Here is a 115,343-nt window from a genome sequence, read left to right as displayed (position 1 = left end):
AACGTCAGGGCGTGCTGGCAAAAGCTGATGCCCAGCGCTTGAAAATCGAACGGGTTAACTACTTTCACCCGCTTTTGGTTGACGCTGTCAAACGATTCCAGGGTAGGCATGGCCTGAAACAAGATGGCGTGATTGGTAAGTCAACACGCCGCTGGCTCAACAAGTCTGCTAACACCCGCATTCAGATTCTGGCGCTGAACATGGAGCGCTTGCGCCTATGGCCCACTGAGCGTGAAAGTATCATTCTGGTCAATATCCCCAACTATGAAATGCAGCTTTGGATAGACAGCGAGTTGATTCTGGACAGCAAAGTGGTGGTTGGGCGTCCAAGCCGCCGCACGCCACTGTTTGATTCGCGGCTGGATTCGGTGGTGTTTAATCCTGCCTGGAATGTGCCCGTGAAAATCATGCGAAAGGATATTCTGCCGAAATTACGCAATGACAGTGAGTATCTGGAAAAAAACAGCTATACGGTGTTGAGTGACTGGACTGACGCTCAGGAAATCCCTTCTGAGCAGATAGACTGGCAGAACATCAACCCAAATGACTTCCCTTACCGGTTGCAGCAGTCTCCCGGCGATATGAATGCCTTGGGTCGTTTCAAGTTCAACACACCAAATGGCAATGCTATTTATTTGCATGACACACCGGCGAAAAGTCTGTTTGCCAAAGAGCGCAGGGCGTTCAGCTCCGGATGTATCCGGGTTCAGAAAGCCGAAACCTTGGCGGAGATTTTGATCAGTCGCTCTGGATTCAATTATGGCGACTACGATTACTACCGCAGAATACCGGAAACCAAATGGGTATCCCTGCGCAAGCGTTACGCGGTTTACACCATCTACCAAACGGCTTGGGTTAACGAAAGTGGTGAAGTGGAATACCGTGACGATGTTTACCATTACGACGCCAGACCGAAACGCAATACTGCCGTTTCGCTGACCGCCAGCAACAACCAGTCTTAATTTTTCGGCGGGTTGGCGCGTCCCGGAAAGCGCCTTCTTGCCGACCTCCTTTGAGATCTTCAGCACACTTACAGATTTTTACATTCCCCTGACAAGGTCAAAAAACAGCCATAAATCATCAATAAACGGTGATTATTACAACGAATGGTTCGTAATTGAGACAGTTGTGGATTTGATTATCTGATCCTATCCCGTTAGATTCCCATCTGTTTTTCGGCGCGGTCTCAGCATTTCTGCTGACTTCAGGACATTGGCTGCGCCGTTTGGGTTTTTTACTTTGTTATGGGAATTAGTTGGTTGTTTATGGACGGTTTGGATACCCAGCGTCGACGCTTTTTATTAGGCGGTGCGGCGTGTCTTGTGGCGGCGGCCTTACCCGGAAAGGCAATCGCGTTACCTTTGGCAGCGGGAAAACCGCGAAATTTGAGCATGTTTAGCCTGAATACGGGAGAACAGGCCGATGTTTGCTATTTTGATGGCAAAACATACATCAAAAATGAACTGGTTGAGTTGAACCATTTGTGCCGGGATTTTCGTCGTGATGAAGCGACGGATATGGATCCGAAACTGTACGATCAGCTTGCTGCAATCTGTAAGCTGGTTGGGGCAAAGCATCCTATTACGATGGTTTCCGGCTATCGCTCTCCCGCAACCAATGAGATGTTGCGTAAAAACGGTGGTGGGCAAGCCAAGAAGAGTTATCACATGACCGGGCAGGCGATCGACTTCTTTATCGAACGTGTGCCATTGGCTGATATCCGCAAAGCGGCACTGTCGCTAAAAGCAGGCGGTGTGGGTTACTACCCTAACAGTGGGTTTGTCCATATCGATACTGGGCCGGTGCGAAGCTGGTAATTAAAAAGGCGCCCGTCAGGAGCGCCTTTTGCTTATACCCAAACGACCTGAATCCTGCATCTTCAGGTTGCTTAGGTAGACTGCGTTAACCGATGAGCCTCGATATAGCGTTCGCGCTTTTTGGTTTTCAGTTTGGTCAGGTCAACCATCACCAACCCATCAATACAATCGGCGAAGTCCGGATCGACGCTGAAATCCAAAAATTGCACTCCGCCGGGTTCACACAACTCACTGTACTGTTTGTAGAGGGTTGGGATACCGGTCCCCAGATTGTCCAGCAGCATCTTGAGCGTTTTCAAATCTTTTTGATAATTGTCCCTGCAAAAGTGCCCCAACAATTCGTGTTCTTTTTGTCTGTCGATACTGTAGGGGCGTTTTGAACGGGCGATATCCGTATCAGCACCGAAGTAGGTGCGATAGAAGAAGATCAGCAGTTCTTTTGCGGCGGAAGGCAGGGCATTGCTGATGGTTAGAGGGCCAAACAGATAGCGGTAATGCGGATGTTTGGCCAGAAACGCGCCAATGCCGAGCCAAAGGTAATCCAGACTCCGCTTACCCCAATATTTGGGCTGCACAAAACTCCGGCCAAGCTCTAGCCCGCTGTCGAGGATGTTCGCCATTCCATCGCCGTAATCAAACAGGGAATGGGAATAAACGGACTCAATCCCCTGTTGGGCAATGACAGCCTGTGTATCGCAAAAACGGTAGGCACCTACGATCTCCAAAGCAACCGGATCCCAAAGCACAAGGTGGAAGTAATGCTGATCGAATTTATCAATGTCCCGCTTTTGCCCTGTGCCTTCGCCAACAGCGCGGAAAGCGACTTCCCGCAAACGGCCTATCTCTCGCATCACGTGCGATTCATCCCGATAGCGATAAAGGTAAATCGCTTTACCATCCGGCGTGTTTCCGAGCAGTTCGCTGCATTCCAGTTCTTTGGTCAGTTTCAGCCTTGGCTCCGGAGCTGCGATGGCAGATTCCGTAGGAAACAGTCCGTTTTTACCTTTTCCGATGTTATAGAGGTGTTTGCGGAACAGCTTTACACGGGTTTTTGGAGGTAGATTGGCACTGCTTTGGTAGCTGGAAAACGGAATGGCTTCACCAATGGTCAGGTTGATATTGCGTTTATCCTGCCCAAACATTTCGTTGACCAGCAGCAAGGTAGAAAGCGGCTTATAAACCAAGGAAGCACCATAAAATACCGCTGAATTCCTGCCATCAACATGAATAGGCAGGATGGGGGCTTTTGCCTTGCTTGCCATGCGCAAGAATCCCTGATGCCAATCCTTGTCTTTAACGCCCGTCGGGCTCAGACGCGAAACCTCCCCTGCCGGGAAGATGATCAATGCCCCTTCATTCGCCAGCCATTCGTCAATGGCGATCAGGTTTTCTTTTGGGGTTCTGCCGGACATGTTATTCACCGGTAACAGACAGGCATGCATGGGCTCGATTTGCATCAACAGATTGTTCGCAACGGCTTTTACGTCTGGCCGGATTTCGCGTACCAGTTTGAGCAGCGCCAAACCATCCAGAGAACCGATAGGGTGGTTGGCAATGATAACGACCCGTCCTGATGTTGGGATCCGTTCACGCTCTCTGTCGCTGGTGGTATAGCTGAAGCGGAAATAGTCCAGAACCTGTTCGACAAACTCGAACCCTTTCAGATACGGATATTTGTGCGCAAATTCCTGGAAAGCTTGTTGGTGCAGGAGGCGTTGAAGGGTAGAGCTGACGGGTTTCGCTATCCAGGGTCTACCTGCAATCGTGGGGTAGCGGTTGGCGATGACTTCATCAATATTGAACATGATCCTTCCTTTCTTATGCCGGTTGTCAGGCGGCTTCAGTTCCCGATTTCCCGCGTTTGCCAAGCACTTCATTCGGCACAGCAAACGCATCGGTTTCCATCAATAAATGTGTCTTTTCTGTCCAGCGGAGAAGTTGCAGCGTCCCTTCATGCTGTTCCACCAAAGCGGTGCAGTTTTCAATCCAGTCACCATCGTTGAGATACAAGGTACCACCCAGTGATTTCATATCCGGGTGGTGGATGTGACCACACACGATGGCATCAGCGCCGCGACGGCGGGCAAATTGCACAGCTGCTTTTTCAAACCTTTCTATAGCAACGTTTGCCGATTGGACACGTAGCTTGATGTAAGAAGCCAGCGACCAATAGGAAAAGCCACATTTCCGGCGTAGTACTGACCACCAGCGGTTCAGAAACAGCAGGAAGTCGTAACCCACATAACCGGCGATTTCGGTCATCCGACTGTGACAGACTGCGTTGTCAAACTCATCGCCATGGACAGCGATGATGCGTTTGCCACTGGTTGTGATGCGTTCAAAACGGGATCGGACTTCGATTTTGCCAAAGTCGAAATTGAAGAAGTCGCGCACGGCTGCGTCATGGTTGCCGGGGATGTAAACCAGACGGCAACCTTCATGGGCACGTTTGAGAAGCAGGGCGAGGACTTGGCTGTGGCTTTCCGGCCAGTGACGGCTGGATTTCATCGCGTGAAAATCGACGATATCACCAACCAGCACAATGGTCTCGGCAGTGTGGCGGTTGAGAAAATCCAACAGGTAGTGGGCTTTACAATCTTTATTGCCGAGGTGGAGGTCAGAGATCCACAGTGTTCGCAATGAAACCGGCGTCATAGGCATCCATGTAGTTGACGATACAAATTAGCTTATGGATAACGCTAAGGCGCTTTGGTGAAACTCTGTTGTCATTTGAGTGACGAGTCGGTGTCATGCCGATTGCAATGTGATGACATGCATTTACGAGCCAGACTTTACATCCGTCCGCGCAAAGGCAGGAAAAATGGGCTTCTCATTAAAATAGACTGAACAGCATGATATGCTTGAGCCGTTTCTCGCATATATACGGATTTACATATGGCTCTGAAGTACGAAATCGTCCCAGTAACGGGTTTCCAGCAAAATTGCTCCATTATCTGGTGTGATAAAACCAATGAAGCGGCATTGGTCGATCCGGGTGGTGACGTCTCCAAGCTGGTGGCAAAGGTTAATGAACTGGGTGTGAATGTCACCAAGGTTTTGTTAACTCACGGACACCTTGACCATGTTGGTGGCACTGAAGAAGTGGCTGCTGCATACAACGTGCCGGTGATTGGGCCTGAAAAACAGGATGCGTTTTGGCTGCAGGCGTTACCGGGTCAAAGTGACATGTTCGGTTTCCCGCGTACAGAAGCGTTCGATCCGACTGAATGGCTGGAAGAAGGCGATGAAGTCAAACTGGGTGACAGCGTGTTGAAGGTTATCCATACACCAGGTCATACGCCGGGTCACGTCGTGTTTTTCAGTGAAGAAGATCGCGTGGCGTGGGTGGGTGATGTGCTTTTCAATGGCAGCATTGGCCGTACCGACTTCCCGAAAGGCGATCATAAAACTCTGATCAGCTCAATCCGTGACAAGCTGTTCCCGCTGGGTGATGACATTACTTTCATTCCGGGTCATGGCCCGACTTCCACCTTCGGTATTGAACGTCAGCAAAACCCATACGTCGCTGATGCCATGCCACTGTGGTAAGCGATTAATTTCCGGCACTGGCATCTGTTACCTCACTGGGTGCAGATGCTAGATAGCGACGCGACAAGCCCACAAAATCCTCCAGCGGCCTGTCTAGCAAATCCTCATTAACGAAAACATCGTAGCCCAATAATTCCCTGCTGTAGCGCATCCGATTCGCCAACATGGCGATCAACCCTTTATACACTTTTCCGCTGGCACTGGTGTATGGCGTGTCATCAAACAGCATGTCCTCAAAGCTTTCTTTTGATGGCGATTCCGCACGGCGGTAAGCGGTTAAGAGGAGGGCGCGTTGTTCCATTACTATATGGCCAGCAAGTCGGTAGCTAATGCCTTCAAGGAATGGCTCATAGTCTTTCAAGCGAAGCGCAAACCAAGGTAGGGGTTGGTGCCACCCTTCAGTCGACACAGAGGGAATGCCAATCTGGGAGATATTGCGCCATTTCACGCTCCATCCACCTTTTGGGGTGTGATGTTGAAGGTGCATGTCGGTCAGGGAGAAGGTGATTGTTTGCTGGTCGATAACATGTCCAATGTACAGGCCAAGCCCACCGAGAAGCACTAAGCCAAGCAGCGCAGGTATGGTTTTTACCTCAGGATTAAGCAGGATCATTGCGACCACAATCATCGCTAGGATCAGTACTGCAATCCGGAAATACTTCCCAATGTGTTGATGTGGTGGGTGAATCAGCAATCCGTCTCTCTCTCGCCAAATGATTCAGTCTGTCAGGTATACCTGATACTGATTTGAGAATATACCCAAACACTTTGAAGATGCAGGATTCAGCGAGCATCTTTCAGGTCGCTAGAGTATATACCCGGCAGAGGTGAAATTTGATCACTGGCAGGTTGCTTACAATGCGCACAAAATCGCACCAAGATTCAGACGTTTGGCTCAAGTTTCCGTTTGAAGCTTCGTTAAAGCTACAAATGAGGGGGGATTTTTGGTATAAAACGCGCTTTGTTTTTCACCCTGCCTCTTGAAATTGTTTCGGTAAGTCAGGGGATGCTTAACGCAGTGAATCGAAGTAGGACGATTTAATGAAAATCTCTCACAAACGCAAAGTTCAACTTAAGCTTCAAAAACACATTAAAGTTGCAAAAGCAGCAGTGAAAAAAGAAGTACAGTTGAAAGCGCCTAAAGCAGTTAAACCAGCTGTAGAAACCAAGATTAAAGCAGCGCCAAAAGCGGAAGCAGCGCCAAAAGTTGTTGCTGAAGTAGCACTGACACCTAAACAGCAACAAGTGCTGGATATCGTGCGTCAGAATGCTGAGGGTATCAACCCTAAAGGTATCGGTTTGGCAGCAGGCCAGGAAGAGTCAAAAGCCGCATCTTGGGCAACTGCAGCGCTTAAGAAGCTGGCAGAGGAAGGCGTGGTAGAGCGCATCCAGCAGGGCAGCAAAGTGCTTTACAAAGCACTGTAAGAGTCTCTTTGACTTAACATGGTCAAGCCAGCCTCCGGGCTGGTTTTTTTGTAGCTGGAATTGGTGTGAATTTAAACGCCTGTTAAATGGCTGTAGCGTCGAATGATGCCTTTTCTGGGCATGAAACCTATTTCACCGATCAACCCCAAACTTCTCAAAGTTTTGGGAGATTCTTCGCGAAAACCACATATATTGAGTGATAAGTTGAGCTCAACCGAACGTGCTTTTTCGCTCTTTTGCGACGCTTTGACGAAGGCCGTTTGGAATATCTCCAGATGAAACTAAGCAACAGGATTTGCTATGACGGGATATTTAGACAATTCGAAGAGTCAGAATCATCATATAGTCAGTTTTGACTATACCCACTTTCTGTGTGAGGCAAGTCACCAACATTTGAGCTTCTTCGAGGCAATGTTGGCGCCGTTTATACGCCTTAAACGCCCAAGCGATGTGGAACGCCAAGGACGTTTTCCCAGTGAAATCTTCACTTCGCTCGTGTCCCAGTCCCTCTCTTCCCTGAACAGTGATGTGTCGAATTTAGTGACACTGATCAACGAGGCGAAAAAGCAGGAGATCCAAACCCTAACCGTATTTCTTCCCTATGCCTTGGACGAAGCCGAACTTGCGTTGATCAGGCAAAAAACGGCAGCGACCATTGAACAGCATTCGATAGACAGGGAATACCTGCAGGTCACACTATAACGCCACCGTAAAGGTGGCGTCGATTTAACATTTTTTGGTGGGAACGGCTTAAAGTGTTGTCCCTTCTGCGAGCAGATATACCCCATATATCGCAGCCAGAATAACCCCAACCAGGAGAAATTTGTTTGGCCCATGGAAGCCGGGCTTTCCTGCTTCCCGCTTGGTATGCATGTAAAAAGCGATACCAGGCAGATAGAGCAGTGCTGCCAAAAGCAGGTGATGCAGACCTGATGCATAAAGCAGCCAGATCCCGTAAATGGTCGCCAGTGAGGCAATAAAACGCACACGGGCAGATACCAGCTCAGTCCGGGATAGCTTGAGCAGGTAGGCGGCAACCAACAGGTAAGGTACCAAAATCATCTCGGATGCGATGGTAAGCAGGTCGTCATAACCACCACCAATCAAAAACATCATGATCAGGCAAAGCTGGATGGCACAGCTGGTCAGCCACAGGGAAAATACGGGCGTACCGTTTTTATTTGTTTCGCTGAAACACTTGGGAAACAAACCGAGGCGCGCTGCCGTAAACGGGGTTTCTGTCGCCAGCAATGTCCAACTCAAATAAGCGCCGCTGACCGAAATAATCAGGCCTGCACCAATGATAAACGCCCCGGCTTTACCGAAGAGGGTCTCAAGGATCTTCGCCGCTGATGGGTTAGGCAGTTTTGCCAATTCAGGGGTTGAAATGACACCCATTGAGAGCAATGTCACCGCCACATAAAGGAACAGACAGACCAGCAGACCAAGGATGGTTGCACGTCCAACATCTCGCTTACTCTTGGCGCGGCCGGAGCAGACCACGGCACCTTCAACCCCAATAAATACCCAGACAGTGATCAACATTGTCTGTCTTACCTGTTCAAACAGGCTTGGGGCCCCCTCAATTTTCAGGCCGGTGAAATCGAAAGTGAAAGTGTGCCACTTAAACGCAAACAAGGTGGCGATGATAAAGATGATGATCGGGATCAGCTTGGCAATCGTCGTGACATAGTTAACGAAGGTCGCGGTCTGCACGCCGCGAAGCACAAGGGTATGTACCAACCAAATCAAGATCGAAGAGAGCACTACCGACAGCAGGGTGTTTCCATCGCCAAACAGGGTGAGTGAAGGGGTGTCGAAAAACAATCCCAAAGTACTGAATACGATCACGAGGTAAGAGACGTTCGCCACTGACGAACTTAACCAATATCCCCAGGAAGAGAAGAATCCGCACAGGTCGCCAAAGCCTGCTTTTGCGTAACCAAAAACGCCACCGTCCACTTCAGGCTTGCTCAGCATAAGCTCCTGGAAAGTGAGTGCCAGACAAATCATACCGAATCCGGTAATGATCCAACCCAAGGTAACAGCCGCCGGGCTCGCGACTGCGGCCATATTTTGCGGAAGACTAAACACACCCGCCCCAATCATGGAACCGATAACTAACGCCGTAAGGGCTTTTAGGTCGAGTTTATTGCTCAAAGTAGAGTTATCCATCGAAAAACTGCATGAGTTGCAGAGTATAGATAAAAACAGGGGTGGAGCTTTGTTCAGAAATGGGAATATTGTTTACCTGATCCCGTTGAATCTCGGGGGGTAAATAGGGTGCGGCATCGGTTGACACCGCAGGGATAGCTTGCTTGGGATGGTGGGTTTATTAGTGCAATTGTTCAGGTACACCGGAAATGACAAAACCAGCGGTTGTCGTTGTGGAACCTAAAGGCATCTCGATGTCTGCAAACTGGTTCATTGAACCGAAAGCGATAACAGCCGCTGATGTATCAGACGCCATGGCTTTTTGCATCAAAGCTTTTGAATCGTGTTTTGCCGTTGGGCGGGCAATACGAATTTGGGAAACCTGAATACCTGCCTGCACAAACAGAGAAAGAGAAAAGTTGGATGGCGGTGCAATCAGGGTGATCCATTTATTGGTTTCTGTCAGGGACTTCAACAGGCGTAGCAAGTAAGCCAACTCGCTCTGGTTGTTTTGATAGATATTCACAGGAATAAGGTTCGCGCTGCTTTGGGTATGCGGGCGTTGGTAGCTGTATTGGTGGAAGCTGCGCGCTCCCGCTGCAATACGCGCATAACACTCGCGAAGCGCCGTAACGCTTGTTTGTGATCCTGTGTTGAATGGGTTGCTCGCAAACGACTGTTTCATATCTATGCCCTGTACGAATATCCAATACTGTATGCGTATACAGTAGTTGTAATTTTTAGTTCTGACAATAGAAAAGTGAAAAACAACGAGAATCAGATCACGAAAATTTGGCGTTTGGTGCCCAAAACCCGCTCTTGCCATGGAAAACGGTCTTGCTAATATGTCGCTCAATGTGGAATGTGAATAAGCCCATTGCATTAAGAAAGCACTGAGGCACTAATAAGAGATAAAAGATGGAACATGAATTTTGGCATAGTCGCTGGGCTGAGAACCGCATCGGGTTTCACCTTGGCGATGTGAACCCTGCATTGGTTAAGTACTGGGATAAACTGTCGCCAAAGCGCGAGGAAACCGTGTTTGTGCCAATGTGTGGGAAGTCCTTGGATCTCAATTGGTTGGCAGCGAAGCACGACAGTGTTGTCGGGGTAGAGCTAAGTGAAATTGCCGTCCGCGCATTCTTTGCCGAGAACCTCTATACACCTACGGTATCGACCATGAGTTCAGCGATGAAGCTGTATCAGTTCGATGAGGTGTCGATATACAGTGGCGATTATTTTACAGCGCCACTTGAGGCGTATCCGCTGGTGTATGATCGCGCTGCGCTCATTGCAATGCCAGAGTCCATGAGAACCCGCTATGTCGATAGGTTGCGAAGCTTGCTGGCACCCGGTGGCCGTATCCTTCTTATCACATTGGATTACCCGCAAGAGCAACTGGATGGTCCACCATTTTCAGTTCATGAATCGGAAGTCCGTGCTTTGTTTGATGGGATGAGGGTAACTCACCTGAACAGGAATGAATCCGCAGACCGAACGCCGAAAGCAAGAGATCTGCCTTATTTCGCCGAAGAAGTGTGGCTGATTGAATCCTGATATCTGCATGTAGAGATATATGCAGATAGATATGTATGTAGAGAGAAGAACGCCTCCAATGACGGAGGCGTTTTTGTTTTGGGCAATATTGTTTTAGTTACATGATAACTTTTACTGTGCCTGCAGCCGCCACCGCGTTAGCAACTGCCGTCTCTACATCATCTGCGCGTGAAAGCGCGACACCCAGTCGACGGCGTCCATTGATGTCTGGCTTACCAAACAGACGCAATTGCGAGTCAGGGTTACGCAGCGCATCGGCAATGCCTTGGAAGCTGATGTTTTGGGATACGCCTTCAGCCAATACTACGGCGGATGCCGAAGGGCCATGCTGACGAATGGCGCCGACAGGGAGGCCGAGGAAGGCGCGAACGTGCAGCGCAAATTCAGACAGATCTTGGGAGATCATGGTGACCATACCTGTATCGTGCGGGCGAGGGGAAACCTCACTGAACATCACTTCATCACCTTTAACGAACAACTCCACGCCAAACAAACCGTAGCCGCCCAATGCGTTAACGACCTTGCGGGCAACATCCTGTGCAGCCTGAAGCGCTTTGTCGCTCATTGCCTGTGGTTGCCAGGATTCGCGATAATCGCCGTCTTCCTGACGGTGTCCAATTGGCGCACAAAAATGAATGCCATCGATAGCGCTGATGGTCAGCAACGTTATTTCATAATCAAACTCAACGAAGCCTTCGACGATAACTTTGCCACGTCCCGCACGGCCACCTTCCTGCGCATAGTTCCAAGCCGCGTCAATATCCGCTGCAGTTTTCACTACGCTTTGGCCTTTGCCGGAAGAACTCATCACAGGTTTCACCACGCAAGGCATGCCTACCTTATCAATGGCATCGTGAAACGCTTCAACAGTGTCAGCAAACGCATAAGGAGAAGTCGGTACATTCAAGGTTTCTGCGGCCAGACGACGGATGCCTTCACGGTTCATGGTCAGTTGGGTTGCGCGGGCAGTAGGCACCACATTGAGCCCTTGCTGTTCCAGCTCGACCAGCTTGTCTGTGGCAATGGCTTCAATTTCAGGAACAACGAAATCAGGATTTTCCTCGGCGATGACCGCAGCCAATGCGTCGCCATCAAGCATGTCGATAACATGGCTGCGGTGTGCAACTTGCATTGCTGGCGCGTCGGCGTAACGGTCACAGGCAATCACTTCCAGCCCTAATCGTTGGCATTCAATCGCCACTTCTTTACCTAACTCGCCGGAACCTAACAATAAAACACGGGTAGCAGCGGGGCGGGTAGCAGTTCCAATCATGATTTTCTTCCATTGCATCAGTTGAATTGTGGTGATTTTACCTTAAGCAAACGTTTGCGCAAGCGTTTGCTTTGGTGTTTTTGGTCAGGGGAAAGTGATTCTCCCAGCAGAGAAAATAGACATCGTGGAGTAGGGTGCAGAAATGAAAAAGCCGCCATGGAAGGCGGCTTTGAGAGGTATTACTTGCTTGGCCTGCGCGTTTCCCAATGGGTGATGAAAAACACTGCGGCGACAATGATACTTGCCCCGAGCCACAAACGCCCCGGTGGCACCCAGCCGAAAACCAGAAAACCGAATAGAACGTTCAACGGCAGCTTGGCATGATCGAAAGGTTGAACAAATGACGCATCTGCGACGGCATAGGCTTTGGCAATCGCCCACTGTGCCAGCGCGGTAAGCAGGCCAGCACCGAGCAACATGATCCAAACGGTGGAGCCCGAAGGCATCGACCAGTCTGGAATCGCCAGCAAAATATTGAACGGCGTGATAAGCAGTAGCAGATAAACCACCATGGTGGTTGGCGAATCGTGATGCGAGAGCTTTTTCACCATCAGTGAATAGCTTGCCCAGAACAGTGCTGCGCCCACTGGCAGCATGGTTGCCCAGTTAAAATCATCTGACCAGGGTTCAAGGATGATCATGGCACCGATAAAGCCTGCAATGGTGGCAAACCAGCGCGCAGGGCCAACACGTTCTTTCAGGAAAATGCCTGAGCCGATGGTCGCAAACAGTGGTGACGTCATCAGCAGCGCGATGCCTTGCCAGATAGGTACGGGATAGGCAAGTGCCCAGAGCCAGAGCTGGATACCAATGACGGAGAAGAAGACGCGCAGGCAGTGCATGCCCAGGTGCTCTGTTCTCAACGCCTGTCTGATGCCCATGGTTCTTAGCCAGGGGATCATCGCCAATAAGGCAATGAAATACTGAATAAACGCCACAGTGGTTGAAGGCAATTGCATCTTGAAGCTGACGTATTGCGCCAGGCTGTTCACCATGGCGAAGCATAGCCCGGCTGTCAGCATCCAGCTTGCACCCTGAATGGGGTTGTGTTGTTGGCTCATGAATCAGAAATCGGGAGAAAAAGTGCAAAGATACTAACGTAAAATTCTGTCTTTGAAAGGCAAAAATGAAAAAACGCCGGAGAAAAACCGACGTTTTTACATAATCGCGTAGGGAACGGGGCTTAAAGTGCCAAATACCCCAACGGAATGTCCGGGTTTAGCGCTTCCAGCAACGCTTGGGTGTCCTGCAGGTGGCTGATGGTTGCGTCTGCTTTTTCCACCAAAACCACTTCCTGGATCTCATCCAATGGCACTTCAGCCATATTCATATTTACCAGTGCAACTTGAAGCGGTGGTAGGCTTGGGTTGAATGCCGCGTTTTCTGCGTACATGCCGGCAAATAAACGACCTTTAGTATCGCGGATTGCGACGCCACTGAGGTTACGCGAGTATGGTGCATGGCTGCGGTTAGTCGCCGCAACCGCAGCGTTGAGCAGATCGTTTTCTTCTTCTGCTGTCAGGCCATGGTGAACCGGGCACATCAGTGGCTCGTCGATACCGAGGTCTGACGGGCCAAATGGCTCCGGCAGATAGCTGTGCAGCGACTTGGCATCACGTGATGGCAACTGGATTTCCAGCTTCTCTGCGCCATTCAGTTCATTCATAAACTGTCGGCAGTGGCCACATGGGCTGTAGTTGATGGTGATGTTGGTCAGAGAGGTTTCACCTTTCAGCCATGCGTGGCTGATCGCTGATTGTTCAGCGTGGATTGACTGACTCAGCTGAACACCTTCGAACTCCATGTTGGCGCCGAAATACAGGCGGCCTGATTCGCCGCGGGCGATAGCACCGACATAGAATTTGGAAATTGGGGCAACGGAATAAGCGGCTGCAACAGGCAGCAAGGCGACACGTAGGTCGGCATCGGAAAGTTGGCTGATCTCAAGCAGGTTGGCAAATTGCTCTTTGCTGATAGTCGCATCGAAATCTGGTGATTCACAGATTTCAGTCACCGCCTCTTTCAAGGGCGTGGGTAGGGCAGCAATGGCTTCTTTAACGCTCGCTCGCATGGTCGCTCCGAATGTCTTTGTATGGAGAGACATTTTATCGCTAAGCATTGCCCACTTAATGTGATGATGATCACCTAAAATGTGCAATAAGAAATTCAATTGCACATTTTAAAGTGATGTCACATGTTTTCGATTTCATTTGACGGCGATCAAGCTCAAATGTAATGCGCCAGCAACTCCACGAGTTTGAACACAAATGGTGCCAGAATCGTCGTCATGATCCCGCAAACCACCAGAGCCAGAGAACTCATTGCGCCTTCCTGGTAGTGGGTTTCCGCCGCTTTGGCTGTACCAATGGCATGCGAAACAGCCCCGATAGACAGACCGCGCGCCAACGGTGATTTTACCTTCAGCATGTTCAGAAGGGGATAACCCACTAATCCACCAAAAAGCCCGGCGACCACGACCAATGCCGCAGTGATCGATGGGATCCCGCCAATGTGTTCAGAAGCACTCAAGGCAAAGGGCGTAGAAATCGATTTCGGCAGTACAGACGCCACAATTTTCAGGCTGCCACCGGTTGAAAGCGCAAACAAACCACCAACTAACATCGAAGAAATACTTGCTGTCGCACAGGCAATCAATATCACTTTCCAGTGTTTTTTGATCACGTGCATTTGCTCGTACAGCGGGTATGCCAGTGCAATGACCGCGGGGCCCAACATAAAGTTGATGATTTTGTTTTGGTCAAAGTAGTGTTTGTAAGTGTCACCCGTATATATCACCAGCGGCATAAGCACGATAAGGCTTATCAGCAGCGGGTTGAAAATAGGATGACGAAGTTTAATGGCGATATGACGCGCAATGAAATACACCACAAGGGTAGCAATCAGCCACATGATCTATTCATCTCCCTTAAAACGGTCGAGGATCTTCGACATAACCACAAGCACAACCAGCGAGCTGACGAATGTGGCACCCAGCAAAGGCAGCGAGTCGCTGATAAGCAGATGGAAATGATCCATCAAACCCATGCTGGCGGGGATAAAGAACAATGGCATGACCATGATCAGCAAGGTACAGGCATCTTTTACCCAGCGTCCCGGAACGATACCGGTAGTCAGGCTGACAAATAAGAGCAACATGCTGATGATACTGCTGGGAATGGGAAGCCCCAAAAGCTTGGTGACCGCAGTGCCGACCGCGTAGTACAGCGAGATCAGTGCGAATCCGAGTATATACTTCACGTGAATAGTCCGAGAACCCGAAATATGACTATTCTAGTACGTGATCTAGATCGAAATCTTGTCCAAATCGAGGTGGATCGCACTATTGCGATGCCACCTGAGTTTTTGGGATGGGGTTTTGGCGTGTCTTCGCGTTCGTTGCGCGTTATATAAACATAACGATACTGCTGGCAATCGCGGCGATAACCGTCACCACACCGACAAACAATGGGAGGTGGTGGTTGCTTTCTGTCACCGCAATCTCTTGATCTTCAACGTGTACATCAAGCTCATCAGGAACTGATGGGTTTGGTGCCAGTTCTTCACGGCGTTGGTAGGTTTTTTGTGGCAGTGCAACGCGATAGCCATGATCGCCGACGACATCCAGCGGCAATACTTTTTCGCCCTGCCGGTACGTTTTCGCCAGCAAAGAACAAATACTGTTCTGGTGTTGATTGAACGAGGAGTCAGGCAAAGATGTTGAGGTATACAAAACACGTGCGGACAATACTTCGCCAGCGTGATAGCAAAGCATTTCCAGGAGTCGACATTCTTCGTAAGTCAGGGTGGTGACGCTGCTGTCACTCCAGTACAACGAACGGCTCTCTGGCTCAAAATCTACATTTGAAAAGCGGTAACAACGACTATTTACCTTAGTGACCATCTCATCTTCCACACTACCTATGCCATATAGGAAAGTGTGGACATAAATCACAAAATATCAAATGTAACACGCCTGATTTCTCAGGCGTGTATAGCGCATATCACACGGTAATTTTAGGCGACTTGCCGTCTGGTCTTAGCCGACGAGCGATTCGACGTAGTGGTACACCGATTTCAGGATGGCAAACTTTTTCGTATCGCTTTGATGGGCTTCTGCCAACGACTCAAGATTCGCCATGTAGGCAGGAAGTTCAGCTTCAAAATAATCGCGGCGGTGCATGTGCCACTTCTTTTGCTCGCTTTCTGTCAGTGTCCAGGAGAAATTGCGTGCACGGTAGCGAAACAACAAGGGTTTGATGCGGCTGTCTGATACCTGAATATCCAGTGCTGCGAGATTCTCTGGCTTTGTCTGACGGATGATATCCATGGTTGAACGGTCTGCCGGCGAGAAGAAGCCGTCATACAGCGCCGCATCGACATTGCCCGAACTGTCATAGGCCGGTTTCTCAGCGTAAAGGGCGACCAGTTTCTCCCTGATTTCCGGATGGGATTGCAAGGTTTTAAGGTTCTCCAGGCACTGCTGGCGGTCAATACCCAGTCGCTCGGCATCTTCCGGACGCAAGGTTTTCGCTTCTGCAAGCACTGGGCATTTATTGATGTGGATGAGTTTGATCGGCGCAGGCAGTTCATCCGGTGCCAGATCGGCATGGCGGGTATACAAACGTTCACGCAGCGCGTCAGTGTCCAAATCAAACAGTGGTGCTGGGTCACGCGCTAAATCTATCGCTATGACAGCATTTTTGTTGTCAGGGTGCCAGGCCACCGGAACAATCCAGCTTGTATTCCCACGCTCAGTACCGAACATACCGGAAACATGCACCAGTGGTTTCATCGACACGACATCAATCAAGCCGGTCAGTTTGTTCTTGTTACGATGGGTATAGAGATAGTCGAACAGGCGAGGCTGGGCGGTTTTCAGCTTTTTCGCCATTTCAATCGTGGCGTGCACGTCAGCCATCGCATCGTGGGCATTGCTGTGTTCAATGCCATTTTTAACTGAAAGGTGCTCCAGTTTAAAACTGATATTGCCGTCATCATTTGTCGGCCATTCGATACCTTCTGGGCGCAGTGCATAAGCTGCACGCATGGTATCGAGTAGATCCCAGCGCGAGTTTCCGTTTTGCCAGCTCCACCCGTACGGGTCGAAGAAGTTGCGGTAAAGGGTGTAGCGGGTGACTTCATCATCGAAACGGATGTTGTTGTAACCGACAGCACAGGTGCCCGGCACGGACAACTGCTCGTGAATTTTGGCGATAAACTCGGGTTCTGGCAGGCCGCGGGACATTGCCGTTTGCGGTGTAATTCCCGTGATTAGACAAGCTTCCGGCTGTGGCAGGTAGTCGTTCGGTGGCTGGCAGTAAATGACCAGTGGTTCACCAATGACGTTGAAGTCTTTGTCGGTTCTTACACCGGCAAACTGACAGGGGCGATCCAGTGCTGGGCTGGTACCGAAAGTTTCATAATCAAAAAAGTAAAAGGTCGGTTCGCTGGTGTTTGTCACATTGCTATCCAAGGATCTGAAAGACCTCGGGATGTTACCGCAAAATCGCCGGAAAATCTTGCGGGTTGTGGCTTTGCGACCGCTACAGGCCGGATTAGAGATAGGAAAAAGCCAGCTCCCGAATGGGCGTCTGGCTTAAAGTTAATCGTTAATCTGCATCCAATACCAGGCGGGCATACCAAGTCTTTCTGGATGTCGCTGTAGAACGTATACCTGCAGAGAATGGATGAAGTGGTTGGATGAAATCGCAAAGAAATATGCCAAAACGGCAAACTCAGCATTCTCGAAACTCCGTACCTGCCATAATTTCCGCAAATCCAAGTTCCTTATAGACGGATACCACTTGGAAAAAATCCACCAACAAGGTGTTGGTGCTGCGCCAGCGGCTGGCGACAGAGTGCTGTCACTACCGGAACTCGCCAAAATTTGGATCGCGATAGAAAGAAGCAAAGCTGGAACATCAACAAAGCACCTTCACCTAATGACGATGCTTTGGGGAAACCGACTGTCTGAGCTTCGCTTAGCGCGACGTGAGCACTTTGACCTGGTTAATGATGTTTGGACGGTGCCGCCAGAACTTAGCAAGATGGGGAACACCATTCGCAGGCCAATCCCGAAAGATATCAAGCCAATGCTCGAACGTCTGATTCACATCTATGATGACTACCTTTTTCCAGGTGCCTCACTCAATAAACCCATCACCATTTCAGCTGCGAACCGATACATCCGCCGTTTGCGAGATGCTTTACCGCTTTACCACTGGCGAACGCATGATTTCAGACGCAGCATCTCAACCGTTTGTTCAGAACTTGGCACCATGCCACATGTCACGGAGAAAATGCTGGGGCATGAGCTGGGTGGAATTATGGCTGTATACAACAAACACGACTGGCTGAAAGAGCAGAAGGAAGCGTATGAGCACTATTCTGATGCGTTGTTGGCGCAGGTTAGGAAAGAGTTGAAGCATGACGTTGATAAGGCGAGTTAGCAGTAGATAGTGGCTGCTACTCTCAGCCCATGCTTTTTGAATGGTAAATAGTGTGATGTGTTGGAATATCCCATATTAATATTCACGATTTGGTATGACATTGTGATATTGTTTATAAATCTATTTGATATTATTTTCCTTTCACTGCTTACGGTAAATAATTGAGTCGTATTCTTGTATGCATGTGATTAAAATTTGATCCGACTATATATTTTTTGTGGTAAATATGAGAACCAATATTTTTTCAAACTTTCTATCGACAGATAATGATCTTTGTAAGCCTCTAGTACCTCAAGAGCAACTCGCAAAAATTCTGTATGAGGCTTCGGCGGTTCTTAAGTACGATGTAAAGCCAACATTTTACTTAGATTTAGAGCAACTCATGGTTGTCGATTATTCTGAGTTGCCTCTATTAACTAAAAGTCAAAAGGAGTACATCTTAGAGCAACTGAGAAAGTCTCCGTTAGATCCTGATGACTTGGCTTTTTTTTCTCTTCGGTCATTGTTTGGCACTTGCTGGCAATCACCTCAAAGTAATGATGATATCAATAAGGCTATGGCGTATGAGTTTAGTCTTATTGGTGCAATTTCACGTCACTCAACTGAACTTTCAGGTGAGCTAATTTATCAGGATGCATGTTTGCCATATTGGATTAGAATGAGTTTTTTGCGGATATTATCCAGGATTCCAAAGGAAACCATTGATAAGTATGATTTGGAGAAAGTTGCATGTTTCCCTATTAAAAAAACTTCTTTTAATGCTACTTCAATTATACTGGATGATGGTGCTGTAATAGGTTTTAATTACGCATTGGAGCCTATTTTGAAGCTGGTTAATAGATATTTTTTTCACTACTATAGTACGCAAGAATATGCGGGAGAAAGAAGATTAGAGAGAGCTTGGTCAGAAATTCTTCCAGTTGTATTGCATTTTTCAAAAGGTTTAAAGGCAATTAAATTAACATCGTTCCCATTACTTTTTGACGAAGAGATTGTTAAGGATGTACAGGCTTATACTGCAGAGCAAATTGACTTTATAATGAGTCATGAACTAGGACATATTATTCACAAGCATCAATTGAAATTTAAGGATGTTAAAGGTAAGGAAAATGAGGTTCTTATAAGGCATCTTTATGAGTTTCAGGCTGATATTTTCGCCAGCGAGATATTGCGTTCTCGCATGGTGAATGGATTGAGATATCTTTTGAATCCTAATAGGCTTAAAGAAGATAATGAACCGCAGAAATACTTGAATGAAGCAATAAATGAAATAGTTGGATATTGTAGTCAAGTGGAGTCTACAAGATTGCTTTTTATTTATTTGGACTTTATAGAGCGTGCAAATGACTTATTAAGAGTAAAGCTTTCTGGATTAGTAGATATCCCTAAGACATCTGGAACACATCCTTCTGCTATGGAAAGATATGATAACTTGCTAACCTCCTGTTTAATAGATGTTTCACACGAGTCTGAGAGTGTTATATATGCAAAGTCATTTTTTGAATCTGTATTGGAGTATGCGAATGGATTGACAACGTCAAGACTGGAAGAAATAGTTTCTAACTATCTTAAATAGTCTCTTTTTAGGGGGAATAACGTATATTCAATTTGATTCGTACAGTTTTGAGTTGTTTTATAATCCATTAGTTAGTGCTTCCATGCAAACAGATTGCCTTGTTGAACTTTACCAAACTTAGTTCATGGGTTAAACGGTAGTTTTTGTAGCTCGCATGGTTGTGTCCCAACTTACGCCAGCCTGTGTTATCTGTAATAGGTCAAGGATCAATGCCTCTTACCCACGCTTTACAGTTACCCAATACCGCTTATCTAAACCAACGGAATGGAGAATTGATGATAGGCTATGGAAAGTTGTGATTCTTGCGCCAGGCGATGATGGTCGTTCTCTTCTTTCTAAAAAATCGATACATTATTGCGATCGTAGATTCAGGAAGGTTGCGATCGGTATTCTAGAGCGTTTTCCGTACAGGTTAGAATCAGAAGATTTCAGACTGTTCAAAACTAAGTTAGGGTAGGAAAAAAATAGCTATGCATTCTAACTTTCTCATAGAATTTAATGTATATTACAAACCTGATTATTCTTTTATTGCTCCCTGTGATTTGTTATGAGAAGTTTGCCAAAATTTTTATTCGGTTTGTCGATATGTTTTTCATTCCTACTAATCTTGGTGGCATCCACTGATCCCATTTTAAATTGCCTAAGTGGCACTTTCATCGAGCCATTGCTGGTTAATTCATTGTCAGGTAATAGCATTGTGTTCAATTTGTCAATGGGGATTTTAGTTAGTTGTATTTTCTATATTATAGTTGTCTATCTTCCAGAACGACAGAAGAGAAAAGATCTAGCTCCTGAGTTGGACAGGCATGTTGCATCTGTAATTTATAGAGTTTACGCAATTGTTCGTGATGTTCATTATGAAAGTCAAAAATCATTTGATATTGCAAAATTTAGTGAGGATGAATTCAGAGATGCATGTAAGTCTTTTAATCCAAAACTTATACTGAAATTGTTTCAAGGTAGTGGGATGCAATCTGTGCATAGGGATTTTGGATTCCAGTGTTTTAACAATTGGAGTTTTGCTTTGAAAAGCATTGATGAGGTTATGAGGTACTTACCATATGTTGATACTGGTTTAGTAAAATTGCTTAATGAAGTTAGGAACTGTTCATTTGGCATCACTTCCTCAAGTCTCAATAACTTAGATAAATTAACTAATACAGATATGGAAGCTTGGGCGTCATGCATATATAAAGCATATACAGTGACCTACAAACTTTCAGATTACTATAAAAATAACATTAATAAAAATCATGTGCATCCAGCTGAAAAAAACAATGTTACATAAGCTGCTATTTTGGAAAGCGTTGGTACTGCCCATGCATTTTAACCGCATGGCATTGAGCTACATCATTTCGTAATAGCTGGACTTATACAGATGTTAAGTTTCTCCACCCAGCGCCCAACTATATGATTTGGAATGGGTGGGAGTTCAATTCCCCTTAAACCCACCTTCATGCTGAACCCACTCCATTACTGCTTTCCTTAACCAACGCAAGGGCGACTTGCTGATCGGCTCTGGAAAGTTGCGATTCTTGCGCCAGGCGATGATTGTCGTTCTCTTCTTACTAAAATAATCCAACACCTCTTGATGGCACATGATCGCGTTGGAAGATTCAGGGTACCTCGTCGCGTCGTAAACCTTTTTCTCGTCTTGCTTTGGGGCAAGGAAAGAGGGTGGGGTATAAGAGAACTGGTAGCTGTTATGACGTTTATCGTCGAAGTGAAAGGTCGGTTCGCTGGTGTTCGCCACAGTTACAGACCGGATTGGTCGGGGAGCAAAGCCAGCTCCCGAATGGGCGTCTGGCTTAAAGTTAATCGTTAATCTGCATCCAATACCAGGCGGGCATTTAAGGGTTGGATCGGGCGGTTATTGTCGCCCATCGCTTTGTGCAATACATCGACCTGCGCTTGGGAGAGGTCTTTGTTGTTCTGCAGCACAAACCACCTTACGCCTTCGCTGCAGGGAGGTGTTGTCAACGAGCCACTGAAGCGGTAGTAATCTTCGCCAATTCTCGGCAACCAGGCGCTGACTGGGAATGACTGATCGAAAGTAATCGTGTCACCTTTGGCTGGCAGCGTTGAGATCAGACTGGCAATCTGTGGATTGGCTTCCCCCACATCAAACATCAGAGCGATAACTGCCAGATTGTTCTTGCTGTCAGCGTGAACAAAGTGCGCTTCCAATGGGAATTGTTTTCCATGGATCAGGTTTTCTGAGGGCGTGTGGAAGTGGAACTGTTTCAGCGTAAACGTGTTGCCGTTGATGGTGAAGCTGTTGTCACCCTCTACGTGCGCTTCGAGGGTGTGTCCGTTGTTGGTGAGTGAAACAAGGTTACCCGTGTAATTGACGGTCAGCGGTGAAAGGTCAGCTTCAACACTGCGGGTAATGTCGATAGGGCTTTGGTTTTTCCCCAAACTGCACTCGGGAGCAATATCCCCCCAATGTTCTGGGCCTGATTGCCCTTCATAACCCCATTCAGATGCCTGAACGGATGAAATCAGAAGCATTGCTCCGGCTGCGAGTGCGAATTTTTTTTGCATGTGACCTCCTTTGTATGGTGCAAAGGGGCATGATATGTCTGGCTATTTTTATTTTCTGTATGGGATGCGAGACATTTGGTGTGGCGCGAGAAAGGGATGTCGTTGCTCAGGCGAATTGTGGTGGGGGTGTGAGCGGACATGAATAAGGCGGGTTTTGATACCCGCCTTTTCGTTATTAGAGCGCCGCTGCCGGTTTATGGAAGAAATAGCCCTGAATGTAGTCAATGCCCATGGATTTGAGGTAATCCGCCTCTTCCTGGGTTTCAACGCATTCCGCGACCACTTCCAGTGAGAGCGTATCCGCCACCGATTTCAGGTTTTCAATGATCTTCTGCTTGATCGGATCTTCCGGGCAATGACGTACCAGTGAACCATCAATTTTTACCGAGTCTACTGGCATGGTCAGCAATTGGTTGTAGGTCGCGTGTCCTGCGCCGAAATCATCGAGTGCCAGTTTGAAACCGTGAAGCTTAAGCAGGTTCAGCGCTTCCAACAGGGTTTGTGTGTTTTCAATGTTGCCCGATTCCACGATCTCCAGTGTCAGTTTCTCGGGGGCTAAACCCAGTTCAACCGTTTGTTCAATCAAGGCTTTGACGGCGCGAATGCTGCTTAAAAATTCCGGCGTCAGGTTGATTGAGCCTTTGTCATAGGTCATCGGGTCAAGCGCAGCCATGTACTTCAGCTGCTTTTGCATGACGTGATCTTCAAGGTGCTCAAGGTAACCCAATTTTTGCGCGCACTGAAAAACCAACGCCGTGTTTAAAGGTTTACCTTCTATAGAAAAACGGCTCAACAGTTCAAAGCTCACCTTTTCTGGCGAAGCAATGTTCAGGTAGTTTTGGCGAAGCAGTTCGGTGTTCCCACTGTTCACGTTTTCCAGGAAAGCGATGTAGTCATCCAGTACGTTGTCATCACAGTTCACCGTGACGACATCCGAATGGCGCTCGGCCAACCGGATGTTTGCATACAGGCGGTTAACCGTCTGCTTGATGCGAATACCTTTCTGGCAGCGGCAGTAGTAGATACGGTCAGGCGCGAAGTTGATGTTGCGCTCTTTGAGATAGGCGCCAAGTTTCTCTGGCAAGGTGCCCAGACCGATAATTGCCACTTCCGTGTTTTCAATCAGAACCACCAAGGACGAAATGTCATAAAGCATGTAGCTTTTGTCATGAAGCGCTGTGTGGTGTTTAAAAAACAATGCTATCTGACGCAGGATGCGGTCGCGCTTTTCCAGTGGGTACTTGAAAATCGGGCGCAGGTCGATAGCAGCAACCACAAAGTCCGTCATGTTAAGGGTGGTGGCATCCAGTTTCTGGAACGTACCGAAATCACTCTGGGAGTCGAGATATAAGTTATTAATATTCTTTTGTATTTGCTGCTTAAGTGACCACTTGTAATCCAGCATCATGTAAATGCAGAGTGAGAACATGGCAAACAATGCCATCTTGGTGTTCAGCAACTGTAAATCATGGATATCAGTAGACTCAAACAGCAGGAAATATCCGAGCATCATCAATATTACCTGCGTCAACTCGGAAAAGTTGAAAACAGCTAGCAGCATCAATGGTGCAAGTAACATAAAGGTGTAGTAGTTGTTACCCGGTATAGTTGCATCTGCAAACAGGACCAAAAAAATAGCACTGACTAGCAGGCTTTTCAGGATCCACTGCGCCTTGGTTTGATTTTTAATGCTCTCAAAATAGGCCTTCAGACTCGGTGTGCGGTTCATCATTTTGATGACCATCACAATCAAAGGTGCAGTGATCAAGATGCCAATAGAGTCAGAAAGGTATAGGTTTAGTGCCGCTTCTGTAGGAAAGTAGCTTGGGGTAAACAAAGCCAGAAACAGCGCAGCCAAGCCAGGAACCAAGAAAATGTATACGCAGAATGCCAGCCGTGTCAGCAGCGGGTTCTTTTTTACCTTTTCAAAGACCGAAATCACGATGAAAAGGCTGATCGTGACAGCCAGTGTGTAGAGGTAACCTGCGCCGGTAGGCTCAGAGCGTACAAAGGCGTAGTAGAACATCAGCGCAAAGAAAGTGCCGATCACGCCACTTTTACCGTACAAGTGTGCCACCGCAACCATGGTACCTGCAGTGAGAGACAGGTACTTCAGCGTGGAGACATCTGCTTTCGAGAACCAGGATAATTCAGTACTCAGCAACACGAGCAAAAATGACAGCACAGCGTAAAGTATGTTGTCGTATTTGGAGTGCTGGGGAATGCTTAGGAAATAATTCACGAAATAGTTACCTTATTCCGACCGCGATTTTTCGACTGGTACAGCGCCGTATCTGCAGCTTTGTAAGCAGTCGCAAAATCAGTTTCTTTCAACGAAATACCACCAATTGAAACGGTGACAGGCAAACCCGACACAGGCGCATTAGCAACCGCTGTCCGGATTTGTTCGGCTTTGTCGTATAGCGAATGCTGATACATTCCCTTGAATTGAATGACAAACTCTTCGCCACCCCAACGCACAGCGACATCTTCCTGACGGATTTGTGAACGAATAATACGTGCACACTCTTTCAGCACTTCGTCACCTTTGGTATGGCCATAGGTGTCATTGATCTGTTTGAAATGATCAATATCGATAAGCAGCAGTGAAAATTCCTGCATGCGCTTAAATTTCGGTTCAAAAAAGTCACGACGACCCAGACCCGTCATTTCATCGGTATGAATTGAACGTCCGCGTCTTGATGCCAGATTGAGAATGAACATAGCAATCACGCTTAACAACAATGATGGCAAAAGCGCACTTTTCAGCACATCCATAAAAACGATGCCAATACGGTAGTCTTCATCGTTGGAACAACGCAGCGGCGCGGCTTTTGAAAAGCTGCTGTAACGTTCATTCACTTTCATCACGGTCATGTGAGTCGCGTTAAACCTGGCAACGATATCGCTGAGATGACTTTCTTTTAAGTCGACAATCAGCACCGCATCGAGTTTTTTATCGTTGTGGATTGGGTAGAAGATTGAGCGGATAAGCTCGCCACTCGCATCTTCTACATAGGGTTCGGAAATCCGAAGGTTACACCCGTAGAAAGAGCGATATGTTTCTGCCAAACCTTCTCGGCCGATAATGCGCGTGCTGACACTGTCAATCGAATAGTCTTCGAAAGACTCTTGATATTCTTGGCGCAGAGGGTGGAAGTAGGCGTAGTGGCTTGGGTTTTCCAACACCGCAACTGTCCAGATATTGCCTAAGGCGTACTGATCAAGGTGTTCCGACAGGTTCAGGATGCCTTCTGAAAGCTCTTTCACTTCAACGTTGTTTTGACGCACGAGAACACTGATGCCCTCATGGTCATAAACGCCTTGCTGAAGCGGTTGAGAAGACGAGTTATTGTAAAACGAACCAAACCGGCGAATGGAACCGTAGATTTGGAGATAGTTGTCTTCTATTTCGCTTTCCAGGGCGTCAATCAGCGCCATGTTATAAATTTGGTAGCACGAAGCCACTCCACCGAGGGTGAAGATAAATACTTTTATAAAGGTAAGCGGCTGCACTTTGTTGAGTCTGAGCGTGATTTTGGAGACCAAAGATGTCTGCATTTTTGGGTTTGGCTAACTGTAAGTGTGATCTAAGTTGTATTTTTCGCGCGAGTTTAAGTCTTTCCTTAATTTATGCAACGAGGATTTTTAATCATCATTAGTGAAATTATTTATTCACTGCGGCGGTTTCTTGTGCAATGCGGCTTTGTCCTCTCAGATACAGAGAAAATTATGCGTAACTTTTCTTTTTTAACCGTCATGTGAGGTAAACAGCGCCTTAAAAAATTCATAAGTTGCTGGATTTGTGTTCAGAGAGGAAAAACTTGGTATGAAAATCATCCGTTGCGGAAAATCATTGGGCGCTTTGGTCGAAGGCATCGATTTATCGTGTGTTAGCACCTCCGAGTTTGATGAACTCTACCAGGCATTTTTACAGCACAAAGTCTTGTTTTTCAGGCAGCAGACGCTGACTCCTGAGGCCCAATTGTCCTTGGCTGAACAATTTGGCGAATTGGAGTCCCCGCATCCGTTTTTTCCCCATGTAGATAATTTCCCACAGGTCAGTGTTATTGAAACGACGCCCGGCAATCCACCAGGAAAAAGCTACTGGCACACAGACATGACCTGGCAGGCTGCCCCTCCGAAATGTGCGGTACTGTGCGCACAGCATCTTCCGCGTCAGGGCGGTGATACGATTTGGGTATCGATGGAGGCGGTTTACGCATCATTACCCCGCGCAATGAAAAAGCGACTGCAGGGATTATCAGCAACCCATGCGGTACATGGTTTTGCGGGAAGCCGTTTTGACCATCTGGATGCTGATGGCACAAGTCGTGTAGAAAAAGTTAGCCGAAATATACAGTCTGTAAATCATCCTCTGGTCGCAAAACATCCAGAAACAGGCCAGCCAACTCTCTATATCAACGAACAATTTACGCGGGACATTAATGATAAATCGCTTGAGAGCGAAGTAATCACATTAACGTCGCTCTTTTTAAACAGCCGTAAAGAAGAATTTCAGGTACGTTTTAGCTGGGAGCCGGGCAGCGTGGTGATTTGGGATAACCGCTGCACCCAGCATTTTGCAGTAACAGATTATGGAGACGAAGCGAGGCGACTGCACCGTGTGGTAGTGAAAGGCACGGCGCCCCAAGCCTATGATGATTAGATGATAAATACTGCACTATAGTTATACGAACCGCCTGAAATCCTGCATCTCTAGGTTGTTTGGGTAGTACAACTGGCGTTTGGTTTCTGCCAAACCGCACACGAAAAAAATAATAACAGGAAGTACTTTTCCGCTGATAGGACAAGCGAATGGTTTGGTTAGACAATGCCAGGATTATTGCAATTCTGGCAGTAGTAATGCTGCACGTTGCGGCAGATTTTGTGTTTGATTATCCGGTAGGCGATGTCGCCTGGTGGGTTGGCAATGTTTACGACAGTGCAGTGCGTTGGTGTGTTCCGTTATTTGTCATGATCAGTGGCGCGCTGTTGCTCGATCCCTCCAAAAATGAACCCCTGAAAACCTTCTATTCCAAACGTGTATCCCGTCTTCTGGTCCCGCTTTTGTTCTGGACGCTGGTCTACCTGGCCTGGCGCGTTGCCAAAGGTGTGGTAACCGGTAATCCCGAGAGTGTTTCCAGTCTGCTTGGCTCAGTGCTTGATGGGACGCCGTATTACCACCTCTGGTTTCTTTACATGATTGTCGGCCTCTACCTCTTCACGCCGTTTATGCGAATGGTGGTCGCACAGGCTTCTACTTCTTCCCTTTGGGTGTTGGTAGCGGCGGGAATGGTGATGGCGGCGGTTAACTCGCTTTACAGCAAAATCAGTGGTGTCGGTGATGGTTTGTTTATCAACTGGTTTTTGCTCTACGTGCCTTACTTTTTCCTCGGGTATTTGCTGCGTCACAGCGAAACCTATCCGTCCAGAAAAAGTGTCATTTTCACCCTGCTGACTTCAATTCCCCTGACAGCAGTCGGTTTTTATCTGCTGGCAATCATCGCGGGGAGAAGCGTAGGACTCTACTTTTATGACTACCTCAGCGTGACGGTTATCCCCATGTCCGTCGCCGTATTTTGGTTGTTCAAAGCCTATAAACAGCCCATCGGCAGTATGAGCATGACCAAATCGCTGGCTGCACTGACGCTTGGGGTGTACCTCATCCATCCGATGTTTCTGGAGTTGTTTAACTTCCTCGGGATTGGGGCGACCGCTTTTCCTGCTATTGTGTCAATTCCCGTATTTACCCTTCTTATTTATGTTCTTTCGTTGGCAGCGGCGTGGGTGATGTCTAAGTTACCGTTTATAAAGCGGTGCATATAAAGAATATGTGACGGTGTAACGCCGCAGTTCTGAAGTAGGGGTTGAACCTGTGCTATGAAGCTAACTTTAAACATGTATAATTAATGCATCTTAAGGTGATCGGGTGAGTATCATGATGCTGAATATTGTTGATAAAGCGCGGGAAGAGCGGATTCCCCCTATATTTCGTCTTGGTTTCAGGCCATTTTTCCTGCTGGCTTCAAGCTATGCCGTCTTTGCGGTCAGCATGTGGGTATGGATATTCACGACCGGCGCTTCAACCAGCTTGAGCGTACCTCCGCTGTGGTGGCATGCCCATGAAATGCTGTTCGGTTTTGCTATAGCGGTGGTGGCAGGATTTCTGCTTACGGCGGTGCAGACCTGGACGGGAGTGAAAGGCACGTCAGGGATCCGGTTGGCATTGGTTGCCGCGCTCTGGCTATTGCCGAGAATCCTGTTCTGGACTGACACGCCACTGTCGGTCATTGCTTTGATAGACGGCGCGTTTTTACTGGTGGTGGGCTGGGAAGTCGGTTTTCGTGTGGTCAAAGCCAAACGCTGGCGTAACCTCTTTTTTATTCCCATGTTAGCCGTTGCTTTGATTGCCAATTTCGCAAGTTACGCAACCGTGAAGGGCATGCCGCCATTCAGTGCCAATGCGTTATGGCAGGCGATGTTATGGTGGTTTATGTTGCTCATTTCGGTTATGGGTGGCCGAGTTATCCCGTTTTTCACAGCCAAGCGCTTCCAGCTCGATGTCAAGAAGTCACTGTTGTGGCTCGATATTGCTGCCAACCTGCCATTGGTGCTGTTTGCCGTGCTCAGTTTCTTCCCTCTGTTGGATAAACAGATCTCATTGGTGCTGTTATGGGTAGGCGGGGTTGCCCAATTGATTCGTTTGATTAGGTGGCAAGGTTACAAGTCTGCATCTGAGCCTCTTGTCTGGTCGTTACATCTGTTCTATCTGGCGCTGCCAGTGGGCATGTTCGCCAAAGCCTTGTCCATTGGCAGCGCCTGGACGTCCCACACCCTGATCCATTTGTTTGCGATGGGGGCGTTGGCTGGGGTTATCCTCGCGATGATTTCCCGGGTAACAATGGGACACACTGGCCGTGCGATTTATCAGGGGCCCCGGTTTTGGTATGCCTTTTTGTTGCTGGCAATGGCTACCATAGTGCGTGTTGTCGGTCCTATTTTCTGGCCGCAGCTACTTGGTACCTGGGTTGTCATCGCAGCAGTCGGTTGGGGGATTTCCTTTGGCGCCTTTGTGGTGGTGTTTGGCCCCATGCTTTGCAAAGCAAGGCCGGATGGTCATCCCGGCTAGTCCCAGAAAAACAAGTTTGCATTGTCACAAGGAAAATTCATTGTTCTGCGCCATACTGGAAACATGTTTCTAATGAGGTAGATACAGTGTGTAGGTGGTTAGCATATCAGGGAAGACCTTGCTATTTGGACGAGTTGTTGCACCAGCCGGATCATTCGCTGGTGATGCAAAGTATGGACGCAACCAAGGCAGTGACGGCGGTAAATGCGGATGGATTTGGTGTGGCGTGGTATGGCGAGAAAACAACCCCCGCGCTTTACCGGGAAGTGCTGCCAGCGTGGTCAGATGCGAACTTGAAATCCTTGGCTCAACACACCCAATCCCACCGTTTTATGGCACATGTAAGGGCGTCAACCGGCACCAACACTTCCCGTGAGAATTGTCATCCGTTCAATGTGGAAAACTGGCTGTTTATGCATAACGGCCAGATCCCGGAATTTGAACAGACCCGTTTTGCCCTGGAGAGAATGCTGGATGAGCCCTACTATTTGCGCCGCAGAGGGGGGACGGACAGTGAGCTGATTTTCTTGCTGCTGCTCCAGTGTGGATTGGTGGAGTCACCGGAAAATGCACTGAGGAAGGTCATTTCGCTGGTGGAAGCGGAAATGCGGGTCAAAGAGGTAGAATTGCCGTTTAAGGCATCACTTTGTATCAGCAATGGCAATCAGTTCTGGGGGTTACGCTATGCATCCAGCGGCGTGCCGCCAACCATGTTTTACAAGCATCTTGATGCTGGGGTGGTGCTGGCTTCTGAACCTTACGAAACAGACCGCAGTGAATGGGTGAGTGTACCCGAGCAAAGCTTTGTGGTGCTAAATGGCGATTCGGTAAAGATCACCTCATTCAGCATCCAGTAAAAAGGGCGGGAATCCCGCCCTATCTTTTTATACCACCATACTCAGGGGTTGATATTGCGACCAGGCATCTTGGTATAGCTGGCGTGATTCACGGCGCAACTTCTCGATTTTCGCCAGTTCGATGTCATTCAACGCACGGGCTTCGCTGGCAGCATTGCGTTCTATCTGCTGGATTTGCTCATACATTTGGTGCTCGGGGCCGTTTTTAATATCTGCAATGGCCTTTAGGTGCAGTTGAACCTCAGCGATCAGTTTGCTTTGCGGCAAGGTCACCAACACTTTCAGGTCACGGTAGCCTGAAGGGCGGGGAGCGTGGAACCGGTTGATAACTTCTGACGTCTGGGTGTTTGCTGCCAATGTTTCGTAAGCCTGATTCAATGCATCAATGGAATCTGTTTCTACCGTTACACGCACAATGTCGGTTAACAGTGAAGCATCACCACCCAACTCCTTTTCTACTTTTTCTTCAGCACGCTGCTTTCCTTTAACGCCTGCAGTCAGTACGTTGCCGTTGACTTGTTTGGCAAGTTTACCGGCTAACTGCTCCAGTTCATTTTGCGCCTGGGGAGCGGCTTCGTAGAGTGCATCCAGTTGGTCAAAAGGCTGTTTTACGCTGGATGCGCGGAATGACGGAATGGAGAGAAGATCTGTCAGTGCCCGGTTGGGCTGAGAGTGTTCATAAGCAAAGCTTGATTGTTCTGGAAGTGCTTTAAATTCGGGCTGACTGGCATAGGCCGGAACGCGAATAACCAGGATTGGAACGATTATCAGCGCCTTGAACATTCTTCCCATTTAGTACCTCTTGGTTGTCCTTGTAGGTATTTACAGCCCCAGAATAGCGGCGGCGATTGAATGTTAGCTGAACGAAGTGTGAAGGTTCGGGGTCAACCTCTCAAAGTCATTTTGGGGAACGGACACAGATCAAATTTCGCATTATAAAATTCTGCCCTTTGGTTTCATTGTCGAATATATGTTCATATTTGTGCTTCGTGGTGTATTTATCGGCTGTTAAAGTTTGTCAAACAAGATGCGCTGGCGTTAACTAAATGTGATGACTGTGATCGGTGATTCTTACCCAGAACCCACCGGTTAAGGACCAATGTGGAGGACTTACCATGTACCATCCAGATTACCTTGTGCAGCTAAGTCAAATCAGCGACCAGGCTGTCAAAGAACTCGAACCTATGTTTGACGATCTGCCAACTACCCCTTATGCAGACGGTCAATACCGGTTAAGACGCTATTCCATTGTCCATTGCCATGACGGCGCACTGCGGCAAATGGCGCACCATACCTTCGTTCAATCCGAAGCAATCAACCAGCATCAGGGTGGCGTGATACGCAACTTTGAAGAGCTGTCGCCCTCTGTGCTCCACTCTGAAGGTCTGTTTGAACTTTGCAGACTGTTCAGGGATAACAATGAACTGGACGCGCAACAGGATATTGAAATCCACCAAATGCGGGTGATCACCCTCAATGACATTACGCCGGTTTCCCCGGAAGGCATCCATCAGGATGGTTTCGACCATATTGCCATTGCGGCGATAGACAGGAAAAACGTGCAAGGTGGGGAAATACTGGTTTACCGTGATAAATGCGAGCGGCCATTCTTCTCACTGGCGATGGACAAAGGTGAAGTCGCTTTGTTGGACGACCATGCAGTGTGGCATAACGCCAACCCAATCCGGCCCCTGAACCCGGCTGAGCACGGTCATATGGATCTGTTTGTGTTGACGGCGAAGGTGCATTAAAGCGCAGTTGGGAGGCAAAGGGTGCAGAACACCAAAGAGGCAGGTTGTTGACCTGCCTCTTGTGTTTTATGCGGTGTAGGGGAGATACCCGGTAAACCCGACAATCTTCCAGCCGGATGATGTTTGTTTAAGGTAATAGAGGGTTTGCCATTTCAGGATTTCAGGCTCTTTGCCTACGACTTGAATGGTGCCGTTAAATTGTTTTCTGGCAATCGCTTTGCCATCTTTGATTTCGATTTGTTCTAAGGTCGTCAGCGTATGAATTGCTTCTTCGAGTGGTTCAGCATATTCAGTATCAAGACTGGCCCGCGCCGCTTCCAGCCAAGAATCACGGTAATGTTCGAAACGGGAAAAGGCGAGATTCCAATTGCCCGGGTCAGTGTCAAAACCAGCATTAACTGCGAAAAACTCCTCTTCAAGAAAATCATCCTCAACCATAGACCAGTCAGCCTGGGTGTAGGCGCGGATATCTTTTGCGACCAACATGTCCCAAATCTCTGCGCGATCGGTGTCAGTTTCTGAAAAAGGGTTGTTTTTAATCACATTAGGCTCCGGGTTTTAGAAGAGAAGGGCACATAAAACGTGATTATCCGGTAAATTAAAACGATTGGAGACGTTGGCTGGGAGGCAGGTCTAAATTGCGATGAAAAATGGCTTCCGAAGAAGCCATTTGGACAGATGAGAGAAACGGGTTATACCAGTGCAAGCAATGCTTCTGATGCGTGTTCCATAGAGGCTTTTGCTGGCTCATCACCCATTGCCAGCGCTTCAGCGTAAACAAACTGCACATCAGTGATGCCTACAAAGCCCAAAACAGTTTGCAGGTAACCGGTAATGTGTTCGCTAGGCATGTCTTTGTGCATACCACCGCGGGTTGTCACAACAATGGCTTTTTTGCCAGTCAGAAGACCCTGTGGGCCTTGTTCGGTGTAGGTAAAGGTCACACCGGCGCGGGCGATAAAATCAATCCAGTTTTTCAGCTGGGTTGGAATGTTGAAGTTGTACATTGGCGCTGCAATCACCAAGGTGTCGCTGGCTTTGATTTCTTCAATCAGGCGATCTGACAGTGCCAGGGCCTCTTGCTGGCGCTCGCTCAGGTTGTCACCGCCACGCAGACCCATTGCCAACTCTCCATCCAGTACAGGAACAGGGTAAGCCGCCAGATCACGTTCGATGACAGACATTTCAGAGCCAAATTTCGCGACCATTTGGTCAATCAGTTTGGTTGAAGAAGAGTATTCACCCAGGATGCTTGATTTCAGAACCAGTACATTTGCCATGATTTCATTCCTTTAAAGTTTAAGAACCAAAATTCGTCTTGTTGAAATCAACTATAGGGATAAGACAAAATCTTAAAAAGCGGAAAAATCTGGATTGGATGTTCGAAAAATTCGAATATGAGAGGCGTTTACAAAAAGGCCTCCCGAAGGAAGCCTTTTATTGATGTTAATCAGAGATTAACCGCACTTAGAGTCGCCGCAGTTCAGACAAGTCTGACAGCCATCTTTCACGATCACTGCTTTGTTGTGGCACTTGTAGCAAAGGGTAGCGCTTGGTGGGAAGCCAGTGTTAACCGGTTCTTCTTCCTTCACTTCTTCTTTTACCGCGTTTTCTGCACGCTTTGCTTCAAGGAATGCTTTTTGGTGCTCGTCCATTTCTGGGTTGTTCAGCATGCCGATTTTCATCAGGTGCTGTTCAATCACATTGCCGATTTCAGCAATCAGGGAAGGCACGTATTTGCCTTTATTCCAGTAACCGCCTTTCGGGTCGAACACTGAGCGCAGTTCTTCAACCAGGAAGGTGCAGTCGCCGCCTTTGCGGAATACCGCAGAGATGATGCGGGTCAGCGCCACGATCCACTGGTAGTGTTCCAGGCTTTTGCTGTTGATGAAGATTTCAAAAGGACGACGCACTTCGTGGTCAGTACCTTCGTTCAGTACCACATCATTGATGGTGATAAACAGCGAATGCTCAGAAACGTGTTCTGGGGTTTTCAGCTTGTAGGTCGTACCCAGCAGCATCTCAGGACGCGGCATTTCTTCGTGCATGGTTTCCAGTTGCGGTGCTTCTTCAACCGGTGCAACAGGTGCTTCCTGAACCGCGTCTTTGCTTTTTACTTTGTACGCAACAATTTTGCTTTCAATTTTACGTGTCATACGAATTACTTCTTATAAGCGGGAGGCGTTGAATCGCCTCCCAAATCAAATCCAACGCGGTTAGAACTTACCGTAGTAGCCTTCTTTCAGGGCGTCGTAAAGGTTGGCAGCGGTGTGTTCTTCACCGTCGTACTCAATCTTTTCGTTACCCTTGGCTTCGAAGGTAGTACCGTCTTCCAGCGTAAATACGTACGTGGTGTTTTCAAGGTCTTCTTCTTTAACCAGAACGCCCTGGAACACTTCTGGGTTGAAGCGGAAGGTAGTGCAACCTTTCAGACCCTTGTCGTACGCATCCATGTAGATGTCTTTAAAGTTCTCAAACGGGAAGTCAGTCGGTACGTTGGCCGTCTTCGAGATTGAGGAGTCAATCCAGCGCTGCGCAGCTGCCTGCACTTCTACGTGCTGGCTTGGCGTGATGTCATCTGCAGTAATGAAGTACTCTGGCAGTTGCTCATCTTCTTTCGTGCTGTAAGGCATCGCTTTTTGGTTGATAAGCTCACGATAAGCCAGCAGTTCAAAGCTGAATACATCAACGCTTTCTTTTGATTTCTTACCAGGCTTGATCACGTTACGGGTGTAGTGGTGCGCAAAGCTTGGCTCGATACCGTTACTTGCGTTGTTCGCCAGCGACAGGGAGATAGTACCAGTCGGCGCGATTGAGCTGTGGTGCGTAAAGCGGCCACCGGTTTGAACCAGTTTCTCAATCAGGTCTGGACGCACTTCGCCAATTTGTTGCATGTAGCGGCTGTATTTTGCGTGCAGGACTTTACCTTTCACTTTGTCGCCAACCTTGATGCCGTCTTTCGCCATTTCTGGGCGCAGACGCATCATTTTAGGGGTGACGTCGAATTCTTTGTCCATCACAGGAGCCGCGCCTTTTTCTTCAGCCAGCGCAATCGCCTGTTCCCAACCGGTGATCGCCATTTCCTGAGAAACCTGCTCAGTGAACGCGATAGACGCGGCGCTGCCGTACTTGTGACGCAGCATAGTCAGGGTAGAACCCAGACCCAGGAAGCCCATGCCGTGACGGCGTTTGGTTTGGATCTCTTCGCGTTGCTTTTCAAGCGGCAGTTGGTTGATTTCAACAACGTTGTCCAGCATACGGGTGAAGATAGCCACAACCTTACGGTACATATCCCAGTCGAAGTATGCCTTTTCGGTGAATGGGTCACGTACGAACTTGGTCAGGTTAACTGAACCCAGCAGACACGCGCCGTATGGAGGCAGAGGCTGCTCACCACATGGGTTGGTTGCACGGATATCTTCACAGAACCAGTTGTTGTTCATCTGGTTAACTTTGTCGATCAGGATGAAGCCTGGTTCTGCGTAGTCGTAAGTCGACGACATGATCAGGTTCCACAGGTTACGTGCAGGCATGGTGCGGTAGATTTTGCACGCTACACGGCCTTTGTCATCTTCAACCAGACCTTCTTTGCTTGGCCAGTCAGCCCAAACAATGCTTTCGTCATTGTTCAGATCAGTGCCATCCTGACGCGCTTCTTTTGCAGTAACAGGGAAAATCAGCTGCCATTCGCCGTCATTTTTCACGGCTTCGATGAATTCTTCGGTGATCAGCAGAGACAGGTTGAACTGACGCAGACGACCGTCTTCACGTTTCGCGCGGATAAACTCCATCACGTCTGGGTGGCGGATATCCATGGTGCCCATTTGCGCGCCACGACGACCACCGGCAGAAGACACGGTGAAACACATCTTGTCGTAGATATCCATGAATGACAGAGGGCCCGAGGTGTAGGCACCTGCACCAGACACGAATGCACCGCGTGGACGAAGGGTAGAGAAATCGTAACCGATACCACAGCCAGCTTTCAGGGTCAGACCTGCTTCGTGAACTTTACCCAGGATGTCATCCATTGAATCTTCAATGGTGCCGCTTACGGTACAGTTGATGGTAGAGGTTGCAGGCTTGTGCTCGAAAGCGCCAGCGTTAGACGTAATACGGCCAGCTGGAATAGCACCGTGACGCAGTGCCCACAGGAATTCGTTGTACCATTTTTCACGAACTGATTTTTCTTCGAGATCGGCAAGTGCACGGGCAACACGCTTGAAAGTATCATCCAGTGTCACGTCGATAGCGTCACCGTGTTTGCTTTTCAGGCGGTATTTGCTGTCCCAAATTTCCATAGACGTATCCTGGTAAGGGATTGCAAGAACGCCTGTGGATTCGATATCAGAAGCTGACTTGGTTTTAGCCATTATTATTTGCACCTCGAAAGTAATGCCGTCATGTTGAGCGAAAGCCTATAAACCCAATAAGCCGATGACTGGCGAATAGGGTATATCTAGTGGCTGGGATTGGCAGGGCGCAGATCAAACCACTATATGCTGTGATCTTCAAGTCTTGACAAACACTCTTTTCGGCAGAAATTTCACTTCTCTATACAGGATAGCGTGTTGCGCGTTCGAAGCCTCTTAAACTGAGATTATTGATGCCAGCAAGAGGGGGGTAAAGGCGTCATTTTGTGCAAGTTGAGCAAATCAGAATCAATCAGTGATTTAGGTGAAAAAAATCGTTGCGTTGTCGGTTCTTCTCCCTATAATGCCGACCCGTAGCCAGAGATACTCTCTGAAATCAAGAAGGCGCGTTGGCAGAGTGGCTATGCAGCGGATTGCAAATCCGTGGACCTCGGTTCGACTCCGGGACGCGCCTCCATTTTCCCTCCAAGCTACGTCAAACAACTTCCCAGTATTCCCAACAAGTTTTTCACATAAGCCAAGCCCGACGATTTTTCCTCTCGTTTTTTATCCTACTGATATATCGGTTTATTTATCGTCGCTCACAAACTGTTTGTAACTTAAATTTCTGACAGAAGACAAATTTCTGATACATCACATTTCTCTTTCATCCTGTGCGTCAGTCATGATGTGCGTCTACTATCTCTAAATACCGCTTAAGAGTGTTGCCCAAACGTTGCGTTTGTAAATACAATGTTTGGTTTGCGTGCAAGGGAACCGCCGAGCGCAAATTTCAAATCGGCCTTGAGAGAAAGTAGTGATTCAAAGATTTGAGGACTGGCGCTAATGAACCTGTTTATGTTGGATGTCGATGGAACGCTCATCGACAGTTATGATTTTGACTCCGTTTGTTTCCGGACAGCCGTGGAAGAAGTGGTTGGTGTTGAGCTGACAGATGATTGGGGTGCTTTTACCAATGTGACCGATGTGGGCATTTTGGAAGAGCTGATAGAGCAACAAGGTTTACGTCACGAGAGAATGCGTATTCTGCGAGAAGTCAAAGCGCTGTTTTTGAGTAAATTGCGAGAGTACATCGCTTCAAACAGCAACGATTTGGTGGCAAGCCCCGGTGCCATCGCTTTTGTGAATGACATGAAAGCGCACCCGAACGTGGTGTTGGCCATTGCGACCGGTGGCTGGGAAGAATCTGCAAGAATGAAATTGCGTGCCGCAGGTTTTGATATCAGCGGTGTCAGCTTTGCCTCCTGCTCCGATGCAATGACCCGCAGCGAGATCATGGCGCTGGCTGCTTTCCGTGCCAAACAGGACACAGGCGCCACATTCAGCCGTCGCGTCTATTTTGGCGACGGGGAGTGGGACAAGATGGCGACCAGCACACTTGGGTATGAGTTTGTTGCTGTGGGGAACAAGGTGCAACACCACACCCGTATTCCAAACTTTGCTCACTATGATGCCATCTTCGGCAAACTGGGACTCAGTGATATGCTAAGTGCCAAAACGGCATAACCCAAGCATACAAAGAAAAACAGCGCTCATTGAGCGCTGTTTTCGTCTTCAGGCCTTAACCTGGGTGCTTTCTTCACTTCCGGTCACGCGCTCTTTCAGCGCAGCAAAATAGAGGCGTGTTTCCTCTGCCACAACATGGCGCAGAAGGATAAGACCAATCAGGTTGGGCACAGCCATCAAACCGTTCACGATATCAGCAATCAACCAAATCATATCCAGCTTGATAAAGGCGCCGGACAACACCAACAGCACAAACACCAGCTTGTATACCAGCACAGCACGCTCACCGAACAGGTATACCACACAGCGTTCGCCGTAGTAGTTCCAGCCAAGGATAGTGGTAAAGGCAAAGAACATCAGGCCAATGGCCACAATGATAGGGCCAAAACCTTCATTCAGACCCAGAGAGAACGCCTCTGTGGTCATCTTCGCGCCTTCAATGTCCATTGACCATACGCCGGTCAGTACCAGTGCAAGGCCTGTCATCGAACAGATCACGATGGTATCGAGGAAAGTGCCGACCATAGAGATCAGACCCTGACGCACACAAGAGTTAGTTTGCGCAGAAGCTGCTGCCATTGGTGCACTGCCCAGGCCTGATTCGTTGGAGAATACCCCACGAGCCACACCCGCCTGAATCGCCATCATAATGGTCGCACCGACAAAACCGCCGCTCGCAGCTTGTCCTGTGAACGCTGATTCCACAATCAGACTGATCGCAGAAGGGATCGCGCCGGCGTTGTTGATCAAAATGCCCACACACGCGGTGACGTAAACCACGGTCATGGTCGGGATAACCTTGCTTGCCAGACCCGCAATAGATTTGATACCGCCAATGGTGACGGCCGCCACCAGAATCGTCAGTACAATCGCGGTGATTTCATGCGGAATGTGGAAGGCGATGTAGCTGGCATCCACAATCGCGTTCACTTGCGGGAAGGTACCAATACCAAAGCAGGCTACACCAATGGTGAAAAACGCAAACAGACGGGCCAGCCATTTCTTACCGGCACCTTTTTCCAGGTACAGCATTGGGCCGCCAAGCATGTTGCCTTTGGCATCTTTTTCACGGTATTTCACCGCCAGAAGACATTCCGCGTATTTGGTTGCCATGCCGAACAGGGCTGCCATCCACATCCAGAACAGCGCACCTGGACCACCGAGTTTCAATGCGGTAGCAACACCGACGATATTACCGGTACCAATGGTGGCTGAAAGCGCCGTACAAAGCGCAGCGAAACTGGAAACGTCACCATTGCCTTTCACGCCTTCTTCTTTTTTAAAGACGTACGAAAGCGCCAAAGGTAGCTTGGAAAGTTGGATTGCGCCGAGACGGAAAGTGAAATACACACCTGTGCCAACCAGCAGCAACAGCAGTGGTGGACCCCAGATGAGGTTGTCGATAGTTTGTAGAAAGTTGTATAGCGAGTGGTTCATAAATCCCCCTTTAACGCCAAGCCTTGTAGAAAAGTGCTGAAAGCCTGGACTTAAATTAAAAGGAGGAGAGTAGCCGCAATAAATAGCAGTATATGACGCAATAAATAGCAGTATATAACACAAAGTTATGCGGTTATCTCCTCTGTCCTTTTGCCTGAGAGTTTCACTCGAATCCAACCTTTTCTGGCTGGGCGAGCTTGCTCCTTCGGCGGGTAAGTCTGGCTTACCTCTCTCCAGAGTCCCCTCCAACTACTGTCCATACTCAAACACCAAAACGGTGTTAATGAGTGCCTGAAAGATTTACTTCTTCGGCGGATGGCAATGCCATCTCTCTCCAGCAGCCTTCATCGGGTCTTCAAATTTTCAATGGCATCATAGATCACAAAAACATGAATGCAACGAAAAATGTGATGTTGAGGCATTTTCTAATGCCAAAGCGTTAAAATGTGGCATGTATGTAAATCGAAATGATCTTGAAGTGTTAAATGTTGATGGCATTCATAGCCTGCAAAATCTGGCGGGCAGGGTGGCGTGAATGGACTATCTTATTTTTGAAACAGCGGAAATTTGATGACTCAAACCGCTGTTTACATCTCAAGAAATCTTAACTTCTGCCGATATAGTTGAATCTTAACCATTTTTTAATTCTTGATGACTACGTTTAACGACATCCTTGGCACAACATCCAGCGACTCTGCTGAAGTGACGAAACAGCGCTACAAGCTGCTTTCCTTGCGCGTTCATCCTGACAAAGGCGGTTCCAAGGCGTTGATGCACCTTGTGCGCCATTCTTATGATCATATCTCCAAAGGAAAAGGCGATTTACCCGTCAATTTGCCTTCAGCAGCGGGTGGTAATCCTGAGCTTGAACGCGAGCTGGCTAAGGTAAAAAAAGACAGGGAAGAACTACGTGCGCTTAACTCACTTTTAAAAACGCAACTTGCACAAGCGCAGAAATCATCAGCATCTTCCGGCTCTACGAACAATGCAGATTACGCACGGAAGATCGCCCAACTTGAAGGCGAGTTGGTGTTAGTGAAAGAAGAACGGAACCGCCTTCTTTCACAAAAAGAAGCTGCGGTGGCAGAGCAAAACAAAATGGCTGGTGAGCTTCGGCGGGCTCTGTCAGAAAATGAGGTGCTGGAGACTGAGCTGGCGCAGGAAAGTGGTTTCTCAATGCCTGTGTTGTTCAAGTGGTTCAACCGTTTCTGGCTGCCTGCAATGAGTATGTCAGCGCTGTTCGCTGTTATATTTATGGGTGCAACCATGGTTGACTGGACGTTTGTTTCCGCATGGTTTCAGCCCCCCCCTCCCGAACCAACACCTGCACCGTTAAGGGTTGTGCATGCTGCGCCAGAAAGTAAGACGATGGCATTTAAAGCCCCTCCCAAACCACAGGCTAACCAGCAATCAACCAAAGCGGCTCAGAAGCCGTTTTTACAGCTGACAGATATCTCAGGTGTCTGGTCTTTGGCTTCCTACACTGAAAATGAAAAGCCGTATATTTCTATCCGAAGCACCAACGGTTCGTACGTAGTGAATGACTGTAGCGGCGATTTCACCTTGTATCTGAACGAGCCGTTAAAGCCACTGCGCGTGGCGGCAAATTTGATTTATATGCACCAAAACCAGCATTTCCATGTCTACAAAATCCCTTACGGACAAGGTTCCTCTGCAGAGAGCTGGTTACAGAGCCGCAAGCTGAAAATTAACGATGAATTCTTTACCAGTGAATCGTTCAATGTCAGCCGTGAAGCGCTGTTGCAGCGGTGCCTGAATTTTGCTTCCTGAAAGGAGGCGAAATTCATAATCTGGATATAACCTAATGAATAGATAAGGAAACCGAGGTTATCTATGTCATTACCGGAAACCAATTACCTGTTGCATGCTTTCAAACCAGAGCGCGTTGAGGTTGCTGGTGGCGTGCTGTCTAAGCAGCGCCTTGTCGTCAGTGACTGTATTAACGTGAAAGGGGCGGTAACAGGTATTGGTGTACCGGATTGGTGTGTATCCCATGAGGAAGCGAAAAACGATGCGCTCGTGGTGTCGACGCTTTTGCAATCAGGCTGCCGCCTTGTGGGAAAAGCCCAGGTCGATGATTTTGGTACCAGTATCAGTGGGCAAAACCCGTTTCTCGCCAAATTGACAAATTCCATGTCCCCAGGGACAAGGGTCGGCGGTTCCAGTTCAGGCGCAGCGCTTGCCATCGTTAATAGTAAAGCTAGCATCGCCGTGGGTAATGCCGTTTGTGGGGGCATATTAATTCCGGCAGCTTATTGTGGGTTGTTCGGTTATCGTCCATCTCTGGGAATGGTCGACTTGCGTGGCATGGCGTCACTTTCCCCCTCATTTGACGCAGTGGGCTTTATGGCGCGTAGCTTGCCGACACTACAGCAAATCGCTGAGAAATGTTGGACCAAACCCGCAAGACCGGTGCGTCTGAATGCTGTCAAATATGCCTCTTCGCTGTTTCAGGAGTTGCTGGATAATGATGCTTTGCTTGAATGGGAAACGAAGCTGTCCAGCCTGAATTTCATGCGAAACGATGTGCCCAACCTGAGCAAACTTACCCTTACTCAGGCCCATAATATCCACACCGCTATCCTCGGCCGGGAAATCGACATGCAATATGGACAGTGGCTGGATGCGGTTAACCCTAGATTCTCTGACGAAACGGGGACATTTCTGAAAACGATTCGGGATAAGGGCTTTAAAGAGTTTGTCGAGTCGAAGAAGAAAAGGGAGTTTTTCAGCGACAGCCTGCAAGGGTTTTTCTCCAGTGGAGAGGTGCTGATGCTTCCAACATCACCGGGGCCAGCTCCTTCGTGCGACGATGTCTGCGATGTTTATCTTATTAACCAACGCAAGCTCTACGCCATTGCTGAAGTGGCTGGCTTGGCACAGCTCACCATTCCCGCGATATCGATTCAGGGAGCGCTTATGGGCGTTTCCCTCTTAGCGCATCCTGGTGAGGATCGTCTGCTGTTCGAGGCGGCAGGGCGTTGGTTCGTCTAAGACAAAAATCAGGCTGCCGTTATTCTGGTCGTTTGCCATCCAATTCTCCTTCCATCAGTGAATATTTCCTGCTCGATAAATGTACAAAAGTGCATGTTGTCAACAGGCATTCCCAACTAATTTCAAAATAACGTCATCTCTGTAACACGGTGATGTAGCGGCAGTTTGTTCGTCCTCAAAGCAGTGTTTCGGCACATCATTTGACTAAAAATGCTGACTTCAGAATTCATCTACAGGTCAAGGAAAATTTATTTTTTCTTAAAATTGAACTTAACTAGATGAAAAATATAAATATTGTAGCTAATTGCCTATGGTAAACCTATCAACAGAATCTGTGGATAACTAGGTGAATTAGTTGGGATGTCATGATTTTAAGTCAATGAAATATAAGATTTAAATTTGGTATTTGGTGGGGATTCTATAAATACTAAGGCTTGTGAATGATGTCTGTTAAAAAGGCGTTAAGTTGTGACGTGGATTTTGTTCCGAAATAAACGCTGGGGTTGAATCATTGGTACTGAAATTCTGCGCTGTCAGAAGCGTGAATCCCCAATAAAAATATTGCCTGCTTCTTGGCGAGGCAGGCAATATATGTTCAGTTACTCTGTATCCAGTAAACCGTTAGCGCACTTTCTTACCTTGTACCCATACGCTGTCGATATCGCAGCTTTGTGCCAACGAAACGATCTTCTCCAGAATATCCCGTGGTGTATCCATGTCAGGCCAGACGCGCAGGTTACCCAAGGCGCTCGGTTTAATCACCAACGCATCGAAATGGTAGCCGTTTTCAAACAGGCCGATTTTTTCGTTCAAAACACGACCACCACCGGCGGTTGCCATCCAGAATGCTTCCAAGAAGCTGACCCGGGAGCCCGAAACGCCGCGCGCTCCCGCAGGCAGACGGGTATCTACACCTTCTTCACGTACGCGCGAATGGCTTACCGCGTCAAAAGCCGCTCGGAAAATAGACGGCGATGGCGCACCGGCGATATCGCTGCCCAGACCAATGTTCACGCCGCTGTCTAACAGCTCACGGGTATGCATTGCTGCGTTGGCGAAATACATATTGGAAAGCGGGCAGTGGCCGATACCGGCGTCGAATTCCTTCATCATCGCCACATCACGTTCGGTCAGGAAGATTGAGTGTGCCAATACCGACTTGTTGTTCAGAAGACCGGATTCCGCGTAAGTCTCAATATCAGATTTGCCAAAGTGTTGAATGGCATAGTCACGCGCCCAGTCACTTTCAGAGCAATGGGTTTGCATGTGCACGTCGTAGGCTTGAACCAGTTTGCCCAGTTCACCCAGCAGGGTTTTGGTACAGCTTGGTACGAAGCGTGGCGTGATAACGGGCTTCACCAATCCGTGACAGTTGCCTTTAAGGCCACGCACGTTCTGGATAAACAGCTCGGTATCTGCAATGGCATCTTCAACAGAAGGTTCGCGGTAGTAGTCCGGACACTGCTCCGGGTTATCCATGTTGATCTTGCCGACGAAAGCACGCTGACCCAAAGACAAACTGGTTTTCGCCAGCAGTTCTGACGCTTCACGGTGGATAGAGGCAAAGTAAACTGCGCTGGTGGTACCGTTTGCCAACAGGGTTTGGGCTACATCGCGGTAAACAGGTTCAGCAAAAGCCAGATCCCCGAAACGGTTTTCCAGTGGGAAAGTGTAATTTTGCAGCCAGTCATAAAGCGGCAAGTCCAAACCTTTACCCGCTTGCGGCCATTGCGGTGCATGGCAGTGCAGGTCGACCATGCCAGGCAGCAGGAACTGGCCTTTTTCGACAACGGTCAGGCGCTGGTTTTCACGCAGTGTATTTAGGCTTTCCGCATAGCCGGTATCTTGCGCTGTCAGCTTAGCTGCAATGTCGCCAGATTCATCGATAAGGATCAGGCAATCTGCCAGAAATTCAATCTCGCCCTTTTTCGGTGCGTGGAAAGTGTCGGCCAGAACGCCAAATTTAATAGTGGTGATATCAATCACGCTTCAATCTCCTGGGGTGCTTCTTCAGGAAGGACAAAATTCAGAACAACGGCGGCAAGCGCGCCAATGGCAATGCCAGAGTTTGCCAGATAGCCAACCAGCTCAGGCAATGCATAAATCAATTCACGTGGCATCAATACTGCGCCCAATGCCAGCATGATAGGCAAGCCGACAACCAACATGTTGCGCTCGCTCAGTTGAATGCTTTGGATAACTCGAAAACCGTTCATCGCAATAACGACGCAGATAACAGCGAAAATACCGGCGATAACAGCATGTGGTACGGAGGCAATCAGGCTGGTGAGTTTAGGTACCAAACCCAGCACCAGCAGAATGGCGCCACCGGCAATGATGGCGCGGCGGGAAGCGACACCTGTTACCGCGATAATGCCGGCATTGGTGGAATAACCCGTCACAGGGCTACCACCCAGAAGGGAGCAAATAAAGTGGCCTGCTGCTTCACCTGTTGCGCCGCGGTTCAGGCGGTCATCGCTGAGGTCAGAGCCTGTCACCGCTGTGACGGCACACCAGGTGCCCGTGGTTTCAACCAATACAATCATGGCAACGAACATCATGGTCAGAATAGCAAACGGATCAAACACCAGTTCGCCAAATGGCAGCAGGGTAGGAAGCGAAAGCCAACCTGCGCCTGAAACCGCGGAAAAATCGGCCATACCCATAGATGCTGCGACCGCCGTACCCACCAAAATGGCACCCAGCACGGAAGCCAGACGCAACCAGTGCAGTTTTTTCACGAAACATCCCAGCAGGATAAAGGTGCACAGGGAGAACATACTCGCCATGGCAATCATGATGTTTTCGGCCGGGCGGTCTGCGCTGTAAATGCCGTTGAAAGCAACAGGAAGCAGTGAAATACCGACAACGATAATCACGGTGCCGCCAACAATGGGTGGGACAAAGGTTTTAACCAGACGGCTGAACAGGTTCAGGGGTTTACCCAGCAGCGCAACCATTATCGCAACCGGGATCATCGCGCCGTATACCGCACCCATGCCCAAGGTTTTACCGATAGCAGCGATCGCACCGATAGGGATGTAAGAAGGCCCCTGCATGACAGGCAGTTTTAACAGGAAGCCGGATTGGATAATGGTGCAAAGACCAGCGACGATAAAAGTCATCTGGATAAGCGCTGCGGTATCCGTCACCGACAAGGAAAGCAGACCGGCAAGAATGATAGGAACAATGTAAAGATCCATTGCCAGCACGTGTTGGGCACCGAGAGAAAGCGATTTCGGGATGGAAATCTTTTCATCAATGTTCAGTGGGATGCCATTTTTCATACGAGTTTAACCCAAGTGGAAGTCAGAATTCGGTGAGGCATCCTAGTCAAAGTCGGGGAGACCATATCCATCAGGTTGCCCGTAAATTGGCGCGCATCATACTGGCATTTGCAGTAAACGCAAACGTTTGCTTTGTCGATTCTGCAAATTTCCGTTCGGCGATTTGTGGCGGGGATAACGGGTTTTTTATTGATAGATTTAATGAATGTTTTTGTGGGATTTCGGTGGAGAATTTAACTTAGTTCATCGCTTGAAAAAGAAAGGCTGAAATATGCCTTTTTGCTTCGTTTTGGCCTTAAACCCGGATTTGATATGGGATACAGCTGATGTGTCGGGCATCAAAACTAAGCAGAGGTTTCCCGTTTTATTGACTAAAAAACAGGTCAAATATTTCATAGAAATACATACAAAAAAGAGATGTGAATCGTGGGGGATTGGCGTGGTTCTGCTAATTTGAAAAAAGTTGGCTATCTCCGGTGATCTAAACATGAAACTAAGTAATCTATCAGTAAAGTACAAGCTGCTATCACTGATTGTGCTGGCATTTGTACTTCTAACCGCAACGAGTATCTACAATCTCAATGAACAAAGGCTCGCCTCTCTCAATGAGCGCGAGCAGAAGTTAAGCGCCCAGGTTGAAACCGTGGTTTCACTGGTTCGTTACTACCACAACCAGGTTGATACGCTTGGTGAGGCGGCGGCAAAGCAAGCTGCTATTGGCGCAGTCACCTCGCTGCGCTATGACGACAACAACTACTTTTGGATCCTGAAACCGAATCTTGATGTGGTTCTCCATCCCATGAAGCCGGAATACAAAGGCAATAACTCCCGCAGTTTCCAGGATGGCAATGGCAAGTACCACTGGCGTGAAATGGGAGCGATTGCCTCATCGTCGGGGAGTGGTTTTCTTGATTACGTCTACAAAACCCCGGGCGGTAAACTTCAAGAGAAAATTTCATATGTCTCGCTGGCTGTTGATGACTGGCAGTGGGTTGTTGGTTCGGGTCTGTTAGTGGCAGATATCCATGCCGCGTTCTACGGTCAGGCAATAAAAGTGGGGATCACCGCGTTTATAATGTCGGTCATCTTGGCTGTGTTTGGCTTTTTGATTTCTCGTGACATCGTCAATCCACTGCAACACCTGATGGATAAGCTTAAACTCATTGCTGATGGTGACCTGCGTGTGCGGCTTCATGCCAAACGCAAAGACGAGCTGGGCCAAATGAGTAGCGAGATGGACAGGGTGTTGGAAAAGCTGCAATCAACCCTGAATGCTGCCCATGAGTCGGCAGAACGCTCATCAGCCATGGCAGAAAACATCGCCCAAGCCAGTGAAGAGGCAGCCACCAACGTCAATAATCAATACTCCCAGCTTGAACAGCTTTCGACGGCAATGACCGAAATGTCGACCACGATTACCGATGTGGCGGGTAACGCCGAAAATACCTCCCACAGTACGTCTTTGGTTACCGAACATTCTGAAAGCAGTGCTGAATCTATGGATGCGACCGCTGATCAGATTTCTGCGGTTTCGCAAGATATCGCAGAAGCCTCACAACTGGTTACTGCCCTTGAGCAAGGGGTTAACGAAATCAGTAAAGTGGTGAATGTGATCCGTGATGTGTCTGAACAGACCAACCTTCTGGCGTTGAACGCTGCCATTGAAGCGGCGCGGGCTGGGGAGCAGGGGCGCGGTTTTGCAGTTGTTGCCGATGAAGTTCGCAACCTAGCCAGCCGTACCCAGCAATCCACCGATGAAGTACAAAGCACCATTGATAACCTTATCCGCCAGACAACACAGACCGTTCAGGCGATGCAACGCAGTAATGAGCGGGTTGAAAAAGGCGTGGAAATTGCGATGTCTACCAAAGAGAAACTCCTTGCGATGGTGGAAGAACTGCTCAAAGCCAATGACATGGTGGCTCAGATCGCTGCTGCTTCAGAGGAGCAGGGCATTGTTGCCAATGAAATGAATGAAAATGTCACCACCATTCATCTTGCGGCCAATGAAGTGAACGAATCGTCACAGTTACTGGCACGGGAAAGCCAGTCCCTGGCAACAACGTCGCAGGAGCTGTATGAACGGTTGAGGTATTTTAAGGTGTAATGACATTTTTATGTTCTGTTGCCCAATCCCTTACACGCCGCGTTTTCAGCGGCGTTTTTCATATTGAGTGCCTGAAAAAATGCACAGCAAATTGCGGTGTCTGAGTCAGAAAATTGATACAGCCTCCGGTGCATATGCTTTCTATTTTTATAGACAGGCATTCCTTAAAACGGGGGAGCGGGGATGAGTGAACAAGATACGCAAGGTGCTGTTGTCGACATGCACAACCATGGAATGAACAAGCTAGAAATTGCTTCCGAACTTGCTCAGCAGGGTTGGGTGTTTTATGACGCGCTGGAGTTTACGGCTAGCGTGTACGAGAGTGAATCGCTGCGCGATCCCATTCGTATGGGTAGTTCGCTGGAAGAGATGCGCAAAAAGCCGCCGATTGATCTTGATGTGTAATGTGTTCAGGTCGTCACACAAATGAGGAAACGAAAAGCTGTGATACTAAAACACCCGCCGTGGCGGGTGTTTTGCGTTTAGATGCGAGGATCACTCTTCGTCTTTGGTTGGCGGATAAGGCAGTTTGATGTGCCCCCAACGGATCACAATGACGGTACCGGCGAGCAGGATAGACGCGACTGAAATCGCCACAATCCGCCAGTCATCCATGCTTTTCATGTCGAGAATCAGGTAACGCGCAAGTGCAACAATGGCGATGTAAATAGGCATGCGCACTGGCAATTTACCGGATTCAACAAAGTTTGAAACCATGGCCAGAACTTCAAGGTAGATGAACAGCAGCAGCAGGTCTGCCAGTTCAACACGGCCAACTTTGATGATGTGGAATATTTCCTGACCGATAGCAATAACAGAAGCCATGGCAATAAGTGCCAGTACAATATTTTCAACGGTCTTGATGGCTTTCAATCCCACTTTTCTACGAGTACCCATGAAATTCCTTCACTAATTGGGACAAAACAAAATCTAAAAAGCGCTACCTACTCAGGCTAGCAAAATAGGTAGTGAAAAAGTGTTGCAACTTTATCCACCTCCATCAAAAAGAACACGGCGTCAATAAACTCGCCCGAAGGGAGGTCATCAATGCGAGCATGTTCAGGTCGTTTGGGTATAACCCGACGAAAAAACGCCGGGTCAATGACCCGGCGTTCTGATTAGAGTGAACGTCGCTATTATAGGTTACAGCGTCACACTTTTCACCATGCCTGCTTCCGCATGACCTGGGATATTGCACGCGAACTCCACATTTTTGTCGCCGTGGAAGTGCCAAATCAGTTGTTTTGCTTTGCCCGGTTTTACTGTGACAGTGCTGCCTGAGTCGTGTTCGTGGTGGCCTGTCATGGTACGCATCATTTCACGGTGCTTGAGTTGCTCCTCCATAGAGCCGATAGAAAACTCGTGGTCAATTTTACCCACGTTCATGACCACGAACTGCACCACATCGTTCGGCTCGATAGTGACTTCTTTTTTGAAGTTAATGCGCATGTCGTCGGTCAGAATAACGTGAACCACTTTGTCTGGCTTCGCGCCGTTAGCAGGCATACCGACTGCAGACATGCCTTCCATGTTCATCATGTTTGAGTGGTCCATCTTTGAATGATCCATTTGGGAATGGTCCATTTCACCGTGGTTCATTTCCATGGCTTTCATGTCGCCATGTCCCATCGCACTGTGATCCATTTTGCTGTGGTCCATGCCTGCAGCAAATGTGGTTGAAGTGACCAGAGCCAGAGAAAGTGCAATCAGTGATTTTTTCATTGTGTTTTCCTTATTGAAGATTGAGAGGCTGAGTCGAAGCCCAGCCATTTTGTTCATGGTTATTGTTTGATTTCTTTGTGTTTCCAAAGTTTGAAGATGGCTGGCAGTACCAACAGGGTCAGTAGGAGCGCTGACGCCATACCGCCAATCATTGGCGCTGCGATACGCTGCATGACTTCTGAGCCAGTGCCTTCGCCATACATAATTGGGATCAGGCCGATGATCACCGTCAGTACCGTCATCATCACCGGACGCACACGTAAGCCCGCACCTTCGCGAATGGCATCGGTGAGATCTGTTGCGGTGAGTGGCTGGTTTTCTTCCTGTGCGTGCAGTTTGCGGTAGTGCCATGCCTGGTTGAGGTAAACCAACATGATGACACCAATCTCCACCGCCACGCCGGCCAACGCAATAAAGCCCACGCCGACGGCAACGGAGAAGTTGTAACCGAGGTAATGCATCAGCCACAGGCCACCGACCAGCGCCAACGGCAGGGTAGCCATGATGATCATCACTTCACCGACACGGCGGAAGCTCAGGTATAGCAGCAGCATGATGATGGCGATGGTAATAGGTACCACCACACTCAGGCGCTCTTTGGCGCGTTCCATATACTCGTATTGACCAGACCATGCCAGCGAATAGCCCGCCGGGAGTTCCAGCTGTTCTGCCACTGTGCTCTGCGCATCCACCACGTAAGATCCAAGGTCACGACCATCAATGTCTACGAATACCCAGCCATTCGGACGGGCGTTCTCGGTTTTGATCATCGGCGGGCCATCTTCGTAACGGATATCCGCAACATCAGCCAATGCGATACGGGCGCCGTTTGGCGTTACCAGCGGCAACTCCTGCAGTTTCACCACAGAATCGCGGTAGTCCTGCGGGTAGCGTACGTTGATAGGGTAGCGTTCCAGCCCTTCGATGGTTTCGCCCACATTCATCCCACCCACAGCGGTAGAAATAACCTGCTGTACATCTTTGATGCTCAGGCCATAACGGGCAGCGGCTCGGCGTCGGATGTCGATAGTGACATAGCGGCCACCGGCCACACGTTCTGCATATACAGAAGCCGTGCCTTCAACACCGTTGAGAATAGGCTCAAGCTGCGAACCGATAGTTTCGATCACTGCCAGATCCGGCCCTGCGATCTTGATACCAATCGGGGTTTTAATACCGGTAGCGAGCATGTCGATACGGGTTTTGATAGGCATTACCCAGGCATTTGTCAGACCAGGGAACTGAACCAGATCGTCGAACTCTTTACGCAGCGATTCAGTGGTGACACCTTCGCGCCACTCTTCACGCGGTTTCAGCTGGATCACGGTTTCAATCATGGTCAGCGGTGCCGGGTCAGTCGCAGTTTCCGCACGGCCGATTTTGCCCCAGACCGATTCCACTTCAGGCACGGTTTTGATCAGCTTGTTGGTTTGCTGCAGCAACTCACGGGCTTTACCGATGGAAATGCCGGGGTAGGTCGTTGGCATGTACATCAGATCGCCTTCATCCAACGGCGGGATGAATTCACTGCCCAGTTTGCTGGTGGGGTAGTAAGCCGATGCCATCAAAGCAATCGCCAGCACAATCATGGTTTTCGGGAAACGCAGGCTGAGGTTGAGCAGCGGGCGGTACATGGCAATCAGCGTTCTGTTCACCGGGTTTTTATGCTCTGGCAGCACCTTACCACGGATGAAATAGCCCATCAGAACAGGGACCAAGGTGATCGCCAAACCCGCCGCTGCCGCCATCGCATAGGTTTTGGTGAAGGCCAGCGGCGAGAACATCTTGCCTTCCTGTCCTTCCAGCGCGAACACAGGCACAAAACTCAGGGTGATGATCAGCAGCGAGAAGAACAGCGGTGCACCCACTTCTTCTGCCGCTTTGCTGATCACTTGCCAGCGGTTTTTGTCCGTCAGTGGCGTGCGTTCAATGTGCTTATGGACGTTTTCAATCATCACGATAGCACCGTCCACCATGGCGCCGATGGCAATGGCGATACCGCCTAACGACATGATGTTGGCATTGATGCCTTGCCAGTGCATGACGATAAACGCAGACAAGATACCGATGGGCAAGCTGATCGCGATCACCAGCGATGAGCGGATGTGGAACAGGAACAGCGCACAGACCACAGCTACGACGATGAACTCTTCAGCCAGTTTCTTCCAAAGGTTCTCAACCGCGGCGTCAATCAGGGTTGAACGGTCGTAGGTCGGTACAATTTCCACGCCTTCCGGCAGGCTTCGCTTCAGCTCTTCCAGTTTGGTTTTCACATTGGCGATCACCTCGCTGGCGTTTTCGCCAAAGCGCATCACGATCACGCCGCCAACCGCTTCACCTTCACCGTTAAACTCGGAAATACCACGGCGCATTTGGGGGCCGATATTGATGTCTGCAATGTCGCCGAGCAGCAATGGCGTACCTTTGTCCGTCACCTTGATGGGCAGGGACTCGATATCTTCCACGCTGGTCAGATAGCCTGTTGTCCGCACCATGTGCTCGGCTTCGGCGACTTCAATAACGGATGCTCCGGCCTCCTGGTTACCATTTTGGATAGCCATGTTGACCTGCTGCAGTGTCAGGTCGTAGGCACGCAGTTTGGCTGGGTCGATTTGTACCTGATACTGCTTCACCATGCCGCCGACGGTTGCCACCTCTGACACGCCCGCCACCGTTTGCAGCTCATACTTCAAGAACCAGTCCTGCAGGCTGCGAAGCTCTGCCAGGTCATGGTTGCCGGACTTGTCCTGCAATACATAGCTGTACACCCAGCCCACGCCGGTTGCATCGGGCCCAAGGGTAGGTTTGGCATTCGGTGGCAGTTTGGGTGCTACCTGGCTTAGGTATTCCAATACGCGTGAACGTGCCCAGTACATGTCGGTATCATCGTTGAAAATGATATAAACGTACGAGTCGCCAAAGAACGAATAACCACGAACGGTTTCTGCGCCCGGCACCGCCAACATCGCCGTGGTGAGCGGGTAGGTGACCTGATCTTCTACTACCTGTGGCGCTTGACCCGGATAGCTGGTTTTTATGATCACCTGAACATCGGAGAGATCTGGAATGGCATCAACAGGCGTGTTTTTAACGCTGTAAAGACCACCCAATGTCAGGAACAAGGTCGCTACCAGAACCAGAAAACGGTTGGCAATCGACCAGCGAATAATGGCGCCAATCATTTATTGCCTCCTTTCTGTTCAAGGGCTTTCAGTACATAGTCGCTGCCATTTTTGGCAACAAGAAAACGCACAGACTGGCCTTCAGCAAAGCTGCCAAGTTCAACGCCGCCGTCTACGGAAAAGTTCATTTCACCTTCCGGCCAGTTCCATTCAGATACCGGCTGGTGGGAAAGGGTGATCATGCCAAAATCCGCCATCAGCATGGAGATGTCACCGTCGATCCAGACTTCCGCCGGAGTGCTGGCTTCGCTCAGCTTGTAATCGACGATTTCATACTGACCGGAAGCGCCTTTTTGCATTTCAAACTCAATGGCTTGCCCAACGCTTGGCTCGCCCATGTCAACGCCTTCCGCAAAGGTGAAATTCATTACCATACCCGGCCAGTTCCACGCCGGAACCGGTTCGTGGTTGATGGTGAGCATACGGTGACCCATCATCACGTCGGTGATTTCACCTTTCGCCCATTGGGTTTCAGCTGCAGGCTCAACGCCGTTAATTCTTGCCAAGTCGGCGGACTGGCTGGATTCAGAGTCGAGCAGGAAGTGGGCAGACGTGACAATGCGGTCTGAGTTGTTCAGGCCTTGCAATACTTCAATGCGATCACCAGCTTCACGTCCTACCTCGATGCGGGCAGAGCGGTATTTGCCTTCGCCTTCCGCCAGCACAACACGGGTCATGCCGCCGGAGCGGATCACTGATGATTTAGGGATGGTCAGCACGGCTTCGTCAGTGACCGGCTGAAGCGCAATATTGGCGAACATATTGGGTTTCAGTTCACCTTCCGGGTTGGCGAATTTCAGGCGTACACGCAGGGTACGGGTTTTCGGGTCAAGGATCGGGTAGACGTAATCGACGGTGCCTTGCCATGTTTCCCCTGGCAGCGAGTCCAGCGTCATAGTGGCGTTGCTGCCAGCGGTCACCCAGTGGCCCTGACGTTCGAACACTTCGGCATCTACCCAAACGTTATCAAGCGGGCCAGCACTTATCACCGCCTGAGCAGGGGACAAATAGCCGCCTTCACGGATGTTGAGGCTGGCAATGACACCATCAGCAGGGGCTTTGATCTCAATGGTTTGTGACGCCTTGCCGCGTTTGATGATTTGTTGGATTTGGTCACGGTCGACACCGAGCGAAACCAGACGCTCTGTCGCGCCTTTCATCAGACCATTGCGTCCAGTGCGGTATGCGTTGAGCAACTCTTCCTGCGCTTTCACCAGCTCAGGGGAGTAGAGGGTAAAGAGCACGTCATTTTTTGAGACTTTTTCACCAACGGCGTTGATGTAGAGCTTTTCAACCCAGCCCGCGACACGCACGTTAGTCTGCCACAAATGGCTTTCATCGAAGGCAATGTAGCCAACGGTTTCAATGCGTGGTGAAAGCTTTGCAGTTTCAACGGCTGCGGTTTTTACTCCAAGGTTGTTTTCTACTGATGGGTCGATTTTGACCGTGCCCGGCTTGTCGTTTGCACCGTTTAGGTCTTCGGCGTAGACCGGGATCAAATCCATGCCCATCGGCGATTTGCCCGGCTTGTCGCGTTTGTAATTCGGGTCCATTGGCGCTACCCAGTACAGGGGCTCGCCTGAGCCTTTCTCTTCCGTGGTTTCTGCCATTGCTGACATATCATGGCCTTGGCTCGCGATATATTGGTTCGCGCTGTATCCCAAAACACCACCGATCAGTAACGCCAGTGTGGCAATTTGCATTGTTTTCATTGTTCTTTTCCTCGTTAACTGATCACTGGTTCATTGTCTGGATGACAGGTGTGCTGGTTTGGTAGTCAAAGCCACCCAACAAAGCGGCGAGGTTGCTGCTGACCAGATTCAGATCGGTGATAAGGCGTTGTTTTTCCAGCGCGAGCGCCAGTTCGTCACTGGTTGCTGCTATCACATCACTGAATTGCGCCGTGTTGTTCTGGTATCCGCGCTCAACCGCCTGCGTGCGGGCTTTGGCCTGCGAAATCAGGGTGTTGTTGTAGCGGGAGAGGCGCTGTTCCAGGTTCTCGCGGTCAACCAGCAAGGCATTGACCTTGGCGTTCATCTGGGCGAGGAGAAGATCTTTCTGGGACTGGCTTGCACCGACTTGATACTGGGCGGCAGCAAGGGTTTTGTCCTGACGGTTTTCGGTGAACAGAGGAATGTCGAGCGTCACATAAGCGCTGACCAAATCCGGTGCTGGCTGACCATTCATGCCATTTGCCTGGCGGTAGGCATACATCACTTCCACCCCGAACTGAGGGGCGTAGGCTTGTTCGGCCAAATCGACCTGGGTTTTGCTCACGGCGATGGCGGTATCTGCCATTTTTACCATGGGATGATCAGCCAGCAGGGTGAAGTGTTTGGTCTGGTTTGTATTGCCAAGACGCTCAGCCAGAGTTGTCCATGGCAGCTGGTTTGAGGTTTGCAGTTTTCCGGCATGTTGCAGCCACTCCGCACCCAACCATTCAGAAAGCTGGGAGGTAATGCGACGCTGCATTTGGGCATTGGCCTGGAGTTTTTCATCCAGCTTGCTGACCTGAAGCTGGGCGTTCAGCAGATCCTGCGCTTCATTCTTTCCAATCGAATAATTCGTTTGAATGAAGTTTGCCAGTTCACGCATCAGGCGCTGGTTTTCTTTCAGAATTGATTCCGCCTGTTGCTGATAACCGAGTTCCAGCCAAAGTTGCGTAATGGCATTGGCAACTTCACGTTCACGGGCAGCAATTTGCAGCGACATTCCATCAGCCTGCTGGTTGGCTTTTTTCTCCTGCAGCGAAAGGGTATCGCCGCGTTCGAATTGCTGCATCAGGCCAACGGAAATGTTAGTCATTGGGTCTTGATCGAAGCGGAAGCTGTCAGTTGGCAGACCTCCTACGCCGAATTTGAGCTTAGGGTCCATCAGGGTTGCGCTGGCAATGCCAGATTCGCGCATGGCCTCGGATTGGGCATAAAACTGCTTGCGGCTGGCGTCATAAGCCAACGCTTTCTCAATCAGTTGTGTCAGTGAAGTCTGGCTGGCAACCGGGCTCATTTGCACTGAAGCGTTATGGGCTTGTGCGGGGGATGCCGCCAAGACCATTGTGCTGACAGAAAGCGCCAGCAAACAAGGTTTGAATGTCATAGCTAAATCCATTTTCTACGCGCCGAAAGATGACGCGAAAACACACTCCACGCCGTGTAGTGGCGCAGAACAGCAGGTGATCCAATCGATTTGAAATTCAGGTAGCGTCAGGAAAGCGCGGATATAGCGATGCTATAACTCACCATCAGCGCTACGTGCGTTGATTTCAAACGAATCTGGATGTGTTGGATTTAGGCTATCGGTGGTCGGTAGAGAGATTGGGGGCGTTCGATTATAGCGATGCGCTGATCAGAGTTGATCAGTGCCAGCTTGGTTTTATGCTGTGGGGATTGGGATTCTGTGGTCAGAAACGCGAATGCGCTGAAACAGGTGGCTGGGCAGCAGTCGTGGCTCATGCCGGATTCTGAACCGCACTCAGGTGCGGATTGGGCAACCTTCGCCATGTGCTTGGCGTGCGGGTTATCAGCCATTGTTTCCATACTGCAGCCGCTCATCGATTGATGTTGCTGGGGCTGCATATCCATCATGGTCATGGTTGCGCCAGACGCAATACCGGACATCAGCATGGCTATCACGCTGAAGATTGAAATCCAGTATGTTCTGATTTTGGATATACGCATCTGACTACAATGGTTAAACAAACTGAGTGAGAGTGTAAACCTTACCCCTAAGGTAAGGTCAATATTTTCAATTCAAATTATTCATTTGCGGCTAAACATTCGTCACGCGTGCCGCAAATTTGAACAAAGTGATGCGTATTTATCTTAGTGCATTTGGGGTCATACCGTATTTAGCGTTTCCCACAGACCTTCGTTGTCCCGGGAACGGACGGCGGCATAAACGAAGGCCATGCCATTTGCACCATCCTCTACAGTCGGGTTCCACAAAGTGAGCGGATCGGGCCGTGTGCCTGTCATGTCATCGATGATGTTAGATGCAAAATCCAGATACAGATTGGCAAACGCTTCGCGGTAACCTTCAGGGTGTCCGATAGCAACATGACCACCGTGACGGCCTGCGGCGGATAAACCGTTGCCGCCCTTTGTCAGGATATAGGCAGGTTTGTCGATTGGCCTGACGATTAGCTCGTTTGGCTGTTCCTGATGCCACTCAAGCCCGCCTTTGGTGCCGTAAACCGTAAAGCTGAGTCCATGCACACCCCCTGCAGCGGCTTGCGTCACCCAGAAAACACCACGTGCTTTGTTGGGATAACGAAGCAAAATGCCGCAGTAATCGTCGGCCGCACGGCCTTCAACAACGGAGGTCACATCCGCAGCCAATTCGCTCGCTTCCATGCCGACAACATAGGATGTCAGGTGATAACTATGGGTGGCGATATCGCCGAGGATCAGCGATGGCCCTGCAATGGAAGGATCCATGTGCCAGTTGTTGCCATTGCGTTCAGCTTCTGTAAGTTCGGCAAGGTGCCCCTGAACATAATTGCTTTGCACCATAGTGATGTCGCCAATATCACCAGACGCGACCATATCCCGCGCTTGTCTAACCATGGCATAGCCGCTGTAACCGTAGGCGACGCAAAAGCGTTTCCCGGTGCGTTTGACCAGTGCAACTAGTTCGACGGCTTCCTGCTCTGACATCGTCAGGGGCTTTTCGCAGAAAACGTGGAGCCCGGCTTCAAGCGCCTGGCATGCCAATGCATAGTGACTATTGTTGGGCGTCATGATAGCAAGGGCGTCGATAGGCTCAGCTTGAGCGGCTTCCCCTTCGAACAGTGCATACGGGTCGGCATAAGGGCGAGCAATGCCCATGGCCTTTCCTGCTTCAACAGAGCGCTCAGGGTTAGAGGAGAACACACCGGCAACGACTTCAAACTCCTCGTGCATGGTGGCGGCCGAGCGGTGAATTGCGCCGATAAAGGAATCTGGCCCTCCGCCAATCACGCCCAGTCTCAGTCTGCGTCCCAGCGTTTTAGTTGCCTTGCTCATGCTCTCTCCTTGTTGATGATGAATTAGCGGCTAGGTGCCAGCAGTGTCAGAACCCGCATTGCCTCTTCCTTGAGTGCTGGCAAAGCGCGGGAAGCGAAATACTGGCGGTCATATTTATCCGGTGACACTTCCATTTCACTGCGGATGGCATTGCCAAACGCCATGCGAAGCGTGGTGCCTACATTGAATTTAGCCACTCTGTGTGTTTTGAGGGTGCGTAAATCGCTTTCAGCGATGCCGGTAGTGCCATGGATCACCAGTGGTAACTGTGTCAGCTTTTCAATCTCTTCGAGCAGAGTGTAGTCAATCGGGCTGCCCGCTTCGGTCATGCGGTGGACGTTGCCGATGGAAATGGCCATGGCATCCACACCGCTCTGCACAGCAAAGACGGCAGCTTCATCCGGCAGGGTGAGGGCAGATTTAATGTGATCCCGACCTTCTTGATAGGGGACGGAGCCCAATTCACCTTCGACGGATACACCCACGGCATGGGCGACCTGTACCACCTGTTGGGTGCGGCGTATATTTTCTGCCAATGGCAACTGGGAGCCGTCAAACATCACGGAGCTGAACCCAGCGTGGATAGCGCGGTAAACAATCGCTTCTTCATAGCAGTGGTCGAGGTGCACACACACTCTGGATGTGCTGGCTTTCGCCATCGGCAATAACAACCCCGCCATGGCTTCGACACCTGCCAAATCCACCATGTCTTTGTTTACGGCCAGGATCACCGGAAGATCCAGTGTCTCTGCCGCGGCAATGACTGCCTGCGCTTCTTCAATGCCAAACACGTTGCAACAGGCGACAGCGCCGTCGGAGGCGGCTGCGGCAGGGAGCAAATCGGTTAAATTCACCAGCATGATGGACTCCCGCTATTTGAATTTGGCAATCATGTCTTTGATGCCCGGAATGGTATGAACCTGATACTCATGGTGGGGATCGAAGTATTGCACCAGAGAAGGATTTTTCTCGCCGACAATAATGGTGAAGTAGTACATCTCGTAACCTGGGGCGGCGACAGAAGGGTGATAGCCCTTGTCTATCGCAATCACGCTGCCAGTGCGCACATGGTAGACCGGCCCAAAATCGTCCTCATGTTCGTAAAGGAACTGCGCCCCAAAGCCATGATCCGGATTGAAACGGAACTGGTAAACCTCCTCATAACGGGTTTCCATCGGTGGGCGTTCTTCATCGTGTTTGTGGGGTGGAAAACCAGACCAGCCTCCCGCGCCGACGGTAAAGAGTTCACTCACCAGCAATCGCCCACGTTTATCGGCATTTTTCTGACCGAGAACATGCTTGATTTTGCGGTGGGTTTTGGTGTCATCGCTGCCGTACTGCACCTTGTCAGTCTCTTCCGGTTGCACGGCGAAAGGCGCAAACTCGCGACCTTCTTCCGGTTCGTAGCGCCCACCCGCAACCAACACGTCCGCCGTCTCAGAAACGCAGGTAATAAGCGCGGTGCTGCCAACTGGCACATAGACCGCGGCAGGGTCACCATCCCAAACCGATTTGCGCTTTCCGATACTTGCAAAGGTTTCGCCATCGACTGTTATGTCGCAGGTGCCGCCCGCCAACACAACGGCTGATTCATAACCTTCGAGTTGGTATTGATAAGTTTCCCCTTGCGAGAGTTTCACCGGGTTGAAGTAGCACAGAGGAGTGGTGTCGTCATTCACGCCAATCACTGGCTCGTTGCGGTTGTCGAAAGGGGGGATGTGCTTACCCATGATTCACTCCTTGATTACTTTATGTGACGTTGTCACACCTTGGTTTAAGACGGTGCTTGAGAATTGGTAGCTGCGACTCAGCATGAAAGCTTTGAGGGATTCGAGATCCGACATGGCATCGGCGCAAGTATCGCCGGTGACATTGATAGCGGCGTTGGCGGCGCCCATGGCAACGGCATCTTGTAATGTGCAGTTATTCAGCAAACCAAATAAAAGGGCAGCAGCGAAGGCATCGCCTGCACCATAGGGTTTTCGCGCTTCTACCTGAAATATTGCTTGAGAAAGGCCGGTGAGATTGTTGTTACCGTCCAGCCCGAACACTTCGCACCCTTCCGCGCCGCCTTTGACAATGACAAGTTCTGTGTTGCCACTTAGAAGTTCCGAAGCCGCACTGACATGTCTTTCTTCAATGTCATGAGGGAATCCCATGACTGCAAATTCTTCGCGGTTGCCGATCACCACATCGCTGAACGAGGCCGCGAGTCGGTATAGATGAGGAGGATCTTCAGCGGATGCCCATGAGTAAGGGCGATAGTCGAGATCCAGCACAACCAAAGTGCCTGCCATCTGTGCCATTTGCATGGCACAGATGGTCGCTTCCCGTGAAGGGCTGGTGGAAAGCGCGGTGCCGGAAACGAACAGACAGCGGGCATTACTGATGAAATGGCTGTCAATGTGTTCCACCGACAAAGCGAGATCAGCGGCGTTGTTCCGGTAGATCACCACCTCTGGCTCTGGGCGAAGTTCTGCAACGGCAAGGCTTGTGCGATATTCTCCGGAGAGTGTCGCCACACCGTCGAGATTGATGCCTTTGCCTTCCATGTAGGCGCGCACGTAGCGGCCTTGTGCGTCGTCGGTCAGGCAGGAAATAAAACCAGCCTTGGCTCCAAGCGTTGCTAATCCAATAGCCACATTGGCCGGGGAACCGCCGACACACTTTTTAAAGCCTGGCTCAGCGTTAAAATCTGCGCCGTCTGTGGCGCCATAGAAATCAACCCCAGCGCGACCCAGACAAATAACGTCGATGTCGCGGTCGTTATTCGCTTCCCAGCCGGAAAGTTGGATGGACTCAGTCATAATCCACCCACACTGCGCCGTTATCCGCTGACCGGACACAGGCGTTCACCATTTTCACGCCATCAATGCCGCCGTCGATATCCGGATACCAATGGGTTTCCAGGAAGGCGTGATCGCCACGGTCAAAGGCGTCAATTGCCAGTGCATAGCGGTGATAAAGGTTCGCCCATGATTCGAAAAAGCCCTCAGCATGGCCGCCACCCTGACGGTTTGCGCTGACACCCGGATCATCGTTGTAGAGATAGCCCATACCGCGTTCCAGAATCCGTACCGGCTCGCCCTGAACTTCGTAACGAAGCTGGTTGGGATATTCGTCCCACCACTCAAGGCTCGCTTTTTCACCGACGATGCGGATTTTCTGCTGGTGCATGGAGCCACTGTTGATCGCGCTCGCCCATAACGTGCCGACGGCACCACCTTCAAATTGGAAGACGATGTGGGCGTTGTCTTCCAAGGGCGCGCGGGAAGGAATAAAGCTCTGGCGCGAACACATCAGGGATTTCACTTTCAGCCCGGTGATCATGCCTGCCATGTAGAAAGGATGTGTACCGCAATCACCAATGATAAAACTGGGCCCAGAGACTTCCGGATTCATGCGCCATTTTGCACCCGGGCTGTTTTTTTCAATTTCGGTGTTATGAAACCCATGGGCGAAGGACATCTGCACCACGCGCACCGCACCAATATCGCCGCGCTGAACCATTTCACGTGCCTGCTGTACCATGGGAAAGCCGGTGTAACCGTACATCACTGCCAGCATTTTGTTTTGCTGTTGCGCCAGTGCTTTCAGTTCAATGGCATCTTCGACATGAATGGTCACGGGTTTTTCGCACACAACATGCAAGCCCGCTTCCAGTGCGGCTTTAGCAATTTCATGGTGGGTGGCGTTGGGCGTGGCGATAGACACTGCCTGAATGCCGTCTTCACGTTTCGCTTCTTCCGCGAACATGGTTTTGTAATCGGGATAGCAGCGCTCAGGATCCAAACCAAGGTTGACGCCAAAATCGCGGCAACGGTCTGGGTCAATATCCAACGCACCGGCCACGAACTGGAACAGTCTGTCCCGCTGCGCGGCAGCGCGGTGTGAATAACCGATTTCACTGCCCCGGCCGCCGCCAACCATTCCCCAGCGAATGGGCGTTTCGAAATGCATCTCTTCATTAAACATGCCTTTACTCCTTGTTGTTCTCAAACGCCACGACGCTGGTGTTTGCGTCCTTTTTCCCAGTTATCCCGCGCTTCAATAATGCTTGGGTTATCGGTTTCCTGCGCCAGCCCCACTTCCCACCAGGCATCGCAGGTTGACCATTTGGTATCGTCGATATCAACAACCAGCACATAAGTGCGGTCGGCGGCTTTGGCACGGGCGAAGGCTTGCTCAAAATCGTTGAGGTGAGTGACTTTCTCGGCCCGCGCTCCAAGCCCTTTGGCATGGCTGACAAAATCAACACGGGGGAGCGGGTAGTCGCGCTCCGTGGTGCAATCTTCCAGTTGGTTGTTAAATGCTGTGTTGCCGGTATTGGTTTGCAGCTTGCGGATAACCGCGAAGCCGCCGTTATCACACACCACCACAATCATCTTGTGACCAGTGAGTACCGAGCTGTAGATGTCGGAATTCATCATCAGGTAAGAGCCATCACCGACCATGACGATGGATTCATGCTCTGGCCGCGCGATTTTGTTACCCCAACCTGCGGCGATTTCATAACCCATGCAGGAAAAACCGAATTCCACATCCAGCGAATCAGGAAAGCGGGTCTGCCAGTTCATGGCAATTTCCGCCGGCAGGCCACCGGCGGCGGTAATAACGCGGTCTCCCTCGTCAGTGAGGTAATTCACCTTATTAACCACCTGCGCATAGGAAGGCAGGGCGGTATCCGTTGCGGCTGTCCGGCTGTTAACGATGTCATCCCAGGCTGCCTTTTCTTTTTGGCAATATTCAATCCAGTTAGATTCTGTTTGCCATGCTTCCAGCTGTTTATCGAGCTGCAGCAGAGAGTCCCGCGCATCGCCAATTACCGTTTGCGCCAAGTGTTTGCTGGCGTCGTGCCTGCCAACGTTAATGGTGATGAGTTTGAAATCCGGGTTGCGGAATACCGTCCAAGAACCGGTGGTGAAATCCTGCAAACGTGTGCCAACGGCCAGTACTACATCGGCTTCATTGGCAATGTGATTGGCGCTGTCTGAGCCTGTGGTGCCAATTGGGCCGCCGTGCAACGGATGATCATCGTTGAGAAGCGTGCGGCCAGCGATGGTGCTGACAACTGGGATTTGGTGCTTCTCTGCAAATTCGATAAGGGCATCCCGTGCTCCCGAATAAACCACACCACCGCCAGCAATGATCATTGGGCGTTTAGCGCGGCGAAGGGCCTCTGCGGCAGCTTCAATGTCTGCCAGCTCCGGTTGTGGACGGCGGATACGGTGCACGCGCGGCGCGAAAAAGGCTTCAGGGAAATCCCACGCATGCCCCTGAACATCCTGCGGCAGGCCAATCATGGCGGGGCCGCAGTCTGCGGGATCCAGCATGGTCGCGATAGCCTGTGGCAAGGAAACCAGTAGCTGGGAAGGCGTCGTGATGCGATCCCAGTAGCGGGTTACGGCTTTAAATGCATCGTTCACAGTGAGTGATGGATTGGAGAAATGCTCGGTCTGCTGCAGCACAGGGTCTGGCAACCGCGACTGGAACGTATCGCCACACAACAGCAAAAGGGGGAGGCGGTTGGTATGTGCCACGCCTGCGGCGGTCACCATGTTGGATGCGCCTGGGCCGACAGAGGAGGTTGCAATGCCGATGCGTCGACGCTGGTTGGCACGGGCATAGGCCACTGCAGCAAGTGCCATGGATTGTTCGTTTTGCCCCCGCCAGGTCGGAAACACCGACTGGTTCTCGTACAGCTGTTGCCCAAGGCAGGTCACGTTGCCGTGGCCGAAAATGGCAAATGCACAACCAAATAGCGGCTCGACCTTGCCTTCATGCTCAATTTGCTGGGCGGCAAGGAAGCGAACAAGCGCCTGAGCCGTCGTCATTCTGATGGTACCCATCCGTGCTTCTCCTGAATTCCATTGACTAATTGTTCAAATACTAGTCATGTAATGAAAATGTTTTCAAATGGTGAAAATGAAAAAGTGTGATCCAAGGCTTATTAGAGGCAAAAAAAGGCTAGGAAGTGCATTTTGACGCAGTTTTGAGACGCTCACTTCGTTGACAAAATGAAAACATTACCATAATTGTTTAAAAAGTGTTAACGAGAGGTTGCGTTAAGGGTGGTTGCTAAAGCCCGGCGCAGGACAAAACAACGTCAGTGTGTTTCTACGACAGGAGGCAATGCCTTGGAACTTAAAATCGCCAACGCGCCGTGTTCATGGGGAATTGAATTTGCGGACAACCCGGCTAACCCGCCATGGAACCAGGTGCTGGATGAGATTGCTGGTGCTGGTTATGGCGCGACAGAGTTGGGGCCGCTGGGCTACCTGCCAACGGATGCGGAAAGCCTTAAACAAGCTTTGTCTGAAAGGGAATTGGGATTGATTGCAGGCACCTTGTTTGTGCACTTGCACCGCCCTGAAGAGCGTGCCGCCATTTTGGAAAAGACCCGCGTTACCTGTGAAATTCTACGCGAACAAGGGGCACAATTTCTGGTGGTTATCGATCATGTTTCTTCGCCACGCACCGATCAGGCGGGTCAGGTGGAAACGGCTACCCGTCTTTCCGATGAACAATGGGATGCCATGATGGAAACCCTGCGCGGCGTCGGTGAAATCTGCGCCGAGTACGGTATTACACCTACGCTGCATGCCCATGCAGGCACCTTCATTGAGTACCGGGACGAATTGGATAAAGCCATGCGTGATTTGCCGCCTTCGCTGATGTCGTTGTGTGTGGATACCGGCCATTGCGTGTATGCCGGTATGGACCCTTGTGAGGTGCTGCGTACCTACAGCGACCGGGTGAAGTATTTACATTTCAAAGATATCAATGCCGATGTACTGAAAGCCTCAGTGGCAACCGATACCGATTTTTATACCGCGATTGGCAATAACATTTTCTGCCCCTTGGGGCAGGGCTGTGTGGACTTTGATGCTGTCCGCCAAACGCTGATTGAGATTGGTTTCAAAGGCTGGGTCACGGTAGAGCAGGATACGGATCCTGCGGCGAAAAGTGATGCCAAAACAGACGCTGAGCAAAGCCGGATGTTCATTGAACAGACAGTGATTGCCTGACGCAAGGAAGGGCGCAGGTGGCACTCCCTGCCTGCGCTGCCATAAACGAAAATGGATTGGAGGTAAGTATGTCGGTAAAAGAAGCTACACCAGAGGCAGAGCAAAAGTTCAGTTCACCGGGCGACGAACGCGTCAGGAATGTTTCTCTGGTCAGTAAAATGTTGTCGCGCCCCGAGCTGGGGTCAGTATCCGGTGCCGTTCTGGTCTTTGTGTTTTTTGCGCTTGTGGCATGGGACTCCGGTATGTTCAATGCGGACGGTGTTCTTAACTGGACGACGGTTTCAGCGCAACTCGGTATCATTGCCGTGGGCGCCTGTCTGTTGATGATTGCCGGGGAATTCGACCTTTCCATCGGTTCCATGATTGGCTTTGCCGGTATGATGATAGCCATTCCCGCCGTGTATTGGGGCTGGCCGGTATGGGCGGCTATCCTGTTTGCGTTTGTCGCAGCCATGGCAGTTGGGTTTCTCAACGGTTATATCGTTGTCCGCACTGGCTTGCCATCATTCATCGTTTCCCTAGCTTTCCTTTTTATCTTGCGCGGCCTGACCATTGCCCTTTCTATCGCATTGACAAACAAAACCATCATTTCCGGTGTCGGTAACCTAGCAGAAGGTGATTGGCTGGCGGCGATGTTTGGCGGTGAAATTGGTACTGGCTTATTCACCTGGCTGGGGCAGTCAGGATGGATTGAAACCTACGCCGACGGCACACCTGTTGTCACCGGTATTCCGATGGTGGTGGTCTGGTGGTTCCTGCTGACGGCAGTCTGTTCTTTTGTGTTGCTGCGTACCGCTTTCGGTAACTGGATTTTCTCTTCCGGTGGTGACGCCAACGCGGCGAAAAACGTGGGTGTACCGACTGACCGCGTCAAAATCATCCTTTTCATGTTCACTGCTTTTTGCGCCACGGTATTTGCGGCTTGTCAGGTGCTGGAGTTTGGCTCTGCTGCGGCTGACCGCGGGTTGTTGAAGGAGTTCGAGGCGATTATTGCGGCGGTTATCGGTGGTGCATTGCTTACCGGCGGTTATGGCTCTGTGATTGGTGCTTTCTTCGGCGCACTGATTTTCGGTGTGGTGCAGATGGGTATCTTCTTTACTGGCGTGGATTCTGACTGGTTCCGCGTATTCCTCGGCGTGATGCTTCTGATTGCGGTGCTGTTTAACAACTTCATCCGCAAGAAAGTGACCAGCGCGCGCTGATAGGACGTTACGGAATCATTATTCAGGAGAAACGAGATGTCAGAATTTATCCTTGAACTGAAAAAAGTCAGCCGCTATTTCGGCTCTGTTATTGCCCTGAAAGATATTGATATGCAGGTAAAAATGGGCGAAGTCCATTGTCTGTTGGGGGATAACGGTGCTGGTAAGTCTACCCTGATCAAAACGCTGGCTGGCGTTCACAAACCATCAGAAGGTGAGTTTCTGATGAACGGCAAACCCACCATTTTCCAGTCACCACGCGATGCGCTGGATGCAGGTATCGCAACCGTTTACCAGGATTTGGCGCTGGTGCCTTTGATGAGCGTAACCCGCAACTTCTTTATGGGACGTGAGCTGAAAAAGCGTGTCGGGCCATTCAATCTGTTCGATACCAAACGCGCCAATGAAATTGCCCGTGCCGGTATGGCAGAAATGGGCATTGATGTGCGCGACCCCGAACACCCGATCGGCACAATGTCCGGCGGTGAGCGCCAGTGTCTGGCGATTGCCCGTGCCATCCACTTCGGTGCCAAGGTTCTGATCCTTGATGAACCCACCGCCGCGCTCGGCGTGAAGCAGTCCGCCAATGTGTTGAAAGTGGTGGCAAGGGCGAGGGGTAAGGGGCTGGCCGTCATTCTTATTACCCACAACGTACACCACGCCTATCCCATTGCAGACCGCTTCACCTTGTTGAACCGCGGTAAGAGCCTGGGCACCTGGCTGAAGAAAGATGTTACCCGCGAAGAGATCCTGGAAATGATGGCTGGCGGGCAGGAGTTGGAATCCCTTGAAGCAGAGCTTGCTGAATTCCAACGTTCTGATGCCGCTGCGGCGGGTTAACGCGAAAGGAAACCTGAAAGACGAACAAGTGTAAGAAAGGGGTAGCGGAGCTACCCACTCGAGCCGTAACCGGGTGGCAGCCTCTGGCATTCGCCGCATGGATACAATAATGACAGCAATTGGAGACAACCGGATGAATACCCTACTTAGATCTGTAGCAAGAAGAGCGTCCGTCCTCGTTCTGGCCATGGCAGCCAGTATGGCGGCGTTAGTGCCAAACACTGCCATGGCGGATGGCGAACGATTTGTTTTGATCAGCCACGCGCCGGATTCGGATTCCTGGTGGAACACCATTAAAAACGCCATTAATGTTGCCGGTGAGCAACTGAATGTCGAAGTGGAGTACCGCAACCCGACAACCGGTGATTTGGCGGATATGGCTCGTATTATTGAGCAGGCTGTGGCCTCAAACCCAGACGGCATCATTACCACCATTGCTGACTATGAAGTACTGAAAGGCCCATTGGAAAAAGCCAACAAGAAAGGCATTCCCGTGGTTACCATCAACTCCGGTACCGCAGAGCAAAGTGAAGCGGTCGGTGCGCTGCTGCACGTTGGTCAGCCTGAGTATGATGCGGGTTTCGGCGCGGGTAAACGTGCAAAAGCTGACGGCGTAGAAAGCTTTGTGTGTGTTAACCATTACATCACCAACCCGGCGTCTGTAGAGCGTTGCCAGGGTTTTGCCGATGCACTGGGCGTTGAACTGGGCAATCAGATGATTGACGTGGGTCAGGATCCTACTGGTATCGAGAAAAAAGTACTGGCGTATCTGCGTGCAAATCCAAACACAGGCGCCGTGCTGACACTGGGGCCAACATCTGCTCACCCAACCCTTCGTGCTCTGGAGAAAAACCGTCAACTCGGCAAAATCTACTTCGGTACGTTCGATCTGAGCGGTGAAATTGCACAGGCTATCAAAGATGGCAATATCCAGTGGGGCATTGACCAACAACCGTTCCTGCAAGGCTATATCCCGGTCATGGTGCTGACCATGTATGACCGCTATGGCGTTGTTCCTGCCAATAACATCAACTCTGGCCCTGGCTTCGTGACCAAGGACAATCTTGAGATGGTAGAAAAGCTGGCTGGCGAGTACCGCTAACCGAGCAAGAAAGCGAACAATACGCGCCCGTTTTGAATGCTGAAACGGGCGCAGTTGTTGGAGGCATCAATTTTTAGCGACTGCTAATGGAAAATTCGTGGAGCATGATGACCCGCTGGGCTAGGATAAATCAGCTGAAATCAATTTCATTCCCGTGAGTCACCCAATGAATGACCCATGGTAATACGGCAAGCAGGAAAGCAGACTCTATGGCAAAGGACAGTAAAACAAACGGCGCAAACCCAGCCGGACAGAAAAAGCGAAAAGTCACGGTAGTAGAGGTGGCTGAGGCTGCGGGGGTATCCGTTTCCGCGGTTTCCCGCGCGTTTAACCCGGATGCCAGTATTTCCCGGCCTTTGAGGGAGAAAGTCTTTCAGGCTGCTGCATCGCTCAATTACAAACCTAACCGCCTTGCCCGGGGAATTAAGTCCCGTTCCAGCCTGATCGGCATCCTGATGACTGACTTCAACAACCCCTTCTACCTGCCCATTCTGGCGAGATTTACCACCGAAATCCAAAAGCGCAATTGCCACACTCTGCTTATCCATGTGAACAGCGAAATGGATATTCAAGAGGCGGTAGAACTGGTGATGGAATATAACGTCGATGGGCTTATCATTACCTCGGCATCCTTGCCGCAACCCCTAGTCGATGCCTGCAAATCCCAGGATACACCTGCGGTGATATTCGGGCGCGATTCCAGTGAAAACAGTGTCACTGTAGTCAGTTGTGACAACGTGCTGGCCGGGCGTATGGCCGCCGACATGTTACTCGATGCCGGATACAAGAGACCGGCATTCGTGGCCGGGCCAATTGGCACTTCGGCAACCGTGGATCGCCAGCGTGGGTTTATCAGCCGCCTGATGGAACGCGGTTGCAACGAATGGCAGGTCGTTGAAGGCGGCGAGTTCAGTTACGATGCGGGCTACGATGCGACCCAACGCCTGTTCAGACACTCTGAAAAACCTGACGCCATGTTTTTTGCTGATGACATCATGGCGTGCGGCGGTATGGATGCGCTGCGTTACGAGATAGGGCTGCGGGTACCGGAAGAAGTGGGGGTAGTCGGCGTTGATGACATCCGTTTAGCCAAAAGCCGCTCTTACAATCTCTCCACCATTCGCCAACCAAACGATGAGATGATTGATTCCACCATCAATGCGTTGTTTGAGCACATAGCTGACCCTGCTTTACCGCCAAGATCAATCACCCTGGCCTGTGAGCCGGTTGAACGGGGCTCTACGCGCAAAATCCAGCATTAATTTTTTGGGCTGATTGTTTCCGGAATCACCCGTATAAAATGTTTATTTCAAAATAGGGGATGTACGATTACACTTGCTTTGATACCACAAAAGATAGGTACATCATGGCAGCTGCAAATCATCTCTCTGAATTACAACAACAAATCCGCGAGCGTTACACGTCTTTGAGCAAGCGCCTGCAGCAGGTCGCTCAATATGTGCTGGATAATCCCAACAGCATTGCTTTTGATACCGTCGCCGTGATTGCCAGCCACGCCGAAGTCCCGCCTTCTACATTGATCCGCTTTGCCAATGCGTTCGAGTTCAGCGGTTTCAATGAGATGAAACAGCTATTCCGGAAAAAGCTGGTGGAAGAGACGACCAGCTACACCAAGCGGGCTCAGCTGTTGAAGCAGGAAAAAGGGGGCGAGGGCGTTTTGGAAACCCCTTCCCAAGTCTTGCATGAATTGTCCCAAGCCAATGTGTCTGCTCTTATGCAACTGGCAGAAACCACACCGCCACAAGATCTCGATGCGGCTGTCGCACTGCTTGAAAAGGCTGACACCATCTACATTGTTGCCATGCGTCGCGCATTCAGTATTGCCATGTACCTCACTTACGCGCTCAGTCATCTTGAACGCCGGGTGGTACTGGTGGATGGCTTGGGCTCCATGGCGGCTGAGCAAATGGCGCGCATCGGTGAGAATGATGTTATTATCAGCGCGAGCTTTTCTCCTTACTCACCTGAAACGGTTGCCATGTGCGAGAAGGCGAGCGAAGCGGGGGCGAAGCAAATCGTCTTTACCGACAGTCAAATCAGCCCGCTGGCAGCGCATGGGGATGTGAATTTCATCATTAGTGAAGCGGAAGTGGATTCTTTCCGCTCTCAAACCGCGACGCTATGTCTGGCACAAAGTCTGGTAATTGCCCTGGCATTCCGCTTCAGCCAGAAAGCATAGTCACGCCATCTATGGTCAGCTTCATGCCGGAAAGGAAAAGGCACAGATAGCAAATCTGATAGACCAGTGACTGGCTGACACGGTGGAGCAGATAGACGCCTAACGCGACGCCCATTGGTGCAAGGGGCATTAACACAAGCGCTGTCATCAGGTTGGTCGTATCGAATTCACCGAGTGACGCGTAGGGGACCAGCTTGACCACATTCAACATGGCGAAAAAAACCGCCATGGTGGCGACGAAACTGAGCTTATCCAACCGTAACGGGATCAGGTACATGCTCGCCGGGCCACCTCCAGCATGGATAGCGGTGCTGGAAAATCCGGTCAGGAATCCCCAAAACGTCGCTTTTACCGTGTTTGGCTTATCGGAGGGCGGCGAAGATTGTCTCCGTTGCCACAGATATTGCAGACAAAATAGCAGCGACAGCACGCCAATACTGAGCTTGAGCCCGGCAATGGGAATCACGTAAAGGTAGATGCCTGCGATAGCGATGCCGAAAAGCGAACCCGGCAACATCCGCTTGATCACACCGTAATCTGCATTACGAAAGTGATAACGAACCGCCACCACATCCATCACTATCAATATTGGCAACAGAATTGCCGCCGCCTGTGTCGGCGAAATAGCCAGCGCCATTAAAGGCACAGCCAAAATGCCAGGCGCGCCGCCCAAACCGCCTTTTCCAATGCCATAAATCAAAATGGCGGGGATCCCCAGAAGATAAAACCAGGGATCGGTCACCAGCGACTGTGTCAGGGCGTTGAAGTCCATGTCAGCTCTACCTTGGCCGCTGCTTTTCCAGCAGCTGCGCCAACACGGTGGCGTAAGTATCTGTATCCATACCTTCATCCAGAGCGCGTTTGAGGAGTGTTTCTGACGTCTCCGGTGCCAAGCCCCCAATTGGAGGATCAGTATCAAGGTTCGTCGGGAAGGAATACCCATCACTGGCAGCAGTAAGAATGGCAGTTTTTTCTTTTTCAGAGTAAGTCCCGTTTTGCCAATTGGCAGCGAGGAATGGGTAGATTTGGCGGCTGATATGGGCGAGATCAACGCTTTCCATAGGCTTGCCGAATACTGACGATATCTGCATCAAATTGGCGCAGCGGTGGAAATCCGTGGTGCGGTTTTCACCCGCAGCGTGGAAGAGTGCCGGACTGAAAAACACCGCATCGCCTTTCTCCAACGGCACTTGTACACAGTGTTGTTCAAAGTAATCCTGACATTCACGTTGGTGATAAGCCATATAACCCAGCGGCATCTGCTGCGAAAACGGCAGTAGTTTTGTTGGGCCACTTTCCATTGGCATATCCGTGTGGGCAATCGCGCCCTGAAGCGTGAGCATGGCAGACATTAACTGGGCATGAAGGGGATAGCGGGCTGTTTCTTCAGGCTGCTGAAAACCAAGGTGGTAGTCCCGGTGACAGACCTGCGCCGCCCCGCCTGGCCTGACAATATTTACCTGCGCTGTTATTTGATAATGGGGCCCCAACCAAGCGGTTGCGACGGCTGCAAGTAAAGGATTTTTGTAGTAATTGACGAATACCCCGGGAGCAATATCGGCACTTTTCTGGAACACATTCCAAATTCGTCCATTGGCTTGGGGGCCTTGCTTGCCGAAATGATCGCCTGAGCCATAGCCACTTTCTGCCGCCAGTATCTGTTCAAACACTTCGCTCATTTCATCGATAACTGACAGGTCATCGTAAAAGCGTTTTATAGCAATAACGCCAGGTCCCTGCCGAAAAGCGAACGCAATTTCATTCAGGAAGGGTGTGATGTCATCGGATTGGCGCAAGCTATCACCGTCATACACCAACACATTGTTCATCACATCAGAAGCCAGTGGGTAGTGTTTCAATGACGTGCTTTGGCTGCAGATGTTGGTGAGTGAATCAACGCTTGCTTCTTGGGGCGAATAGAACGCTTTAGTGGTGTTTAGAGAGCCCGTTTCCATAGCCAGAATTCCTCAATGATCACGACACGTGTATCGACTATATCAAATATTGTGAAATGTACATTTCAATTTATTGAGAATTGAAAATTGTGTTCTATTATTGGCTTTCAGCGACGGAGTTTTGTCCCGACTATGCTTAGCTTCATTGGCTGGCTTAGTAAGACGGTAAAACGGGGCATTTAAATATCAGCAGGAAGGAGACGCTATGTTCAATATCGCATTGTTCGGTTGCGGACGGATAGGGAAGGTACATGCGGTGAATATTGCCGCGCACCCAAAAACACAGATTAAAGCGGTGATTGACCCTTATACCGAAGGGGCACAGCAGTTGGCGAGCCAGTATGGCGCTGAGGTAATGAGTGTTGAGCAGGCAATGTCTGACCCCGATATTCACGCCGTGTGCATCTGCTCAGCCACAGATACCCACGCCGATCTTATCGAGCAGGCGGCGAAAGCAGGGAAGGCTATTTTCTGCGAAAAACCGATTGATTTGAGTCTTGCGCGGGTGAAAGCATGCCTCTCTGTGGTAGAGGAATCCGGCGTGAAAATGCTGGTTGGTTTTAACCGCCGGTACGACCCCCAGTTCAGAACCCTCAAAGAGTTGTTTGAAAGCGGTGCGATTGGTAAAGCAGAAACCCTGGTGATTACCTCTCGTGACCCGTCGCCACCGCCGGCCGATTATGTGAAAGTCTCCGGCGGCATTTTCCGCGATATGTCGATTCACGATTTAGATATGGCGCGCTACATCATGGGTGAAGACCCGGTTTCCGTCTCGGCTCATGGTGCTTGTCTGGTGGATCCGGCGATTGGTGAAGCCGGTGATATCGACAATGCGGTCATTGTGCTCAATTTCCCCTCCGGTGCGATGGCTACCATTATCAACAGTCGCCGCTCCGGCTACGGTTACGACCAGCGTATCGAACTGCATGGCAGCAAAGGAATGCTAAAAGCCGGGAATGTGCGTGAGCATTTGGTGGAGCATTGGGGTGAAGAGAACTGTGCTGCTGCCAAACCACAGCACTTCTTTCTGGAGCGGTACAAAGAAGCTTATATCTCGGAGTGGCAACATTTCGTCGATGTACTGGAGGGAAAAACAGAGCCTATGTGCAGCGGCATTGACGGCGAAATGGCGTTGGTGCTGGCAGAAGCGGCGTTGGACTCCCTTAACAGCCACAAAGCGGTTGGTGTTTCCGAATAACCGTCAGTTTTCCCTGACGACAGTATGCCGCGATGACCGCGGCATTTTTCTGTCTGCTTTCCATATCGTGTCTCAGTACTGAACGAAGAATGGGTATTAAATGAAATGTACGTTTCACCTATTGCAGCTTTTTCATTTCATGCTTACTATTAAATGAAACGTATATTTCATTTTGGGCGAAGGGCAGGTCCCGGACCAAGATTGAAGTAGGCGTAGATAATTTCAGATCCAATTTAGGAACAGGGAGCACTGTTGTGGAAAAAACACTGGATGTTATCTGCCTTGGGCGCGTCGCCGTCGATCTCTACGGAGAGCAGATTGGTGCACGACTGGAAGATATGCGCACCTTTGCCAAATACCTTGGCGGTTCGTCGGGCAATGTGGCACACGGCACCGCGCGGCAAGGGCTGAAATCCGGCATGCTGGCGCGGGTTGGTGATGAACACATGGGGCGTTTCGTCCGTGAAGAACTGCAACGTGTCGGTGTCGATACCAGTCATCTAATCACAGACAAAGAGCGGCTGACTGCGTTGGTCGTGCTTGGCATCAAAGATGAAGACACTTTCCCGCTGATTTTCTATCGTGACAATTGTGCGGATCAGGCGATCACGCCGGAAGACATCAGTGAATCCTATATCGCTTCAGCGAAGTGTCTGGCGATTACCGGCACCCACCTTTCCAATCCCAAATCCCGTGAAGCTGTGCTGACAGCCTTGCGTTATGCCCGCAAACACGGCGTCCGTACAGCGCTGGACGTGGACTACCGCCCTGTATTGTGGGGGCTGACCTCACTGGGTGACGGTGAAACCCGTTTTATTGAATCCGACAAGGTCACGGCGCAATTGCAGGAAGTATTGGCGCTGTTTGACCTGATCGTCGGGACAGAAGAAGAATTCCACATTGCCGGTGGCAGCGTTGATTCTGTCACCGCGCTCAGAGAGGTTCGCTCGATGACGGATGCGACCTTGGTCTGCAAACGCGGGCCGCTGGGGTGTTCGGTATTTACCGGCGACATCGGTGACAGCCTCGATGATGGCATCACCGTAAAAGGCGTGCGCGTGGAAGTGCTGAATGTCCTTGGTGCGGGCGATGCCTTTATGTCCGGCTTGCTTCGCGGCTACCTGAATGACGAATCCTGGGAACAATGCTGTCGCTATGCCAATGCGTGTGGCGCACTGGTAGTTTCCCGCCACGGCTGCTCTCCGGCTATGCCTACCCGTGAAGAGCTGGATTATTACCTTGCTCACGAACATGAAATTCCACGCCCGGACAGAGATGACGCCCTGAACCATTTGCACCGTGTTACCACACGGGAAAAAGCGTGGCCTGAACTTTGCGTTCTGGCATTTGACCACCGTATGCAGTTTGTCGAAATGGCACAGCAGGCAGGGGCTGATATCTCCAGCATCCCGCACCTGAAAAACCTGATTTGGCAGGCAGCGCAGGAAGTGGCGCAGGAAGCTGATCTGGTCGGCAAGGCAGGCATTTTGTGCGATGGCACATTTGGCACTGACGTACTGAATGCGGCCACCGGTTATGGCAACACTGCTGCTGAACGCTGGTGGATTGGGCGTCCGATTGAACTACCGGGTTCCCGTCCTTTGCGCCTTGAACACGGCAATATCGGTTCCCAACTTGCCAGTTGGCCGAAAGAGCAGATCGTGAAGTGTCTGGTGTTCTACCACCCGGATGATGCGCAGGCACTGCAGCTTGAACAGGAAGAACTGCTGCAGGAAGTGTATCGCGCCTGTTGTCAGACGGGGAACGACCTCCTGTTGGAAGTTATCCTGCCAAAAACTGACAATCCGGTTGCGCCAGAGGTGGCGGATGGGCTTTATCATCGCGCGATGGAACGCCTCTATAACATCGGTATTCAGCCGGATTGGTGGAAACTGCCGCCGTTAACTGCATCAGGTTGGACGCAGGTTGATGGCTTGATTGAAAGCCGTGATCCGCATTGCCGGGGTGTGGTGCTACTTGGGCTGGATGCAGCAGCAGATTCCCTAAAAGCTGGGTTTGAGGCATCGGCACAATCTTCCACCGTGAAGGGTTTTGCTGTTGGTCGCACCATTTTCGGTGAACCAAGCCGTCAGTGGATGCGTGGGGATCTGAATGACGACACCTTTAGAACGGCGGTGAAAGCCAACTATCAGGCGCTGATTGATATGTGGCGTCAGCGTTAACAATGCAAAAGGAGCAGCCGCCTGATAAAGGGGCTGCTCACCGTGCCACAGAATTCAGGTCCTGCAGGCTTGATGTGTTAAAAGCAACTACCAAAGAAGAACGTTCCATGCTTTTGGTCACTGTAGGGGTGACCTATTTTTTGCCTCAAATTGAACGCATTGATGACCTCTGAATGCGAGCATCTTCAGGTTGTTTAGGTATATACCTTGTCCGCTGCGATGATTTTTTCAACCACCTCCCGCATGTCTTTTTCAAATACATCTGGCTTTAAATAGAGCGGGTGATAGGGCGCACCGGAGCGATCAATGTAGGCTGCTTTCATTCCAGCTGACATCGCGCCATGGGTATCCCAGTCATGGGTTGCAACCAGACGCAAAGCGGAGAGCGGTAGATTGAGCTTTGCAGCGACAAATTGGTAGACCATCGGGTCAGGCTTAAAGCTGCCGGTTTCTTCCACGGAAATGATGTCATCGAAGTCATCCAAAAGTCCTGCCTGGGTGATCTGGCTGGTGACTAATGGAAGAGACGAGTTAGTGAATGCGACAGTGTGGTAGCCAGCCTCCTTCAGCCGGGTCAATGCCGCTTTCATATCCTCATGTGGTTGCAAAGAGGCAAATCCGCTGAGCATCTTTCCGCGTTGATCATTACTCAGCGTCAACTTAAACCTCGCTGCAACGGCGTCCAGCATGGTGCCGGCAAGTGTCGCAAAATCTGACTTGGTCTTGGTCAATGCACACACCGTGGATGTGTGCAGTAACATCGCAAACCAGACCGACATTAACTTTTCATCACCAAAGGCTTCAACAAACAACGGCTTCAGACTATTTAGGTCGAGAACCGTTTCGTTGATATCGAATAGAACGGTGTGTTGTGTCATGAGTTTCCCGTGCTGATCAAGCAATCATTCGGGTAAGTTTATACCCAAACGACCTGAAGATGCAGGATTCAGGTTGCTTGGGTATAACAACAAAGGGGCATCAGCCCCTTTGAATATAAAGTAGCGAGATGCAATGCTTCTTACTGGGTGCGCAGTTTTTGCCAGTACCCATCGTAAATCGCCAGTGTTTCTGGGCCAACGTCGTTAATGAACTCACCTTTCTTCATATCTTCTTCAGATGGGAAGATGGTGGTGTTATGTTTCAGCTCGTCTGACAGCAGTTCACGGCCGGCTTTGGTAGCAGAGGCGTAACCCACGCTGTTGACGATTTCTGCCTGTTGCTCTGGCTCAAACATGAAGTTGATGAACTTGTGTGCCAGGTCGATATTTTTGCTGCCAGACGGGATGGTGTAGTTGTCCATCCACAACACAGCGCCTTCCTGAGGCATCACGAACTTCAGCTCTGGCAGTTCTTGCTGGCCCTGGAATGCGTTACCGTTCCATTGCATACCAACACTCACTTCGCCTGAAATGTAAGGAACCTGTGGTGCATCAGAGTTATACAGGAGCACGTTTTTCTTCAGCTCAACCAAAGACTCATAGGCTTCTTTGATTTCATCTTCATTTTTGGTGTTGATGCTGTGGCCATTTTTCTTTAATGCCATGCCGAATACATCACGGATATCGTCGATCAGCATGACTTGTTGCGCGTATTCCGGCTTCCAGAGATCTGACCAACTGGTAACGGGGTCGAGAATCTCGCCGCTGTTATAGCTGATACCGGTTACACCCCAGATATAGGGCAGGGAGTAGCGGTTTTCAGGATCGTGAGCCTGACCCAGCAGCGCTGGCACAGTGTCTTTCATGTTGGGGATCTTGGCGTGATCCAGCTCCGCCAGCAAACCTTCACGACCCATTTTGTCGATGAAGTAGGCCGAGGCGAACACCACGTCATAACCTGTGCCCTTGAGGATCTTGAGCTTGGTGTACATTGACTCGTTATTTTCAAAGGTCAGGTAATTCACCGTCACGCCTTCGCGCTCTTCAAACGCCTTCAAAGACGCTTCCGGCAGGTAGCTTCCCCATGCATAGACATTCAATGTGGCGGCGTCGGCAAATGCAGCGGAAGAGACCAGCATTGCAGTGAAAAATAGTCCTTTATTCATTGTGGTTACTTGTTCCTTTTTATCCCTTAATTGTTTGTCTCCTCAGCGTTTAGATGAGGATCGGGTGAATAATTAGGCATAATCGGAATATTTTAAAGTGAGACTATTTTGTTGTGACGATTAGCACTGTTAATCGTCTGTTGCTGCGATGTTTTCAGGTGTGTGGGAGGAACGAAAAAAGCACTGGTGTCAGAGTCACGTTGACAAGCCAGTGCAAAAGGGAGGGAAAAGAGTATCAGTTCAGTTCATTAAACTGGAATGCGGCGCCCAACAGGCAGGCGTCATAGTTTCCTTTGGCTGCAACGACCGGCACCTGGCAGAAATTGGGTTTCTCATTGATCGCTTCCTGTACGCGGGATATATAGCCGCTTGCCAGACCAACACCGCCACCAATCACAACCACATCCAAATCCAGAATTGCCTTGAGGTTAGTGCATAAGGTGGCAATGGCGCCGGCGCTCTGTCTGATGATGCGCTCTGCCATGTCATCTTCATCCGCTATCGAGAACAAATGGACATTCGAAACAGGGGGAAAGAAGATTTGTTTGCTGATGCGTTCGATGGCAGTGCCGGAGGCCAGTGTTTCAACGCAACCCCTTTGCCCACAGCCGCATTCGGGACCATCAGGATCAACGGCGATATGTCCGATATGTCCGGCAAGTCCCGTTGTCCCTTTGTGCAGTTTCCCGTCGATAACCAACCCCCCACCAACGCCGGTAGAGACGGTGATAAACGCCATGTTTTTGATGGGCGTATCCAGGTTTACAAACTCAAACCAAGCGGCAGCCTGCGCATCGTTCAACATCATCACTGGCCGGTCTGCGAGTTTTTGCAGCGAGGCTTTGAGGGGGAAAGGCGACGGAAAGGCGAGGGTTTCCGGGTTGATGGAGCTAATGCCTTCTTCGCTTACCAGCCCTGTGGTCGAAACGCCGATTCGGGCAACATCCGGCAGCCAGTCTCGGCAATTATCAAGAATCTGTTTGGCAAATTCGTCAGCGGTTTGCACCTTTGGTGTCGGGAACTGACGGCGCTTCATTAAGCTTCCATTGCTGACAAAACCTATGGCGATTTTTGTGCCGCCAATATCGATAGCCAAGGTAGACATTACCGCACTCCTGCTGCCTGTGTTGCGTTATTAAACCATTGAGTAACCACTTCCAGCCGGGTAAGAGCGGAGCCCACCGTAACCGCAACTGCGCCGTGAGCAATGGCTTTGGCTGCAAGCTCCGGGGTGTTGTATCTGCCTTCTGCCATGGTAAAAAAACCGGCATCAGAGAACTGCTTAACTAATGGCAAATCGGGTTCGTCCGGGATGCTCCCACCCACATAGCCTGAAAGGGTAGTGCCAATAATATCAATACCTTGTGAATGTGCCCATTCGCCATCTTCAAAGTTTGAGCAATCTGCCATTGAAAAACAGCCTGAGTGTCTGATGGCATCGGCAATGATTTCTCGGCTCTCCGGACGGGGTCGGTTTGTCGCGTCAAAAGCGATGATGGTCGCCCCTGCGTTCGCGAGTGAATCAACATCACACACAAAAGGCGTGATACGGATAGGACTGTCAATTAAGTCACGTTTAACAATTCCAATAATTGGTACATTGACCACTTGTGAGACTGCCTCAACGTTTTCAACGCCTTCGATTCGTAGCGCTTTTGCACCAGCCTGTTCGGCAGCTTGAGCCATCGCAGCAATGAAGGCTGTGTTTTCAAGTGGGCTGCCAGCGACGGGTTGAATCGAAACCACCGTCTGGCCTTGGAGACTTTTTCGCAATGCGTTGATATCTAAGTTTTCTGCTTTCACTTTTGGGCCTCGTATAAAAACGGTTTTCAGGGGCGTGAGGACGATTCACTGCCACCTCCATTCGCCTGACTCGCGGGTGAAGAACCTGTCCTAGGCTACTTTTTGTTCACGATCACATTTCAAAAAACGTTGGTTTGAAAATAATCTTCATGACTATAATAATCCTCAGTAAAGATTTTTTTCAAATGAAATGAAAAATATTTTTGCGAACCGTGAAACAAGGTACAGATAACTAAAAAGGGAAGAATATGAAGGCTATAAACAAGATTACTCTCGCTATGCTGGCTCTGGGATGTACTGTATCTGCGCAAGCAGCAACCACGCTGAAAATGGGCATGCAGGCGTCTGTGGGTTCGGTTGAATACACGTCAGCCAAACTGATGGCGGACACTGTAGAAGAGCTCAGCAAAGGCGAAATGAATATTGCCATTTACCCAAGCGCACAGCTGGGTGATGACCGCGCCATGCTGCAACAACTCAGTATGGGTGACTTGGATATCACGTATGCAGAATTCGGCCGTATCGGGCTTTGGATCCCGCGCGCCGAAGTGGTGTCACTCCCTTATGTTACCCGCGACTTTGAACACCTGCGCCGTGTGTATGACTCAGAGTTCGGCCAAGGCGTACGCGAAGAAATGCTGACCAACTTCAACTGGCGCGCGCTGGACACCTGGTACAACGGTACCCGTGAAACCACGTCTAACCGTCCGCTGGAAAACATCGACGACTTTAAAGGCCTTAAGCTTCGCGTTCCGAATGCGAAAGCGAACCTGAACTACGCAAAACTGTCTGGTGCTTCACCAACGCCTATGGCGTTCTCTGAAGTGTATCTGGCACTGCAAACCAATGCGGTAGACGGCCAGGAAAACCCACTTCCAACCATCAAAACCATGAAGTTCTATGAGGTACAGGAAAACCTCGCGATGACGAACCATATCGTGAATGACCAAATGGTGATCATCTCCGAACCGACATGGCAAAAACTCTCTGACAAAGAAAAAGCGATCCTTGAAGAAGCGGTTGAGAAAGCCGGTGCCGCTCACACTGCCTCTGTGAAAAAGCAGGAAGCGGAACTGATCTCTTACTTTGAAAGCGAAGGCGTGAACGTGACTTACCCAGAGTTGGGCCCATTCCGCGAGGCGATGCAGCCACTTTACTCTGAGTTTGAAGAGAAGATCGGACAGCCAATCGTTAAGAAACTGGCAGCGATGTAATCATTACGGTCGCAGGACCATTCCATAGAAGGCTAGCCGTTTGGCTAGCCATTGGAGCTCAAGATGTTGCGAAAATTCTTTGATAATATTGAAGAAATCATCACAGTGCCTTTGATGGTTCTTCTTTTGCTGGTACTCACCTGGCAAATCGTCACCCGCTGGCTTTTCAACGATCCCTCTTTATGGAGTGAAGAACTGGCGCGTGTTCTGTTCATGTATATGTCTCTGATTGGCTGCGCGATTGCCCTCAAGCGGGGCACGCACGTCAATATCACTTTTTTCTCTGACAAACTGCCTGAGAAAATCCGGCTGGTTCTGGTGTTGTCGCTGGAATTTGCGGTGTTGGTTTCTATCTTCGCCATCATCTATCTCGGTTACCAACATGTTCAAAGAACGGCATTTTTCGAACTGATCACCCTGGGTATCTCCAGCAAGTGGATGAACTACAGCCTGCCGCTTGGCGGCTTGTTTATGGTGGTTCGCCAAGTGCAAAAAATGGTTGGCATTTCAAAGCAATTTTTCAATGGCAATGCGCACGAAGCTGGCGCTGATTCGCAGATAGCGCAGAGGTAGGAGGCAGTATGGCGGGTTCAATTTTTGGCTGGCTGGCCTTGTTATTTGCAGGCATGCCAGTGGGTTTTTCTCTGATATTTGTCGCACTGGTGTTCCTGATTGTCACCAACAGCACAGGTATCAATTTCGCTGCCCAGCAGATGCTGGGAGGTATCGATAATTTCACCTTGTTGGCAGTACCTTTTTTCGTATTGACCGGGCACCTGATGAACAGTGCGGGTATTACAGAACGTATTTTTAATTTCGCCAAATCCATGGTGGGGCACATTACGGGTAGCCTTGGTCATGTAAACATCATGGCGAGCCTGCTGTTTTCCGGCATGTCCGGTTCAGCGCTGGCAGATGCGGGTGGTCTCGGGCAGCTTGAAATCAAATCCATGCGTGATGCCAAATACGATGATGACTTTGCCGGTGGCTTAACGGCGGCATCGTGCATTATCGGCCCTCTGGTGCCACCTTCGGTTCCTTTGGTTATTTACGGTGTGGTCTCCAATACCTCCATCGGCGCATTGTTCCTGGCCGGTGCGGTGCCGGGCATCCTTTGCTGTATCGCGCTGATGATCATGAGTTACTACATCTGTAAAAAACGTGGCTACATGACACTGCCGCGCGCAAGCCGCCGCGAACAGCTTATCTCTTTCAAAGAGGCATTCCTGTCGCTGCTGACGCCGGTGATCATCATTGGCGGTATCTTCTCAGGCAAATTCACTCCAACGGAAGCGGCGGTTGTTTCTTCACTGTATGCGCTGTTCCTTGGTACCGTGGTTTACAAGCAACTGACGTTCACGGGCTTTATTGAAGTGCTGAAAGAAACCGTGAATACCACTGCGGTTGTGGCATTGATGGTGATGGGTGTGACCGTGTTTGGCTGGATTGTGGCGCGTGAACAACTGCCACAAATGCTGGCGGATTACTTCCTGACGATCAGTGATAACCCGCTGGTATTGTTGCTTCTTATCAACCTGTTGCTGCTGTTCCTTGGCACCTTTATCGAATCGCTCGCGTTGTTGCTGCTGTTGGTTCCATTCCTGGTGCCGGTTGCTGCGGCCGTGGGTATCGACCCGGTTCACTTCGGTGTGATGGCGATTCTGAACCTGATGATCGGCATCCTGACACCACCGATGGGCATGGCGCTTTATGTGGTCTCCCGTGTGGGTGATATTCCATTCCACACCCTGACCCGCGGTGTTATCCCGCTGCTGGTGCCACTGTTTATCGTACTGGCGCTGGTTGCTGTTTTCCCACAATTTACCTTGTTCCTGCCTGGATTGTTCCTTGGCTACGGCCAATAACACACGCTGGACAACCGGATAGACGCATTTAAGAAGGAAGTATTCATGGAAAAATTAACGGGTCTGATTGCAGCGCCCCATACACCGTTTGACCACAATAATAAGGTGAACTTTGCTGCCATTGACGACATTGCCGCGCTGCTGATTGAGCAGGGTGTGACAGGTGCCTACGTGTGTGGCACCACCGGTGAAGGTATTCACTGCAGCGTCGAAGAGCGCAAGGCAATTGCAGAACGCTGGGTGAAGTCATCGGACGGCAAACTGAACCTTATCATCCACACAGGGGCACTGAGCATTGAAGACGCCCTGAACCTGACCCGCCACGCTGAGACGCTGGATGTACTGGCGACCTCAGCGATTGGCCCGTGTTTCTTCAAACCGGGATCCGTGGATGATCTCGTTGAATACTGCGCACAAATCGCTGCTGCGGCACCGTCGAAAGGTTTCTATTACTACCATTCGGGTATGTCTGGCGTGAACCTGGATTTGGAACAGTTCCTTATTAAAGGGGAAGCCCGCATTCCGAACCTTTCCGGAGCCAAATTCAATCACGTTGATTTGTACGAGTACCAACGTGCACTTCGCGTATCCGGTGGCAAGTTTGATATCCCGTTTGGGGTGGATGAGTTCCTGCCTGCAGGGTTGGCTGTAGGCGCAGTTGGTGCGGTTGGCAGTACCTATAACTATGCAGCGCCGTTGTACCTGAAAATCATTGAAGCCTTTAAACGCGGGGATCAAGCAGAAGTCACCGCACTGATGGACAAAGTGATTGCCATTATCCGTGTTCTGGTGGAATACGGTGGTGTCGCAGCGGGTAAGGCGGCAATGAAGTTGCATGGTATTGATGCGGGTAACCCTCGCACACCTATCCGCCCGCTGACAGAGGCGCAAAAGGCTGATGTCGAGGCGAAAATGCGCGACGCAGGTTTTATCAATATGTAAAAGGGTCGCAGCATGAGGGGAATTTCACCCACATGCTGCGTATTCACCGTTTTTGCAGCATTAATTTGATGGATTACGTGTCAAAGTGGCAGGCTCTTTGTTACTTTTAGCCACCCTAGGTATGGAAAAGAGGCACCTGTGAACTCGCCTAAAAATTTACTCGTCAGATTACGTTCCAACATAGAGCCACTCAGCAAAAAGTTGCGTGTGGTGGCGGACTATATACTCGAGAACGCAAACGAGGTTCAGTATCAAACGATCACTGACCTTGCCAGAAATACCGAAACCAGTGAAGCCACTGTCGTACGCCTGTGCCGCGACATGGGCTACAAAGGTTACTCTGATTTCAGGATGGCGCTGGCGGTAGATTTGTCGCAGTCCCAGCCGCGCGTATCCAACGATGCATCCGGGGACATTTGCACTGTTTCAGCGCAAAGTGCGGTTGCCAGTTTGCTGGATACCGCTGAACTGGTGGATCGTAAAGCACTGAACCGTATCTGTGATCTTGTCCATAACGCCGAATACATCAGCTGCGTGGGCGTTGGGGCATCAAGCATTGTCGGGCATTACCTTGCGTTTCGCCTTCTGCGCATCGGCAAACGTGTGACCATGTATGAAGATACACACCTTGCTGCCATAAACGCTGTAAGAAGTCGGGAAGGAGATTTGTGGTTTGCATTGTCCAGCTCAGGCTCAACGCGCGAAGTGATCCACGCAGTTTCCCAAGCTCACCATCGTGATGTGCCAGTGGTGGCACTGACAAACATCAGCCACAGCCCTTTGACTTCGATCTGTTCGGAAATGCTGGTAGCAGCCCGCCCTGAAGGGCCTCTCACCGGCGGTGCATTTTCCTCAAAAGTTGGTGCTCTGTTGCTGGTGGATGTGCTGGTCAACACTTTGCTGGAAAACCATCCTGAGTATGCGAAATCTGTTGTCGAAACCGCTGAAGTGGTTATGCCTTTGATGCGCTGACAGCAAGAAAAACATGAGCCCACCGTTAGTGGGCTTTATTTTGGCTAATCAATGAAAAATATTTTTATCGAATAGATATCAAATAAAAAAATATGCACCAATTAGGTTGTATGGCTGCAGGTCAATCAGAAGTGAAATGTTAACTTCACTAATAAGGGAACCATTACGATGAAATTAATAGCTTCTTTATCCCTGGCTCTACCTTTGCTTGCTGGTCTTTCCTCTACCGCTTATGCCAATCAACACTGGCCGGACTTACCGGAAGGGGTGAAATCTGGTGTCAGCGCCCAAGTGGGTAACAAACTGTATGTGGGTTTGGGCTCCATGGAACAGCGTTTTTACATGCTGGATCTGGATCAAATGGATAAAGGTTGGCAACAGCAGGCTGATTTCTCCGGCCCGGCAAGAAGTGGCGCGACCGCTACCGTCTTGGGTGACAGCATTTATATCTTCGGTGGTTCGGGCAAAGCCAATGCCAGTGATAAATCGCCTATTTTGTTCGACACGGTTTATCGCTTTGATGCCAAAACAAACCAGTGGGAACAAGTGAAAACCAAAACGCCGGTAGGCTTGCTGGGCGCTGCTTCATTCTCTCCAGACAATCAGCAAATCCTCTTCTTCGGCGGCTACAACAAAGCCTACTTTGACCAGTACCTCTCTGATATCAACACCACAGACAGAAAAACCAATCCGACAGGCTGGCAGGAAATCGTCGACAACTACATGGGCATGAAGCCACTGGATTATAAGTGGAACCGCCAGGTTTTGAGCTTCAACCCGAAAAACGGCAGTTGGAACGAGATTGGACAATCACCATACCTGCCAAACTGTGGCACTGCGTTGGTTGCGGAAGGTGAGAGTGCAACGCTTGTCAGCGGTGAAATCAAGCCCGGTTTACGCACAGCAGAAGTTAAACAGTATCGTTTTGGCGGAGCACAGCCATGGAGCAGCATGCATGAACTTCCTGCCCCTGAAGCCGGAACGGTTCAGGAAGGGGTAGCAGGAGCGTTTGCGGGTAAGAGCAATGGTGCACTGATTGTGGCCGGTGGCGCGAATTTCCACGGTGCCAAAGCGGCTTTTGAGAGTGGCAAAATGTTCGCCCATGAAGGCTTGAGCAAAGCCTACAACCCAGAAATCTATGTGCAGAAAAATGAGCTTTGGGCGCGCGTAAACAACCTGCCAGAAGGCTTGGCTTATGGCGCATCGTTTACCACGGATGATGGTGTGGTGATTGCCGGTGGTGAAAAAGCTGACCGTAGTGCCAGCAATAAGGTTTACTTGCTCGAATGGAATGGCTCTGGCGTGGATATTCATGACTAACAGGGAGTAGTGGTTATGTCGTTACATATTGCTGAGTTTGCCCAGCTTCCGGTTGGGATAAAACATGGCGTTGGTGGGAAGTTAGGCAACCGGCTCTATGTTGGTTTGGGGAGTGCCGGAAAGCGGCTTTTCTATTACGACCTTGAAAGACCTGATCGCGGTTGGCAATCCGCGCCGGATTTCCCCGGCACCGAACGCAATGATGCGGTCTCGGCGGTGTGTAACGGCAAACTCTACGTCTTTTCAGGTGCGGGAAGCGAGCAAAATGGCGAGCCTCCCGCCGTGTTGATGGACGGTTATGCGTTCGACCCGGTCGAAAACCGTTGGGAAAAACTGGCAACTCAGGCTCCTGTCGGCTTTCTGGGGGCGAGTGCGTGTGAGATGTCTGAGGGCAAACTCCATTTCTGGGGTGGTTACTGTAAGGAAACCTTCGATACATTTTTAAGCCAAATCAGCGCAATGGATGCAGCTAGGGAGCCTGAACAGTATCAGGCTGTCTTCTGCGAATTTATGTCCCGCCCCATCCCGGCTTATGGTTGGAACAAAGAAATTTGGCAGTTTGATATCCAGAGCGGGAAATGGCATATCGCCGCGCAAAACCCGTATCCGGCCAACTGCGGTGCTGCGCTCATCAAAGACGGTAACAAGGTTGTGTTGGTAGAAGGGGAGGTAAAGCCCGGTCTTCGCAGTTTGGAAAGCAAAGCCTTCCAATTTCAGGGTGACGGTACCATTCATCCGATGCGGTTACCGGCGATTTCAGAGACAAACAACGCTCACGAAGGACTCGCCGGGCACTTTGGCGCGCGGTTGGAAAATCATTACTTGGTGGCAGGTGGCGCTTACTTTGTCGGCAGCCAGCACAACTTCAGCCAACAGAAACTCTACAGCCACAAAGGCCTGACAAAGCGGTATGACGATACGGTTTGGATGTTTGATGGCAAGCGATGGGAAACCGCGGGACAGTTGCCTGAAGGTATTGCGTATGGAACAGCTTTGACGGTTGGCGACTCGGTGATATTGCTTGGCGGTGAAAGGGCAGATGGTAGCGCTGCGAGCCAGTGCGTCAGACTGACGTATCAGTAATGCTGCAAAGACTAAGGGAGAGCAGTTGCTCTCCCTTTCTTATTTCTATTTTTTTTCTTACTTCATTGTCGGCATTGAAAACTCTGGGCCTGCGCTCAGGCCGGTTGGCCAGCGGGCGGTGATGGTTTTCATGCGGGTGTAGAAGCGTACACCATCTGGGCCATGCATGTGCAGTGGACCGAACAGTGAGCGTTTCCAGCCGCCGAAGCTGTGGAAGGCCATTGGCACTGGGATTGGCACGTTGATGCCGATCATACCAACCTGAACATTTGCCGCGAAGTTACGCGCAGTGTCGCCGTCACGGGTGAAGATTGCCGTGCCGTTTCCGTACTCGTGTTCGTTGATCAGCGCCAGCGCTTCTTCATAGCTGTCGACACGAACCACCGCCAGCACGGGGCCGAAGATCTCTTCTTTGTAGATGCGCATGCCGGGTTTGACGTGGTTGAACAGGGTTGGGCCGACAAAATAGCCGTTCTCGTTACCTGTCACCACAAAGTTGCGGCCATCAACCAGCAGCTCAGCGCCTTCTTCCACACCGGCATCAATGTAGCCGATCACTTTGTCAGCGTGTTGGCGGCTAACCAATGGGCCCATGTGGGATTCAATGGCCTCGCCAATACCTGGGCCAACTTTCAGTTCTGCAATTGCGCCTTGCAGGTCTTTCACCAGGTGGTTCGCTACTTCATCGCCCACACACACCGCAACGGAAATTGCCATACAGCGCTCACCGGCTGAGCCATAAGCCGCGCCCATCAGCGAGTTAATCACCTGCTCTGGATCCGCATCTGGCATCACGATCATATGGTTTTTCGCGCCACCCAAAGCCTGAACACGCTTGCCGTGGGCACATGCCGTTGAGTAGATGTATTCCGCAATCGGGGTTGAGCCAACAAAGCTGACCGCTTCAATGCGTTCATCAGTCAGCAGGACATCGACAGACTCCTTGTCACCGTTTACCACGTTGAACACGCCGTTTGGCAAGCCAGCTTCGGTTAGCAGTTCAGCCAGACGCAGCGGAACAGAAGGATCTTTCTCTGAAGGCTTCAGTACAAAGGTGTTACCGCAAGCGATGGCAACCGGGAACATCCACATTGGCACCATAGCCGGGAAGTTAAATGGTGTAATCCCCGCCACAACGCCCATTGGCATCATCTGGCTGTAGCTGTCCACGCCGCGGCCGACATTCAGGCTGTGCTCGCCTTTTTGAAGGTGCGGAATACCACAAGCGAATTCCACCACTTCAAGGCCTCGGGTCAGTTCGCCTTTGGCATCGGAGAAGACTTTGCCGTGTTCTAGGGTAATAAGTTCGGCGATTTCGTCGGCATGCTGTTCCAGCAACTCTTTAAACTTGAACATCACACGGGCACGGCTGAGCGGCGGGGTTGCGCTCCAGTCTTTGAATGCCTCCTGTGCGTTGGCAATCGCGGCGCGGGTTTCGTCGGCCGATGAAAGGGCGACGTCGAGACGTTTCTCGCCAGTAGCAGGATTGAAGACAGGGGCGGTGCGGCCTGATTCCGAAGCGACACGTTCGCCGTTGATGTAGTTACCCAGAGTAGTCATGGTCATTTCCTTCGATTGGTTACTTCCCTTGATGGGTTAATCTCATTTAAGACCTAAACTTGTTTATGAACAATGGAAAATATTTACTATAAGATCTATCAAATTTGATAGATCACAAGGAGCGGTGATGAGTACTCCACGATTTAACTGGGAAGATGCGCGCTACTTCCTGGCCGTGGCGCGGGCAGGGCAGATTGGCAAAGCGGCTGAAAGCCTTGGGGTTTCTGCCATTACCCTTTCCCGTCATTTATCCCATTTGCAGTCGCGTACCAAATCCCAACTGTTAATCCGTCACAACAAAGGTTTCAGCCTGACGGATGAAGGGCACAGACTGGTGGAGTATTTGGAAAGGGCAGAAGCAGAAATTGAAGCTGCCGGTGAGGTGTTCGGTTCAGATACCAACAGCATTAGCGGTACGGTGCGTATTGCAGCGCCGGAGGGCTTTGCACTCAAAATCCTCACGCCGAGTCTGCGCCAGCTTCTGGAATTGCATCCACAACTGAAAATAGAAGTGGTGCCCCAATCGCCCGGTTTTTCCCTTTCACGGCGGGAGGCAGATCTGGCAGTGATGGTTGGCCGGCCAATGGAGCAGAGCCTGAAGTCTGTCAGCCTCGGTACTTACACCGTTGGGCTATTTGCTTCACAGGATTACCTCGACAGACACGGTGTGCCGGATTCACTTGAAAAGCTTGCCGACCATTGTTTGATTGGATATGTGGAAGATTTGCTGTTTACCGACAGGTTGAATATCGCCCGCTCCGTTTGGCCGCAATGGCAGTCGCAGGTGTCTATCTATTCCCCGACAGGCCAGGTTGAGGCAGTGCGTGCAGGAGTGGGTATTGGTATGTTGCATGGCTTTCTTGTGGATAAAGAATATAGGCTTATCAAGGTATTGCCGGAAGTGCAGGCGGAGCGGGAGTTCTTTTTGGTCTATCACCAGAACACCCAGCGGATCCCACGGATAAGCTCAGTCATTGCGTTTTTGAAGGATCTTGCGGCATCGGGGGCCTTCTTGAAAACGGCGGGTTAGCGATGGCTAGAACGCTGGATGAAATAGACGTGAACAGGCTGATGTTGTGCCGCTAATGACAGCATTGGGTGAAGATAATCCCTTCAAGCTCATACACGATACGTTCCAGCACTTAATTTCCGGAGACAATGACTACTTCGAGGAGCACATTGCGACGGTGCAAATCTCCGATGTTTCAGACCCTACAGTGTTTTTGGACGAAGCGCAGATGCGAAAGTCATTTGAATACATAGAACGCAGGTTGGCTGAGTAATAGGGTTCGAGGATTTACGCCAGCCGCAGGACAATTTTTTGGAGGGAAACAATGTCAAAATTACTGGTTAAACCGAGCGCACCTGACAGCGACGGCCGCATCCTGAAAATCACCCCTGAATCGGCCGGGTGGTCATTTGTGGGCTTTGAAGTGTTCAACATCAAAGCCGGGGAAACCTTGACCCAAGGCACGGGCGATCAGGAAGCGTGTCTGGTTCTGCTCAGTGGGAAAGCCGATGTCGCAGTGGGTACGGAAACCTGGCATGACATTGGCGAGCGCATGGATATTTTCGAGCAAATCCCGCCCTGGGCGGTGTATGTGCCCAACGACAACGAGTGGACGCTAAAAGCCAACACTGACGTTGAACTTGCGGTCTGTAAGGCGCCGGGATATGGCAACCACCAAGCGCGTTTGATTGAACCGGATCCGAAGAAAGTGTCAGTACGAGGGGAGGGTGCCAACACCCGCCATATTCACGATATTTTGCCTGATTGGGATGAAAACGCTGACAGCCTGTTGGTGGTTGAAGTGTTTACGCCGTCGGGTAATTGGTCGAGCTATCCGCCGCACAAACACAGCGTGGATAACCTGCCGGAAGAATCAATCCTAGAAGAAACCTATTACCACCGCATCAATCCCAAGCAGGGCTTTTCGTTCCAGCGCGTTTACAACGACGAACGCACTCTGGATGAAACCATGGCGGTAGAAGACGGCAACGTGGTGATGGTGCCGGAAGGCTATCACCCAGTCGGCGCCCCTTATGGTTACGACCTGTATTACTTGAATGTGATGGCGGGACCGAAACGTGTCTGGAAGTTCAAAAACGATCCGGATCATGAATGGATGCTAAATAAGAAGTAGCATTCAGCGCGGCGCTTGCTTTAATTCTATCTGGCTAGGCGATAGCGTATAGTGTTCGCGGTATCAGAAAGTTAATTAGGAACCACGATGAAAAAATCGATCACTGCACTGATGCTTGTTGCTGCACTGACAGGCTGTGATGAAGCAAACAAAGCGATTGATAAGGCACAGGAAGCGGCAACCAAGGCCGTCGACAGTGTGCAGGAGCAAATCGAATCTGTTGATCTCAGTGAGTTGAACATTGAATCCCTGCAAGGTGCGACGGAATCTGCCCAGGAGCTGGCTGAATCTCTGAAAGAAGCGGTTGATGTTGATTTCACCGATACATCAGCGTTGCAGGAAGTCAGCGACCAGATTGCCAACTCTTACGCTTGCCTGGTGGATGCGACCTCAGAAAGCACAGCAGAAAAGATGCTGAACAAGTTTATGGCTGTGATTGGCAATGAAGAATCGCAATCTCTGATTGAGAAAGCGATTGATAAAGCCAAAGCGGCGCAAGAGTGTGTGATGTAACCTAACTCGTTACTCCCGAACGAAAAGGCTGACAGTGGTTCAGCCTTTTTTGTATCTGAGTTGCGACTTGACTAAGTGCCCATATCAGTGAGGACAAAAGCCGGGTCGATTTTGAGTGGCCAGAAAATATCACGCCGCTCCTTGCACAAATGGAATCAAAGGCGCAGGCTTTGCTTGATGCAGATTCGCCCATTGAAAGCGCCTTCTTGGATGAAGCATTGGGGCGAAGATACTGGCAGGTGGATGGCTTTGCCAAAGTGCCCTGTGGTGGCACACACCTCAAACGAACAGCGGAAGTCGGTAACATCAAACTCAAACGCAAAAACATTGGCAGAGGGAAAGAGCGGGTTGAGATTTTGCTGGATTCCTGAAGGGTTACAGCGAGTAATCAGGCGTTTTTGATCAGAAATGAGCCAGTCCCGCGCTTTTGATTCTCTACACTCAATGCGTTGAACAAGCCAAAAATTGGAGATGTGAAATGACAACAATACGGGCAACGATGCAAACCAGTGATGTATGGAACCACCTCAAAACTGAGGATGATCTTCCAGAAGGTTTTACTTTCAGGGGCACATTGCCGACTGACCCGGACGGTATTGAAACCATGTTGGAGGCTTGGAATGCAGGTACATCCGAACCACCACATTCACATCCTGGCGATGACATGACCATTATCTGTGAAGGTGAAATGCGTGTGCAGTTTTACAACATTGATGACGGCACTTTGATCAAAGACGGCCCGGAAGAGATCTATGTTGAGGGTGACACGGCATACATCCATAAAGGCCAAATCCACAGTGTGAAATACGTGAAGGATTGCCGCCTTGTTTATATTCACAGCGGCACGTTTGACTTTATCGAAAGCGATTTACCTGTTGCCTAACACCCGGTATCGGCCGTAATGGCACGCTAATACCTTGAAATGGCAGACAATGAGGTCTGCCATTTTTGTATCCCGTCAAAAACTTCCAAAGAGGGGAGTATCGCCGAGACCAGCGTTAGTCCGCAAACTTACCCAGTAGTGCAATACATTTACCCGTCATTCAAAAAAGAGTGGAATAATTAAAGCCTGGGAGTAGGATTCAGCTTTGGCTTTCGCAACAATCTCAAATTGTCACAGTGGTATTCAAGATGTATCCCCACGAACGCACCAGAGGCGTATTATTTTCCCTCGGCATGGGTTTGCCGATCCTTTATGGCGCACTGGCGCATCAATATCTTCAAGCAGCGTTTATGTGTTTAGGAGCTTTGCTTGCCCTGTTGCTTGATCCGCGCAGTCAGGCGTTAAAGCAGCTAACCGCAATCGTTGTTGGCGTTCTGGCTGTCATCCTTGCCGCCGCATTGGGGCTGAATCTGGTTGGGCACCAATACCTCGCTATTGCTGCCTTGATGATATTCGGCTTCCTTGCCGGGCAGCCCAAGCCTGAACATGCCTACTGGGGTTTGCTCGGAAAATATCTGGCGACGGCGTTGTTGTTGGCGCAACTGGGTTTTCCTGCCACGGTGGAAATTGGCAAAGCCTATTTCTCCGGCGCGTTGCTGGCAGTCGTACTGATTGTGTTGCAAGGTTGGCTTCACAAAACTCATGAGACTGCCCATTCACCCAATGATGAGTTTTTCCAAATCATCAAAGGGGATACCAACGGCCCGCTTTATGGCTTTACCCTGCCTCTGACCATTCTGGTCGCTACATTAAGCGCGAACTGGCTGCATGTATCTCAACCCGGTTGGGTTGGCCTGACCATCCTGTTTGTTATGCATATCAACGACAGGCTTTCCTGGCATCATCTGTGGGATCGTATTGTCGGTACACTGCTAGGCATCATCATTGCGTACGTTGCGGTGAGATATATTCCCCAATCTGCATTGGCCCTTGTGGTGGCCGTATTTGCCTTCTGGATCCCATTCAGTCTGCGTAAGAGCTATATGTTGTTCAGTCTGGCGATCACGGTAACGGTAATGGTGGCGATTAACTTTGCGCTGTTCCCGAAAGGCGACTTAGAACTCATGCAGTGGCGCTTCTTCGATACCGTGATCGGCTGTTTCTGGGTGGCAGTAGCCTTGATGATTACCCACGGCCTCCATGCGAGAAAATAAACGCTTTGTGGAAAAAGGAATAAAAAAGCCAGCAAGGAAGCTGGCTAATCGGGAAAACCGAAAATAAGGAAGTGAAGAACGTCATTGAAGAATATGGGTTTCTTTTTAATTTGAACGGTGAAATATACGTGCTTCACATGAGTGTGAATATTCCCAATTAAAATTGAGCGAGATCAAGGCAACGCCGTTTATTGAATAAATGCAAATTTATCAAATGGCGAGGTGTCACTGCTGAACTATATTCAGTCGAAAAGAGATAAATAATATAGTCATGAACTGTATTTATTGGATGTCGACGTTATTGGTTTGGTGACAGGAATGTCTTGGGGGTTCAATGAAATATAATCTCGACAAATACTCAGTCTTGCAAATTGTGCTGGGCATCGCTTTTTTTGTTGGGATATTACTGGTTGAAAATCACCAATCTACAATTTCAATTCTTTGGTTGCTGTCTGTTGCAATGATTTCATTGCTTCAATCACGAAATACAAGCAAGTTAAACCTGAAAATTGAACAGTACAAAAAGGCAAATAAAGAACTCAAGCAAAGTGTTTCATGTGATGAACTGAGTGCTGAAACACAAAAGCAACTTTGGCAACGTGTAGTGCCGTTATGGCAACGCCATTTATTCACTTGTCAGGAATTGTCAGAAAAAGCGATCAATGAACTGACGGAACGGTTTGGCAATTTGGTGGATTTGATTGTCGAAACCAGAAACACGGCTTCTGGAGGCAGCTTAGCGGTCGACAATACTATCGAAAGTGACATGTCCAACCTGCACAATATTTTCGTCAAACTTAATGAGTACGACGCCACCACCGACCAGCTTTTCCACCAAATCGAAGAACTGCACGCCTTTACCAGCGACCTTGACCATATGGCGTCATCAGTCGCCTCTATCGCGAATCAAACCAACTTACTGGCACTCAATGCTGCCATTGAAGCCGCGCGCGCGGGAGAGGCGGGGCGTGGGTTTGCGGTTGTCGCGCAGGAAGTGAGGGAGCTTTCTTCACAGTCGGGCGGCACAGGGGAGCAAATAGCGAAAAAAATAGAGGAAGTAAAAGCAGTTATTTCTCGCATCCTATCTTCGGCCTCTTCTACAAAAGATCAGGAAGGCAGAACCCTGGAAGAGAGCGAGGCTTATATCTCGCAGGTCATTGAACATCTGGAATCTTACGCGAAAAGTCTGGTCGCGGAGGGAGAGCAATTGCTTTCCGTCAACCAGGAAATTCAAGGTCAAATTGAACAAATGCTGATAGAACTCCAATTCCAGGATCGTATCAGTCAAATTCTCCTGCAGGTAACGTCCAGTATGGATCAGCTCATTCTCCAAAATGCCGACAGTCAGATAAATATTGATGTCGATGAAATTCTGGAAGCGATGAAAATGACCTACACGACGCAGGATGAACACCGGCAACACGCCCCAAACGATACCAAACAAATAAGTGGTGTGGCGGAGGGAGGTTCCATCAGCTTTTTCTGAACAGTATCCGTAAATATATTCCCTTGGCTTAAAGAGAGTAAACAATGGCGAAGACTATTTTGATTGTGGATGACTCCTTATCCATCCGTAAAGTTGTTGGTATTGCCTTGCGGGGAGGCGGTTATGACGTTATTGAAGCGTGTGATGGGAAAGATGCATTAAGCAAAATGACGGGTCAAAAAATCCACCTGATTATCAGCGATGTCAATATGCCAAACATGGATGGTATTACGTTCCTGAAAGAGGTGAAAAAGCATCCCAATTATAAATTCACGCCGGTCATTATGCTCACAACCGAAGCGGGGCAAAATAAAATCAGTGAGGGTCGTGCAGCAGGCGCGAAAGCATGGGTGGTTAAGCCATTTCAACCACCACAAATGTTAGATGCTGTCGCGAAACTTGTATTGCCATAAGCGTGAAATGCAATCGGAGTTTCGTAGCAAGGGGAACGGAATGAGTATCGATGTGAATAGCAAAGATGGCATCAGTCACCTTAGTATCAATGACGAAATGACTATTTACACGGCCACAGCCATGAAAAATGAGCTGGTAGACAAATTGTGCCACTGCCACGAAATGGAAATCTCTCTGGAAAATGTCAGCGAGATAGACAGTGCGGGCGTCCAAATTCTCATCGCACTGCGGCAGGAAGCGGCTCAGCTAAAAAAAGAAATGCGCTTTGTCAAACACAGTGCCGCTGTACTCGATGTTTTTGAAACCCTGAATCTGGCGGCGCATTTTGGTGACCCAATTGTTCTTCCTGCCGGGGGTAAATCGCAATGACGGATGACGTAAAGCTCACCTTTGTACAGGAATCCGAAGAATTACTGGAGCAGATGGAGGATGCGCTGCTCGCCATGGAAGAAGCGCCTGACGATGATGAGCATCTCAACAGCGTATTCCGTGCAATGCACACCATCAAAGGCGCAGCAGGCATTTTTGGTTTTGATTTTATCGTCGCTTTCACCCATCCGGTTGAAACGGTCATGGACCATGTGAGAAGCGGTGAGCGAGGGCTCGATGCCGACACCATCGCGCTTTTGCTTCAGTGTAAAGACCACACCTCAAATCTGGTCAGGGTAGTCGCTGAGGGTGATGAAAACGCAATCCCACAGGATTTGCTGGATGTGGGCGAAGATATCTTACAGAGGCTTTCCGGTCAGCCGGAGCAAGAAACCGAAGCTCAGGCACTGACGCATGCGGTAACACTGACTCATGAAGTACCACTGGCGCATGAAATAACAAAGGTGCATGAGGAGAAAGCCACTGTCGATGTCCAGCCTAAGTGCGATACCTGTGATGACACCTGGCTAATTTCCCTGGATTTTCAGAGCGACGCACTGCGAAATGGCATCGATCCGCTGTCATTTATCCGCTATTTGCAGCGAATGGGGACGATTACTGATATCGCCACGCTGACACATCGCCAGCCTCCAATCGAAAACTTTGACCCGGAAAGCTGTTACCTGTCATTTCGCATCGCGCTGCAAACCTCCTCAGGGAAAGAAGATATCGAATCTGTGTTTGAGTTCGCCGCCGATGACTGTGAAATCCGCATTCTGCCGCCGCATTCCAAACAGGTTAGCTATCTCAAGCTGCTGGAAGAACTGCCCGAAGGGGCGGTGCAAAAGCTGGGCGAGATCCTTGTTCATGTTGGTGCGATTACTGAACAGGAACTGCAAGGTGCTCTGAATGAGCAGGAAAATGCGATTGATGAGGCGGTCGGCAACCCGGAAAAAGGGATAAAACCCCTCGGCGAAATACTGGTAGAGCGAAATGTCGTCAGCCAGCCTGTGGTGTCCCAAGCGCTGAAAAAGCAGGAAGTGACACGGGAAAAAGCCAGTAAGGAAGCGCATTACATTCGGGTGGATGCAAACCGTTTGGGGCAGCTGATTAACCTTGTGGGTGAATTGGTTATCTCCAACGCGGCTGTGAAACTGATGGTCGACAAATACGACATTCAGGAGGCAACCGAGGTCGTTGCCGGTGTAGAAAATCTCGTAGAGGAAATCCGCGACAATGCCTTGCAACTGCGCATGGTGCAGATTGGCGATACCTTCTCGCGCTTCCGTCGCGTTGTGAGGGATGTCAGCAAGGAACTGGGCAAAGATATTGAACTGGTCATTACAGGAGGCGAGGCGGAACTCGACAAAACCGTTGTCGAAAAAATCAATGACCCATTAACCCACCTTATCCGCAACTCCCTGGATCACGGCATTGAACGCCCGGATGACCGGGAAGCCAAAGGCAAACCCCGCAAAGGTACTCTTCGCCTGAATGCTCTGCATGATTCTGGCCACATCGTTATTCAAATCGCGGATGACGGTGCAGGTCTGGATGTGGAAAAAATACGCGCCAAAGCCATTGCCAACGGGCTGATCACTGCGGAGCAAACCCTGACACACCGCGAGTTGATGCGGTTGATTTTTGAACCGGGACTCAGCACCAAAGAGCAAGCGAGCAACCTTTCCGGACGCGGCGTCGGGATGGATGTTGTCAGGCGCAATATCGATGAGCTGCGTGGCAGCGTCGAAGTGGAAAGTGAAGTCGACAAAGGTACCTTGGTGACCATCCACTTGCCGCTGACCCTTGCCATTATCGACGGCTTTATGGTCGGAACCGGCGACGAACGCTATGTCATCCCGCTCAGTATGGTGGAAGAGTGCGTGGAAATGGACGCCTACCACTGGGGCGTGGATGAGAAACGCCATTACGTCAATCTCCGTGGCGATGTGATGCCTTACATACGGCTCGGTGATTTCTTCAACGTACCACGTGCAACCACCCACACCAGAACCCGTGAAAGCCTTGTCGTGGTGCGCTTTGGGCGTACCCGTGCAGGGCTGGTGGTCGATCAGCTGTTTGGTGAACTCCAGACCGTGATCAAGCCACTGGGCAAGGTCTTCCAAGGGTTGCAGGGCGTCAGCGGGGCGACGGTACTGGGCAGTGGCGATATTGCCTTGATTCTGGATGTTCAGGGTCTGATCACCCTCGCCACACATAAAAACGAGCGCGAGCCTTTAGTCGCCAATCAAATCTGACGATTTCGAAACGCTTCCGGGAGCATTGTTTATGGCTGAGTTAATTACAGGGTATGGCATCGACTTAGAAGAGATAAAAGACAGTGCCGACGAGCTGTTTACCCAGTACCTGACATTCAATATCGCCGGTAAGAAATTTGCGGTCTCTATTCTTGATGTCAACGAAATCATCGAGATAAGTGACATGACCGAAGTGCCTATGATGCCGGATTTCATCCGCGGGGTTATCAACCTGCGTGGCGAAGTGGTCACAGTGATTGACCTCGCTGCACGTATGGCAAAGGGCTACAGCGAAATCGGCAAACGCAGCTGTATTGTGCTGGTGGAAATTACCCAGCCAGCAGGTGGTAAACAGGTGATTGGCATGTTGGTGGATGCGGTGAATGAGATTGTAGAGATCGAACAAAGCAATATTCAGCCTGCTCCTTCAATGGGAGAGGGCGTCAATACCGACTTTATCCAGGCGCTGGGCAGGGTAGACGATCTGTTTTTTATTTTGTTGGACATCAACCATGTGCTCTCACGCGAACAAGTCCAATTGCTGGAGCAAATGGAAAATGCCTATGAGCCATCGAGCCGCGTCGATAAAAAGGCTGTGGAAACAGAGTAGGTGCACGCTGGAAATGTGTTTACACACCCATAGCGGTTGAAAGCTTAACGCTAAAAACTTGCGGTGCTAACCAGAAACAGGATTGGGACTCACTGATTGCGACTTTCTAATTGCGAAAGGTGACTGATTTTCAGAGAAGTGCTGGGAAGTGCGCGAAAAAATAATCTTCTGATCCAAGGAGCAAGATGATGTTTAAAAATCTCAAGCTAAGTGCCCAGATCAGTATTGGGTATGCGCTCGTACTGGCGATGCTTGTTGTCGTTTCTGTGTCGGCATTTGTTGGGCTGGAGCGGGCTGTTAACGGTTTCAATGATTACCGAGGACTTGCAAGGGACGCCAATCTGGCGGGGCGCGTGCAGGCGAATATGTTGCTTGTCCGCCTTTATGCCAAAGACTACCTGCTGAAGGACAACGACAAAGCCATTGAAGCGTTCAAGGAGCGCCATACCCTGCTGGAAGAGTTGGTGCAGGAGGCAGAAAAAGAGATCCAAAAGCCTGAGCGAGCTGAAAAGGTTGATTACATCACGCAGGCCACAGAGCAATATGACGCGGCCTTTGACAAGGTTGTCGGCTACATGAAAAGGCGCGATGAAGTCGTCAGTAATAAGCTGGAACCCGCAGGGTTTGCGATGAGTAAGGCGATGAACAACATCATGGAATCTGCGTATCTTGATGGTGACCCCGAAGCGGCGTATTTGGCGGGAAGAGCGTTGGAAACGGTACTGACAGCGCGTCTTTTCGTCGTCAAATACCTGAATTCTAATTTGCAGCAAGATGCGGATGTTGCGCATAAAGAAATGGATGTTGCGCTCTCTGGCAGGGAGTCGACGTTGGATCAGGCGCTTCAGAATCCTGAACGCCGCCGTATGTTGCAAGATTTCCAGCAAGCGAAAGAAGAATACTCAGTCGCGTTGGATGAAATTAACGAAATCATCCGTGACAGAAACGTCATTATTGCCAGCGAACTGGATACGATTGGGCCGATGGTTGCAGAGGCGACTGAAGAGGTGAAACTGTCCGTTCAGCAGGATCAGGACATCCTTGGCCCTAAAGTTAGAAAAGAGAATGAGATGACCGTCACCGTGGTTGTCATCATGTCTGTATTGGCCATTGCGCTTGGCATTGCTCTCTCTTGGATGTTGGTCAGGGTGATCAAAAAACCGCTGGGCGGTGAACCCCGTGAAATGGAGGCAATTGCACGCAGAATTGCTGATGGGGATTTGAATGTCACTTTCCACAATGCGGAAAACGCCACCGGTGTCTATGCCGCCATGAAAGATATGGTGGCAAGGTTGACCAGTGTTATTCAACAGGTGCGCTCGAATGCTGATTCGTTGGTCAGTGCGTCACAACAGGTGAGTGCAACGGCACAAACCCTGAGCCAAGGCGCAACAGAGCAGGCTGCGAGTGTTGAAGAAACCACAGCCTCGGTGGAAGAGCTGAACGCTTCTGTCCAGCAAAATGCCGAAAATGCACGGGTGACAGATGGAATGGCAACCAAGGCTGCCGGTGAAGCGGATCAGGGCGGGCAGGCTGTCGAACGTACAGTCAAAGCGATGAAGGAGATCGCCAACAAGATTGGCCTTATCGAAGATATTGCCTACAAAACCAACCTGCTTTCCCTCAATGCTGCCATTGAAGCGGCAAGGGCGGGTGAGCACGGTAAAGGCTTTACCGTGGTAGCCGCAGAAGTGCGTAAACTGGCGGAAAACAGCCGGGTGACAGCCCAGGAAATCAATGAGCTTGCCACCAACAGTGTCTCAATCGCTGAAGAAGCCGGGAATCTGCTGGAGAAAATTGTCCCCAGCATCAGTAAAACCGCTGATTTGGTGCAGGAAATTGCGGCTGCGTCGGACGAGCAATCTGCCGGTGTCGGCCAAATCAATGTTGCCATGTCCCAACTGGATAAAACCACACAGCAAAGCGCATCGTCGTCCGAAGAGCTTGCTGCCACGGCTGAAGAGTTGAATGCACAGGCCTCCGCGCTACAGGAAGCGGTTGCATTTTTCAAAGTGAAGCAAAGCGGGGTAGAGAAAGCACCGCCGCCACAACGTCCGACAATCCCCGCGTCATCAAAACAGGCACTGTCACAATTTGCAGCCTCTGAAGCGGTGTTTGATGAGAAGGACTTTGAGCGCTTTTAGGAAGGCAGGGTATGGCGAATCTATTAACAGACCAATCTGTGCGTCTTGATTTGAGTGGGGAGTCCCAGCAGTACCTCACCTTTACTGTTCTCGGCGAAACGCTGGGAATAGGCATTCTCGACGTGAAAGAGATCATTGAAGTCGGCGGTATGACCCGCGTGCCAATGACACTGGACAGCGTCAGGGGCGTGATTAACCTGCGTGGAAATGTGGTGCCTGTGGTGGATCTCTCCTATCGGCTGGGCAATCGGGTCGCCACGCTGAGTAAACGCAGCTGCATCGTGATGGTTGAACTGTTTGTTGACGGTGACCCGCAACCGATGGGAATGCTTGTTGATGCAGTGAACGAAATCCTGGAGATACCGGGACAGAATATTCAGAACGCGCCGGAATTTGGTACCGATATCCGCGGCGAATTTATCCAGCGGATGGGGCTGCACAATGACGGGTTTATTATTCTGCTGAACATTGAGCGGGTAATGTCCGTCGAGGAGTTGTCGGATACGTCATTCGACAGCTCCCCACACCAGAAAGCCATGGTGCCACAGTAAGCGCAGAGAGATGTAAGGGGCGGGATGAATGGATTAATACCGATCTCAGATGCTGAGTTTGAACTGTTCAGAAAACTCATCTTTGAAACGGCAGGCATCTCTATGGCGCCGGAGAAGAAAACACTGGTAGCCAGTCGTTTAAGCAAGCGGCTGGCTCAGTTGTCACTGAATTCTTTCCGCAAATATGCCCAGCGGGTTGCTGACAGAATACACCATCCTGATGAGATGCAGATGATGGTCGACCTGCTAACGACCAATGAAACCTACTTTTTCCGGGAACCCAAACATTTTGATTTTCTCTCCAACGAGGTGTTGAAAAGCTGGTCAGGCAATCAGTTCCGCGTTTGGAGTGCAGCCTGCTCCACGGGAGAGGAGGTGTACACCATCGCCATGTTGTTGGCTGAGCGGTTGGGCAAACGTCCTTGGGAAGTTTATGGCTCAGATATCAGTACACGGGTTTTGAAATCCTGCACACAGGCGGTTTACCCGCTCTCTCGCCTCGGCTCAATGTCCGATAACTATTTACACAAGTACTGCCTAAAAGGTGTCAGGGAGCAGGAGGGCATGTTCATGGTGGACAGGAAAATCCGCGAGCGGTGTCAGTTTCACCATATCAACCTGATGGAGTGCATTCCGAGTATTGGTCAGTTTGACGTTATCTTCCTCCGAAATGTCATGATCTACTTTGATATTGCGAATAAAGCGAAAGTTGTGAATAAGCTGGTGGATTTGTTGAAACCTAACGGACACCTGCTGATTGGCCACTCAGAAAGCCTTCATGGCATTACCGACAAAGTGAAGATGCTGCGTCCTTCCATTTACACAAAGCAGTGACCCCCTCCCATGATGCAGACCAAATACAAGGGGAGGGAGAGGGTCATTATTGAGCCGGGAGAGATTTTCACCAGCCGTGACGACGTCATCATTTCAACCACGCTCGGTTCCTGCATCAGCGTCTGTCTGTGGGATGCAACTAACCGCGTGATTGGCATGAACCATTTTGTGTTGGTCGGTGATTCAGCCAATGCGCGTTATGGGCGACATGCCATGAATGGGTTAATCGACAGCATGCTTGCCAAGGGCGCACAGAAGCAATATTTGAGGGCAAAGGCTTTTGGTGGTGCCAACGTACTTAACAGTGGTGCAAAGCGCGTGAACGTTTTAAATGTGGGTGAAGACAACAGCCAGTTTATGAAACGCTATCTCGAACTGGCGGGTATTCCTCTGGTTGCTTCCTGCATTGGCGGCGATTTCGGTCGGGTCATCCATTTCTTTTACAGTGACTTTTCCGTCTACATGAAGCGCTTAAGCAGCATGGAGCCGACGCTGTAATGCCAGCTCATCAGTTTATGGGAGCAGAGTGATGATAAAGGTTTTGATCGTTGATGATTCTGCCGTTGTCCGGCAAGTGTTAACGCAGCAAATCAGCCAGCACGCCGGGATTGGTGTGATGGGGGCGGTTTCCGATCCTATCTTTGCGATGAAGAAAATGGCATCAGAATGGCCGGACGTCATCATTCTCGACATCGAAATGCCGCGTATGGATGGCATTACTTTCCTGAAAAAAATCATGAAGGAAAGGCCAACGCCGGTCATTATCTGCTCCACGCTAACGGATAAAGGGGCGCAGGTGACCATGGAAGCGATGGCCGCGGGCGCGGTAGACATTATCTCCAAACCCAAATCCGGCCTGAAGAGCTTCCTTCAGGACAGCAAAACCCTGCTGCTTGATGCCATCAAAGCTGCCTCCGTCGCCCGGGTGGGTAAACGCAATCCAGCCGCGGCGAGACAAACCCGCGCTGAAGCATTGCCCAAACTTACTGCAGATGCGGTGCTCAGCGCTGGCAAAGCCAGACCCATGACCACAACCACGGACAGTGTGGTGGCAATAGGCACCTCAACCGGTGGCACTCAGGCACTTGAAGCAGTGCTGGTGCAATTGCCAAGAACCGCGCCAGGCATCGTGATTGTCCAGCATATGCCGGAGCAATTTACCGCTGCGTTCGCCCAGCGGCTCGATGGGCTTTGTCATGTGCAGGTCAAAGAAGCGGAAAACAACGACAGGGTGATGCCCGGTTTGGTGCTGATCGCCAATGGGGGCAAACATATGTTGCTTCGCCGCAGCGGTGCGCAGTACAGGGTAGAGTTGAAAGATGGGCCTTTGGTCAGCCGTCACCGCCCGTCGGTAGACGTTCTTTTCCGCTCGGTTGCACAGGCCGCAGGCGCAAATGCGCTGGGCATTATTCTTACCGGCATGGGAGATGACGGTGCGCGGGGGATGAAAGAAATGCATGATGCCGGTGCATACACAGTGGCGCAGGATGAACAGACCTGCGTGGTTTACGGCATGCCGAAAGAGGCCGTAAACCTGGGCGGCGTAGACAGCATTCAGCCGCTGAACAATGTGCCCAACCTGATCATGAACTTCGCAACCAAACATGAAAAAGCCTCCTGACAAGGCTTATACCCATACATCAACCAAACCAAAAGGTAACAACGTAATTTCAGAAACGCTCTTGCATGGATGATTGTGATGCCCTTCACGATTATAGGGCTGTTGCCTTCTTATAGTCTGCCTCCGGCACGTGGATGACGCCGCCATATAAAAACAGACGAATAAGAGGTAAAAATCATGATGAAAAAGCCACTCATACTTCCCCTGGCTTTACTTATCTCCGCTGCTTTCAATCCAGCAATGGCAGAAGAGAAAATAGTGACGCTTCTCAACACCAACGACATTGAAAGTGTCTACGAACCCGTGGATGCGTTCTGGAATAAGGACATTGATAAAATTGGCGGTATTCCCTATTTGGCAACCCTGATCAAACAGGTTCGTGCCGAAGAAGACACCAGCTTCCTGTTTGATGCCGGAGACATCTACACCGGTTCACTGTCGAAAAAGACCAAAGGCAAACTGCCGTTCGATCTTTACAGTGCCATGGATTACGACGTGATCACCTTGGGTAACCATGAGTTCGAATACGGCTGGCAGTCCCTGAAAGAAACCATGCCCCGCGCTTCATTCCCAACCCTGAATGCCAACATCGTTTTTGAAGACAATGACGCACCGTTTGCCCAGCCTTATACCATTGTTGAGAAAGACGGCGTGCGAATTGGTGTGATTGGCGTGATGGGGATTGATGCGTTCTACAACACCATGTGGAAAGGCAACCGCAAGGGGCTGACCATTAAAGATCCTGTCGAGACCGTGCAATATTGGGCGGATAAGATCCACGACGATGTCGACATGATCGTGGTGCTGACTCACCAGAATAAAACCGCACCAATGCAGACCGACAAAGAAGCAGATCCGGAAGTGCAACGCGGATTTGATGAAGATTACGCCATGGCTGGCAAGCTCAAAAATGTCGATGTGATTTTTGGTGGTCATTCGGATAACGGTCTGTGGGAACCGGTTGTTCACCCTGAAACGGGTGTTGTCGTGAGTCTGACATTTGGTCAGGGCAAATACCTTGGTTTTAACCGTTTCTCTGTGGATACCGAAACTGACCAAGTTCGCTTCCTTGACGGCAAGCTGATCCCGGTGGAATCGTCGAAGCTGGCGCGTGATGCAAAAACCGGAGCCTTGATTGATGCTGCGCGCGAACAATATCCAGAGTTAGCCGAACAAATCGCAACCATAGACCAAACCGCATTCCGCCGTTACTACCGCGAATCCAATATCGGTAACCTGGTGGCAGATTTGATGCGTGAAGCAGGCAATGCTGACATTGCGATGATGAGTCCAGGCAGTATCCGTGTTGACCTGAACAAAGGGCCGGTGACGATGGAAAATGTCATGGACGTATTCCCCTTCACCGACAAACTTTCTGTGGTTTCCCTGAACGGCAAACAAGTGAAGGATTTGCTGGAGTACAGCTACAAATTGCCTTATGGTCTGGCGCAGTTTTCTGGCATTGAAGCGACTTACGACAGCACTAAACCGGAAGGCCAACGCCTGCTGACCCTGAACATCAATGGTGACAAGGTTGCGGACGACAAGCAGTACAAAGTCGCGACCTATTCCTACGCGGCGAGCGGTGGTGACGGTTATAAGATGTTTGCGGAAGGTAAGTTGTTGTCAGAGGGTGACTCTGTAACACAAGTGCTTATCGACCAGTTTAAAGCGAAAAAGAACATCAAGGTTCCGGATACTGGCCGTCAGGTTGATGTTAGCCGCGTAAATTAACCGGAAGTAAACAATCAGGGCAGTGAGTTGGTGACGCTGGGTTTTCGTAATGAATACAATTGCTGTAAATCGTTTGGCTGTGAAAACAGCGGCAACGGTGATCTCAGTCTTTATGAAGAATCCCAGCGTTTGGGCTATCCCGCCTACCACTGCCCGAAATGCGGCGCTTATCCGCCAGTTCTGCAAAACGCGCCGATACTGGCGTTAGCGCACCAAACCCAATCTAAAACCCTTTCAATCGAACAACGGTTACTTCCGACATGCCGCTGCGTGGATAGCAAACCGCGCTGGCAGCGTTTTGGCACAACCCAATCAGCGACCCAGAAACTGAAATGCACGGGTTGTGGCGCATTTTCCAGCCTACCTAACAGCGTCAAACTGGCGAAAAGCCTTCAGCCCATTCTTTCTGCGTTAGTCGAGGGCGTGCCGCCGGAGGCGTTGCTACAACACCTTTCCCTCAACCGTAAGCTCTATTACGAGCGTCTGGGCAAACTGGCTGACCTGCTTCGCCTTGTCAGCGATATCCGCGAAAAACGCTATTTGAAAACGAAGCAAACGCTCTGTTTACAAACTCAAAGCCGGACACTGCAATGCCGCTCCGGTAAAGGGCGTAGCGCGTTTTCCGCCACGAAAGTGTGGACGCTTTCCAGTTGTGAAAGTGAGTCGGGGTATATGTTGATGACCTCGGACAATATGCTGCTGAATGTGGCGGAAATGGTCGGTGTTCCTGGCGTCTATTCGCCTGGCGAGCCTGAAAAGCCGGTCGCTGAAAATCAGGATGTATTTGCCGTCGCCAATGCCACTTACGACAGGATCTTCGCACGTCCTCAGTTTGATGAGTTGGTTTACTGTGAAGGCAAACATGCGCAATCGACAGAAGGGCAGTTATATCGCCCTGTTTATGCTTCGCATGCACATTTCCAGAACCTCAAATTAAAAATCGAGGGCAAGCCATTTGCTTTGGTGTTGGAACATGAAAGCTTTATCCGCGGGGCTGCTATTACTGCTTTCTCTGAATTGGTCAAAACCGGCGAGGCAAAACTCTACTTTTGCCACACTGCGACGGCTTCCGGCGATCAGGTCAAACGCGCCAATGTCGATCAGTGCGAAATCAAAATTCTCAACTGGTGGAGTGAAAAATGGTATCGCTTACCGGTGAGCAATCAACACGGAAATTGGTTTGTCGGTATGGCGCTGCTGACAGACCGAGGCGGAGATTCGCCAATGATCCTTTTGGATCAACTTGGCGCGCGACCGGACTGGAACAAACATTTCTGGCAAGCATTTGAGCAGTGGTTACCTGAAAACCAACGCAAGAAAATGAGCCACCAAATGCTGGTTCAATGGATAGAAATTTATCGCTATCTCTTCAATTACGTGTTCGAGAAACGTGGATATAGTGTGGCAGGTAGCCCGGGTGAGATTGGTGATATTGTCGAGGAGCTGAACATCGGCTTCTTGAATGCCCAGCAGTCTGAGAGTGCGCATTCACCCAACGACACTTAAACCAAGGCCTAAATGCCTCGGTTCAAGTGATGAATTTTGTTAGTGATTGACTGCGTTGCGGGCAACATTCTGGAGCTGTGAAAACGTCTCAAACCGCACTTGGTGGTGCTTTTGTACATCTCCATTTTGAGGATAGAAGGCTTCAGAAAAGCGTGACATTTCCGCCATCGCAGCGTGAATATCCGGGTATAAATCGGCTGCGACGCTCCCCAGAATTGCAGAACCTAACAACACAGGTTCACTGGTTTGTGGCGCCGCGACAATTTTCCCTGTGGTATCGGCCAGAAGCTGTCGGATAAACGGACTTCTGCCTGCGCCGCCGCTGATCACGATCCGGTCGATACTCGCGCCTGCCTTGTCCTGCGCTTCGATAATCTGGCGAAGGCCATAACCGATGCCGCAAATACCCGCGACGTAGAGTGACACCAGACTTTCCAACCCGTTTTCCATCCCAAGTCCGGAAATCACAGCGCGGGTATGGGGATCCGCATAGGGCGCCCGGTTGCCGAGAAACTCGGGAACAACATGCACACCTTTCGCCAGTTTGGCGGCGTGACTGTCTTTTTCCAGCAAAACCTCAGCCTGTTGGACTAACCACTCATTCAGCGACATACCCACTTCGTCAGCGGCTTTTCGCGCTTCTCCAACATAAGGGTGGAAAGTGAGTAGGGTATCGATGGCGGCACCTGCGGCAGATTGTCCGCCTTCATTAAGCCATAACCCCGGCACCATGGCGGAATAGTAAGGCCCCCAAACACCCGGGACAAAGACCGGCTCTTCCGTTGAAGTCATGGTGCACGAGGAAGTACCAAAGACATACGCAAGGTTGGTGGTTGCGCCACCACTGCCTTCCACGCCCACCGAGCCGATACCACCCGCGTGGGCGTCAATCAGCCCCGTCGCCATAGGTGTGCCTGCACAAAGCCCCATTTGTTCGGCGGCTTCTGCAGTCAGGCCATTGCCGAGGGCAGTGCCAGCAGGAACGACCTTGGTGCCAATTCGCGCAAACTCTTCCTCAGAAAGTTCTTTAAGACCAATGGCTTCAAAGTAACTTTTGTCCCATGCATCTTCGTGAGCCATGTAAGTCCACTTACAGGTGACAGTACATACTGAGCGGGACAAATCGCCCGTAGCGCGCCAGGTCAGGAAATCTGTTAAATCCATAAACTGCCAGGCCGCGGCAAAGGTTTCTGGGCGATGCTCTTTCAGCCAAAGCAGCTTGGGTGTTTCCATTTCCGGCGAAATACGCCCGCCGACATAATCCAACACCCGGTGTCCCATGCGGTTGATGCGTTCTGCCTGAGCAAGGGCACGGTGATCCATCCACACCATGATGTTTCTTTCCGGCAACTCAGGGTCGCCCACTGGGAGCGGTTCACCGTTTTTACCCAATACGACCAGCGAACAGGTGGCATCAACGCCAATACCGGCAATCTGTTCAGGATTCACGCCGGAAGCGCTCACCGCACCGCGTACGGCAGTACACACCGCATTCCAGATATCAGTGCTCGATTGCTCTACGTGGTTTCCGGCAGATTTGAAAATCTGGATATCACATTTATCCGTGCCGAGCAGGGCTCCATCCAGGGTAAACACGCCTGCGCGGGCACTGCCTGTCCCCACGTCGATACCAATCAAGTATCGCGTGTTGGTTTCTCTTTCTGTCATTTTGATTGACCTCGCTGTCGTTAAAGGTCAACGCTGTTTGGCAGAATAACCAAATCACGCACGACAACACCGGGTGGCCTTGTCACCATAAAGAGCACGGCTTCTGCCACCTCTCGGGGTTGCATCAATGAACCATTTGCCAGCGCTTCTTCCATTTTCTCTTTCGGCCAGTCGTCCAGCAGCGCGGTGACAACCGGGCCCGGCAACACCGCGCCCATGCGCACACCGTGCTCCGATACCTGACGGCGGGTTGAATGCAGGAAAGCCTGAACCGCAAACTTAGAGGCGGTATAGATAGGCTCCCAGACTACAGGGACAACACCGGCTACCGAGCTGGTAAAGATAATGTCGCCGGACTTGCGCTCAATCATGCCCGGCAATACAGCGCGGACACTTCGAAACGCTGCATTGATGTTCAGGTTCAATACCCGATCCCACTCATCCGCATCGCCTTCAGCGGCAGCGCCGCCGACATAGGCACCGGCATTGGCGTGGAAGATATCCAGATCGCCGACCAAGACTTCGATCTTCTCACCCAGCGCAGAGACCTGGGCGGTATCAAATAGATCAATCACCAAAGGAATGGCGTTGTCGCCAAGTTCGGCACAAATCTGGTTGAGTCTGTCTTCGGCGCGGTCAATTAATACCACGCGCGCACCTTGTTCAATCAGGATGGTGGCACACGCCAGACCAATCCCGGAGGCGGCGCCTGTAATAGCGGCTGTTTTGTTTTCCAGTCGGTTAGTCACAATATCCACTCCTTGAATTAAGCGCGGCCGTGGCTGGCGCGGGATTTACGGGCCAAAGAATCCACAATCACGGCAATGGCCAGTACGGCACCGGTGATCATGTAACGCAGGGAAGAGCTAAGATTCAGCAGCGTCAGGCCATTGGAAATAGCCATGATGACCAATACACCCAGCAAGGCCGACCACGCAGAGCCACGTCCCCCGAACAGGGAAGTGCCCCCGATAACCGCGGCAGCAATGGCGTTAAGGTTAACGTCACCTGTACCGGCTTGTTGGCTGGCAGAGGCCAGTCTCGCGGCAGCAAACACACCGCCGAGAGAGGCAAAGGTACAGCAGACAATAAAGGCGGATGTGCGGATTTGCTGTACGTTGATGCCAGATCGGCGTGCCGCTTCCGCGTTGCCGCCGACGGCGAACATAGAGCGTCCCCATTTGGTGCGGGTCAGGGCATAGTCCAGCGCGACCACAAACAGTACAAACACACCAAACATCCATGGCACGCCGCGCCCCTGTTCGAGGTAGAACACGGCAAATAGCAGGCATACGGTCAGCACTCCCGCTTTGAGCAGCGGAACGCTCATACCTGTGGATGTGAGGTTGGCGGCAACCCGGCTTTTATTGCTGCGGATAGCGCCAAGAACAATGAGAACACCCGGCGTTAACGCAGCCAGATAGGAAAGCCATTCCGGCATGATCATGATTTGGCCGAAACGCACCAGGGATGAAGTAAACGGCAGGTTGATCGAACCTGTTGGGCCCAGGATATAAAGCTGCATGCCGAGCAAGGCCAGCAGACCCGAAAGAGTGGCAACAAAGCTCGGCATATCAAAACGGTTGCGAAGAAAACTGTAGATAGCCCCAACAACAACGCCTGTCAGCACTGAAGCCAAAATCGCAATGGGCAGCGCGAAGCCAGCATTTACCCAAAGCACACCGATCAACGCAGAAGACAGCCCGCTCATGGAGCCGATAGAAAGGTCGATTTCACCTAGCAGAAGTACGCAAATCACACCCAGTGAAATCAGACCGACAGAGGCGGCATCAAACAGAAGATTGACCAGGTTGTTGGGTTTGATGAACACAGGGTTAAGTAGGGTGAAAACCACCGAAATCAGAATGAGTCCGATAATCACGGGTAGCATGCCAAGGTCACCGGAGCGGACACGGTCAACGAATCCACGGTATGCACCTGCGAGGCCAGTATCATGCCGGACACGGGAATCGGCACGGTCAAATTTCGGGGTGTCGATATTGGAGGAGTTTTGCTGGGTCATTGGATACTCTCCCTTGCCGATTCTATTTTGGCCTGACGGCGCGATACGGCGTTTTCACTGGCACCGGTAATGGCAGCAACCAGTTCCTGATGCGAGGTTTCAGCGGTGAAGACGCCGTTGTTCTTGCCAAGACGAAGGACAACAATGCGGTCTGCCACGGCGCGAACATCATCCATGTTATGTGAAATCAAGATGACGCCATGACCACGTTCACGAACCCGTTCAATCAAGTTGAGCACTTCGGCAGTCTGAGCTACACCGAGGGCGGCTGTTGGTTCATCCAACATAATGATTTGCGGATCGAGCAGCAGCGAGCGGGCAATGGCGACCGTTTGTCGCTGGCCACCGGACAGCGATGCAATAGGTTCACGCACGGACGGAATGCGGGCGGCAAGCTCTTGCAATAATGTCCAAGCTCTCACTTCCATCTGTACTTCATCCAAATTCCAAGGTGACAGCTCGTGGCCGAGGAAAAGGTTGGAAACCACGTCCAGATTCTCGCAAAGTGCCAAATCCTGGAACACAGTAGCAATGCCAAGTTCAAGTGCTTTTCCCGGATTATCCAGCGAGACTTCATTGCCGAGGTACTTAATGCTGCCCGAGGTAGGCTGGTGAACACCGGCCAGAATTTTAACCAGGGTTGATTTACCGGCACCGTTATCGCCAACCAGTGCCACCACTTCTCCGGCATGAACATCCAGTTCGATATCTTCAAGCGCAGTCACTGCACCAAACTGTTTACACACTCCCCGTAGACTCAGGATGAGTTCACCCTCCGGCGTTCTCGAATGTTTCTGCTCCATGCTATTTCTCCCAATTCGTCAGGAAGGTGCACCGCCTTAACCCTATAAGGCGGCGCTGAGATTAAAAATTACTGGGTAATACCAAGTTTTTTACAACCAGCGGCATACTCTCCGGTGCACACTTCACTTGGAGATTGGATGCCTGAATCAAAGATCAGCTCTTTGATGTTTTCTTGTGTAACCACAGCAGGCACGAACAATTGTGAAGGCGTGTTGTACAGCGAGGTTTCTGATTTCGGTGTTTCGCCATTCAGCAGTTGAACTGCAACCTGAGCCGCGGCTTCGGCAACCGTTTCAGAAGGTTTAGAGATGGTGTTGTATTGGTCGCCAGCGATGATCAGCTGCAGTGCTGCGATAGTGGCATCGTTGCCGGTAACAGGAGGAAGTGGATTCACACCCGCTGCTTTCAGCGCGGCAATCGCGCCGCCGCCTGTGCCGTCATTGGCAGCGACAATACCGTTGATCTTGTCGCCAAAACGCGTGATCTGACCGGCTGTCCACTCTTGTGCTTTTGGTGGCGCCCAGTCTGGCGTATCAAACTCAGACAGGGTGACATAAGGGGAATTGTCGAGTGCGCGGTCGATACCGTCACGGATCAAACCTGCGGCAGCATCTGTCGGGGAACCGTTGATTTGCAGTACGCCTGCGCCTTCAGGTACGCCAGCTTGCTGCAATTGTGCAACCAGGGATTGGGCAATCGCATAGCCGATGCCTTCATTGTCGAACGAGACATAGAAGTCAGCGGGAGAATCTGGAATAGGGCGGTCGTAGGCAATCACTTTGACACCCTGGGATTGCGCAATCTGAACCAGTGCTGCGGCAGCGGCTGAATCGACTGGGTCGAGTACTATCACTTCCGCACCCTGTGCAATCACTGAGTTGAACTGTTGCTGTTGCAGCGCAACATCGGCATTACCGTTTTGGTAGATCAAGGTGCAGTCAGGGCAAAGCTTTTCCATGGCAGACTGAAAGCCTGGCCAGTCGTGTTCTTCATAGCGGGTTGAAGCTTGGTCTGGCATCAGAAACGCAACGGTCTGTGCGTATGATGCTGAAGCGAACAGGGCGGCGGCGACGCCAGAAAGAGCGGCTAACTTGGTTAACTTGTTCATAGGATCCTCCATAATGCTGGGTACGCGCAGGAGTTTTTGGCCGGATATTGCACAAACAATAGCCTGCTGCTTTGGGTTGCCTTGTCGTTTTGGTGTTGGCCAAGGATTGATAGGCATCCAAGTGCAAAACCTTCTGCACCATCGACGTTGAACTATTGCTCAATCGATTGTGCAAATGTGAACGATGGATTAAAATTGATCAACATTCCATTAACGTTTGATCGTGTGGATTGGTAGGAATGAAGCAAAACTCTTAAATGTGAGTCATTTTTGGTCTGGGTTATCGGACAGGGAATAATGAAAAAAGAGACAAAACGCACCACCATTTACGATCTTGCTACGCGGCTTGGCGCATCGCCCAGCTCCGTCAGTGCTGTGCTTAATGGTACTTGGAAAAAGCGCCGGATCAGCGCGAAATTGGCCGAACGTGTCATGAAACTCGCCAATGAAGAAGGGTATGCGATGAATACCCAGGCCAGTCTGTTGCGCCGTGAAAAATCGAACATTGTTGCCATGATCGTGCCGAAATATGACAACCGCTACTTTGGGGATATCGCGGAAAAGTTTGAACACCGTGCGCGCGAATTGGGACTCATTCCCATCGTGACCTGTACCCAACGTGACCCTGAATTGGAGTTTAATGCTGCGCGGGAGTTGGTTTCCTATCAGGCGGAATGCCTGATTGCCACAGGCGCGACCGACCCTGACCGGATTACGGATTTTTGCCATGCGGCCGGTGTGCAAGCTATCAACATGGACTTGCCGGGAGAAAAAGCCCCGTCAGTGATTTCTGATAACTTCGAAGGGGCGCTGAACCTGACCCGTTTAATCTTGGACAGATGTCAGCAGGAACTGGGCTGGGAAGGGGCTTTGCGGTTTGTAGGTGGACGGTTAAGTGACCACAACACAGTAGCCCGTTTAGAGGGTTTCAAGGCTGCACATCAAGAGCGCGGAATTGACGTGCCAGAATCAAACATCTTGATTCAAGGATATTCAGCACAAACTGCCCAGAGGTTATTGGCCGACTTCCAACCGACAGCGCCAACAGGATTGTTTGTAAACTCAACCATTGCACTTGAAGGGGTTGTTGCCTGGCAAAGCCGATTACCTAACGGCGCAGAGCTTATCCGCTATGGCTGTTTTGACTGGGATCCCTTTGGATCTTTCCTGCCGGGTAATGTTGGCATGATGGAACAGAATGTCGATATCATGCTCGACCATGTGTTTGAGCTTATCGGAAAGAAAGAAACACCTGCTGAGGTGATTAAAATTCCGTGCGAGTTAAGAGTTTACTAAGAACCTACAAACGGTTGTATCTACCAAGGTATTTCCGCACCGTCATAGCTGAAAAACTTACCGGTATCAGCGGGTGTTTTACTCTCGATGAGTGTGAGCAGGGAATCAGCAACAGAGTCAGCGGTAAACAGCTTTTCTGGGGGAACATTCTTTTGGAAAGGCTCAGATAACTGGGTGTCCGTTGTGCCGGGGTGAAAGGCGAAAATGCAACAGTTTGGCAGTTTGTACTTCCATTCAATGCTGACAGTTTTGATCGCCATATTCAGGGCGGCTTTTGAGCAGCGGTAGCTAATCCATCCGCCTATTTTGTTGTCCTCTATGCTGCCAATTCGGGCGGAAATGGACACAAAGAAGGTGGAGTGACCCGCTTTCAGATGTTGTTGGAAATATTTGGCCAATAACAGCGTCGGGAGCGTGTTGGATTCGATATTTGTTTTGAAAAATTCACTGTCAAAGGCTGATACCGTCTTTTCCGGCATATTGCCATTGCTGTGCAACACGCCCACGGTATTGATGATCATATCTAATGCTGGAACATTTTCCGCCAATGATTGCACGTCGCCTTCTGATGAAATGTCGGTCTGGAACCAATGAAGACGTTCACTCACCAGGCTTGGCCGGTGGTTCCGGTATGTTGCGTATACGGTAGCATTGGGATGTGTTGCAAGGAGCTGATTGATGAGTGCGAAACCTATGCCGCCTGAGCCACCGAGGATGAGGATATTCATGAGTCAATTCCATGTTGTCTAAAGCAATGTATACCCATTCAACTCAGAATCAGTTCATCAATGGAGGTCAGTATGCCGATCGCGAACTGTATTTTATCCAGCAGTGTTGCCCAAAGCGGCGATCATCCCTCCGATCTCATTGCGAAGTGGGGGCATCATTCTGGCGTCGATACCTCTGAAATGACCGTAACGGTTGTCCGTGCTGAACAACCGATGGGCAAAGAGTATAAGGCGATTTGTACCCTGCATTTACCCAGCGTGTGGTCACCCAAATCCGTAGACTTACTTCAGGTGGGACTGGCGAAAGCTGTATCCGAACAGTTTGAACTCAAGGTGGCCGACGTGATTGTTATGACATCCATCATTCAATCCGGTCATGTGGTGGAAGGTGGGGAAGTCGTCAGTTGGTAAGCCCGTCTTCATACGTTTTGTTTAATCGCAGAAGCATCGGGTTATTCCTTGTCGTTTGAGTTATTCCTTGTCGTTTGAACAGGTACCTAGCTGTTTGTCGCACCACGTTATGATTCGCGGGCCATAAAGGGTCAGCAGTCCAATAACAATAGCGATGCTGCAAATGATTAAAACCGTTGTCATAGAACCACTCCTTCGTTGTTTCAATTAGCGTATCACGACCTAAATATTTCCAAAATTTTGCCTCTTGGAATGTTGTTTTTCGTATTTTCACGAAAAGGAATGCTGTTCTGTATATTATTGAATTCTAAAGTGTCCAGTTAGATATTCAGTATTGCCTTGATTACTTTCTTAAAAAAAGCACGGGCACCGCACACAAGCAAAACTAGTCTTTCATGAACTGTCGAGCCTAAGTGATTGTTCATAATCACCTAAGCGTGAACGTGTGTGGGAGTATGAGCAATGTTGAGCATCAAACAAGAAGCCGTATCTTCATTTTTACAATCTTCAAACCCTTGGCGGGATTTATCCAAAAACTGGCCTGACGATTCCTGGGCGAATTTTGCTGATTCACTGATTAATGCCGTCGCCATTTTCGGCGAAACCGAACACTTTGCCCGGGAGGCAGAGCGTTGTCAGGTGCTGGGTATTCAGAAAGACCGCGAAAAGCAGTGCAACCGCATGGTTAAAAAAAGAAATGCAGCGGGTTTGGATGTGCTGTCTGACGCAGGTGCCGCGTTAAAGAAAATGAAAAAGCGCGCTAAGGATGCGAAAGTATGCTCTGCCAAACGCATTAA

Annotated in this window: 104 protein-coding genes, 1 tRNA gene, 2 pseudogenes and 1 riboswitch (2 of these 108 running past the window's edge); of the genes and pseudogenes, 57 read left to right on the top strand and 50 right to left on the bottom strand. The window is 50.2% G+C overall.

Annotated elements, in window-relative coordinates; genetic code table 11:
• Both KU854_RS03910 and mepK read left to right on the top strand, forming a co-directional pair.
• Positions 1 to 962, top strand: the 3' portion of a protein-coding gene (locus KU854_RS03910; RefSeq protein WP_218357159.1) for a L,D-transpeptidase family protein. The gene continues 679 nt to the left of window position 1, outside the view; only the last 962 of its 1,641 coding nucleotides appear in the window; its start codon lies off the left edge, out of view; the stop codon is at positions 960 to 962.
• Between the two features lie 303 nt (positions 963 to 1,265).
• The gene (gene mepK, locus KU854_RS03905) at positions 1,266 to 1,817 is read left to right on the top strand and encodes a peptidoglycan L,D-endopeptidase MepK (RefSeq protein WP_054779026.1); all 552 of its coding nucleotides are present in this window, start codon (positions 1,266 to 1,268) and stop codon (positions 1,815 to 1,817) included.
• Between the two features lie 71 nt (positions 1,818 to 1,888).
• Here the strand turns inward: mepK and olsF are convergent, their stop codons facing one another.
• Positions 1,889 to 3,622 carry a bifunctional ornithine lipid synthase OlsF gene (gene olsF, locus KU854_RS03900; protein ID WP_218357158.1) on the bottom strand — a complete coding sequence of 578 codons (1,734 nt, stop codon included), beginning with the start codon at positions 3,620 to 3,622 and terminating at the stop codon, positions 1,889 to 1,891.
• 25 nt (positions 3,623 to 3,647) lie between these two features.
• Positions 3,648 to 4,472 carry a UDP-2,3-diacylglucosamine diphosphatase gene (locus KU854_RS03895; protein WP_218357157.1) on the bottom strand — a complete coding sequence of 275 codons (825 nt, stop codon included), beginning with the start codon at positions 4,470 to 4,472 and terminating at the stop codon, positions 3,648 to 3,650.
• A 240-nt stretch (positions 4,473 to 4,712) separates the two neighbouring features.
• On the opposite strand from KU854_RS03895, the gene KU854_RS03890 reads away from it, so the two are divergent.
• Positions 4,713 to 5,366 (top strand): MBL fold metallo-hydrolase, encoded by a 654-nt coding sequence (locus tag KU854_RS03890; protein ID WP_218357156.1) that lies wholly within the window; start codon positions 4,713 to 4,715, stop codon positions 5,364 to 5,366.
• A gap of 4 nt (positions 5,367 to 5,370) precedes the next feature.
• Here KU854_RS03890 and KU854_RS03885 read toward each other — a convergent pair whose 3' ends face one another.
• Complete coding sequence (locus KU854_RS03885; RefSeq protein ID WP_218357155.1) at positions 5,371 to 6,060, bottom strand: DUF2982 domain-containing protein; 690 nt, start codon at positions 6,058 to 6,060, stop codon at positions 5,371 to 5,373.
• Positions 6,061 to 6,407: 347 nt separating this feature from the next.
• Here KU854_RS03885 and KU854_RS03880 point away from each other — a divergent pair, with 347 nt between their 5' ends.
• Positions 6,408 to 6,791 carry a MarR family transcriptional regulator gene (locus tag KU854_RS03880; protein WP_218357154.1) on the top strand — a complete coding sequence of 128 codons (384 nt, stop codon included), beginning with the start codon at positions 6,408 to 6,410 and terminating at the stop codon, positions 6,789 to 6,791.
• 300 nt (positions 6,792 to 7,091) lie between these two features.
• Positions 7,092 to 7,493, top strand: a complete 402-nt coding sequence (locus tag KU854_RS03875; RefSeq protein ID WP_218357153.1) for a hypothetical protein — start codon at positions 7,092 to 7,094, stop codon at positions 7,491 to 7,493.
• A 48-nt stretch (positions 7,494 to 7,541) separates the two neighbouring features.
• Here KU854_RS03875 and KU854_RS03870 read toward each other — a convergent pair whose 3' ends face one another.
• Complete coding sequence (locus tag KU854_RS03870; RefSeq protein ID WP_255555409.1) at positions 7,542 to 8,951, bottom strand: basic amino acid/polyamine antiporter; 1,410 nt, start codon at positions 8,949 to 8,951, stop codon at positions 7,542 to 7,544.
• A gap of 175 nt (positions 8,952 to 9,126) precedes the next feature.
• On the bottom strand, positions 9,127 to 9,630 hold the full coding sequence (locus KU854_RS03865; protein ID WP_218357151.1) for a hypothetical protein: 504 nt from the start codon (positions 9,628 to 9,630) through the stop codon (positions 9,127 to 9,129).
• A 233-nt stretch (positions 9,631 to 9,863) separates the two neighbouring features.
• Here KU854_RS03865 and KU854_RS03860 point away from each other — a divergent pair, with 233 nt between their 5' ends.
• Positions 9,864 to 10,502: a thiopurine S-methyltransferase gene (locus tag KU854_RS03860; protein WP_218357150.1), complete on the top strand. Its 639-nt coding sequence runs from the start codon at positions 9,864 to 9,866 to the stop codon at positions 10,500 to 10,502.
• Between the two features lie 97 nt (positions 10,503 to 10,599).
• On the opposite strand, the gene purT is transcribed toward KU854_RS03860, so the two are convergent.
• The 7 genes from purT to sbcB form a co-directional block, all read right to left on the bottom strand.
• On the bottom strand, positions 10,600 to 11,775 hold the full coding sequence (purT, locus tag KU854_RS03855) for a formate-dependent phosphoribosylglycinamide formyltransferase (protein ID WP_218357149.1): 1,176 nt from the start codon (positions 11,773 to 11,775) through the stop codon (positions 10,600 to 10,602).
• 179 nt (positions 11,776 to 11,954) lie between these two features.
• Positions 11,955 to 12,836: a DMT family transporter gene (locus tag KU854_RS03850; protein ID WP_218357148.1), complete on the bottom strand. Its 882-nt coding sequence runs from the start codon at positions 12,834 to 12,836 to the stop codon at positions 11,955 to 11,957.
• A 122-nt stretch (positions 12,837 to 12,958) separates the two neighbouring features.
• Complete coding sequence (cdd, locus tag KU854_RS03845) at positions 12,959 to 13,846, bottom strand: cytidine deaminase (RefSeq protein WP_218357147.1); 888 nt, start codon at positions 13,844 to 13,846, stop codon at positions 12,959 to 12,961.
• Positions 13,847 to 14,001: 155 nt separating this feature from the next.
• Positions 14,002 to 14,685, bottom strand: coding sequence for an LrgB family protein (locus KU854_RS03840; protein ID WP_218357146.1), 684 nt, complete (start codon positions 14,683 to 14,685; stop codon positions 14,002 to 14,004).
• Positions 14,686 to 14,688: 3 nt separating this feature from the next.
• Positions 14,689 to 15,033 carry a CidA/LrgA family protein gene (locus tag KU854_RS03835; protein ID WP_218357145.1) on the bottom strand — a complete coding sequence of 115 codons (345 nt, stop codon included), beginning with the start codon at positions 15,031 to 15,033 and terminating at the stop codon, positions 14,689 to 14,691.
• 145 nt (positions 15,034 to 15,178) lie between these two features.
• The gene (locus KU854_RS03830; protein WP_218357144.1) at positions 15,179 to 15,688 is read right to left on the bottom strand and encodes a hypothetical protein; all 510 of its coding nucleotides are present in this window, start codon (positions 15,686 to 15,688) and stop codon (positions 15,179 to 15,181) included.
• 123 nt (positions 15,689 to 15,811) lie between these two features.
• Positions 15,812 to 17,236 (bottom strand): exodeoxyribonuclease I, encoded by a 1,425-nt coding sequence (gene sbcB / locus KU854_RS03825; RefSeq protein ID WP_218357143.1) that lies wholly within the window; start codon positions 17,234 to 17,236, stop codon positions 15,812 to 15,814.
• A 226-nt stretch (positions 17,237 to 17,462) separates the two neighbouring features.
• On the opposite strand from sbcB, the gene KU854_RS03820 reads away from it, so the two are divergent.
• The 3 genes from KU854_RS03820 (at position 17,463) to KU854_RS03810 (ending at position 21,088) form a co-directional block, all read left to right on the top strand.
• A complete protein-coding gene (locus KU854_RS03820; RefSeq protein ID WP_255555386.1) occupies positions 17,463 to 18,224 on the top strand; it encodes a tyrosine-type recombinase/integrase in 762 nt (253 codons plus the stop codon).
• Positions 18,225 to 18,450: 226 nt separating this feature from the next.
• A complete protein-coding gene (locus KU854_RS03815) occupies positions 18,451 to 19,800 on the top strand; it encodes a M48 family metalloprotease (RefSeq protein WP_218357142.1) in 1,350 nt (449 codons plus the stop codon).
• Positions 19,801 to 20,347: 547 nt separating this feature from the next.
• Positions 20,348 to 21,088, top strand: a complete 741-nt coding sequence (locus KU854_RS03810; protein WP_218357141.1) for a hypothetical protein — start codon at positions 20,348 to 20,350, stop codon at positions 21,086 to 21,088.
• 144 nt (positions 21,089 to 21,232) lie between these two features.
• Here the strand turns inward: KU854_RS03810 and KU854_RS03805 are convergent, their stop codons facing one another.
• The 4 genes from KU854_RS03805 to KU854_RS03790 all read right to left on the bottom strand — a co-directional run bounded on the left by KU854_RS03805 (position 21,233) and on the right by KU854_RS03790 (position 25,905).
• Positions 21,233 to 21,553 carry a helix-turn-helix transcriptional regulator gene (locus KU854_RS03805; RefSeq protein WP_218357140.1) on the bottom strand — a complete coding sequence of 107 codons (321 nt, stop codon included), beginning with the start codon at positions 21,551 to 21,553 and terminating at the stop codon, positions 21,233 to 21,235.
• 68 nt (positions 21,554 to 21,621) lie between these two features.
• Positions 21,622 to 22,344 carry a carbonic anhydrase gene (locus KU854_RS03800; protein ID WP_218357139.1) on the bottom strand — a complete coding sequence of 241 codons (723 nt, stop codon included), beginning with the start codon at positions 22,342 to 22,344 and terminating at the stop codon, positions 21,622 to 21,624.
• A gap of 175 nt (positions 22,345 to 22,519) precedes the next feature.
• Positions 22,520 to 24,586, bottom strand: coding sequence for an EAL domain-containing protein (locus KU854_RS25020; protein ID WP_218357138.1), 2,067 nt, complete (start codon positions 24,584 to 24,586; stop codon positions 22,520 to 22,522).
• Positions 24,583 to 25,905, bottom strand: a complete 1,323-nt coding sequence (locus tag KU854_RS03790) for a GGDEF domain-containing protein (protein ID WP_255555385.1) — start codon at positions 25,903 to 25,905, stop codon at positions 24,583 to 24,585. Before KU854_RS03790 ends, KU854_RS25020 begins: the two co-directional genes overlap by 4 nt.
• Positions 25,906 to 26,173: 268 nt before the next feature.
• On the opposite strand from KU854_RS03790, the gene KU854_RS03785 reads away from it, so the two are divergent.
• The 4 genes from KU854_RS03785 to KU854_RS03770 all read left to right on the top strand — a co-directional run bounded on the left by KU854_RS03785 (position 26,174) and on the right by KU854_RS03770 (position 30,333).
• Complete coding sequence (locus KU854_RS03785) at positions 26,174 to 27,013, top strand: TauD/TfdA dioxygenase family protein (protein ID WP_218357137.1); 840 nt, start codon at positions 26,174 to 26,176, stop codon at positions 27,011 to 27,013.
• 149 nt (positions 27,014 to 27,162) lie between these two features.
• Positions 27,163 to 28,173: an acyltransferase gene (locus KU854_RS03780; protein ID WP_218357136.1), complete on the top strand. Its 1,011-nt coding sequence runs from the start codon at positions 27,163 to 27,165 to the stop codon at positions 28,171 to 28,173.
• Positions 28,174 to 28,288: 115 nt separating this feature from the next.
• Positions 28,289 to 29,476 carry an NnrS family protein gene (locus KU854_RS03775; protein ID WP_218357262.1) on the top strand — a complete coding sequence of 396 codons (1,188 nt, stop codon included), beginning with the start codon at positions 28,289 to 28,291 and terminating at the stop codon, positions 29,474 to 29,476.
• 86 nt (positions 29,477 to 29,562) lie between these two features.
• Complete coding sequence (locus KU854_RS03770) at positions 29,563 to 30,333, top strand: class II glutamine amidotransferase (protein WP_218357135.1); 771 nt, start codon at positions 29,563 to 29,565, stop codon at positions 30,331 to 30,333.
• 27 nt (positions 30,334 to 30,360) lie between these two features.
• Here KU854_RS03770 and KU854_RS03765 read toward each other — a convergent pair whose 3' ends face one another.
• Complete coding sequence (locus KU854_RS03765) at positions 30,361 to 31,125, bottom strand: nucleotidyltransferase family protein (protein WP_218357134.1); 765 nt, start codon at positions 31,123 to 31,125, stop codon at positions 30,361 to 30,363.
• Between the two features lie 323 nt (positions 31,126 to 31,448).
• Between KU854_RS03765 and KU854_RS03760 the strand changes: the two genes are divergently transcribed.
• Positions 31,449 to 32,084 carry a 2OG-Fe dioxygenase family protein gene (locus tag KU854_RS03760; protein WP_054779038.1) on the top strand — a complete coding sequence of 212 codons (636 nt, stop codon included), beginning with the start codon at positions 31,449 to 31,451 and terminating at the stop codon, positions 32,082 to 32,084.
• 66 nt (positions 32,085 to 32,150) lie between these two features.
• On the opposite strand, the gene KU854_RS03755 is transcribed toward KU854_RS03760, so the two are convergent.
• The 4 genes from KU854_RS03755 to KU854_RS03740 form a co-directional block, all read right to left on the bottom strand.
• Complete coding sequence (locus KU854_RS03755; protein WP_218357133.1) at positions 32,151 to 32,627, bottom strand: hypothetical protein; 477 nt, start codon at positions 32,625 to 32,627, stop codon at positions 32,151 to 32,153.
• Between the two features lie 149 nt (positions 32,628 to 32,776).
• Positions 32,777 to 33,364 carry an FMN-dependent NADH-azoreductase gene (locus KU854_RS03750; RefSeq protein ID WP_054779040.1) on the bottom strand — a complete coding sequence of 196 codons (588 nt, stop codon included), beginning with the start codon at positions 33,362 to 33,364 and terminating at the stop codon, positions 32,777 to 32,779.
• 177 nt (positions 33,365 to 33,541) lie between these two features.
• Positions 33,542 to 34,240, bottom strand: a complete 699-nt coding sequence (locus KU854_RS03745) for a TSCPD domain-containing protein (protein ID WP_054779041.1) — start codon at positions 34,238 to 34,240, stop codon at positions 33,542 to 33,544.
• Between the two features lie 60 nt (positions 34,241 to 34,300).
• The gene (locus tag KU854_RS03740) at positions 34,301 to 36,457 is read right to left on the bottom strand and encodes an adenosylcobalamin-dependent ribonucleoside-diphosphate reductase (RefSeq protein ID WP_218357132.1); all 2,157 of its coding nucleotides are present in this window, start codon (positions 36,455 to 36,457) and stop codon (positions 34,301 to 34,303) included.
• Positions 36,458 to 36,840: 383 nt separating this feature from the next.
• Here KU854_RS03740 and KU854_RS03735 point away from each other — a divergent pair.
• Both KU854_RS03735 and KU854_RS03730 read left to right on the top strand, forming a co-directional pair.
• Positions 36,841 to 36,914 (top strand) — tRNA-Cys (locus KU854_RS03735).
• 368 nt (positions 36,915 to 37,282) lie between these two features.
• Complete coding sequence (locus KU854_RS03730) at positions 37,283 to 37,963, top strand: HAD family hydrolase (protein WP_054779042.1); 681 nt, start codon at positions 37,283 to 37,285, stop codon at positions 37,961 to 37,963.
• 48 nt (positions 37,964 to 38,011) lie between these two features.
• Here KU854_RS03730 and KU854_RS03725 read toward each other — a convergent pair whose 3' ends face one another.
• Entirely contained in the window at positions 38,012 to 39,400 is a 1,389-nt protein-coding gene (locus KU854_RS03725; protein WP_218357131.1) for an alanine/glycine:cation symporter family protein, read from the bottom strand.
• 132 nt (positions 39,401 to 39,532) lie between these two features.
• A riboswitch (glycine riboswitch) is annotated at positions 39,533 to 39,647 on the bottom strand.
• A 404-nt stretch (positions 39,648 to 40,051) separates the two neighbouring features.
• On the opposite strand from KU854_RS03725, the gene KU854_RS03720 reads away from it, so the two are divergent.
• Together KU854_RS03720 and KU854_RS03715 are read left to right on the top strand one after the other, a co-directional pair.
• Positions 40,052 to 41,191: a J domain-containing protein gene (locus tag KU854_RS03720; RefSeq protein WP_218357130.1), complete on the top strand. Its 1,140-nt coding sequence runs from the start codon at positions 40,052 to 40,054 to the stop codon at positions 41,189 to 41,191.
• Positions 41,192 to 41,254: 63 nt separating this feature from the next.
• Positions 41,255 to 42,415 carry an amidase family protein gene (locus tag KU854_RS03715; protein WP_218357129.1) on the top strand — a complete coding sequence of 387 codons (1,161 nt, stop codon included), beginning with the start codon at positions 41,255 to 41,257 and terminating at the stop codon, positions 42,413 to 42,415.
• Positions 42,416 to 43,036: 621 nt separating this feature from the next.
• Here the strand turns inward: KU854_RS03715 and KU854_RS03710 are convergent.
• The gene (locus KU854_RS03710) at positions 43,037 to 44,401 is read right to left on the bottom strand and encodes an amidohydrolase family protein (RefSeq protein ID WP_218357128.1); all 1,365 of its coding nucleotides are present in this window, start codon (positions 44,399 to 44,401) and stop codon (positions 43,037 to 43,039) included.
• Entirely contained in the window at positions 44,398 to 45,702 is a 1,305-nt protein-coding gene (locus tag KU854_RS03705) for a solute carrier family 23 protein (protein ID WP_218357127.1), read from the bottom strand. Before KU854_RS03705 ends, KU854_RS03710 begins: the two co-directional genes overlap by 4 nt.
• A 487-nt stretch (positions 45,703 to 46,189) precedes the next feature.
• Between KU854_RS03705 and KU854_RS03700 the strand changes: the two genes are divergently transcribed.
• Both KU854_RS03700 and KU854_RS03695 read left to right on the top strand, forming a co-directional pair.
• The gene (locus KU854_RS03700) at positions 46,190 to 47,809 is read left to right on the top strand and encodes a methyl-accepting chemotaxis protein (RefSeq protein WP_218357126.1); all 1,620 of its coding nucleotides are present in this window, start codon (positions 46,190 to 46,192) and stop codon (positions 47,807 to 47,809) included.
• A 183-nt stretch (positions 47,810 to 47,992) separates the two neighbouring features.
• Positions 47,993 to 48,214 carry a hypothetical protein gene (locus tag KU854_RS03695; RefSeq protein WP_054779196.1) on the top strand — a complete coding sequence of 74 codons (222 nt, stop codon included), beginning with the start codon at positions 47,993 to 47,995 and terminating at the stop codon, positions 48,212 to 48,214.
• Between the two features lie 90 nt (positions 48,215 to 48,304).
• Here KU854_RS03695 and KU854_RS03690 read toward each other — a convergent pair whose 3' ends face one another.
• The 12 genes from KU854_RS03690 to iolD form a co-directional block, all read right to left on the bottom strand.
• Positions 48,305 to 48,706, bottom strand: a complete 402-nt coding sequence (locus KU854_RS03690; protein WP_218357125.1) for a phosphate-starvation-inducible protein PsiE — start codon at positions 48,704 to 48,706, stop codon at positions 48,305 to 48,307.
• Between the two features lie 246 nt (positions 48,707 to 48,952).
• Positions 48,953 to 49,531, bottom strand: coding sequence for a copper-resistant cuproprotein CopI (gene copI / locus KU854_RS03685; RefSeq protein ID WP_218357124.1), 579 nt, complete (start codon positions 49,529 to 49,531; stop codon positions 48,953 to 48,955).
• A 59-nt stretch (positions 49,532 to 49,590) separates the two neighbouring features.
• Entirely contained in the window at positions 49,591 to 52,713 is a 3,123-nt protein-coding gene (locus KU854_RS03680) for an efflux RND transporter permease subunit (RefSeq protein WP_218357123.1), read from the bottom strand.
• Entirely contained in the window at positions 52,710 to 54,425 is a 1,716-nt protein-coding gene (locus KU854_RS03675) for an efflux RND transporter periplasmic adaptor subunit (protein ID WP_218357122.1), read from the bottom strand. The genes KU854_RS03680 and KU854_RS03675 overlap by 4 nt, the downstream gene beginning before the upstream one ends.
• A 22-nt stretch (positions 54,426 to 54,447) precedes the next feature.
• Positions 54,448 to 55,809 (bottom strand): TolC family protein, encoded by a 1,362-nt coding sequence (locus tag KU854_RS03670; RefSeq protein ID WP_218357121.1) that lies wholly within the window; start codon positions 55,807 to 55,809, stop codon positions 54,448 to 54,450.
• A 191-nt stretch (positions 55,810 to 56,000) separates the two neighbouring features.
• Positions 56,001 to 56,390 carry a hypothetical protein gene (locus KU854_RS03665; RefSeq protein ID WP_218357120.1) on the bottom strand — a complete coding sequence of 130 codons (390 nt, stop codon included), beginning with the start codon at positions 56,388 to 56,390 and terminating at the stop codon, positions 56,001 to 56,003.
• Positions 56,391 to 56,549: 159 nt separating this feature from the next.
• The gene (locus KU854_RS03660) at positions 56,550 to 57,716 is read right to left on the bottom strand and encodes a Gfo/Idh/MocA family protein (protein ID WP_218357119.1); all 1,167 of its coding nucleotides are present in this window, start codon (positions 57,714 to 57,716) and stop codon (positions 56,550 to 56,552) included.
• Between the two features lie 23 nt (positions 57,717 to 57,739).
• A complete protein-coding gene (locus tag KU854_RS03655; RefSeq protein WP_218357118.1) occupies positions 57,740 to 58,576 on the bottom strand; it encodes a class II fructose-bisphosphate aldolase in 837 nt (278 codons plus the stop codon).
• A gap of 12 nt (positions 58,577 to 58,588) precedes the next feature.
• Positions 58,589 to 59,446 (bottom strand): 5-deoxy-glucuronate isomerase, encoded by an 858-nt coding sequence (locus KU854_RS03650; protein WP_218357117.1) that lies wholly within the window; start codon positions 59,444 to 59,446, stop codon positions 58,589 to 58,591.
• Between the two features lie 3 nt (positions 59,447 to 59,449).
• Entirely contained in the window at positions 59,450 to 60,523 is a 1,074-nt protein-coding gene (gene iolC / locus KU854_RS03645; protein ID WP_218357116.1) for a 5-dehydro-2-deoxygluconokinase, read from the bottom strand.
• Positions 60,516 to 61,691 (bottom strand): Gfo/Idh/MocA family protein, encoded by a 1,176-nt coding sequence (locus KU854_RS03640; protein WP_218357115.1) that lies wholly within the window; start codon positions 61,689 to 61,691, stop codon positions 60,516 to 60,518. Before KU854_RS03640 ends, iolC begins: the two co-directional genes overlap by 8 nt.
• A 20-nt stretch (positions 61,692 to 61,711) precedes the next feature.
• On the bottom strand, positions 61,712 to 63,565 hold the full coding sequence (iolD, locus tag KU854_RS03635) for a 3D-(3,5/4)-trihydroxycyclohexane-1,2-dione acylhydrolase (decyclizing) (protein WP_218357114.1): 1,854 nt from the start codon (positions 63,563 to 63,565) through the stop codon (positions 61,712 to 61,714).
• Positions 63,566 to 63,853: 288 nt separating this feature from the next.
• Here iolD and KU854_RS03630 point away from each other — a divergent pair, with 288 nt between their 5' ends.
• From KU854_RS03630 to KU854_RS03605, 6 genes are all read left to right on the top strand, one after another.
• Positions 63,854 to 64,744, top strand: coding sequence for a TIM barrel protein (locus tag KU854_RS03630; protein WP_218357113.1), 891 nt, complete (start codon positions 63,854 to 63,856; stop codon positions 64,742 to 64,744).
• Between the two features lie 68 nt (positions 64,745 to 64,812).
• Complete coding sequence (locus KU854_RS03625; protein WP_218357112.1) at positions 64,813 to 65,946, top strand: ABC transporter permease; 1,134 nt, start codon at positions 64,813 to 64,815, stop codon at positions 65,944 to 65,946.
• A 36-nt stretch (positions 65,947 to 65,982) separates the two neighbouring features.
• Entirely contained in the window at positions 65,983 to 66,786 is an 804-nt protein-coding gene (locus tag KU854_RS03620) for an ATP-binding cassette domain-containing protein (protein ID WP_054779203.1), read from the top strand.
• Positions 66,787 to 66,895: 109 nt separating this feature from the next.
• On the top strand, positions 66,896 to 67,888 hold the full coding sequence (locus KU854_RS03615; RefSeq protein WP_255555384.1) for a sugar ABC transporter substrate-binding protein: 993 nt from the start codon (positions 66,896 to 66,898) through the stop codon (positions 67,886 to 67,888).
• A 209-nt stretch (positions 67,889 to 68,097) separates the two neighbouring features.
• The gene (locus KU854_RS03610) at positions 68,098 to 69,150 is read left to right on the top strand and encodes a LacI family DNA-binding transcriptional regulator (RefSeq protein WP_218357111.1); all 1,053 of its coding nucleotides are present in this window, start codon (positions 68,098 to 68,100) and stop codon (positions 69,148 to 69,150) included.
• 104 nt (positions 69,151 to 69,254) lie between these two features.
• Entirely contained in the window at positions 69,255 to 70,088 is an 834-nt protein-coding gene (locus KU854_RS03605) for a MurR/RpiR family transcriptional regulator (protein WP_218357110.1), read from the top strand.
• On the opposite strand, the gene KU854_RS03600 is transcribed toward KU854_RS03605, so the two are convergent.
• Positions 70,072 to 70,860: a sulfite exporter TauE/SafE family protein gene (locus tag KU854_RS03600; protein WP_218357109.1), complete on the bottom strand. Its 789-nt coding sequence runs from the start codon at positions 70,858 to 70,860 to the stop codon at positions 70,072 to 70,074. The two genes, KU854_RS03605 and KU854_RS03600, sit on opposite strands and share 17 nt — an antisense overlap.
• 7 nt (positions 70,861 to 70,867) lie before the next feature.
• Positions 70,868 to 72,043 (bottom strand): phytanoyl-CoA dioxygenase family protein, encoded by a 1,176-nt coding sequence (locus KU854_RS03595; protein ID WP_218357108.1) that lies wholly within the window; start codon positions 72,041 to 72,043, stop codon positions 70,868 to 70,870.
• A 205-nt stretch (positions 72,044 to 72,248) separates the two neighbouring features.
• Between KU854_RS03595 and iolG the strand changes: the two genes are divergently transcribed.
• Positions 72,249 to 73,241 (top strand): inositol 2-dehydrogenase, encoded by a 993-nt coding sequence (gene iolG, locus KU854_RS03590; RefSeq protein ID WP_218357107.1) that lies wholly within the window; start codon positions 72,249 to 72,251, stop codon positions 73,239 to 73,241.
• Between the two features lie 254 nt (positions 73,242 to 73,495).
• The gene (locus KU854_RS03585; RefSeq protein ID WP_218357106.1) at positions 73,496 to 75,424 is read left to right on the top strand and encodes a bifunctional 5-dehydro-2-deoxygluconokinase/5-dehydro-2-deoxyphosphogluconate aldolase; all 1,929 of its coding nucleotides are present in this window, start codon (positions 73,496 to 73,498) and stop codon (positions 75,422 to 75,424) included.
• A 194-nt stretch (positions 75,425 to 75,618) separates the two neighbouring features.
• Here the strand turns inward: KU854_RS03585 and KU854_RS03580 are convergent, their stop codons facing one another.
• The 4 genes from KU854_RS03580 to KU854_RS03565 form a co-directional block, all read right to left on the bottom strand.
• A complete protein-coding gene (locus tag KU854_RS03580; protein ID WP_218357105.1) occupies positions 75,619 to 76,302 on the bottom strand; it encodes a haloacid dehalogenase type II in 684 nt (227 codons plus the stop codon).
• Positions 76,303 to 76,442: 140 nt separating this feature from the next.
• A complete protein-coding gene (locus tag KU854_RS03575) occupies positions 76,443 to 77,468 on the bottom strand; it encodes an ABC transporter substrate-binding protein (RefSeq protein WP_218357104.1) in 1,026 nt (341 codons plus the stop codon).
• A gap of 235 nt (positions 77,469 to 77,703) precedes the next feature.
• Positions 77,704 to 78,573 carry an N-acetylmannosamine kinase gene (locus KU854_RS03570; RefSeq protein WP_218357103.1) on the bottom strand — a complete coding sequence of 290 codons (870 nt, stop codon included), beginning with the start codon at positions 78,571 to 78,573 and terminating at the stop codon, positions 77,704 to 77,706.
• A complete protein-coding gene (locus KU854_RS03565) occupies positions 78,573 to 79,271 on the bottom strand; it encodes a putative N-acetylmannosamine-6-phosphate 2-epimerase (protein WP_218357102.1) in 699 nt (232 codons plus the stop codon). The genes KU854_RS03570 and KU854_RS03565 overlap by 1 nt, the downstream gene beginning before the upstream one ends.
• 248 nt (positions 79,272 to 79,519) lie before the next feature.
• Here KU854_RS03565 and KU854_RS03560 point away from each other — a divergent pair, with 248 nt between their 5' ends.
• The 7 genes from KU854_RS03560 (at position 79,520) to KU854_RS03530 (ending at position 86,667) form a co-directional block, all read left to right on the top strand.
• Positions 79,520 to 80,485, top strand: coding sequence for a sialic acid TRAP transporter substrate-binding protein SiaP (locus KU854_RS03560; protein WP_218357101.1), 966 nt, complete (start codon positions 79,520 to 79,522; stop codon positions 80,483 to 80,485).
• 63 nt (positions 80,486 to 80,548) lie between these two features.
• Positions 80,549 to 81,058: a TRAP transporter small permease gene (locus tag KU854_RS03555; RefSeq protein WP_272491023.1), complete on the top strand. Its 510-nt coding sequence runs from the start codon at positions 80,549 to 80,551 to the stop codon at positions 81,056 to 81,058.
• An 8-nt stretch (positions 81,059 to 81,066) separates the two neighbouring features.
• On the top strand, positions 81,067 to 82,350 hold the full coding sequence (gene siaM, locus KU854_RS03550; RefSeq protein WP_218357099.1) for a sialic acid TRAP transporter large permease SiaM: 1,284 nt from the start codon (positions 81,067 to 81,069) through the stop codon (positions 82,348 to 82,350).
• A gap of 45 nt (positions 82,351 to 82,395) precedes the next feature.
• Positions 82,396 to 83,292, top strand: coding sequence for a dihydrodipicolinate synthase family protein (locus KU854_RS03545; RefSeq protein ID WP_218357098.1), 897 nt, complete (start codon positions 82,396 to 82,398; stop codon positions 83,290 to 83,292).
• A gap of 138 nt (positions 83,293 to 83,430) precedes the next feature.
• Complete coding sequence (locus KU854_RS03540; protein ID WP_054779207.1) at positions 83,431 to 84,264, top strand: SIS domain-containing protein; 834 nt, start codon at positions 83,431 to 83,433, stop codon at positions 84,262 to 84,264.
• Between the two features lie 162 nt (positions 84,265 to 84,426).
• Complete coding sequence (locus KU854_RS03535) at positions 84,427 to 85,584, top strand: N-acetylneuraminate epimerase (RefSeq protein WP_418885835.1); 1,158 nt, start codon at positions 84,427 to 84,429, stop codon at positions 85,582 to 85,584.
• Positions 85,585 to 85,599: 15 nt separating this feature from the next.
• The gene (locus KU854_RS03530; RefSeq protein ID WP_218357096.1) at positions 85,600 to 86,667 is read left to right on the top strand and encodes a YjhT family mutarotase; all 1,068 of its coding nucleotides are present in this window, start codon (positions 85,600 to 85,602) and stop codon (positions 86,665 to 86,667) included.
• 57 nt (positions 86,668 to 86,724) lie between these two features.
• On the opposite strand, the gene KU854_RS03525 is transcribed toward KU854_RS03530, so the two are convergent.
• Positions 86,725 to 88,227, bottom strand: coding sequence for a CoA-acylating methylmalonate-semialdehyde dehydrogenase (locus tag KU854_RS03525; protein ID WP_218357095.1), 1,503 nt, complete (start codon positions 88,225 to 88,227; stop codon positions 86,725 to 86,727).
• Positions 88,228 to 88,354: 127 nt separating this feature from the next.
• Here KU854_RS03525 and KU854_RS03520 point away from each other — a divergent pair, with 127 nt between their 5' ends.
• The 19 genes and pseudogenes from KU854_RS03520 to KU854_RS03430 all read left to right on the top strand — a co-directional run bounded on the left by KU854_RS03520 (position 88,355) and on the right by KU854_RS03430 (position 106,508).
• Positions 88,355 to 89,257: a LysR family transcriptional regulator gene (locus KU854_RS03520; RefSeq protein ID WP_218357094.1), complete on the top strand. Its 903-nt coding sequence runs from the start codon at positions 88,355 to 88,357 to the stop codon at positions 89,255 to 89,257.
• 46 nt (positions 89,258 to 89,303) lie between these two features.
• Positions 89,304 to 89,510, top strand: a complete 207-nt coding sequence (locus KU854_RS03515; protein ID WP_218357093.1) for a hypothetical protein — start codon at positions 89,304 to 89,306, stop codon at positions 89,508 to 89,510.
• Positions 89,511 to 89,561: 51 nt separating this feature from the next.
• Positions 89,562 to 90,371, top strand: coding sequence for a 5-deoxy-glucuronate isomerase (gene iolB, locus KU854_RS03510; RefSeq protein ID WP_218357092.1), 810 nt, complete (start codon positions 89,562 to 89,564; stop codon positions 90,369 to 90,371).
• Positions 90,372 to 90,458: 87 nt separating this feature from the next.
• A complete protein-coding gene (locus tag KU854_RS03505; RefSeq protein WP_218357091.1) occupies positions 90,459 to 90,884 on the top strand; it encodes a hypothetical protein in 426 nt (141 codons plus the stop codon).
• Positions 90,885 to 90,955: 71 nt separating this feature from the next.
• A pseudogene (locus KU854_RS03500) lies at positions 90,956 to 91,255 on the top strand (alanyl-tRNA editing protein); the annotation flags it as partial.
• 107 nt (positions 91,256 to 91,362) lie between these two features.
• The gene (locus KU854_RS03495) at positions 91,363 to 91,767 is read left to right on the top strand and encodes a cupin domain-containing protein (RefSeq protein ID WP_218357089.1); all 405 of its coding nucleotides are present in this window, start codon (positions 91,363 to 91,365) and stop codon (positions 91,765 to 91,767) included.
• A gap of 350 nt (positions 91,768 to 92,117) precedes the next feature.
• Complete coding sequence (locus KU854_RS03490; protein ID WP_255555383.1) at positions 92,118 to 92,981, top strand: FUSC family protein; 864 nt, start codon at positions 92,118 to 92,120, stop codon at positions 92,979 to 92,981.
• Positions 92,982 to 93,852: 871 nt separating this feature from the next.
• Positions 93,853 to 94,104 (top strand): annotated as a pseudogene (locus tag KU854_RS25200) (methyl-accepting chemotaxis protein); the annotation flags it as partial.
• A 407-nt stretch (positions 94,105 to 94,511) separates the two neighbouring features.
• Positions 94,512 to 94,880, top strand: a complete 369-nt coding sequence (locus KU854_RS03480) for a response regulator (RefSeq protein WP_218357086.1) — start codon at positions 94,512 to 94,514, stop codon at positions 94,878 to 94,880.
• Positions 94,881 to 94,920: 40 nt separating this feature from the next.
• Entirely contained in the window at positions 94,921 to 95,250 is a 330-nt protein-coding gene (locus tag KU854_RS03475; protein ID WP_218357085.1) for an STAS domain-containing protein, read from the top strand.
• On the top strand, positions 95,247 to 97,508 hold the full coding sequence (locus tag KU854_RS03470; RefSeq protein WP_218357084.1) for a chemotaxis protein CheA: 2,262 nt from the start codon (positions 95,247 to 95,249) through the stop codon (positions 97,506 to 97,508). The genes KU854_RS03475 and KU854_RS03470 overlap by 4 nt, the downstream gene beginning before the upstream one ends.
• Before the next feature lie 31 nt (positions 97,509 to 97,539).
• Positions 97,540 to 98,118 (top strand): chemotaxis protein CheW, encoded by a 579-nt coding sequence (locus KU854_RS03465; RefSeq protein WP_054779226.1) that lies wholly within the window; start codon positions 97,540 to 97,542, stop codon positions 98,116 to 98,118.
• A 188-nt stretch (positions 98,119 to 98,306) separates the two neighbouring features.
• Positions 98,307 to 100,262, top strand: a complete 1,956-nt coding sequence (locus KU854_RS03460) for a HAMP domain-containing methyl-accepting chemotaxis protein (protein ID WP_255555381.1) — start codon at positions 98,307 to 98,309, stop codon at positions 100,260 to 100,262.
• Positions 100,263 to 100,273: 11 nt separating this feature from the next.
• Positions 100,274 to 100,813, top strand: coding sequence for a chemotaxis protein CheW (locus KU854_RS03455; protein WP_218357083.1), 540 nt, complete (start codon positions 100,274 to 100,276; stop codon positions 100,811 to 100,813).
• A 24-nt stretch (positions 100,814 to 100,837) separates the two neighbouring features.
• Positions 100,838 to 101,647 (top strand): CheR family methyltransferase, encoded by an 810-nt coding sequence (locus tag KU854_RS03450; protein WP_218357082.1) that lies wholly within the window; start codon positions 100,838 to 100,840, stop codon positions 101,645 to 101,647.
• A 9-nt stretch (positions 101,648 to 101,656) separates the two neighbouring features.
• Complete coding sequence (locus KU854_RS03445; RefSeq protein ID WP_218357081.1) at positions 101,657 to 102,145, top strand: chemotaxis protein CheD; 489 nt, start codon at positions 101,657 to 101,659, stop codon at positions 102,143 to 102,145.
• A gap of 31 nt (positions 102,146 to 102,176) precedes the next feature.
• The gene (locus KU854_RS03440) at positions 102,177 to 103,268 is read left to right on the top strand and encodes a protein-glutamate methylesterase/protein-glutamine glutaminase (RefSeq protein WP_218357080.1); all 1,092 of its coding nucleotides are present in this window, start codon (positions 102,177 to 102,179) and stop codon (positions 103,266 to 103,268) included.
• A gap of 177 nt (positions 103,269 to 103,445) precedes the next feature.
• Positions 103,446 to 105,002 (top strand): bifunctional metallophosphatase/5'-nucleotidase, encoded by a 1,557-nt coding sequence (locus tag KU854_RS03435; RefSeq protein ID WP_418885833.1) that lies wholly within the window; start codon positions 103,446 to 103,448, stop codon positions 105,000 to 105,002.
• Between the two features lie 30 nt (positions 105,003 to 105,032).
• The gene (locus KU854_RS03430) at positions 105,033 to 106,508 is read left to right on the top strand and encodes a hypothetical protein (protein WP_218357079.1); all 1,476 of its coding nucleotides are present in this window, start codon (positions 105,033 to 105,035) and stop codon (positions 106,506 to 106,508) included.
• A 39-nt stretch (positions 106,509 to 106,547) separates the two neighbouring features.
• Here the strand turns inward: KU854_RS03430 and KU854_RS03425 are convergent, their stop codons facing one another.
• The 5 genes from KU854_RS03425 to KU854_RS03405 all read right to left on the bottom strand — a co-directional run bounded on the left by KU854_RS03425 (position 106,548) and on the right by KU854_RS03405 (position 112,111).
• Positions 106,548 to 108,176 (bottom strand): FGGY-family carbohydrate kinase, encoded by a 1,629-nt coding sequence (locus KU854_RS03425; RefSeq protein ID WP_218357078.1) that lies wholly within the window; start codon positions 108,174 to 108,176, stop codon positions 106,548 to 106,550.
• A gap of 20 nt (positions 108,177 to 108,196) precedes the next feature.
• On the bottom strand, positions 108,197 to 108,925 hold the full coding sequence (locus KU854_RS03420; RefSeq protein ID WP_218357077.1) for an SDR family oxidoreductase: 729 nt from the start codon (positions 108,923 to 108,925) through the stop codon (positions 108,197 to 108,199).
• Positions 108,926 to 108,942: 17 nt separating this feature from the next.
• Positions 108,943 to 110,199 (bottom strand): sugar ABC transporter permease, encoded by a 1,257-nt coding sequence (locus tag KU854_RS03415; RefSeq protein ID WP_054779233.1) that lies wholly within the window; start codon positions 110,197 to 110,199, stop codon positions 108,943 to 108,945.
• Complete coding sequence (locus tag KU854_RS03410) at positions 110,196 to 111,002, bottom strand: ATP-binding cassette domain-containing protein (RefSeq protein ID WP_218357076.1); 807 nt, start codon at positions 111,000 to 111,002, stop codon at positions 110,196 to 110,198. The genes KU854_RS03415 and KU854_RS03410 overlap by 4 nt, the downstream gene beginning before the upstream one ends.
• Positions 111,003 to 111,070: 68 nt before the next feature.
• Entirely contained in the window at positions 111,071 to 112,111 is a 1,041-nt protein-coding gene (locus tag KU854_RS03405; protein ID WP_218357075.1) for an ABC transporter substrate-binding protein, read from the bottom strand.
• Positions 112,112 to 112,408: 297 nt separating this feature from the next.
• Between KU854_RS03405 and KU854_RS03400 the strand changes: the two genes are divergently transcribed.
• Positions 112,409 to 113,407 carry a substrate-binding domain-containing protein gene (locus tag KU854_RS03400; RefSeq protein WP_218357074.1) on the top strand — a complete coding sequence of 333 codons (999 nt, stop codon included), beginning with the start codon at positions 112,409 to 112,411 and terminating at the stop codon, positions 113,405 to 113,407.
• Positions 113,408 to 113,427: 20 nt separating this feature from the next.
• Here the strand turns inward: KU854_RS03400 and KU854_RS03395 are convergent, their stop codons facing one another.
• Positions 113,428 to 114,135, bottom strand: a complete 708-nt coding sequence (locus KU854_RS03395) for an SDR family NAD(P)-dependent oxidoreductase (protein WP_218357073.1) — start codon at positions 114,133 to 114,135, stop codon at positions 113,428 to 113,430.
• 72 nt (positions 114,136 to 114,207) lie between these two features.
• Between KU854_RS03395 and KU854_RS03390 the strand changes: the two genes are divergently transcribed.
• Positions 114,208 to 114,546 (top strand): hypothetical protein, encoded by a 339-nt coding sequence (locus KU854_RS03390; RefSeq protein ID WP_218357072.1) that lies wholly within the window; start codon positions 114,208 to 114,210, stop codon positions 114,544 to 114,546.
• A gap of 60 nt (positions 114,547 to 114,606) precedes the next feature.
• On the opposite strand, the gene KU854_RS24740 is transcribed toward KU854_RS03390, so the two are convergent.
• Positions 114,607 to 114,729 (bottom strand): hypothetical protein, encoded by a 123-nt coding sequence (locus KU854_RS24740; protein WP_255555380.1) that lies wholly within the window; start codon positions 114,727 to 114,729, stop codon positions 114,607 to 114,609.
• A 279-nt stretch (positions 114,730 to 115,008) separates the two neighbouring features.
• On the opposite strand from KU854_RS24740, the gene KU854_RS03385 reads away from it, so the two are divergent.
• Positions 115,009 to 115,343, top strand: the start of a protein-coding gene (locus KU854_RS03385) for a hypothetical protein (RefSeq protein WP_218357071.1). Its footprint extends 364 nt past the window's final position; 335 of the gene's 699 nt are visible here — the first part of the coding sequence; it begins with the start codon at positions 115,009 to 115,011; its stop codon lies off the right edge, out of view.

Origin of the sequence: Enterovibrio paralichthyis (genome assembly GCF_019209835.1) — a bacterium.
GTDB classification, from domain to species: domain Bacteria; phylum Pseudomonadota; class Gammaproteobacteria; order Enterobacterales; family Vibrionaceae; genus Enterovibrio; species Enterovibrio paralichthyis.
The sequence above is the reverse complement of the archived record's forward strand: the minus strand, read 5'-3'. Positions and strand labels throughout refer to the sequence as shown.

Bases quoted from the DNA above. Each gene is read 5' to 3' on its own strand.
- KU854_RS03450 (WP_218357082.1), top strand. From the start codon at position 100,838: ATGAATGGATTAATACCGATCTCAGATGCTGAGTTTGAACTGTTCAGA.
- copI (WP_218357124.1), bottom strand. From the start codon at position 49,531: ATGAAAAAATCACTGATTGCACTTTCTCTGGCTCTGGTCACTTCAACC.
- KU854_RS03675 (WP_218357122.1), bottom strand. From the start codon at position 54,425: ATGAAAACAATGCAAATTGCCACACTGGCGTTACTGATCGGTGGTGTT.
- KU854_RS03880 (WP_218357154.1), top strand. From the start codon at position 6,408: ATGAAAATCTCTCACAAACGCAAAGTTCAACTTAAGCTTCAAAAACAC.
- KU854_RS03780 (WP_218357136.1), top strand. From the start codon at position 27,163: ATGGTTTGGTTAGACAATGCCAGGATTATTGCAATTCTGGCAGTAGTA.
- KU854_RS03625 (WP_218357112.1), top strand. From the start codon at position 64,813: ATGTCGGTAAAAGAAGCTACACCAGAGGCAGAGCAAAAGTTCAGTTCA.
- KU854_RS03815 (WP_218357142.1), top strand. From the start codon at position 18,451: ATGAGAACCAATATTTTTTCAAACTTTCTATCGACAGATAATGATCTT.
- KU854_RS24740 (WP_255555380.1), bottom strand. From the start codon at position 114,729: ATGACAACGGTTTTAATCATTTGCAGCATCGCTATTGTTATTGGACTG.
- KU854_RS03470 (WP_218357084.1), top strand. From the start codon at position 95,247: ATGACGGATGACGTAAAGCTCACCTTTGTACAGGAATCCGAAGAATTA.
- KU854_RS03465 (WP_054779226.1), top strand. From the start codon at position 97,540: ATGGCTGAGTTAATTACAGGGTATGGCATCGACTTAGAAGAGATAAAA.
- KU854_RS03660 (WP_218357119.1), bottom strand. From the start codon at position 57,716: ATGAGCAAGGCAACTAAAACGCTGGGACGCAGACTGAGACTGGGCGTG.
- KU854_RS03820 (WP_255555386.1), top strand. From the start codon at position 17,463: ATGAAGTGGTTGGATGAAATCGCAAAGAAATATGCCAAAACGGCAAAC.
- KU854_RS03395 (WP_218357073.1), bottom strand. From the start codon at position 114,135: ATGAATATCCTCATCCTCGGTGGCTCAGGCGGCATAGGTTTCGCACTC.
- KU854_RS03495 (WP_218357089.1), top strand. From the start codon at position 91,363: ATGACAACAATACGGGCAACGATGCAAACCAGTGATGTATGGAACCAC.
- KU854_RS03620 (WP_054779203.1), top strand. From the start codon at position 65,983: ATGTCAGAATTTATCCTTGAACTGAAAAAAGTCAGCCGCTATTTCGGC.
- KU854_RS03555 (WP_272491023.1), top strand. From the start codon at position 80,549: ATGTTGCGAAAATTCTTTGATAATATTGAAGAAATCATCACAGTGCCT.
- KU854_RS03640 (WP_218357115.1), bottom strand. From the start codon at position 61,691: ATGTTTAATGAAGAGATGCATTTCGAAACGCCCATTCGCTGGGGAATG.
- KU854_RS03475 (WP_218357085.1), top strand. From the start codon at position 94,921: ATGAGTATCGATGTGAATAGCAAAGATGGCATCAGTCACCTTAGTATC.
- KU854_RS03570 (WP_218357103.1), bottom strand. From the start codon at position 78,573: ATGTCTACCTTGGCTATCGATATTGGCGGCACAAAAATCGCCATAGGT.
- KU854_RS03750 (WP_054779040.1), bottom strand. From the start codon at position 33,364: ATGGCAAATGTACTGGTTCTGAAATCAAGCATCCTGGGTGAATACTCT.
- mepK (WP_054779026.1), top strand. From the start codon at position 1,266: ATGGACGGTTTGGATACCCAGCGTCGACGCTTTTTATTAGGCGGTGCG.
- KU854_RS03445 (WP_218357081.1), top strand. From the start codon at position 101,657: ATGATGCAGACCAAATACAAGGGGAGGGAGAGGGTCATTATTGAGCCG.
- KU854_RS03690 (WP_218357125.1), bottom strand. From the start codon at position 48,706: ATGGGTACTCGTAGAAAAGTGGGATTGAAAGCCATCAAGACCGTTGAA.
- KU854_RS03775 (WP_218357262.1), top strand. From the start codon at position 28,289: ATGCTGAATATTGTTGATAAAGCGCGGGAAGAGCGGATTCCCCCTATA.
- KU854_RS03455 (WP_218357083.1), top strand. From the start codon at position 100,274: ATGGCGAATCTATTAACAGACCAATCTGTGCGTCTTGATTTGAGTGGG.
- KU854_RS03400 (WP_218357074.1), top strand. From the start codon at position 112,409: ATGAAAAAAGAGACAAAACGCACCACCATTTACGATCTTGCTACGCGG.
- KU854_RS03525 (WP_218357095.1), bottom strand. From the start codon at position 88,227: ATGACTACTCTGGGTAACTACATCAACGGCGAACGTGTCGCTTCGGAA.
- olsF (WP_218357158.1), bottom strand. From the start codon at position 3,622: ATGTTCAATATTGATGAAGTCATCGCCAACCGCTACCCCACGATTGCA.
- KU854_RS03520 (WP_218357094.1), top strand. From the start codon at position 88,355: ATGAGTACTCCACGATTTAACTGGGAAGATGCGCGCTACTTCCTGGCC.
- KU854_RS03530 (WP_218357096.1), top strand. From the start codon at position 85,600: ATGTCGTTACATATTGCTGAGTTTGCCCAGCTTCCGGTTGGGATAAAA.
- KU854_RS03740 (WP_218357132.1), bottom strand. From the start codon at position 36,457: ATGGCTAAAACCAAGTCAGCTTCTGATATCGAATCCACAGGCGTTCTT.
- KU854_RS03425 (WP_218357078.1), bottom strand. From the start codon at position 108,176: ATGACAGAAAGAGAAACCAACACGCGATACTTGATTGGTATCGACGTG.
- KU854_RS03575 (WP_218357104.1), bottom strand. From the start codon at position 77,468: ATGAATAAAGGACTATTTTTCACTGCAATGCTGGTCTCTTCCGCTGCA.
- iolC (WP_218357116.1), bottom strand. From the start codon at position 60,523: ATGACTGAGTCCATCCAACTTTCCGGCTGGGAAGCGAATAACGACCGC.
- KU854_RS03560 (WP_218357101.1), top strand. From the start codon at position 79,520: ATGAAGGCTATAAACAAGATTACTCTCGCTATGCTGGCTCTGGGATGT.
- KU854_RS03390 (WP_218357072.1), top strand. From the start codon at position 114,208: ATGCCGATCGCGAACTGTATTTTATCCAGCAGTGTTGCCCAAAGCGGC.
- KU854_RS03580 (WP_218357105.1), bottom strand. From the start codon at position 76,302: ATGACACAACACACCGTTCTATTCGATATCAACGAAACGGTTCTCGAC.
- KU854_RS03670 (WP_218357121.1), bottom strand. From the start codon at position 55,809: ATGACATTCAAACCTTGTTTGCTGGCGCTTTCTGTCAGCACAATGGTC.
- KU854_RS03890 (WP_218357156.1), top strand. From the start codon at position 4,713: ATGGCTCTGAAGTACGAAATCGTCCCAGTAACGGGTTTCCAGCAAAAT.
- KU854_RS03850 (WP_218357148.1), bottom strand. From the start codon at position 12,836: ATGAGCCAACAACACAACCCCATTCAGGGTGCAAGCTGGATGCTGACA.
- KU854_RS03655 (WP_218357118.1), bottom strand. From the start codon at position 58,576: ATGCTGGTGAATTTAACCGATTTGCTCCCTGCCGCAGCCGCCTCCGAC.
- KU854_RS03415 (WP_054779233.1), bottom strand. From the start codon at position 110,199: ATGACCCAGCAAAACTCCTCCAATATCGACACCCCGAAATTTGACCGT.
- KU854_RS03665 (WP_218357120.1), bottom strand. From the start codon at position 56,390: ATGCGTATATCCAAAATCAGAACATACTGGATTTCAATCTTCAGCGTG.
- KU854_RS03480 (WP_218357086.1), top strand. From the start codon at position 94,512: ATGGCGAAGACTATTTTGATTGTGGATGACTCCTTATCCATCCGTAAA.
- KU854_RS03460 (WP_255555381.1), top strand. From the start codon at position 98,307: ATGTTTAAAAATCTCAAGCTAAGTGCCCAGATCAGTATTGGGTATGCG.
- KU854_RS03600 (WP_218357109.1), bottom strand. From the start codon at position 70,860: ATGGACTTCAACGCCCTGACACAGTCGCTGGTGACCGATCCCTGGTTT.
- KU854_RS03765 (WP_218357134.1), bottom strand. From the start codon at position 31,125: ATGGGAAGAATGTTCAAGGCGCTGATAATCGTTCCAATCCTGGTTATT.
- iolB (WP_218357092.1), top strand. From the start codon at position 89,562: ATGTCAAAATTACTGGTTAAACCGAGCGCACCTGACAGCGACGGCCGC.
- KU854_RS03810 (WP_218357141.1), top strand. From the start codon at position 20,348: ATGAGAAGTTTGCCAAAATTTTTATTCGGTTTGTCGATATGTTTTTCA.
- KU854_RS03440 (WP_218357080.1), top strand. From the start codon at position 102,177: ATGATAAAGGTTTTGATCGTTGATGATTCTGCCGTTGTCCGGCAAGTG.
- KU854_RS03705 (WP_218357127.1), bottom strand. From the start codon at position 45,702: ATGAAAAATGGCATCCCACTGAACATTGATGAAAAGATTTCCATCCCG.
- KU854_RS03725 (WP_218357131.1), bottom strand. From the start codon at position 39,400: ATGAACCACTCGCTATACAACTTTCTACAAACTATCGACAACCTCATC.
- KU854_RS03730 (WP_054779042.1), top strand. From the start codon at position 37,283: ATGAACCTGTTTATGTTGGATGTCGATGGAACGCTCATCGACAGTTAT.
- KU854_RS03490 (WP_255555383.1), top strand. From the start codon at position 92,118: ATGTGTTTAGGAGCTTTGCTTGCCCTGTTGCTTGATCCGCGCAGTCAG.
- KU854_RS03865 (WP_218357151.1), bottom strand. From the start codon at position 9,630: ATGAAACAGTCGTTTGCGAGCAACCCATTCAACACAGGATCACAAACA.
- KU854_RS03595 (WP_218357108.1), bottom strand. From the start codon at position 72,043: ATGGAAACGGGCTCTCTAAACACCACTAAAGCGTTCTATTCGCCCCAA.
- KU854_RS03610 (WP_218357111.1), top strand. From the start codon at position 68,098: ATGGCAAAGGACAGTAAAACAAACGGCGCAAACCCAGCCGGACAGAAA.
- KU854_RS03745 (WP_054779041.1), bottom strand. From the start codon at position 34,240: ATGACACGTAAAATTGAAAGCAAAATTGTTGCGTACAAAGTAAAAAGC.
- KU854_RS03785 (WP_218357137.1), top strand. From the start codon at position 26,174: ATGAAAATCATCCGTTGCGGAAAATCATTGGGCGCTTTGGTCGAAGGC.
- KU854_RS03840 (WP_218357146.1), bottom strand. From the start codon at position 14,685: ATGTGGCTGATTGCTACCCTTGTGGTGTATTTCATTGCGCGTCATATC.
- KU854_RS03505 (WP_218357091.1), top strand. From the start codon at position 90,459: ATGAAAAAATCGATCACTGCACTGATGCTTGTTGCTGCACTGACAGGC.
- KU854_RS03545 (WP_218357098.1), top strand. From the start codon at position 82,396: ATGGAAAAATTAACGGGTCTGATTGCAGCGCCCCATACACCGTTTGAC.
- KU854_RS03615 (WP_255555384.1), top strand. From the start codon at position 66,896: ATGACAGCAATTGGAGACAACCGGATGAATACCCTACTTAGATCTGTA.
- KU854_RS03605 (WP_218357110.1), top strand. From the start codon at position 69,255: ATGGCAGCTGCAAATCATCTCTCTGAATTACAACAACAAATCCGCGAG.
- KU854_RS03650 (WP_218357117.1), bottom strand. From the start codon at position 59,446: ATGGGTAAGCACATCCCCCCTTTCGACAACCGCAACGAGCCAGTGATT.
- KU854_RS03410 (WP_218357076.1), bottom strand. From the start codon at position 111,002: ATGGAGCAGAAACATTCGAGAACGCCGGAGGGTGAACTCATCCTGAGT.
- iolG (WP_218357107.1), top strand. From the start codon at position 72,249: ATGTTCAATATCGCATTGTTCGGTTGCGGACGGATAGGGAAGGTACAT.
- KU854_RS03875 (WP_218357153.1), top strand. From the start codon at position 7,092: ATGACGGGATATTTAGACAATTCGAAGAGTCAGAATCATCATATAGTC.
- KU854_RS03760 (WP_054779038.1), top strand. From the start codon at position 31,449: ATGTACCATCCAGATTACCTTGTGCAGCTAAGTCAAATCAGCGACCAG.
- KU854_RS03800 (WP_218357139.1), bottom strand. From the start codon at position 22,344: ATGCAAAAAAAATTCGCACTCGCAGCCGGAGCAATGCTTCTGATTTCA.
- iolD (WP_218357114.1), bottom strand. From the start codon at position 63,565: ATGGGTACCATCAGAATGACGACGGCTCAGGCGCTTGTTCGCTTCCTT.
- KU854_RS03790 (WP_255555385.1), bottom strand. From the start codon at position 25,905: ATGCAGACATCTTTGGTCTCCAAAATCACGCTCAGACTCAACAAAGTG.
- siaM (WP_218357099.1), top strand. From the start codon at position 81,067: ATGGCGGGTTCAATTTTTGGCTGGCTGGCCTTGTTATTTGCAGGCATG.
- KU854_RS03720 (WP_218357130.1), top strand. From the start codon at position 40,052: ATGACTACGTTTAACGACATCCTTGGCACAACATCCAGCGACTCTGCT.
- KU854_RS03715 (WP_218357129.1), top strand. From the start codon at position 41,255: ATGTCATTACCGGAAACCAATTACCTGTTGCATGCTTTCAAACCAGAG.
- KU854_RS03895 (WP_218357157.1), bottom strand. From the start codon at position 4,472: ATGACGCCGGTTTCATTGCGAACACTGTGGATCTCTGACCTCCACCTC.
- KU854_RS03695 (WP_054779196.1), top strand. From the start codon at position 47,993: ATGAGTGAACAAGATACGCAAGGTGCTGTTGTCGACATGCACAACCAT.
- KU854_RS03405 (WP_218357075.1), bottom strand. From the start codon at position 112,111: ATGAACAAGTTAACCAAGTTAGCCGCTCTTTCTGGCGTCGCCGCCGCC.
- KU854_RS03435 (WP_418885833.1), top strand. From the start codon at position 103,446: ATGATGAAAAAGCCACTCATACTTCCCCTGGCTTTACTTATCTCCGCT.
- KU854_RS03680 (WP_218357123.1), bottom strand. From the start codon at position 52,713: ATGATTGGCGCCATTATTCGCTGGTCGATTGCCAACCGTTTTCTGGTT.
- KU854_RS03700 (WP_218357126.1), top strand. From the start codon at position 46,190: ATGAAACTAAGTAATCTATCAGTAAAGTACAAGCTGCTATCACTGATT.
- KU854_RS03860 (WP_218357150.1), top strand. From the start codon at position 9,864: ATGGAACATGAATTTTGGCATAGTCGCTGGGCTGAGAACCGCATCGGG.
- purT (WP_218357149.1), bottom strand. From the start codon at position 11,775: ATGATTGGAACTGCTACCCGCCCCGCTGCTACCCGTGTTTTATTGTTA.
- cdd (WP_218357147.1), bottom strand. From the start codon at position 13,846: ATGCGAGCGAGCGTTAAAGAAGCCATTGCTGCCCTACCCACGCCCTTG.